Origin of the sequence: Saccharopolyspora griseoalba, from assembly GCF_042665275.1 — a bacterium.
Lineage (GTDB): Bacteria > Actinomycetota > Actinomycetes > Mycobacteriales > Pseudonocardiaceae > Saccharopolyspora > Saccharopolyspora griseoalba.
In genome coordinates this window covers 110,585-200,021 of record NZ_JBHTCJ010000004.1, presented here as the reverse complement: position 1 = coordinate 200,021, position 89,437 = coordinate 110,585, and the positions used below count along the sequence as shown (strand labels likewise).

Here is an 89,437-nt window from a genome sequence, read left to right as displayed (position 1 = left end):
CCGGCTCCGGCTCAGGCTCGGGATCCGGCTCAGCAGCAGGCTCCGGGACCTCGAACTCGATCGGCGTGCGGTCGCGCGGGGCGGACTCCTCGGTGCCGACCGCGGCGAACACGGCGGTGCTCTCGGCGTCCCCGACCTGCGGGACGGGAGGAGCCGGGAAGGTGGCCGCGCCGGCGCTGGAAGCGGCGGGCTCGAACGGCGGCGGCTCCTCGACGGGAACCGACCGTCGCGCGGTCTCCGCGGACGGCTCCGCCGGCGCGGGCTCCTCGGCCGGGATCGCGGGCAGCACCATGGTCTGCTCGCCCGAGCCCTCCACGGTGCGCTCCGGTGCGGCGAGTCGGCGCGGCGCGTTCTGCTGCGGCTCGCCGACGTAGCGCTGCGCCCACTGCGGCGGAGGCGGCGGCGCGAACGCCTCGGTGGCGTCCTGGCACAGCACGTCGAGGACCTCGCGCAGTTCGAGGTCGTGCAGCCACTGCGGCGGGATGCTCGCGGGACCGTGCAGCGCGCCGGCGAGCTGCCCGGCCAGGGCACCGGTGACCGCGCTGTCCGCGGAGTGGTTGACCGCGACCTGCACCGCGTCGGCGAAGGTGCGCGTGCCGCCGACCGCGGCCAGGGCGATGCCCAGCTCGCCCGGCTTGTCCACCACGTCGAACTCGATGTCGATGTCCACGGGGCGCGGGAGCGCCCCGCGCTGGCCGACGAACATCGCCGCGTGCACGGTCCGCCGCACGTCGGCGGGCACCCCGGCCACCGGGTAGGCGGTGTTCAGGCGCCGCTGGTCGGAGGCGGTCAGCGCGTCCCACAGCGGGATGCCGCGGATGAGCTGCGCGAGCACGTCGGCGTGCAGCCCGGCGGCAGCGATCGAGTTCGCGCCCGAGGTGCACAGGTTCGCGATCGCGGCGCCCGCCGAGTACACGCCCTCCGGCACGTTCGACCACACCATGGCGGGCGCGGCCCACACCGCGAAGTCCGCGGCGCCGTCCCAGCTCACCGGCGGGTACAACCTGCCGTCGGCGCCCAGCGGGGAGCGCGCGGCCATCCGCCCGAGCAGCGCGAGCACGTACCCGGCGGGGTTGCGGGTGGAGTACAGCTCGCGGCGCTCCAGCAGCCAGCTCGCGGGCGCCGGTTCGGTGTTCAGCGAGGCGGCCATGGCGTACTCCCACGGCACGCCCTGGGTGTGCAGCCAGCGGAGGTGGTTGGTGAACACGAACTCGGTCGGCAGACCGCCCGCCCCGGCTGCCTTCGCCCGCAGCAGCCCCTCGAGCGTGAACACGGTCAGCTGGGACAGGTCGGTGGCCGCCCCGCGCCGCCCGTAGACCGGCAGGTAGTCGGCGACGCCGCGCGGGCCGAACCACTGCTGGATCTCGGCGGTGGAGGTGTTGCGCACGCCAGCGCCGACGGCATCTCCGACGGCACCGCCGAGCATGGCCCCGCGGAATCGGTCGGCCCAGCTCAGCTGCTGTTGGGTCATCACGATCTCCCTAGTGTTCGCGGGGGTTCACCACGCCGGGTAGCGCTGCGTCCAGGACGGGTCGGTCGGCGGACCGGGGCTGAACTCGGCCAGCGCGTCGTTGGTCAAGGTCTCGATGACTTCGCGCAGTTCCAGGGTCCGCAACCACTCCGGCGGAACGGCCCGCATCCCGTGCACCGCGCCGCCAATGTTGCCGCACACGATCCCCGTCGAATCCGAGTCCCCCGAGTGGTTCACCGACAGCAGCAGCGCGTCGCGGAGATCGTCGGTGGCCAGCACCGCGTAGAGCCCGATGGCCAGGGCCTCCTCGCCCACCCAGCCCTGACCGAGCTGCTCCTCGATCTCCTCGGGCGAGACCCGTCCGCGCTCGGCCAACGCGACCGCCGCGTCCAGCGCGCGCAGCTGCTCCTCGTGCTCCGGCCAGCGCACCAGCAGATCCCGCGCCACGCGCACGGAATCGCGCAGCGGCACGTCCCGGAGCAGCTGGTGCACGATCACCGCGAGCACCCCGGCGGACAGGAACCCGCTGGGGTGGCTGTGGGTCAGCGCGGCGGTCCGCGCGGCCGTGAAGAACACCTCGCCCGGATCGTTGGACCACACCGCGACCGGAGCCGCGCGCATGACCCCGCCGCAGCCCTTGGAATCGTTGATCCGGTTCTGCGGAGTGGCGTGCTGATGCGTCTGCGCGAAGGTGAACAGCGCCGACATGCAGGTGCTGCCCGGCGCCCGATCGGCGAACAGACCGCGGTTGGTGATCAACCACCCGTCGGGACGCGACAACCGGCGAGCGTACGGGCCGCCCGCGTGCTCCCACGGCCGGTTCTGCGTGTGCAACCACCGCTGGTACGCGTGCTGCACCTCGGGAACCGGATCGTTGTCCCGCGGCTCGATCCGGCGCGCGACGTGCGCCCGGATCAGCCCTTCGAGGGTGAACAGCATCATCTGCGTGTCATCGGAGATCTCCGCGACCCCGCCGCGCAGAACCGGCCCGGTCACCCCGCCCTCGCCGTGCTGCCGCCGAATCATCCCGATGCCGTGGAACTCGACCGCGTACCCCAGCGCATCCCCCACGGCACCGGCCACCATCGACCCGAAGAACCGCTCCCGAGCATCCACCGGCGGCCCGGGCTGGGGTTGGGCCGCGGGGGTTTCGGCTGCGGTTCGGGTCGTGCTTCCCCCCGCGGCCTCTTGCTCCGCCGCGCGACGCTCGACGTGCACGTGGTTCTGCCTCTGCAGGAGCACCATGTCGTCGATGCCGAACTCGACCCCGAGGCCGTTCCCCTCCGGGGAGTCGTTGATGCGGAGCCAGAGCTCCTCGTCCGTGCCGTAGAGGTCGAGGATGTCGGTTCCCGCCATGAGCTGCACCGGACCGGCTGCCGGGTCGACCAGGGGCTCCGAGGTGAACACCAGAACGCCGCGTCGGGTCTGCCCGAACTTGTGGTCGACGTGCTCGGCGACCTCGGGCCTGCGGGTCTGCGGATCGACCACCACGAGATGGCTGTTCTCGGCGAAGGCCCACACCAGGTCCCCGATCGAGATGTGGCCGTAGAGAGCCCGCCACAGCACCAGCTCGAAGTGGTTGTGGAACTCCCGCTTCGCGAAGGCGGGCTGCGGCACGAAATCCGGGTTCATCCAGGTGCGCGTGAACTCGCCGCGCTCGTCGATGTACCGACCGCCCGTGACGTTGCTCAGCGTCACGGGCGCGTCCGGCGGCAAGCTGGAGTCCGTGTAGTACATCCACGAGTTCGGGTGGGTGCGCGCGTACTCCTGCGCCCGCTCGCTGATCGGCGGCAAGGTGTCCGTCTTGAACACCTGCTTCCTGTGGATGCGCGCGACGCGCGGGTCCTCGTCGTAACCCGTGTCGTCAGCCGACCCGTCAACCATGTCTCAGAACCTCGTTCGCCTGTGGACTCCCGCCTCCGCCGTTCGGCGCCGCAGCGGGCCGATTCTTCGCCGTCGCCCTGCCCGGGGCATCCCCGAGCGTGCTGCGGGTCACGGCTGCGGCTGCTGATGCTTGAACCCCGCGTTGACCACGGGATCTCCCACGAACGCGCTGGTCAGCTTGCCATCCCCGTCGAACCGCGTGACTCGCGGCCAGCTCCGGTAGATGTGCCCGGCGTCAGCACCGCCGACGAGGAGCACCTCGCCCTCCTGATAACCCGACATCTGCTTCGCATCGCGGTAAGTGGCGTTCGTGTCGATGCCGCCCGGGTGGTACATCTCGTGCATGTACACGACCTGCTCGAACCCGCCGCCGGGCAACCGCTTCACCCCGAACTCGGCGAGTTCCGCATCGGACGAGTTGGCCAGCCCCTTGGGGAGCCGGCTCTCCGGGTCCGGTTCCCTGCCCACCGCGTGCTCGGGACTTCGCGAGGTGCTCACGAAGGCGGACTGGACCTCGTTGACCCCGAGGTGCGCCCCGATGTTGACCATCTCGGGGTCCCGGCAGCGGAACCCGCCGGCCTCGTCGATGACCTGCTCCGCGGAGCGCAGGTCCAAGCGGAAGAGCGCGTTCTTGGGGTGCAGGAAGTCATCCGGCTGACGCCAGACGACTCCGGGCTTGTCGGACACGACCGGGTAGATCTCGTCGACGGCGACCTCGTCCATCGCACCAGCGGTCGCACCCGCGTGCGGCTCCCGCGTCAGTCCCGGAGGTAGCTCTCCACCGGGAGTGAAGTGCTCGTCCTGCAGGCCTTCCCATGCGGGGTTGGAACGGCTGAGCTCGGCCTGCAGCGCGTTGTTGAGGTACTCCCGGGTCAGCTCCGTCGAGGGATCTGCGACCCGGTCGGGTGCCGTGGGCAGGTCGACGGCACGGCCGTCGTCGCCGACCCGCGACGTCTCGTCGACCCGACCGTCGGCCGGACCCCGGTGCTGCGGGTTCTCCGGCTCGGCGGGGTCGCTGCTCGAAGCCGATTCCCCGTCCGCGGGACCGCGCGCACCACGACCGTCGTGCGGTTTCGGCTCGAAGTCGTCGATCCCCCGGGAGTCATCCCGGGTGCTCGTCGATCGCACCGGTGCCTGATCCGACGACCTGGACGGCGCGAAGTCGTCGAAGACCTTCTGCGCGTTCGCCGACCTCGGCGCTTCCGTCGTCGTGCGGGGCGGGCCGAAGTCCGCGTGGCCCGGTCCGTCGGGGCGGGACGCCGTCGGCGTCGGCGCTGGTGGACGAGGGCCTTGCGCAGCCCGCGGACCGTTCGGCCCCTGATGCGCCGCGGGGCCGTTCGCCTGGTGCGGTGCGGCGGGGCTCTGCGGCGCGCGCGGGACGCTCGGCGTCTGCGCCGCCGGGCGCCCGGTGTTGTGGGGCGAGGACGGAGACACCGACTGCGCCGCATCGGGCTGCGCGAATCCCCGCTGCGGTCGGGGCGCTCCGGCGGACGGCGACTGGGGCGCCTGCGCGCGGAAGCCCTGCTGCGGCAGGTGCTGCGGGGCTGGTGCTGCGTGTTGCTGCGGCGGTTGCGGGTGACCGCCCTGGCCCTGGTTCGGGGCGTGCGTGGGCTGGCCGCCGCTGGCCGCGACGATCTGCTGGTTGGTGGGGCCGTGCGCCTGCTGCGCAGTCGGTCCGTAGCCCTGCTGCGGCGCGGGTTGGCCCTGCTGCGGTGGGCCGTGGTTCGGCTGCGGAGGCCCGTAGCCCTGCTGCGGCGCCGGACCGTAGTTCGACTGCGGTGGGCCGTAGCCCTGCTGCGCAGCCGGACCGTAGTTCGACTGCGGAACCGGCTGGCCGTGCTGCGCCGGGCCGTAGCACTGCTGCGGCGCCGGACCGTAGTTCGACTGCGGCGCGGGCTGGCCCTGCTGCGGTGGGGCCTGGTTCGGCTGCTGGGGATGCGGGGTCGGTTGGTTCGGCGGTGGGTTGTTGGCGTGGGCGTGCCCCGCCGTCGGATCGCCGAAGTCCTCCTCCCGCATCCTGCCGAGCAGCCTGTCGAAGACCCCGCGGCGGTGCGCGTCGTCCGCGAGCTGGCCGTGGCGGACCCACTTCGGGTCGTGGCCCGGGGGGATGGGGCTCTCGTGGGTGGCCTTGGTGCCGTCCGGGCGGAAGCTGTGCCACTCGCCGGGTGCGTCGAACCTGGGTTGCGGGGCCCCGGCCTCGTTCGGTTCGAACTCGGCGCGGGACTCGGAGGCGTAGACGTTGCCGTAGTTGTCGACCCAGGCGTCCGTGCTCGGGGCCAGGACCTCCACGCCCAGCTCCTCGGAGAGCTGCTGGGCGAAGTTCTTGGAACCGTCGGGCACGTCCGCGCCGGTCCGGCAGGAGACCAGCCGGACCGGCGCTCCCTCCTGGTACCCGCGCGAGCCGCGGATGACCTCGGCGAGCTCCTTCGCGGTCAGGTCCGCGTCGCCGATGCGGACACCACCGGGGGTCCCGTGGACCTCGACGGTGAAGCGGTTCGGGTCGACCGATGCGCGGGGTTCCCGGTTCGCCGGAGTGCCGAACGGCCCGTCCCCCCGCGGGACCATGGTCAGGCCCGACGGGGTGTTCTTGATCGAGTGGTAGTGGCCGCCGAGCTTCTCGCGCAGCTCGTCGGAGATCTCCGGCCTCCTGGTCTCGGCCAGGTCGGCGTTCCAGCGGTGCAGGAACGGGTCCTCCGGCTCCCGCTCGCGAGCCATCGATTCCGCGGTCGAGCGACCGCGGTCCTCGCTCGGCGCGGCGTGCTCGGCCGGCTGACGCGGGTCGGCCTCCGGCGTCCGGTGCGTCGGGACGCTCGCCGAGCGCTGCGGACCGCCCGGGACGCCCCCGTCGAAGGCGTTGCGCAGCGCTCCCGGGCTTCCCCGGGTGCCGGTCCAGCCGCCCGGACCACCGGCTCGCGGAGCGTCGGGGCGCGGTGCCGCCTGCGCGTTCGGGCCGCCCGCCTGGGCGGCGGGTGCGCCGCCCGCCTGGCCCGCGGAGGACGGTTGATCGGGGCGAGGCGGCGGTGGGGTGTTCGCCGCCGGGGCTTCCGGGGCGCGGGGCGGGGCGTCGGCGAACGCCGCCGTCGTGCTCGCCGGAGCGCTCGGGGCATCGGCGGGAGGAGTCGCCGAACCAGCTCCGGACGACGGCGATCCGCCCTGCGGGGCCTCCGGGCTCGGCGACGCCGGACCGGAATCGCCTGCGGGGTTCCGGCTCGGGCCCGGATCGGCGGGCGCGGCCTCGGGCTCGCGACCGCCCGGCGGAGACCCGCCGTCGGCGGCGCGCCCGCTCGCGGCGGAATCGGATGGGCCCTGGGAATCCCGCGGGCCCGCACCGGAATCCGCGACCGAATCTCCACCCGACGAGGTCGTGCGCGCGTCCCCAGCACCGTCGCCGGAACGCCCGCCGGCATCGGGCGAATCCGACGATTCCGAAACGTCGGAACGTCCCCCGGCAGCCGACGAACCCGAATCGCCCGAAGGCCCGGCAGCACCCGACGAATCGGCCGAACCCGCGTCGCTGCCCGCGGTGCTCGCGTCCGCGCCGCCGTCGGTGGAGGATCCCTGCGACGAGCGGGCACCCGATTCACCCCTGCCACCGGAGGAGTCCGGCCCGGAGCCGCCTTCCGAGGAATCCGAACCGCTCCCGCCGTCGGGGGCGCTCGGATCGCCGAACTTCGCGTGGTGCTTGCCCACGACGTCGGTGCCGAAGGTGTCGTCGACCTTCTTCCACGCGGGCTCGGCGAGCTTGTCGCCCAGCTTGCCGCCGACGTCGAGCTTGTCGACGACCTTGCCGACCCCCTTGGCCGCGCTCTTGCCCAGGTCGCCCAGGGTCTTCATGATGTCGCCGAACACCTCGGCGAGCCTGGCCAGCTTCGGCGAGACGTTGCTCAAGGTGCGGGTCAGCTTGGACACGACCTCGGCGATCTTGGCGACCGTCTTGGAGATGAACGCGGTCGCCTGCGCGGCCACCAGCGGGATGGCGAGCCCGAACGAGCACACCGCTTCCAGCGCGTAGGTGATCAACCGGGAGATGCAGTCGGAGATCAGGTCCCGGACGAAGTCGCGCACCCCGCCGACGACCTGCCCCATGATCTCCACGACCGAGCTGATCGTGTCGGCGAGCTCCCCTGCGCCGTGCAGGGCTTCGGACTTCTCCGCCGCCTGCTTGCGGTACGCGTCGCCGGCCGCGCCGCGCCAGTCGGAGGTGTCGGCGCGGACCGCGTCGTCGTACTGCTCGGCGGCCTGCTTGACCGCCTGCGAGACGTTCGCCCAGGTCTTGGCGTAGGCGCCGACGCCGTCCGGGTCACCGGCGAACCAGTCCAGGGCCTCGTTGAGCGGTTCGACGTGCTCGATCAGCCAGGAGAGGCCGTAGGAGAGCAGGGTGCCGATCGGGTCGACCGCGAGGCCGACGCCCTCCATGGCCGCGCCGCCCCAGGCCAGACCGCTCTCGACCCAGCTGGAACCGTCCTTGAGCTGCGAGATGTCGCTGACCGATTCGGCGATGCCGATGCCCTGGCCCCAGCCACCGCTGCCCTGGCCCTCGGTGAGCGGACCCGGCCCGTCGGGGTTCTCCGGGGCCTGCTCGACGAGCGGGTTGCTCACTCGACCCCCCGGATCAAGTCGCGGTTGCGGTCGTCGGTGGACTGGTAGTCCTCGGCCGTGGCGCGCACGTTCTCGACGAGCTCGCTCATCGACTCGACCGCGCTGCGCAGCGTCTGCACGCCGTTGCTCTCGACGGGGTCGAGCATCCAGGCGAACGGGCGGCAGATGATGCCGTAGGCGTCGTTGTTCAGCGAGACCTGCTGCGAGGCGTCGACCGCGGTCCGCAGCTCGTCGACCACTCCATCCACTTTGGACGCGTGCGCGCGCAGGCGCTCGGTGACGATCTTCATCTCGTCGGGCACGGGTCCCCCAGGTCAGCGCAGGAACGAGCCGTTGCCGAGGTCGTCGTCCCAGTCGTCCTCCGGGCCCCCGCGCTTGCGCGGCGGCCGGTAGTCCGCCGGCCGCTCGCCGCGATCCCCGTCGGCGCGCGGGCCCTCGGGCCGCTCCGGGTCGCCCTCCGGCAGCTCGGGGAAGGTCTTGCGCGCCTGGTCGACGACGTGCTGCGCGGCGGAGTCCTGCAAGCCGACCGTGTCCGCGACGGCCTGCTGCATCAGGTCCGGGATCCTGGCTTGAGCGCTCTGGACGAGCCGCATGATCTCGGCACCGAGCTTGGGCATCGGGCGGCTGTTCGCGCCCTCCGCGAGCTGGAGGTCCCGCAGCATGCCGTTGGAGGAGACGGTCACCCGAACCGCCCCGTCCCGGGAGGCCTCGGTGACCGAGATCTGCTCGACCCGCTGCTGCATCCGCCCGAACCTCTCGGCCTTCTCGGTGGCCCGCTCCTGCCACTCGCGGACCATGCGCTCGGTGGCCCCGACATCCCCGCCGAACTCCTCCGGCACCACATCTCCCCAGATCGCGATGGAACAGGCCGTGATCGAGAACGTTATCAATCGAAGGTGTGAAGGACGGCGGGCTCGGCCGGTTCCGGCGTGCGGCGAGGATCACTCCTCGGCGCCGGTAAGCTCGGACCCGTGTTGTGGTCCGCTGTGCTCGATCTCCCGGCGGGCCGACCGGACAGCCACGGCCTCGCCGAGGCCGCGCGCGCCGCGATCCGGGACGGCCGGCTCCCCGCGGGCAGCCGGGTGCCCTCGACGCGTTCGCTGGCGCAGGAGCTCGGCATCGCGCGGGGCACCGTCACCCGGGCCTACAACCAGCTCTCCACCGAGGGGTTCCTGCTGGCCCGCCAGGGCGCGCCGACCGTCGTCGCGGAGCAGCTGACCACGGCCCCCACGGCCGCGCCGACGCGAACCCCCGCTCCGCCCGCGCGCTGGGACTTCCGGCCCGGCCGCCCGAACTTGAGCGCGTTCCCGCGCCGGGACTGGCTGGCGGCCAGCAGGCGGGCGCTGCGCGACCTCCCCGACGAGGACCTCGACTACGGCGATCCGCAGGGCCATCCCGCGCTGCGCCAGGCGCTCGCCGAGTACCTCACGCGGGTGCGCGCGGTCGTCGCCTCCCCGGAGCAGGTCATCGTGTGCAACGGGTACACGCAGGCGTTGTCGCTGCTCAGCAAGGCCCTTTCCGACGAGGGGATCTCCTCGGTCGACTTCGAGGACCCGTCCGCACCGCTGCTGCGCGACATCCCGGCCGGGTTCGGGATGCGGGTGCGCGGCGCGCCCGTGGACGCCGAGGGCCTCGACGTGAGCGCGGTGCGCGGACCGGCCGTGGTGGTCACCCCCGCCCACCAGTTCCCGCTCGGCGTGGCGATGAGCTCGGCGCGCCGCACCGAGCTGGTGCGGCGGTCCAAGGACGAGGACCTGCTGATCGTCGAGGACGACTACGACGGCGAGTTCCGCTTCGACCGGGCGCCCGTGGGCTCGCTGCAGGGCATGGCGCCCGAGCGGGTGGTCTACGCGGGCACCGCGAGCAAGACCCTGGCGCCCGCGCTGCGGCTGGCCTGGCTGGTGCTGCCGCCGCGGCTGGTCGAGCCGGTCCGGGAGCTCAAGCGGCACAGCGGGTCCCACGCGCCGCTGTTCGAACAGCTGGCCATGGCCGAGCTCGTCTCGGCGGGGGCCTACGATCAGCACGTCCGCCGTTCGCGCGCGACCTACCGGCAGCGCCGGGAGCGATTGCTCGAACGGGTGGACCACCCGCCCCACCCGTCCGGGATCGCGGCGGGACTGCACCTCGCCCTCCGGCTCGACGGGCTCACCGAGGTCGAGGTCCTCGCGCGGGCGCGAGCGGAGTCGGTGGACCTCGAAGTCCTCGGCCCGCACCGGGTGCGCCCCGGCGGCGGACCGCCGGGCGTGATCGTCGGGTACGCGGCTCCCGCCGACGACGACTTCGAACCCGCGCTGCGGGCGCTGGCGGCGGTCCTGCGGCGATAACACGATCGTGCGATGCCCGCGCGCGACCCGCACGTCCCGCCACACCCGTTGGGAACACCTGTTCTATTCTGGGTGCCCCTCTCTCGATTCACAGGAGACACGTTGACCGAAGAGCAGACCAACCAGGCCGAAGCAACCGCGTCCCAGGAGGCGGCCGAGGCCCCCGCGACCGGAGCGGCCGCTTCCGACGCCCCGTCTGCCGAGTCCGCCCCCGCCGCCGAGTCCACCGCGACCGACGGCACGTCCGCTTCCACCGGGACCGAGTCCGCCGACAAGCCGGTCGCCGACTCGCCCGCGCCGAAGAAGCAGACCCGCAAGAAGAGCACCGCGAAGAAGACCCGCACCGTCGAGCTGACGCTGACGGTCACCGGCACCGCCGACGGCGAGTGGCAGGCCGACCTGCTGCACGCGGGCAAGCGCGTCGTGCAGGGCCTGCAGATCCCGGCCGCCGCCGTGTCCAAGGCCGCGGCCGAGCTGCACACCGACATCTCCGAGACCATCGAGGACGTGCTGAACAAGGCCCGCCAGGAGCACGAGGCCAAGCTCGCCGAGCTCGAGGCCGAGGTCGAACGGGTCCGCAAGGCCCTCGCCGAGCTCGAGAGCTGACCCCACCCGCGCGAAAGCCCCCGGCACCTCGCCGGGGGCTTTCGTCCGCCTCGCAGTTCCGCCTGGAGCTGCACGCGCTCAAAGTCCGTTGTGCCCAGGCAGTTCTAGGCAGAACTGCGAGTGAAAGAACCCCCTGCCCGGAGGAGACGGGCAGGGGGTTCTTGGCTACTGACCTCAGCGGTAGTCGCGGCCGAAGTCGTAGTCGTCCAGCGGGACCGCCGCACCGGTGCCGGTGCCGAACACGTCCGGGGTGTAGTAGCTGTCGTCGTAGGACGGGATCGCGTAGGCCGCGGCCCGAGCCTCCTCCGTCGGCTGCACCTGGATGTTGCGGTACCGGTTGATGCCCGTACCGGCCGGGATCAACTTACCGATGATCACGTTCTCCTTCAGGCCGACCAGCTTGTCGCTCGCGCCCTCGATCGCGGCGTTGGTGAGGATGCGGGTCGTCTCCTGGAAGGAGGCCGCCGACAGCCACGACTCGGTGGCCAGCGACGCCTTGGTGATGCCCATCAGCACCGGACGGCCGGAGGCCGGGTCGCCGCCCTCGGCGACGACGCGGCGGTTCTCGCCCTCGAACTGCGAGCGCTCGACCGGCGAACCGGGCAGGAACTCGGTGGCACCCGAGTCGATGATGATGACCCGGCGCAGCATCTGGCGGACGATGACCTCGACGTGCTTGTCGTGGATGCCCACACCCTGCGACCGGTACACCTCCTGCACCTGGTCCACGAGGTGCAGCTGGGCCTCGCGCGGGCCCATCACGCGCAGCACCTCGTGCGGGTCGACCGCACCTTCCAGCAGCTGCTGACCGACCTCGACGTGGTCGCCGTCGGAGATCTGCCGCTCGGTGCCGTCCACCGAGATCGCCGCGAGCCGCTGCCGCTTGGACAGCTTGTCGTAGACGATCTCCTCGCCGCCGTCGTCCGGAATGATCGTGATCTTCCAGTAGCGGTCGTTGTCCTCCAGCCGGATGCGGCCGGAGGTGTCGGCGATCGGCGCCTTGCCCTTCGGCACGCGGGCCTCGAACAGCTCCTGGACACGCGGCAGACCGGTGGTGATGTCGTCACCGGCGACACCGCCCTGGTGGAAGGTGCGCATGGTCAGCTGCGTGCCCGGCTCACCGATGGACTGGGCGGCGACGATGCCGACGGCCTCGCCGACGTCGACCAGCTTGCCGGTGGCCATCGAGCGGCCGTAGCAGACCGCGCAGACGCCCACGCCGGACTCGCAGGTCAGGACGCTGCGGACCTTGACCTTCGTGACGCCGGCCTGGAGCAGCTTCTCGATCGCCGGGTCGCCCAGGTCCGAGCCGCGGGCCATGATCACGTTGCCCTCGGCGTCGGTGACGTCCTCGGCGGTGGTCCGGGCGTAAACGCTGGTCTCGACGTGCTGGTGACGCACCAGCTTGCCGTCCGGCAGCTTGTCGGCGATCGGCATCTTGATGCCGCGCTCGGTGCCGCAGTCGTCCTCGCGAACGATGACGTCCTGCGAGACGTCGACCAGACGACGGGTCAGGTAACCCGAGTCCGCGGTGCGCAGCGCCGTGTCGGCCAGACCCTTGCGGGCACCGTGGTTGGAGATGAAGTACTCCAGCACGGACAGGCCCTCGCGGAAGTTGGCCTTGATCGGGCGCGGGATGTACTCGCCCTTCGGGTTGGACACCAGGCCACGCATACCGGCCAGCTGCACGACCTGGGTCATGTTACCGGCGGCACCGGACTTCACGATCGTGGAGATCGAGTTGTTGTCCGGGAAGTTGTTCTCCATGGCCTCGGCGACCTCGTCCTTGGCCGCCGTCCACACCTTGACCAGCTCGGCGTTGCGCTCCTGGTAGGACAGCGCACCGCGGCGGTACCGCTTCTCGACCTGGTCGGCCTTGGACTCGTAGTTGTCCAAGATCTCGGTCTTGCTCTCCGGCACGACCACGTCCGAGATCGACACGGTCACGCCCGAGCGGGTGGCCCAGTAGAAGCCGGCGTCCTTGAGCTTGTCCAGCGTCTGGGCGACGGCGACCATCGGGTACCGCTCGGCGAGGTCGTTGACGATCGCCGCCTGCTTCTTCTTCGGCAGCAGCTCGTCGACGAACGAGTAGTCGTCCGGCAGCAGCTCGTTGAACCAGACCCGGCCCAGCGTCGTCTCGGCGATCCAGGGCTGACCCGGCTCCCAGTCCTCCGGCATCTGCTCGGCGTTCGGGACCGCGTCGCGCAGCCGGATCTTGACCTTGGCCTGCAGGTCCAGGTTGCCCAGGTCGTAGGCCATGATGGCCTCGCCGACCGAGGAGAACGCCTGGCCCTCGCCGGTGGCGCCGTCGACCTGCTTGGTCAGGTGGTACAGGCCGGTGACCATGTCCAGACGCGGCATCGCCAGCGGCCGACCGGAGGCCGGCGAGAGGATGTTGTTGCTGGACAGCATCAGCACCCGGGCCTCGGCCTGCGCCTCGGCGGACAGCGGCAGGTGCACCGCCATCTGGTCGCCGTCGAAGTCGGCGTTGAACGCCTCGCAGACCAGCGGGTGCAGCTGGATGGCCTTGCCCTCGACCAGCTGCGGCTCGAAGGCCTGGATGCCGAGGCGGTGCAGCGTCGGAGCGCGGTTGAGCAGCACCGGGTGCTCGGCGATGACCTCTTCCAGCACGTCCCACACCTGCGGGCGCTGGCGCTCCACCATCCGCTTGGCGGACTTGATGTTCTGCGCGTGGTTGAGGTCGACCAGCCGCTTCATGACGAACGGCTTGAACAGCTCGACCGCCATCTCCTTGGGCAGGCCGCACTGGTGCAGCTTCAGCTGCGGGCCGACGACGATGACCGAACGGCCGGAGTAGTCGACGCGCTTGCCGAGCAGGTTCTGGCGGAACCGGCCCTGCTTGCCCTTGAGCAGGTCGGACAGCGACTTCAGCGGCCGGTTGCCCGGACCGGAGACCGGACGCCCGCGACGGCCGTTGTCGAACAGCGCGTCCACGGACTCCTGCAGCATCCGCTTCTCGTTGTTGACGATGATCTCGGGCGCGCCGAGGTCGATCAGCCGCTTGAGGCGGTTGTTGCGGTTGATCACGCGGCGGTACAGGTCGTTGAGGTCGGAGGTCGCGAAGCGACCACCGTCGAGCTGCACCATCGGACGCAGGTCCGGCGGGATGACCGGCACCGCGTTGAGCACCATGCCCGCCGGGTCGTTGCCGGTGGTCTGGAACGCCGCGACGACCTTGAGCCGCTTGAGCGCGCGCAGCTTCTTCTGGCCCTTGCCGTTGCGGATGGTCTCGCGCAGACCCTCCGCCTCGGCGTTGATGTCGAAGTTGGCCAGCAGCGCCTGGATGGCCTCCGCGCCCATGCCGCCGGTGAAGTACTCGCCGTAGCGGTCGTAGAGCTCGCGGTAGAGCGTCTCGTCGGCGATGAGCTGACGCGGCTCCAGCTTGGTGAAGGTCTCCCAGATCTCGTCGAGCTTGTCGAGCTCGCGCTGCGCGCGGTCGCGCAGCTGCTTCATCTCGCGCTCGGCGCTCTCCTTGACCTTGCGGCGCTGGTCGCTCTTGGCGCCCTCGGCCTCGAGCGCGGCCAGGTCGGACTCGAGCTTCTGGGCCCGGGCCTCCAGGTCCTGGTCGCGCTGGTCGGCGATGTGCTTGCGCTCGACGCTGACCTCGCTCTCCAGCGTGGACAGGTCGTTGTGGCGCAGCTCGGTGTTGACCGAGGTGACCACGTAGGCCGCGAAGTAGATGATCTTCTCGAGATCCTTCGGGGCCAGGTCCAGCAGGTAGCCCAGGCGGGACGGAACGCCCTTGAAGTACCAGATGTGGGTCACCGCGGCGGCCAGCTCGATGTGGCCCATCCGCTCGCGGCGCACCTTGGCGCGGGTGACCTCGACACCGCAGCGCTCGCAGATGATGCCCTTGAAGCGGACGCGCTTGTACTTGCCGCAGTAGCACTCCCAGTCCCGGGTCGGACCGAAGATCTTCTCGCAGAAGAGCCCGTCCTTCTCCGGCTTCAGGGTGCGGTAGTTGATGGTCTCGGGCTTCTTGACCTCGCCGTACGACCACTGGCGGATTTGGTCGGCCGTGGCGAGGCCGATTTTGAGTTCATCGAAGAAGTTGACGTCAAGCACGTCGGGTCTTCTCCCTTGGTCGGAAGGTGCCGCCCCGGTCGGACCGGGGCCGGCTCATGCCAGGTTGGGTCGGGTGCCGGCCCGCGAGCTCACCCGCGGGCCGGCGGCGAGCGTCAGTGCGCGATGTCGTCCACCGACGGGTTCTCGTTGCGGGACAGGTTGATGCCGAGGTTGGCCGCGGCACGCTCCAGGTCCTCGTCCTCGCTGTCGCGCATCTCGATCGCGGCACCGTCGCTGGAGAGCACCTCCACGTTCAGGCACAGCGACTGGAGCTCCTTCAGCAGGACCTTGAAGGACTCCGGGATGCCCGGTTCCGGAATGTTCTCGCCCTTGACGACCGCCTCGTAGACCTTGACGCGGCCGACCACGTCGTCCGACTTGATCGTCAACAGCTCCTGCAGCGTGTAGGCCGCGCCGTAGGCCTGCATGGCCCAGCACTCCATCTCGCCGAAGCGCTGACCACCGAACTGGGCCTTACCGCCCAGCGGCTGCTGGGTGATCATCGAGTACGGGCCCGTCGAGCGGGCGTGGATCTTGTCGTCCACCAGGTGCGAGAGCTTGAGGATGTACATGTACCCGACGGCCACCGGGTACGGGTACGGCTCACCGCTGCGCCCGTCGAGCAGCTGTGCCTTGCCGTCCGAGCCGACCATCCGCTCGCCGTCGCGGTTGGGCTTGGTCGACCCGAGCAGACCGGTGATCTCGTCCTCGCGCACACCGTCGAACACGGGGCTGGCGGTGTTCGTGCCCGGCTCCACGTCGAGGAGCTCCTCGGGCAGGCGCTGGGCCCACTCCGCGTCCCCGTCGATGGACCACCCCTGCGAGGCGACCCACCCGAGGTGCGTCTCCAAGATCTGCCCGATGTTCATCCGTCGCGGCACACCGTGGGTGTTCAGGATGATGTCGATCGGGGTGCCGTCGGGCAGGAAGGGCATGTCCTCGGCGGGCAGGATCTTGCCGATGACGCCCTTGTTGCCGTGGCGGCCGGCGAGCTTGTCGCCGTCGGAGATCTTGCGCTTCTGCGCGACGTAGACCCGGACCAGCTGGTTGACGCCCGGGGGCAGCTCGTCGTCGTCCTCGCGGTTGAACACGCGGACGCCGATGACCTTGCCGGTCTCGCCGTGCGGCACCTTCAGCGAGGTGTCGCGGACCTCGCGGGCCTTCTCGCCGAAGATGGCGCGCAGCAGCCGCTCCTCCGGGGTCAGCTCGGTCTCGCCCTTCGGGGTGACCTTGCCGACCAGGATGTCGCCGCCCTGGACCTCGGCACCGATGCGGATGATGCCGCGCTCGTCGAGGTCGGCCAGCACGTCGTCGGAGACGTTCGGGATGTCCCGGGTGATCTCCTCGGCGCCGAGCTTGGTGTCGCGGGCGTCGACCTCGTGCTCCTCGATGTGGATCGAGGTGAGCACGTCGTCCTGCACCAGGCGCTGGGACAGGATGATCGCGTCCTCGTAGTTGTGGCCCTCCCACGGCATGATCGCCGTGAGCAGGTTCTTGCCCAGGGCCATCTCGCCGTTCTGCGTGCTCGGACCATCGGCGATGACCTGCCCGGCCTCGATCCGGTCGCCCTCGTTGACGATCGGCTTCTGGTTGATGCAGGTGCCGTGGTTGGAGCGGGAGAACTTCTCCATCCGGTACGAGCGGCGGGTGCCGTCGTCGGCCATGATCGTCACGAACTCGGCCGTGAGCTCCTCGACCACGCCGGCCTTCTCGGCGGTGATGACCTCACCGGCGTCGACCGCGGCGCGCAGCTCCATGCCGGTGCCCACGTACGGGGACTCGGCGCGCAGCAGCGGCACCGCCTGGCGCTGCATGTTCGCACCCATCAGGGCGCGGTTGGCGTCGTCGTGCTCGAGGAACGGGATCATCGCGGTCGCGGCGGAGACCATCTGCCGCGGCGAGACGTCCATGTAGTCGATCTCGGTCGGAGCCAGCAGCTCGACCTCGCCGCCCTTCCGGCGACCCAGCACGCGGTCGTCGAGGAAGTTGCCGTCGGCGTCGATCGGGGCGTTCGCCTGCGCCTTGACGAAGCGGTCCTCCTCGTCGGCGGTCAGGTAGTCGATCTGGTCGGTGACCACGCCGTCGACGACCTTGCGGTACGGCGTCTCGATGAAGCCGAACGGGTTGACCCGGCCGAAGGTGGCCAGCGAGCCGATCAGACCGATGTTCGGGCCTTCCGGCGTCTCGATCGGGCACATCCGGCCGTAGTGCGAGGGGTGCACGTCGCGGACTTCCATGCCCGCGCGCTCGCGGGACAGACCGCCCGGGCCGAGCGCGGAGAGCCGGCGCTTGTGCGTCAGGCCCGCGATCGGGTTGGTCTGGTCCATGAACTGGGAGAGCTGCGAGGTGCCGAAGAACTCCCGGATCGACGCCGTGATCGGGCGGATGTTGATCAGGGTCTGCGGCGTGATCGCCTCGACGTCCTGGGTGGTCATCCGCTCGCGCACGACGCGCTCCATGCGCGAGAGGCCGACGCGGACCTGGTTCTGGATCAGCTCGCCGACGGTGCGCAGGCGGCGGTTGCCGAAGTGGTCGATGTCGTCGACCTCGACCGGGACGGTCTCGCCCTCGACCGTGTTGCCCTCGGCGTCGCGCCGCGGCATCTCGATCTCGCCCGCGTGCAGCCGCACGAGGTACTCGATCGTGGTGACGATGTCCTCTTCGGTGAGCACGCCGGTCTCGTAGGGCAGCTCCAGGCCGACCTTCTTGTTGACCTTGTAGCGACCGACGCGGGCCAGGTCGTAGCGCTTCTCCTTGAAGAACAGGTTCTCCAGGAGGGTCTGCGCGCTCTCCTTCGTCGGCGGTTCGCCGGGCCGCAGCTTGCGGTAGATGTCCAGCAGCGCCTCGTCGGTGCCGCCGGTGTGGTCCTTCTCCAGGGTCGCCATCAGCGTCTCGGAGAAGCCGAAGCGCTCGCGGATGGCCTCGGTCGACCAGCCCAGCGCCTTGAGCAGCACGGTGACCGGCTGCCGGCGCTTGCGGTCGATGCGCACGCCGACGGTGTCGCGCTTGTCGACGTCGAACTCCAGCCACGCACCGCGGCTGGGGATGATCTTGACGCTGTAGACGTCCTTGTCCGTGGTCTTGTCCACCGACTGGTCGAAGTAGACGCCGGGGGAACGCACGAGCTGGGAGACCACGACCCGCTCGGTGCCGTTGATGATGAAGGTGCCCTTGTCGGTCATGACCGGGAAGTCACCCATGAACACCGTCTGGCTCTTGATCTCGCCGGTGGTGTTGTTGATGAACTCCGCGGTGACGAACAGGGGCGCCGCGTAGGTCATGTCCTTGTCTTTGCACTCGTCGACGGAGGCCTTGACCTCGTCGAACCGAGGGTCGGAGAAAGACAGCGACATCGATCCGGAGAAGTCCTCGATCGGAGAGATCTCGCTCAGGACCTCTTCCAGGCCGCCAACCGGACTTTCCTCGCCGGAGTCGACCCGGCGCTGGAACCAGGCCTCGTTACCGACAAGCCATTCGAAGGACTGGATCTGCAGGTCTAGCAGGTTCGGCACGTTGAGCGGTTCGCGGATGTTCGCGAACGAGACCCGAGTGGGTGCCCCAGGGATCCCCGACGTGTAGTTGGAAGCTGCAGAGACCTTGGTCGCGCGGGAGACTGCCAAGATGCGTCCTTCCGGGACTCTGAACTGGCTACAGCCGCACTGGAGATTGCGCGCGTCAGCAGAGCGCGCAGATCACTAGCACAGCTGTCAAGGGTGCAATGGCGCTGACCATCCTACGGTCCGGTACAGGACGGACGGAAAGAGGGCAGCGCAAAGTAGCAGTCTAGCCGGAAGGACGCCAGCTGTCGAGGGGGCCCACCCGATGGCGGCCCATCCCCGTGTTGAGGACCAGAGTGAACCCACGCGAGCTCTCAGTCAAGAGATCACGCGCCCATCACTCTCGTGGCGCAAAACACGATCACCGGACGTAACCGCCGGACCGGCGTTTCCCCCTGGTCAGCGCGATATGATCACCTCTTCGCGGGTATCCGCGACACGACTGGCGAAGGTAAGCCAGGCGACCCTTGACGACCCCTCGGCCGACCCTCGAGACCGCTCGCCCGCCATCCCCGCGCGGCCGCTCGCGCCAGGCGGGACGTCTCCTCCGCGCCGGTGCCGCCGGTCCGCGGCGACGAAGATCGTTTTCTGCTTCGGAACCACCAGGTACCGGAAATGTGGCGGGCGCCCGCAGGCAATTGACCGCCCCCCGCCGCGCGCATTTTCCACCCGGCCCAATTATTGATCTTGAAAATACCGAACCGGTCAGACCATTCGAGACCGGTCGAGACCAGAGGGCGACCGCCGAGGCTCCGCGGAGAAGCAGTTTCAAGATCAACTCCTCGCTTCGCCGGCAGGCCCATGACCTCGGGGAAGCTCACCCGATTGTCGCAATATCTGTACGTCTGCCGTGGTCAGGGCGACCCCTTCCGAACGCCTTGATCACATCGAGACCACCGGTTCCCGATACCTGGCTGATCCGCCGGAGCGGACCTAGTAACTTCTCCGCACGAGACCTTCGAAATCGGCCCGGCGGCCGTGCCTGCCACCGAACCGATCTCACCAGGTAATACAAGGGCTGGTTGCACAATTAGCCCCGCCGGTAACGTGACACGACCACCGGCCCCCGACCGGTGCCCGGCAGGCCACAGGAGAACGAGACCGATGACAGACGATGCAAGCCGCGCGAGCGAGCGGTTCCGCGGGCTGCAGCGTTGGACCGGGAAGGATCGGGGCGACGCACAATCCAGCTGGTTCGCCCCCGGGGAGGACACGACCCCTCCCGAGGCCACCACGACGCCCCCCGGCGAGCCGCTGGCGCCCGCTCCGCCGCGCCCCGAGCGGCCTGCCGCGGAGCGCCCGGCCGGGGAGCGACCCAGCGCCGAGCAGCGCTACGCCGACGCGATCGCCGCGATGAACAACATCGTGACCACCTTCGACTTCTCCGCCCTGCCGTGGGTCGCCGAGGTGTTCCGCACCACCGCGGGTGTGCTGCGCGAGGACGACCCGGCGCGCGCCGGGGTGCTCAACAACCTGGGCAGCGCCACCCAGCTGACCCACGTGCAGAGCGGGGACCTCGCCGACCTCGAAGACGCGATCAGCTACTACCGGGCCGCGGCCACCTCCGCGCACGCGGGCGACCGCGACCGCGCGTTGTACTACTGCAACCTCGCCCTCGCGCTCACCGACCTCGCGGGCAAGACCGGGCGACCGGACCTCGCCCAGGAGAGCGCCCGGGTCGCCCAGGAGGCGCTGCAGCAGACCTCGAAGCGCGACGGCAGCCGACCGATGGTGCTGATGCGGCTGGCCAACTCGCTCAAGCTGCACGCCGAGCTCGCCGGCTCGGTCGAGTCCGACGAGGAGTCCATCGCGGCGTTCCGGGAGGCCGCGCGGATCTCCCCGGCGACCGACTCCACCACCTCCGAGCTGCTGGTCAACCTGGGCAGCGCGCTGCTGCGCCGCTACCGGCGCGCCTGGTCGCTGGACGACCTGGACGAGGCGGTGAAGCACCTCAGCACCGGCGCGGGCGCCCTCGCCGACGGCGAGGCGCGGCGCACCGCGCTGTGCCGCTACGCCGAGGCCCTGCGGCTGCGCTTCCAGCGCAACGGCGACCTCACCGACCTCAACACCTCGATCAACGAGCTGATCGGGGTCCTCGGCGTGCTGGAGAGCGGCAACGCGCTGCTCGGGCTGGCCATAAGCCAGCTCGCCGAGACCACGGCCGAGCACGTCGACGCCACCGGCGAACCCGGGCAGCTGCGCCGCGTGCTGCGCCCGATCAGTCCGGCGGTGCGCGCGATGACCGCCGACGACCCGAACCGCTCGGCCGCGCTCGCCGGGTACGCGGCCCTGCTGCGCAGGCAGTTCCTGCACGGCGGCGAGTCCACGGCGCTGGACACCGCGATCACCGCGGGCGAGGCCGCCGTGGACGGCGCCCCCGAGGCCGAGCGCGGCCGGATGACCACCGCTCTGGTGACCACCCTGCTGCGGCGCTTCGAGCACGGCGAGGAGCGCGGTGACCTGGACCGGGCCGCCGACCTGGCGCAGGAAGTGGCCAAGCACCAGGGCTCGCCGGTGCAGCACATCGCCTGGGTGCAGCTGGGCAAGTGCGCCGCGCACCGGTTCGCCACCTCCGGGCGCACCAAGGACCTCGACACGGCCATCGAGCTGTTCGACCAAGCGCTCATCGCCATGCCGCAGGAGGCGCCCGGGCGCGCCGGGGTGGCCATAGAGCTGGGGCGCGCGCTGCAGGCGCAGCACCAGCGCAGCGGGCGGCGCCGGTACTACCGGTGGGCCCGCAAGGTGCTGGGCGAAGCCGCCAACCTGGTCAACGCCCCCGCCGACCAGCGGCTGCGGGCCGCAGCGCTGGCCGGGCGGATCAGCGCCAGCGAGCAGAAGTGGTCCGAGGCGCTGGACTCGTTCTCGCTGGCCGTCGAGCTGCTACCGCTGATGACCCGGGGCAAGCGGGTGGTCGCCTCGCCGAGCGCGCAGCAGCGCTGGGCGACGCTGGTCGCCGACGCCGCGGCCTGCGCGGTGGAGGCCGGCGACTCCGACCGGGCGGTGGAGATCGTCGAGCACGGGCGCTCGGCGATCCTGGCCGACTACCTGCCGACCGGGGGCGAGCTCGGCGAGCTGCACCGCAGCAGTCCCGACCTGGCCGACGAGATCGTGCGCCTGCGCCGGCTGCTGGACCGCCCGATCGACGACCACGAGCTCGATGGGGACGACCGGCTGCACCTGGCCGACGCCTGGGCGCACCTGCTCGGCGAGGTCCGGCAGATCCAACCGGGGCACCTGCGCATCAAGCGGGTCCAGGAGCTCGGCGAGGGTGTCCCGGAGGGCTCGGTCGTGGTGGTCAACCTCAGCCGGTACCGCTCGGACGCGCTGGTGGTCATCGGCGGCCGGGTGCTCACGGTCCCGCTGTCCGGCGCCGACCCGGAGAAGGCCGAGTCGATGGCGGCGAACCTGCTGGCCGCCGCGCAGCAGGACGACCACCCGGCGATGGCCGAGGTGCTGGACTGGACGTGGGTGCGCATCACCCGCCCGGTGCTGGACCGGATGGGCTACCTGAGCACTCCCGAGGAAGGCGCCCGCTGGCCGCGGATCTGGTGGAGCGCCTTCGGGGCCGCGGCCTACCTGCCGCTGCACGCGGCCACCGCGCACGCCGGGACCTCGGCGCTGGACCGGGTGGTCTCCTCGCACACGGCGACCTTCGGCTCCCTGGCGCGGCCCCGGTCCGGGCGCGGCGACGACGGCAACTCGCTGGTGGCCGCCGGCTGGGCCGCGCAGGTGTCCAGGGAGCTGCCGCGGCAGAACCAGATCCTGGCGCAGTACTGGCCCGCGGCCGAGATCGTGTCGGTGGAGAGCGCGAGCTCGCCGGACGTGCTGCGGATGCTGCCGCAGTACTCCTGGGTGCACGTCTGCGAGCCGAGCTCGCAGTTCCCCGCCCAGCCCGCCGCCGGGCTGCTGCTGGACCGCGAGGGTCAGCGGCCGCTGGGCCTGGTCGAGCTCGGGCAGGTCGCGCTGGGGCAGGCGGAGTTCTGCTACCTCGGGCAGTGCGCGACGGCCGCCGACACGCCGTGCGCCGCGGCGCTGTCGCTGGCGGCCGCGCTGGGATTCGCCGGGTACGCGCACACCGTCGGGACGCTGTGGGAGGTCGACGAGGAGAGCGCCTCGGAGGTCCTGGCCGACGCCTACGGCGAGATGTTCGGGCCCGAGGGGTACGGCGTGGACGGCGCGGCCTACGCGGTGCACAACGCCGCTCGCCGCCTTCGCAGCCAGTACCCGGGCGAGCACGCCACCTGGGCGGCCCACGTCCACGTCGGACCCTAGGAGCTGCTTCGCCCGGCGCTGCGGGCGGCGAGCTCCGAGCCGCTGCGCGGACTCGGTGCACGCCAGATCAGCGGCGGCTCACCGCCCCTCGCGCGAGCGCCGCGGGACCGCTCGCGCGAGAGGGCTCCTGATCAGCGGACGGCGAGGTCGGTGATCTTCCACGTGTCGCCCTGCTTCTCGGTGGTCACGGAGAGCTGGGCGGGGCCGACGTTGCTCTCGCCGCTGCTGGAGCGCAGCGCGTGCTGGTCGACGAACAGCAGCACCTGCGCGCGGTCGTCCTGCAGCCGGGTCACCGAACTGCTCTTGACCGTGGTGGTCACGACCAGCTGCTGCTTCGGCGCCTGCTCCTTGACCACCTTGAACAGCTCGTCGTACTGCTTGGTCGCCTCGCCGGTCAGCAGCTCGTCGGCGGCCTTCTCGGTCTTGGCGGTGTCCTTGAAGTCGTAGGAGAACAGCCGCTGCACGCCGTCCTCGATCTTGCCCTTGACCTCGCTGGTCTGCCCGGCCGAGACCAGCGCCTTGTTGGCCATCGCACCCCGGTAGTACGTCGAGTAGCCGAGCACGCCGAACACGATCGCCACGACCAGCAGCACCGCGGCGGCCGTCCACAGCAACCAGGCCCTGCCGCCCCGCGCCGCATCCGCACCGGTCTCGGAGGCGGTGGCGGCCCCAGCGTCCTCTTCGGACTCCCGAGCGTCGTCGGAGCCCTCTTCGGAGCCGCGCGACGGTTCACCGTCCTCTTCGAACTCACGCGCGGCGTCGGCGCCCACACCGGACTCCTGCGGCGGTTCGGCGTCCTCTTCGGACTCCCGCGCCACCTCGGCGTCGCGCTCGGCGTCCGAAACCTCCTCGGCGGCCGAATCGTCCGCGGTGTCGGCAGTCCGGTCCGACTCGGCACCGGGGACGTCGGCGACCTGCTCGTCGGGCAGCGCCGCGGCTTCCTCCCGCGACTCCGGCTCGGCGGTCCGGGCCGGCTCAGCGGCCGCGGCGGTCTCCTCCTCGGTCGCAGCCGGCCCGGGCCGCTGCTTCTCGGTCGTCTCGCGCTTGCGCAGGCCGGCCACCTTGGGTCGGCGCACCGAGGGCTGCCCGTTGCTTCCTGGGCGGCGGTTGGTTGGCACTGGCTTGCACTCCTGAGAATCGCTTAGAGGTCTCGCCCGCCTCAGCCGACCGGGACGGTGCCCAGGTTGCTGAGCTTCCAGGTGTCGCCCTCACGCGTGAGTTCGGCCTGGTAGCGGTCCTGCTTGGTGGACGGCTTCTGACCATCGATGGTGACCGTGACCTGCACGACCGCGATCATCTTCGCCTTGCCCGCCTGCGGATCCAGCTCGGTGAGACCGGAGTCGAGGACCTTGGCGGTCGTGGTCGACTTCGCCTGCTGGATCTTGGTGGCGTAGTCCTTGTGGCTCTTCTGGATCTCGTCGTGCAGCGGGCCGGTGGAGTACTGCTCCCACCGCTTGAGCCCCGCTTCCACGTTCTTGTGATCCAGCGTGTTGAAGGCGATGACCGCGTTCGTGCCCTGCTGCAGCGCGGTGTCGCGGGTCTCGGCGTAGGCCACCGACGAGCTGGTGGCCGCCAAGGACCACAGCACCACGGCCACCAGCGCCAGCACCAGGCTCAGGCCGCATGCCACCAGCGCCGCCGCGGGGCGGCGCCCGGTGTTGCCTTCAGCGGTCAATGTGCGGCTCCTCTCCTACTGCCCGGATTCCGGCGCGTTCTGCGCGCCGCGAACGGAGGTGTCGCTGCCCGGCGGTTCGGCGCAGTGCGCGTTGGTGTTCAGCGGCACCGGCGCCGTGGCCGTGCCCTCGCGCTTCTGAGTGTCCTCGTAGCCCTTTGTACACGGCAACGGGTCCATGACGTTGAGCACGAGGCCGAAGTGCGCGGTGCCGTCGCCCGGCACGACCGAATTGGACGCCGCGACCTGGGCCGGGTAGGACACGAACAGCTGCTCGATGCCGTCCACGTTGGCCGACAGCAGCTTCGAGGTGGTGGTCAGGTTCGCCACCAGCGGCCCGAGGTTCTCGTTCTCCGCCAGCAGCGCGCTCACCTGGTGGGCGGCCGGCGGCGCCCGCTGGATCACCTTGCGCAGGTCGCCGTCGGAGGACTTCAGCGACTGCGACAGCAGGTTCAGGTCCTCGCTGAACGACTCGATCGAGGATCCCTGGTCGTTCTGCGTCTCCAGCACCGTCTTGCCGCTCTCGAGCAGCTGGACGGTCTGCGGCAGGTGGTCCTGGGCCTGCTGGGTGAACTCGCGCGAGGTGTCCAGGATGGTCTGCAGGTGACCGCCGTTGCCGCGGAAGGCCGTGCCGAGCTCGGTGACCACGGTGCGCAGCGAGTCCTCGGGGACCGAGTTGGCGAACCGGTCCAAATTGGTCATCAGGTCCTGCACCGGCAGCGGCGTGGACGCCTGCTCGCGCTCGATCACCGAACCGCCCTCGAGGTACGGCCCGCCGTCGGACTTCGGCCGCAGGTCCACGTACTGCTCGCCGACCGCGGACCGCAGCGAGACCGCGGCCTCCACATCGGACGGGATCTTCGGCGCGTTCTCCTCGATGTCCAGGGGGACCGAGACGCCGTCGTCGGTCAGCTGGATCTCGCCGACCCGGCCCACCGGGACGCCCCGGTAGGTCACCTCGGCGTTCTCGAAGACGCCGCCGGTGTTGGCCAGCTCCAGGGTCACCTCGTAACCCCGGTTGCCGAACAACCGGTCCAGACCCGCGTAGCGGAAACCCGCGTAGCTGACGCCGACCAGCGCGATCAGGATGAATCCCATGATCTGCAGGCGGACTCGACGGGTGAGCATCAGTCACCTCCAAGCAACGAACCGAGCAGACCACCGCCGTCGTCCTGGCCCTGCTCCGGCGGCGGCTCCGGCGCGGGCTGCGACGGCGCCGGCTGCTGGCCAGGGGGCGGCGCGAGCGGCAGCGGGATCGAGTTCGGCGGGCGCAGCAGCGGCTGGCGCGAACGGCCGAGGTTCTCCAGCAGGTTGGTCAGGTTCAGGTCGGCCTTGACGTAGAGGTTGGTGTAGTCGCTGCCCTTGATCCCCTCGACCGCGTTGTCCGGGAACGGGAAGGAGGCCAGGACCTCCAGCGACTTCGGCAGGGTGTCCCCGGCCGCGGCCAGCTGGTGCAGCGTGGGCGCCAGCTGGTTGAGGTTGGCCACCAGGTCCTCGTGCGAGCGGTCCACCACGTCGGTGGCCACGCCGGAGAGCTCGTCCAGCGACCGCAGCATGGTCACCAGCTGCTGGCGCTGATCGGCCAGCACCTTCAGCCCCGGCCCGAGCTCGGTGAGCGCGGTGTCGATCTGCCCGCGCTGCTCGTTGAGCTTGGCGCTGAGCCGGTCGATGCTCTCCAGCGCGTTGGTGATGTCGTCGCGCTGGGCGTCCAGGCCGGCGACCAGCTCGTCGAGGTTGCCCAGCAGGCCGCGGATGTCGGCCTCGCGGCCCTCCATCGCCTTGTTCAGCTCGCGGGTGATGTTCTGCAGCTGCGCCACGCCACCGCCGTTGAGCAGCAGGGACAGCGCGCCGAGCACCTCCTCGACCTGCGGGTTGCGGCTGGTCCGCTCGATCGGGATCGTCGCGCCGTCGCGCAACCTGCCCTCGGGGGTCTGCGCCGGGGCCGAGAGCTCGACGTACTTCTCGCCGAGCAGGCTGGACTGGCGAAGCCGGGCGATCGCGTTGGCCGGCAGCTCCACGTCGCCGTTGACCTGCACGGTCACCTCGGCCTGCCAGGTCCCGTCGGCCAGCCGGATGTCCTCCACCCGGCCGACCGGGACCTCGTTGACGCGCACGCCCGCGTTGGGCACCAGGTCCAGCACGTCGGACATGCGGACCTTGACCTCGTACGGGTCGTCGCCGATGTCGGCACCGCCGGGCAACGGCATGTCGTAGACCCCGCGGGAACCGCAGCCGGACAGCAGCAGCAACGCGACCGTCGCGACCACGCCCGCCCTGACCGCGGCCCCGCGCCGCGCCCGCGGGTTGTCGGCGCCCGCGGCGACCGCCGCGGCAGCGCGCAGCTTGCGCAGCATCACTGGCCACCTCCGGGCTGGGTTCCGTTGGTCAGCGGCAGCGGCAGCGGGGGCAGCTTCCCGTTCTGCACCGAGTTGAAGCTCTCGGCCAGCGACGGCAGCTTGACCGCGCCGTCGAGCACCGGCTGCAGCGAACCGCACGCCTGCTGGACCTCGGCGGGCACCTCGGTCACCGCTCCCTGCGAGAGGAGGCGGCACACCGACACCAGCGGCGGCTGGTTGAGCTCGTTGAACACCGCGCGGGTGTCGAGCGTGCCGGAGGCGCCGTTGTAGGCGTTGTTCAGGTTGCTCATCGCCAGCGGTCCGTTGACCAGCGACTCCTGCAGCGCCTTCTTCTGCTTGACCAGGACCGTGGCCACCGAGTTGAGCTGGTCGACGTTGGTCTTGATGTTCGCCCGGTTGTCCCGGACGAAGGTCTCGACCTTGCCCAGCGCCTCGGCCAGCTGGGCCAGCGCGGCGCTCATGTTCTGGCGCTCGCCGGCCAGCTGGGAGCTGACCTGCTCCATCTGGGTGTTGAACTTGCGCACCTGGTCGTCGTTGGCGGCGAGCATGGAGGTGAAGCGCTGCAGGTTGTCGACGGTCTCGAACAGCTCCTTGCTGTTGCCGGACATCGTCGTGCCCGCCTCGCCGAGGTTCTTCAGCGTCTCGGACAGGTCCTTGCCGTTGCCCGCCAGGTTGGCCGCACCGGTGTTGAGCAGGTCGGTCAGCGCGCCGTCCTTGTTCGCGCCGTCCGGCCCCAGCGCCTTGGTCAGGTCGTTGAGGCTGCGGTAGACCTTGTCCAGCTCCACCGGGGTCGCGGTGCGCTGCTCGGGGATCACCGCGTCATCGGCCATCTTCGGGCCGCCGCGGTAGACCGGCGCGAGCTGCACGTAGCGGTCGCTGACCACGCTCGGCGAGACCGCGACCGCGCTGGCGTCGGCGGGGACGTCGACGTCGCGCTCGACGCTCATCACCACGCGGACCTTCTTGCCCACCGGCGTGACCTCGTCGATGGTCCCCACCGGCACGCCGAGGATTCGCACGTCGCCGCGCTCGTGGAGTCCCACGGCCGCGGAGAAGTAGGCGGTGACCTTCTTGTCCGACCCGGAGAACAGCCACCAGCCGCCCAGCGCGGCGACCAGCACCACGACCACCGCGACGGCGATCAGCTTGACCAGGTTGGAGCTCTTCGCAGCTGCGTTCGTCATGGCTGGCAGCCCTCCCGGTTGACGGGGCCGATCGCGGGCGGCAGGAACCCGCAGATGTAGGTGTCGAACCAGCGGCCGTTGCCCAGCACGTTGGAGAACAGCCGGGTGAACGGCGCGAAGGTGGCAAGGCTCTGGTTCAGGTTCTCCTGGTTGCGCTGCAGCAGCTTGGTGACCTGGTCCAGCTGCTCCAGCGCCGGGCCCAGCTGCTGCTGGTTGTCGTCGACCATCCCGGACAGCTGCCGGGACAGCTCCTGGGTGCCGGTGAGCAGCGAGTTGATCGAGTCGCGGCGGGCGTGCAGCTCCTGCAGCAGCAGGTTGCCGTCCTGCAGCAGCTTCTCGAAGTCCGCGTTGCGGTCGGCGACCGTCTTGGACACCTGCGCGGTGTTGTTCAGCAGCTTCTCCAGCTCTTCGTCCCGCTTGGAGATGGTCTGCGACAGCGCGCTGAGCCCCTTCAGGGCGCCGTCGACCTCGTCCGGGGTCCCGGCGAAGGTGTCCGACATGGTCCGGAAGCTCTGCGCGAGCTGATCGGTGTTGATCGCGTCGACGTTCCTGGACAGGTCGCTGAACGCCTCGATGACGTCGTAGGGCGACATCGTCCGCGCGGTCGGGATCGGCTCGTCGTCGTCGAGCTGCTTGGTCCCCTGCGGGTCCAGCGCCAGGTACTTCTGGCCGAGCAGGGTCTTGACCTTGATCGCGGCCCTGGTGTTGTCGCCCAGCCAGGCGTCCTGGACGCGGAAGTCGACCCGGACGTGGTCGCCCTCCAGCTCCACGTCCGAGACGGTTCCGACCTTGACCCCGGCGATGCGCACCTCGTTGTCGGCGCGCAGGCCCGCGGCCTCGGTGAAGTTCGCCGAGTACTTGGTGCCGCTGATCAGCGGCAGCCGTTCGTAGTTAGCGGCCAGCAGGAACAGCACCACCAGCACCAGGATGCCGGCGATACCGATCTTGAGCGGGTCGCGCTTGGAGAAGGAACTCATCGCTGGCACCTCGGCTGGGTCACGGGCATGACCGGCAGCGGCACGTTGGCCTCGCCGATTCCCACGTTTCCGGTGGCACCGCACAAGTAGAAGTTGAACCACGAGCCGTACGAGGCGGTGCGGCTGAGGGTTTCGAACTTGTTCGGCATGTTCTTGAGCACCCGGTCGACCAGCGCCTGGTTGTTGTTGAGGTTCTTCGACAGCTCGCCGAGGCCGTTGATGTCGGCCTGCAGCCCCGGCCGGGCGTCCTGCAGCAGGTCGGCGGTGCTGTTGGTCAGCCCGTCCATCGCGGTGATCGCGCTGCCGATGGAGTCGCGGTCCTCGGCCAGCCCGGAGACCACCCGCCGCAGCTGGCCGACGAGCTCGGTCAGCTGCTGGTCGCGCTCGTTGACGGTGTCCAGGACCCCGTTGAGGTTGTTGATGACCTCGCCGATGACCTTGTCCCGGGAGGCGATGTGCTGGGTCAGCGAGGCGGTGTGGGCCAGCAGGCTCTCCACCGTGCCGCCCTCGCCCTGCAGCACCTGGATGATCTCGTAGGACAGCTTGTTGACGTCCTCCGGCGAAAGCGCCTGGAACAGCGGCTTGAACCCGCCCAGCAGCACGGTCAGGTCCAGCGCGGGCTTGGTGCGGTCCAGCGGGATCGTGCCGCCCGGCGGCAGGTAGCCGCTCTGGGTGCCCGCCGACTGGATGCCCTGGCTGCCCTGCTCGAGCGCGAGGTAGCGCTGCCCGACCAGGTTCCGGTACTTGATCACCGCGCTGACGTTGCTCGGCAGCCGCCGATCGGCGACGTTGAACTTCACCTGGGCGATGCGCCGGTCGACCAGCTCGACCGACTCGATCTCGCCGACCTTCACCCCGGAGATCCGCACGTCGTCGCCCTCGTTGAGGGCGGTCGCGTCGGTGAACCGCGCCGTGTAGGAGTTCGAGGCCCGGAAGTCCTTGTTCGCGATCGTCATGATCAGCAGACCGCTGGACAGCAAGGTGACCAGCACGAAGACCAGGAACTTGACCAGCGGACCGGTGATGCCGCGCCCGTTCATCGGTAGCTCACCTCCGCACCCCGCAGGACCGGGCCGACCAGCAGCGAGCCCCAGCTCGGGACCTCCGAGGCCGGGCGCCCCACGGCGGGCGCGAGCACGGTGGCCACCATGTCGCGCTCCGGCTTGGAGTTGATCCACTGCGAGGAGGTCGACGACGGAGCCGTGTCAGCCGGCGGGTTGAGCCCCTCGGTGGCCGGCCGGGAAGCCGGCGGCGGGACCGAACCGTCCTTGAACGGCCCGTCCGGCGGATATTCCGGCATCGGGTCGATGTTCTCCATGAAGTCGTAGCAGCGCGGCCCGCGCTTGTCGTTGAACTCCGGCTCGTCCTGGTTCGGTTCGTACTTGCCGCGGTGCGCGGTGACCTCCAGCGTGATGTGCAGGCCCGGTTCGTCGGTGCCCTCGCCGAAGACCTTCCGGATCCGCGGCACGTACTCGGCCATCTCGTTGAGGAAGCACGGGTAGGACGGCGAGTACTTGGCAAGCAGGTCCAACGTCGGCCTGCTGCTGTCGGCCAGCGCGACCATGTTGTCGCCGTTGGCCTGCAGGAAGCCGGTGAGGTCGTTGGAGGTCGTGGTGAGCTGACCGGTCAGGTGCTGGAGGTTCTGCCGCTGCGAGACCAGCGTGCGCGCGGTGGTGCTGAAGTTGTCCAGCGCGTTGATCACGTCCGGCGCGGCCTTCTCGTAGGTCTGCGCGACGCCGACCAATTCCTGCAGGTTCTGCTTGAGGTCCGGAACCGACGGGTTGAGGCCCTCCAGGTAGGTGTTCAGCCGGGACAGCGTGTCGCCCAGCTGGTCGCCGCGGCCGGACAGCGCCTGGTCCAGCGCGTTGAGCGTGGCGGCCAGGTCGGCCGGGTGCACCGCCTGCAGCACCGGCATGGTGTCGGCGAGGACCTTCTCCAGCGCCACCGCCGACTGCGAGGTGTCCTGCTGGATCACGGTTCCCGAGGACAGCGATCGGCCGGAGCTGTCGTCCGGGATGTCCAGCGAGACGTAGCGCTCGCCGAACAGCGTGCGCGGCAGGAACTGCGCCTTGACGTTGCTGGGCAGCTTCTCGGCCTGCTCCGGGTCCAGCGCGAGGTCCAGCGTGGAGCCGTCCGGGCTCGCCTCGACCTTCTCCACCCGGCCGACGACCATGCCCCGCACCTTCACGTCGGACTCCGGCTTGATCTGGTTGCCGGTGAAGGCGGCCTGCAGCTTGACCTCGACGTCGTCGCTGAAGGCCTTCTGGTAGATCGCCACGCACGTGGTGATGAACAGGACCATCGTCATCAGCAGCGCGAGACCGAGCACGCGCCGCTTCACTGTGGTGAGGGTTCCCTGCGCGCTCATCCGGTGATCCGAACGGTCGTAGTGGTGCCCCAGATCGCGAGGCTGAGGAAGAAGTCCAGCAGCGCCGTGGTCACGATCGCGGTCCGCACCGCGCGGCCCACCGCCACGCCGACCCCGGCGGGACCGCCGCTGGCGCGATACCCGTAGTAGCAATGCGTCATGATCACCACCACGCTGAAGACCAGCACCTTCCCGAAGGACCAGAGCACGTCCTCGGGAGGTAGGAACAGGTTGAAGTAGTGGTCGTAGGTGCCCGCCGACTGGCCGTAGACGTAGATCGTGACGCCGCGCGCGGCCACGTAGGAGGTCAGCAGGCCCAGCACGTAGAGCGGGATCACCGCGATGAACCCGGCCATCACCCGCGTGGTGACCAGGAAGGGCAGGCTCGGCACGCCCATCACCTCGAGCGCGTCGATCTCGTCGGAGATGCGCATCGCGCCGAGCTGGGCGGTGAAGCCCGAGCCGACGGTGGCCGAGAGCGCGAGACCGGCCACCAGCGGCGCGATCTCGCGGGTGTTGAAGTAGGCGGAGATGAAGCCGGCGAACGCCGAGGTCCCCAGCTGGTCCAGCGCGGCGAAGCCCTGCAGGCCGACGACGGTGCCGGTGAACAGCGTCAGGCCGATCATCACGCCGACGGTGCCGCCGATGACCGCGAGCGCGCCGCTGCCGAAGCTGACCTCGGCCAGCAGCCGCATCGTCTCCTTGAAGTAACGGGTGATGGCCCGCGGGATCCAGGCCAGCGAGCGCAGGTAGAACGACATCTGGTCGCCCAGGTCGTCCAGCATCTCGAGTGGCCGTCGGGCCGCGCGCTTGGCGCGCTGCGAGATCGTCACCATGTTCCTATTCCCCCGGTGCCCGTCACATTCCCTTTGGCGGCACCAGCTGCAGGTACAGCGTGGTGAGGATGAAGTTGACCGCGAACAGCAGCAGGAAGGTGATCACCACCGACTGGTTCACGGCATCACCGACGCCCTTCGGGCCGGGCGGTGGGTTCAGGCCCCGGTAGGCGGCCACCACACCCGCCAGGAACCCGAAGATCAGCGCCTTGAGCTCGCTGATCCACAGGTCCGGCAACTGCGCGAGGGCGTTGAAGCTGGCCATGTAGGCGCCTGGCGTCCCGCCCTGCATGATCACGTTGAAGGTGTAGCCGCCGACCACGCCGACGACGCTGACCATGCCGTTGAGCAGCACGGACACCAGCATCGCGGCCAGCACTCGCGGCACCACGAGGCGCTGGATCGGCGAGACGCCCAGCACCTCCATCGCGTCGATCTCGTCGCGGATCTTGCGCGAGCCCAGGTCGGCGCAGATCGCCGAGCCACCGGCGCCCGCGATCAGCAGCGCGGTCACGATCGGGCTGGCCTGCTGGATGATCGCCAGCACGCTGGCCGCACCGGTGAACGACTGCGCGCCGATCTGCCTGGTCAACGAGCCCAGCTGGAGCGCGATGACCGCTCCGAAGGGAATCGAGACCAGGGCCGTCGGCAGGATCGTCACGCTGGCGATGAACCAGCACTGCTGGATGAACTCGCGGATCTGGAACGGGCGGGACGGGAAGGCCCGCACGATGTCCAGCCCCAGCGCGAACAGGCGGCCCGTCTCCCGCAGACCACCGGCGCCGGGGAAGCGCGCCTGACCTGTGCTCACTGCTCACCCCGCTTGCGGCCGAACCAGCGCTTCTTCGGCTCGCCGGCCGAGTCCTCCTCAGGCCGCAGGCCACCCGGCCAGGCGGGCTCCTCCTGCTGCTGGCCGCGCGGGTAGGGCGTGGGCTTGCCCTGCTGCGGAGGCGGCGGAGCCGCGGGCTGCTGCGGAGCGCTCCGGGGCTGCTGCGAGGGCTGCGCCGGGCGCGGCGGCTGCTGCTGCGGCGCGGGCTGCGGCGAGCGCTGCGAGGCGCCCTGCGGCCAGCCACCCGTGGCCGGGGTCTGGTAGCCGTAGAGCGCCAGCTCCTCCGGGGTCAGGCTCTTGAGGATCTCCTCCTGCGCGGTGGGGCTCAGGCTGCGCAGCTGGTTGAGCACCCGGTCCTTGCGGCGGCGCACCGCGGCGCGCTGCGGCAGGCCGGGCGAGACGTCGAGCTGCGGCATCATCGGCGGCACGGAGGCCTCGCCGTTGCGGGCGAGCTCGGCCTCGACCACCGCGGTGTCCTTCTCCTCGGTCATCCCGATCGGTCCGTCCGGACGACCGTTGAGGAACTGCACCACGGCCTTCTCGTCGGAGGTCAGCAGTACCTCGCGCGGCCCGAACATCTCCAGGTTGCGGCGGTAGAGCATGCCGATGTTGTCCGGAACGGTCCGCGCCGTGTTGATGTCGTGGGTCACGATCAAGAACGTCGCATCGGTCTGCGCGTTCAGGTCCACGATCAACTGGTTGAACAGCGCGGTGCGAACGGGGTCCAGACCGGAATCCGGCTCGTCGAACAGAATGATCTCGGGATCGAGCACCAGCGCGCGGGCCACACCGGCGCGCTTGCGCATACCGCCGGAAATCTCACCCGGAAGCTTGTCCTCCGCTCCGATGAGACCCACCATCTCCATCTTCTCGAGCACCACGTCCCGAACCTCGGATTCGGACTTGCGGGTGTGCTCGCGAAGCGGGAACGCGATGTTGTCGAAGAGGTTCATCGAGCCGAACAGCGCGCCGTCCTGAAACAGCACGCCGAAGAGCTTGCGAACCTCGTAGAGGTCGCTTTCCGAGCATGTGCAGATGTCGGTCCCGTTGATCACGACCTTGCCCTGCTCCGGCTTGAGCAGACCCACCAACGACTTCAGGAACACCGACTTGCCGGTGCCAGAAGGGCCGAGCAGCACGCTGATCTCGCCGCTCGGCAGCGTCAGCGACACGTCTCGCCAGATGGTCTGCGCGCCGAAGGACTTCGACAGCCCGTCGACAACCACCTCGACGCCCATCCTCGAACCTCCGCGTCTTCGCGATTTGCAACCGACCAGGGCAAGCCCCGGAATAGCACCCTTGCATATGTGACGCGATTAACGAAGGTAGGTGGCGTCACACCTGTGCAACGAGTGCGCCGCCACATGGTTACTCGCCAGTTCACCAGAAATCCAGGGGCCCCGGGATATGCCCGAAAAAAGCGACTCCACTTCCCGCAATGCAAAAGAGAACGGGCACCCGCCGTCGCAGCGAGTGCCCGTTCTCTAACAGAACGTGAGTCAGTGGCTCACTTGATGGAGATGGAAGCGCCGGCGGCCTCCAGCTTCTCCTTGGCCTCGTTGGCCTTCTCCTTGTCGACCTTCTCCAGGATGGCCTTGCCGGACTCCTCGACCAGCTCCTTGGCCTCCTTCAGGCCCAGGCCGGAGACGACCTCGCGGACGACCTTAATGACCTGGATCTTCTTGTCGCCGGCACCGTCGAGGATGACGTCGAACTCGTCCTGCTCCTCCTCGGCCGGGGCGGCCTCGCCACCGGCGGCCGGGACAGCGGCGACCGCGGCCGGGGCGGCGGCGGTGACGTCGAAGGTCTCCTCGAACTGCTTCACGAACTCCGACAGCTCCAGGAGGGTCATCTCCTTGAAGACGTCCAGCAGCTCTTCGTTGCTCAGCTTCGCCATGACAGGCGTCCTTTCTGATCAAGACCGGGGCACCGGCGGTGTCCCGGATGTGTTGTGGAACGAGCGGGACTCCCCGGACCCGACCGGCCGCGGCCGGCGGCGGGCTCGGGAGGTCTTACTCGTCGCCCTTCTTGTCCTTGAGGGCAGCGGTCATCCGAGCCACCTGGGACGCCGGGGCTGCGAACAGCGCGGCGGTCTGGCCCATCTTGGCCTTCATCGCACCGGCCAGCTTGCTCAGCGTGACCTCGCGCGAGTCGAGGTCGGCGATGCTCTCGACCTCGTTCACGGACAGCGCGCGGCCGTCCATGTACCCGCCCTTGACGACGAGCGCCTTGTTGTCCTTGGCGAACTGCTTGATCGCCTTGGCCGCGTCGACCGCCTCGCCCTCGACGAAGGCGATCGCGGTCGGTCCGACGAACAGGTCATCGAGACCCTCGATGCCCGACTGCTCGGCGGCACGCTTGACCAGCGTGTTCTTCGCGACACGGTAGGTGACGTCCGGCCCGAGCGCGCGCCGCAGCTCAGTGATCTGAGCCATCGACAGCCCGCGGTACTCGGTGATGACGGCAGCGCTGGAGTTGTTGAACGCCTGCGCGATCTCGTCGACCGCCTCGACCTTTTCGGACTTCGCCATGTCGCCTCCTCTCTGTATCCGACTGTGGTGACCCATCCAGTCAGTCGGTCCTGAGACGACGAAACGCCCCGGCGCAGGGCAGCACGGGGCGTGAAAGATCAGGAGCGCGCACGCGGGCGCGCATCTCGCAAAGCCTCGTCCCTCCTGCGCGGGCCGCCCGCATCTGCGGGACCTTAGTTCCCCGGGGAACCCGGAGAAGACCAGCGGTCTTGGGTGGAACCAGCGACCAGAGTACACGACCCGCGAGCGGGCCTTCGCGGGGGTCGCCCGGGAGCGGGCCCGTGACCTCGCGCACCGGCCCGGGCATCATGGTCGTCGTGGGTGATCAGCAGGAGCCGCGCAAGCAACCGCCCGAGGTGATCGACGGCGAGGTCGTCGAACCCGAGCCCGGCAAGGAGGTGGCTCGCGGCGGCGACGGCGCGACACGAACCGACCGGCCGCCGCTCGGGCTGGAGGGCACCGACGACAGCGAGTACCAGGAGTTCCTGGAGTTCAAGCGGTTCAAGGAGTGGCAGGCCGCCAACGGCGGGCAGCCCCCGAAGACCGAGGCCAGGCCCTGGTGGAAGAAGGCGCTCGGCCTGCTGCGCTACAAGGCGATCCGCCGGATCCTCTACCTGCTCGTCGCCCTGCTGCTGCTCAACTGGGCCTACAACCACTACTTCGGCTCCAGCGACCGCGCCGACGAGGCCGACCCGGTGCAGGCCCACCGGGACCACCTGCACACCAACCCGATCCGGCAGACCAAGCCGATGAACGCCGTGCGCACCGTCTACGACGCGCTGGCCACCGAGCCCGGCACGGTCTGCGAGAAGTTCACCCCGCAGGGCCGGGCCGGCTTCGCGCGCGGCAACAACGCCCCGGACTGCCAGGCCGCGGTGAACGCGATCACCGCGCAGATCACCGAGCCGATGCTGTTCAAGAACCCGAACTTCACCGGCGCGGCCCTCGACCACGCGCAGCAGGACGACGTCACCATCCGCGGCTGCGACACCCAGGTCACCGGTGGGCCGAACCTCGGCGACTTCGAGCTGCACCGCCAGCCCACCGGCGGCTGGGTGATCGTCTCGCTCACGCCGGCGGGGCCCTGCTGAGCCCGGACGCGAAGAAGGGCGGGTGCGCGAGGCACCCGCCCTTCTCGTTTCGCGCCTGAGATCAGGCGGAGGCGACCTTGGTGATGCTCGGGTCGACCGGGATGCCCGGGCCCATGGTCGTGGTGAAGGTGACCTTCTTCAGGTACTTGCCCTTCGAGGCCGACGGCTTGGCGCGCAGGACCTCGTCCAGCGCCGCCGCGTAGTTCTCCGCGAGCTTGGCGGTGTCGAAGGACACCTTGCCGATGATGAAGTGCAGGTTGGCCTGCTTGTCCACGCGGAAGTTGATCTTACCGCCCTTGATGTCCGCGACCGCCTTGGTGACGTTCGGAGTGACGGTGCCGGTCTTCGGGTTCGGCATCAGGCCGCGCGGGCCGAGAACCCGCGCGATCTTGCCGACCTTGGCCATCTGGTCCGGGGTGGCGATAGCCGCGTCGAAATCGAGCCAGCCGCCCTGAATGCGCTCGATGAGGTCTTCGGAACCAACCGCGTCCGCGCCGGCGGCCTCGGCCTCAGCGGCCTTGTCGCCGGTGGCGAACACGATGACGCGGGCAGTCTTACCAGTGCCGTGCGGCAGGTTCACGGTGCCGCGGACCATCTGGTCTGCCTTGCGGGGGTCGACGCCCAGCCGCAGCGCCACCTCGACGGTGGCGTCGTAGTTGACCTTGGCGGTCTTCTGTGCGAGCTCGGCCGCCTCGACCGGGGTGTAGAGCCGAGTGCGGTCGACCAGCTCGGCCGCCTGCTCGTATGCCTTGCTGCGCTTAGCCATTGCTGTCCCTTACGAATGTGGATCAGTTGTGGTTGGTCGGGCTGCGCTCAAGCCCTCCCACAGCCTCGTGCCGGGTCGCCCCGGCCGACGGCTCAGTCCTCGACGGTCAGGCCCATCGACCGAGCGGTGCCGGCGATGATCTTCGCGGCCTGGTCGATGTTGGTGGCGTTGAGGTCCGTCATCTTGGTCTCGGCGATCTCCTTGACCTGGTCCATGGAGACCTTGCCGACCTTGTTCTTGTGCGGCTCGCCGGAGCCCTTCTGCACGCCGGCGGCCTTGAGCAGCAGCTTCGCGGCCGGCGGGGTCTTCAGCTTGAAGTCGAAGGACCGGTCCTCGAACACGGAGATCTCGACCGGCACGACGTTGCCACGCTGGTTCTCCGTGGCCGCGTTGTAGGCCTTGCAGAACTCCATGATGTTGACGCCGTGCTGACCAAGCGCCGGACCGACCGGCGGCGCCGGGTTGGCTTGACCGGCCTGGATCTGCAGCTTGATGATCCCTGCCAGCTTCTTCTTCTTGGGCGGCATGTTTGCTTCCTGTGTCTTCGCTATCCGATTGCTCGGTCCCGCCCGGGTCGGGCGGAACCGATTTCGGCGGTACCACGAGACGGTGGCATCGCCCGCTGCTGCGCGCGGCTCCTGCCAGATCCGCGCGCAGCCCGCCGCGCTCCCGCGGACGGGAGTGCGGTCAGAGCTTGGAGACCTGGTCGAACGAGAGCTCGACCGGGGTCTCGCGGCCGAAGATCGACACCAGCACCTTGAGCTTCTGGGCGTCGGCGTTGACCTCGTTGATGGTGGCGGGCAGCGTCGCGAACGGCCCGTCCATCACCGTGACGGACTCGCCGACCTCGAAGTCGACCTCCACCGAGGGCTTCGCGGCGGCCGGCTCGGCCGCGGCGGCCTTCTTGCCGGTCTCGGCCTTCTTCTCCTCGACCTGCGGCGCGAGGAACTTCAGCACCTCGTTGATGGTCAGCGGCGAAGGCTTGGACGTGGCACCCACGAAGCCGGTGACGCCCGGCGTGTTGCGCACCGCGCTCCAAGAAGCGTCGTTGAGCTCCATCCGCACGAGGATGTAGCCGGGCAGCACCTTGCGCTGCACCATTTTACGCTGGCCGTTCTTGATCTCGGTGACCTCTTCGGTCGGCACCTCGACCTGGAAGATGTAGTCCTCGACGTCCAGCGTCTGGGCGCGGGTCTCGAGGTTGGTCTTGACCTTGTTCTCGTAGCCCGCGTACGAGTGGATGACGTACCAGTCGCCCGGGGCGCGGCGCAGCGCGGTGCGCAGCTCCTCGACCGGGTCCACCTCTTCTTCCTCGGCGGACTCGTCGGCCACCTCGCCCGCGGCGGCTTCGCCCTCGGCGTCCTCGCCTGCGGTTTCGTCGCTCGATGCGGTGTCAGCGGCCTCGGACTCGGCAGCCTCACCGGCAGCGTCCGAGGAATCGACTGCGTCGACCGAGTCAGCGGTCGCCTCGGCTTCGGCAGCCTCGGGCTGCTCCTGCTCTTCGGTGAGGCCGGTGGATTCCTGGCCCTCGGGGGAGGTCACAGTCGGACTCGCTTCCTCTCGTGCGTTGCGTGCCGGGTCGTGCAGTTCCGCCGCCGGCACCTAGGCGGGGCCGGAGGTTCAGCCGGAGCCGAACAGCCAGGCCACACCCTTCGCGAAGAGCACGTCCACACCGGCCACGAACGCCACCATGATGCTGACGAACACCAGCACCACGAGCGTGTAGGTCGCGAGGTTCTTGCGCGTCGGCCAGATGACCTTGCGCAGTTCTGCGACGACCTCACGCAGGAAGCGCCCGATCTTGCGGAACGGCGAAACCCGACCCTGCCGGCCGTCCCGCGACGGGGTGGGCCGACCTTTCGACTCAGTTGTGCGCGTCGAGCCGGAACCCGACTCCTGCGAGCGAGCCTTGCGGCCGCTCGAACGGGCGGAGGCGCGGCGCTCGCGCCGCGCCGCGGCGCTGGACGGACGAGCTTCCTCGTTGCCGCCCTGCCCGTGCTCGCGGTCCTCGCTCACGCCCAATCCTCCGCTCACCGTCGCATCGACGCAGGGGTGACAGGACTCGAACCTGCAACCTGCGGTTTTGGAGACCGCTGCTCTGCCAATTGAGCTACACCCCTCTGCGGCCCGTGGAGCCCGACCGCAACTCGGGACACCCGGAACCGGCCCTGGAACCTCGTTCCAAGGTGTTCGGGCATCCCAAGTTCGAAAGTGTACGGCACACCGCTGAGCCGCCTCCAACGGCACCCCCCGCAAGTCCGCCATGAACGACTTCTCCGCAGGTCGGGTGTTGTTCACCGGCGTGTCGAGTGCCGAAGAACACGCCGCAACCCCGGCCGGACGATCATCCGACCGGGAAAACGGCAAGAACCGGCGTCCCCAAGATCACCCGTCCGGTCGACCGCGCCGAACCGCGGCGCCCCGGGGTCGGGCGGCTCATCCGGGCAGGCGGACGGTCGCCGAGGCCCCGCCCAGCACGCCCTGGTCGGCGCTCTTGGCGGTGATGGCGACCTTCACCGTGCCGTCGTCGTTGATCTTCGAGACCTTGCCGGAGAGCTCCACGGCGGCCCCGGTGCCGTCGTCCGGGACCACGACCGGCCGGGTGAAGCGCACCCCGTACTGCACGATCGCGCCCGGGTCACCGGTCCAGCGGCTCACCAGGCGTCCCGCGACGGCCATGGTGAGCATCCCGTGCGCGATCACGTCGGGCAGGCCCACCTCGGTGGCGAAGCGCTGGTTCCAGTGGATCTCGTTGAAGTCCCCGGAGGCACCCGCGTAGCGGACCAGGTCGACCCGCCGCAGCGGCACGCTCAGCGGCGGCAGCTGGTCGCCCACCGAGACCTCGGACAGCCGGACGCTCATGCCTCTTCCCCCCTGACGACCAGCATCGAGGTCGCGGTGCACACGGCCTCGCCCTCGACGGTGGCGATCTCGGCGCGGACGGTCAGGAAGTCGTTGCCCGCCCGGCTCTTGATGTCCTCCACGTGCGCGACGGTGGTCAGCCGATCCCCGGCGCGGATCGGCCGGTGGTGCGCGAAGTCCTGCGAGCCGTGCACCACGCGGCTGTAGTCCAGCCCCAGCTTCGGGTCGCCCACGATCTGGCCCTGCGCGCCCATCGACAGGATCACCGCGAACGTCGGCGGGGCGATCACGTCCGGGTAGCCGGCGGCCCTCGCCGCCTCCGCGTCGCGGTGCAGCGGGGAGTCCTCGCCGACGGCGTCGGCGAACTCCCGGATCTTCTCCCGGCCCACCTCGTAGGGCTCGGTCGGCGGGTACTCACGTCCAATGAATGACTGGTCAAGCGGCACGGCGGGCAGCGTACCGGGGACCGCTCCGCGCGCCTGCGCCGAACCGCCGCACCGGCCCCCGGAAAGGCGAGAGCCCGTCCCCTGCGAGCAGGGAACGGGCTCCGGATGCCTGTGCGACCGCTGATCTCAGCGGGTCTCCTTGTGGACCTTGTGGGTGCCGCAGTTCATGCAGAACTTCTTCATCTCCAACCGGTCCGGGTTGTTGCGCCGGTTCTTGTTGGTGATGTAGTTACGGTTCTTGCACTCCTCGCACGCCAGCGTGATCTTCGGGCGAACATCGGTGGCTGCCACGGGGATGCCTTTCTCTCTCGGTCGTCTACAACGGTTCGCTGGAGATCCGTGCGAACCCGTGACTGGTAGCGGTGGCCGGACTTGAACCGACGACACAGCGATTATGAGCCGCTTGCTCTACCGACTGAGCTACACCGCCATGCCGAGGCCTGTGGTGCACGCACCGTCGACCTCAAGCGACGCAGGATATCCCACGCAAAACAGCCACGGCACCCAGTTTACCGAGCACCGCAGCTGTCTTTCGAGCCCCAATACGGAATCGAACCGTAGACCTTCGCCTTACCATGGCGACGCTCTGCCGACTGAGCTATTGGGGCGTGCCCTCTCTTGCGGAGCGATTAGAACTTTACACACCCGCCGAGGGGCCGCGAACAGGGGGGTCCCGTTCCGGTGAAGCAGCAGGTCGATCCCGGTTTTCGGACCGCGCGGCCGCTGGATCCGGCGAGCAGCGGGCTCAGTGCAGGAGTGTGAGGACGGTCTCGCTCCGGGCGTCGATCTCCCGCTTGGTGCGCGCCTGCAGCCACGCCTCGAAGCGCTCCTCGGACAGCGGCCGCGAGATCAGGTAGCCCTGGGCCACGTCGCAGCCCATGTCGACCAGCTGATCGCGCGAGACGTCGTCCTCGACGCCCTCGGCGACCACCGCGAGGTCCAGCGAGTGCCCGAGCTCGACGATCGTGCGCACCACGGCGAGGTCGGACAGGTCGGTCCCCATCCCGAGCACGAAGCTCTTGTCGATCTTGACCTCGTCCACCGGCAGGTGCCGCAGGTAGGCCAGCGAGGAGTAGCCGGTGCCGAAGTCGTCCACGGCCAGCACCACGCCCATCGTGTGCAGCCTGCGCAGCACCGGCAGCGAGCGCTCCTCGGCCATCACGCTGGACTCGGTGAGCTCCAGGGTCAGCAGCTCCGGCGGGATGTCGTGGCGCTGCAGCGCGTCGGCGACCCGGTCCGGGAAGGTCTCGTCGGCGAGGTTGCGCACCGAGAGGTTCACCGCCACCGACATCCGCATCCCGCGGTCCAGCCACTCCCGGATCTTGACCAGCGCGCACTCCAGCACGAACGCCGTGAGCGCGTCGACCAGGCCGGTCGCCTCCACCACCGGGATGAACTCGTCGGGATCCAGCCGCCCGTACTCCGGGTGCGACCAGCGGACCAGCGCCTCGGCGCCCACCACCTGCCTGCCCGGCAGCGCCACCTTCGGCTGGTAGTGCACCTCGACCTGACCGGAATCGATCGCCTGCCGGAACTGGGTGACCAGCTGGAAGCGGCGCAGGAACACCTGGCCCATGGCGGGCGCGTAGCAGCGCACCCCGTCCTCGCCGTTGCGCGCGGCGCGCACCGCCACGTCGGCGTGCTGCAGCAGGGTGTCCACGTCGGCCTCGGCCTCGCCGTCGCTGGGCGCCGAGGAGGCGTACCCGGCCACCGCGCCGGCCTCCACCACGATCCGGTCCAGCGGGTAGGGCTCGGAGATCACCTCGCGCAGGTGCTGGGCGACCTCGTGCGCCTGCGCCTCGGTGCGGTCCAGCAGCAGCACCGCGAAGGAGTTGGCCTCCAGGCGGGCCAGCGGCGCGCCGCCGAGCACCTCGCGCATCCGCTGCCCGGCGGCCACCACCATCCGGTCGCCCCAGGTGTAGCCCAGCGCCTCGCTGACCGTGGTGAGCACCTCCAGGTCGATGCGCAGCACCACCGCGGTGCGGCCCTGGCGCAGCTCCTCGCCGCCCATCTCGCGGAAGCCGGTGCGGTTGAGCAGGCCGGTGAGCGGATCGTGGTAGGCGTCGTGCCGCAGCCTGGCCAGCAGCCTGCGGTTGTCCATCGCGGTGGCCAGGTGGCTGGCCAGGGTGTGCAGCAGCCGCACGTCGGCGCGACCGAAGCCGCGCCACCGGCTCACCCGGTCGTGCACCTCCACGGCGCCGAGCAGCCTGCTCGCACCGCGCAGCGGCACGACCAGCGCCTCGTAGGCGCCGCGCTGGCGCAGCGCGTTGCGGACCTCCTCGGGCGCTTCGAGGCTGCGGAAGGAGCGCACGTGACTCCCGGGCAGCTGCAGCAGCGGGTCGTCGCGGAGCGCCGCGGGCGCGGCTTGCACGGCCTGCTCGGGCATCGGCTCCCCGGCGACCAGCGTGATCACCTCGCCGCGCGGGTCGAGGCGCAGCCGCAGGACCACGCGGGTGGCGTTGAGCTGCTCCTGGATGCGCTCCGCGACCGGTTCCCACTCGGCCAGCGAGATCGCCTGGTCCGGTCCGACCGGATCCGGGGTTCCCTGCCCGGAGCGGGCCACGCTGAGGCTGACGTCGCTGAGGGCCTCCAGATCGCGCTGCTCGCGCAGCAGGTCGGAGTAGGCGCGGTAGAGACCGATCACGGCCACCGCGACCAGGCCGACCAGCAGCCAGCCCCACGGCGTGCCGATGGCGACCTCGTAGCCGATCAGCCCGACCGAGGTGTTGAGCAGGCCCACGGCCAGGGTGCGGCCGGCCAGCCGCGCGCCCGCGGCGACCTTCATCGCCCCGCCCAGCACGGTCAGCGCGGCGAGCGCGAAGCCGCAGCTGATCAGCGGGGAGGTCAGGGTGCCCAGCACGGGGCCGAACCAGTCCGGGGCGGTCTGCTGGAAGGCCTGCTTGACCGCGCCCGCGACCGCGAACGGCACGGCGATCTCCAGGCACAGCACGCCGGCGTTGTAGACCACGTGGGTCGCCGCCCGCCTGCCGATCTGGGCGCCGAGCCCGGCGATCAGGTTGGCCGCCAGCACCACCTCGAACGGCGCGGTGAGCAGGCCCAGCAGCAGGGGGATCTCGGTGAACGAGATCGTCCAGCCGACCCGCTTGACGTCCACGTCGATGGTCAGCTGCTCGGCCAGCAAGAAGCCGATGGCCAGCAGCGGACCGATGAACAGCAGGTCGGAGTCGTAGCGGAACGGCAGCGCGTTGGACGCCACGATCGAGATGACGACACCCGCGATCAGGGTCGCCAGCGAGAAGCAGGTGAACAGGCGCCGCCTAGGGGGTTCGACCTCCATGCGCACCGGGGGCCTGGTCGGCTCCAGGTCGGCATCCGGGCCGAGGGAGCGATGGCGCTCGATCATCCACGCTCCTCCCCGCGAGGCGATACGGGCGTACCACATATGTCCGTCCGCCGATCGTGACGCACGCGGACACGGATGACCAGGGGCCAACGACGGCCCGGGCACCGCCCAGATACCCCGAACGGGTACACCCTATTGGCGGATGCTCCCTGATCACTTTCGGTGAAGGGCCCGTCTACCTGCGGAGACGGTATCCGCCAAGCAGGACCAAAAGCTTTACTTCTGCTAACGACGAGGGCCTCGGCACATTGTGAGGATGCCCGCAGCAACGAAACCGGCCGGACACGGAAGGTGATCGGACTAGGCACAACGTGTCATCATTGGATGTCGAATTCATCCAGAAAGTCACGTACAGCACGGTCCAGGTCGGCCAGCCCGGACTCCTCCACCGGCAGGTGCCCGGCCCCGCGCAGGCTCGCCCACCGCGTGGGCGAGCCGATCCGGCCGAAGAAGCCCTCGGAGAGCTTCGGCGGGGTCCAGCGGTCCTCCTCGGGGTGGGCGAGCAGCAGCGGTCGGTCGAAGCCCTCCGGCTCGACCGCGGGGCGTGCCTGGAGGCAGCTGCGCGCGAAGCCGAGCGAGAGCCAGCCGCCGCCGGCGAGCCGGTCGGCCCACACCAGGTTCGCGTACTGGGTGTGGTTCGAGATCGCGGCGATGTTGACCAGCCAGTGCACCGGCACCCGCGACATGGTGAGCGGCCCCCTGGCGAGGTCGAGCACCCGCGCCAGGCGCACCATCTCCGGCCTGGCCGCGAGGGTTCGGCGCACCTCGTCGCGGCTCGGGTCCACCAGGCAGGTCGCGATCACCCCGGCGACCTCGGCGCGCGCAGCCGCGTCGTAGGCGAGCCGGCCGCCGGTGCTGAAGCCCAGCAGCACGATCGGCCTCGGGTCGCGGGCCCGCTCCTCGCGGACGAGGTCCCGGACGCAGCGGATCCAGTCCCGGTAGGTCCCGCCGGACGCCCCGGCCCCGGAGAGCCCGAAACCGGGCAGGTCGGGGGCGATGAACTCCAGATCCGCCAGGGCGGGCAGCCGCCCGTAGGGCGCCAGCATCCGCCCGTAGCTGCCGACCCCGTGCAGCGCGATCACCTTCGCGGGCGCGTCCGGGCGCGCGACCCGGTCGAGGTGCACCAGCGATCCGCGCCACCGCCACCACTGCTCGGCTGGCGCGTTGTCCGCGGCCACGCGCAGCGATCCGGGGAAGAACTCCTGGTAGCGCTGCCAGTGGTGCTGTTCGCGGTAGCCGGGGCCGGCGTCGGTGGCGGACCCTGGGGGCGATGGGGCGTTGAAAGCCACACCTCGAACATACGGAGTGCGAGCGACGATGCGCATCAGCCATCAGCAGGCACGCGCCCGGTTCGCCGAGGCCCGCACGGCCCATCTGGCCACGGCGGGCACCGATTCGGTCCCACATCTGGTGCCGGTGGTGTTCGTCACCGTCGGCGACCGGATCGCCACCGCCGTCGACTGGAAGCCGAAATCGGGCCGGCGGCTGCGGCGGCTGACCAACATCGAGGCGAACCCGCGGGTCGCGCTGCTCGTCGACCACTACGACGAGGACTGGAGCCGGCTGTGGTGGGCCCGCGCCGACGGCTCGGCCGAGGTCCACGCCCCGGAGGCCCGGCCGGAGCTGCGCTCCGCGCTGATCGAGAAGTACCCGCAGTACCAGCGGGAACCGCCGACCGGCGAGCTCATCGTGGTCGAGGTGACCAGGTGGACCGGCTGGAGCGCCACGACCTGAGGTCGCGCGTCAGTCCCACCGGCTGTCGAGGCGAAGCGTCTCGGACTCGAAGTCCAGCGACCCGCCGCCGGACTCGCGCTCGTCGTCCTTGACCACCTCGACGTAGGCCAGCTGATCGAGCTGATGCTTGGCGCCAGCGCTGAACAGGCCCTCCACGCCCAGCGCGACCCCGGCGGAGCGCAGCGGCTCGGGCCGCGCGCCCTCGGCGGCGCGCTTCTCCCAGCGGCGCCGCGCGCGTCCCGCCCGATCGATGGCCATGCCGCCAGGCTATCCCGCCGAACCCGCGCGACACCCGACCATCGGCGGGAACCCGACGATCCGCGACGTAGGTTGAGGCCCGTGGCAGACCCGTACTTCGTCCAGATCGCGACGTCCGATCTCGCGGAGCTCGACCGCGCGCTGGAGCTCCTCGGCGAGCGCGCGGACCTCAACCACCGCTACCGCAAGATGCTCGACGAGTCCCGCGACCAGCTCGCCCAGCCGGAGATCCGCCTCACCCAGGCCCGCGGCCTGGCCAAGAGGCTCATGGTGCTGCTCAAGGCAGCGGGCGCCGACTTCCCCGAAACGCTGCCGGAAACCCTCCGCGCCGAGCTCGACGCGGGACGGCGGCGCGCGGACTCGCTGGTGTTCCACCCGGAAGAAGGATGACCCCGACCCCCTTCGCAGCACGCGCCCGAGCGGTATGTATGCTTTTTCCCGCAAGCCAGCGAGGCTGGCGCGCACGCCGGGTTGCCCGAGCGGCCAAAGGGAGCTGACTGTAAATCAGCCGGCATTGCCTTCAGAGGTTCGAATCCTCTACCCGGCACCAGCAGGAAGAAGACCCCGTGACCAGCGAGTAAGCGGTCACGGGGTCTTTGCTTTGCAGTCCGGCTGTGTCCGGTGCCGTCCGGCCGTGTACGGCTATCCACGCCGAATACACGCCGAAATCCATCGGGCTCTGCTCAGTGCTTGTTTCACCCGTTCGCGAGCTGGCTGTTCGCCAGCGTCCAAGCATTTCGCGTGGACCCGGAGCAGCACGCCCACGTTGTGGCCGGCCCACTCGGCGACGCGAGTCGCTTCGACCCCCGCCGTTGAGCCACGTCGACACCGAAGCGTGCCAGCGCCAAGAGTGGGCGACTGGACGGTAATCCTCGGAATGGAGCACCTGGTTTCTGATCTTGGCCGGGTTGCCCCAGCAGCGAGGTCAGCAGCTCCCGCGCCGTGGCCCGAGCCCGGCGGATGAGGTGTCGCGCCGACACCAGCACGGCGATCAGCAGCGCCACGGCGAGCACGCCGACGATGATCAGGCCGATGGTCGCTTCGCTCATTGGAGCCGGTCCTCGTACCGGCGGATGGTCAGGTAGACCGCTGCACCGGCGGCGAGGAACACGAGGACTTCGGTGGGTTGGGGTAGTCGGTCGAGCCCCGCGGGGGCCAGTAGTAGTCCGGTGAGGGCGCAGACTGCGGCGATGCGCAGCGCCTTCGGGTGTCGTGGCTTCACGGCCGATCACCCCACCGGAACACGGCGCGCAGATTCGCCCGTCCCTGACGCCACGACCCGGCGATATCTAGTGGTGGATGGCCCACTAATGCCACGGCGAACCAGGCGAACCGAACCGGACCGGGCCACAGCGGCAGCATCCCACCGAGCCACATCGGCGGTAAGAACCCCAACTGCATGGCACGTTCCCAGCGTTTCGATGTCGGCCCGGACTTCCACCAGGTTCGGAGGCGCTTAGTCATCGTTGGTTGGCGCGCGTTGCATGAGGATGTCGATCCAGCGGTGGCCTGCTTCGCGGCGGGCGCGTGCCCAGAAGGTCCACACGATGTTGCTGATGATGACGCCGCAGGCGAACAGGGCCATGATGGTGTAGGCGGTGGCGGGTGCCATTTGCTGCCGGGGGCCGTGGACGGCGGTCTGGATGATGATGGTGAGGGCGAAGGGAGCGCCGACGCAGGCGATGGTGAGGTAGTAGGCGCGTTCCCACCGTTTCCACGCGGGCCCGGTTTGCCACCAGGCGCGGAGCCGCTCGATCATCCTGCTTTCCCTTCTGGGTCATACCGGTCGCCTCGGCCGGTTCGGAATACCCGCATGACGTACCTTTTCGTGGCGGGCTTGCATGACTCCGGGTTGTGGCATCAATTCATCGTCAAACCACCAGAAGAGGTGTCGCGCCAGCGGTGGCCTGCTTTGGCGCGAGCCTGCGCGTAATTGATCCACACGACGCCGGTGATGATCGCGGCGCAGCCTAAGACGGAGAAGAGGTTGTCGTGGACGACCTTCGGGAGTAGCGACTGTTCCGCCTCGTGAGTGGTGGTGTAGTTGAAGATCGTGATGGCGTATAGCACGCCGACACAGGTCACGGCGAGGCAATGCGCTCGTTGCCATCGTTTCCATCTCGGCGCGGTCCGCAACCAGTTGCGGAACCGTTCACGCATCCCGATCACCCGGAGCGGCACGTCGTTCTCGACGACGTGCCAGCACGTAGCCGCTGCCGGTCACGATCGCGATCAGCGTTGCCGCGCTGTATCCGGCCAACCGGACAAGATCAGGGCTCCACGGAAATCCTCCGACCAGCATGGCCGGAAACCAGAGCAGTTTCCCGGACCACTCCCACCGTTTCGGCTGCGTTGCTTCCGCCCATGCTTGGCGCATCGGGCGGCGATTTGGTGATCGCCAGGCGCGCACCACCGCGAACACCGTGAGCCCCACCAGGAACAGTCCGAAGGTGCTCAAGGCGATGACCGCGACGATTTGATCCCTACTCATCCCGATCACCTCGCCGGAGACGGGCGCATCGCACACCGGCCGCACACTGCGGCGACCAGAGCCAGCACGGCGACCACGCCGGACAGCATCGGGTGGTCACTGCCGCCGATGGCGACGGCCCCGTAGCTGAGTGCGACCAGTCCACAGCCGTTCGCGGTCAACATGAGACGTGCCCGCCCATCCATCCCGGCCACCCCGGCGGAAGACTCGTGTGATGTCCTGCTTCTTGGCGCGCCGGAACGGTGCTCGCTGTTGCAGGCGCAGTAGCGCCGCGTCGCGCAGCACGGTTCCGGTGATCGGCCGACCGGCGCGGCGGTGTGCGCGCAGCCCGCGCATGACCAGCAAGGCCCATACACCCACAGGGCCAGTCAGCGCGGCGCCCAGAGCCGGGAAGAGGACTCCTGCGATCGCAAGCACGAGGACGCCGTCGACGAGGGCGTCACGGACGCGGATGCGGCGGTCGAGGTTCCGGTTCACGGCGGGGATCGTGAAACGTTTTCGTGATCATCGGCAAACGAGTCAGGCACGGAGTGTGGGGCAGGCCATGCTCACAACGCTGCGGTGCTGCTGCCGGTGCACAGCCGGGCGCCGCGGGTTATTCACCGCGCACGCCGCCCTGGCCCCGAACCGCTCGGCGTTACCCACAGCTGGTTTTCGAACGCCGTGCGCAGCTGCTCCACCTGATCCAGCGGCAACGCCGCACTCTTGTTCCGCGTCCGGCAGCGCTCACACCACGACGGCCGGTTCGACGTGCCCGCCAGCCGGTCGAGCAGTTCCTCCGCCGTCATCCGATATGCCGGACCCTGGCGGTGAATCATCTTGCAGTCGTCGAAGTGCAGGATGAGCCCGTTGGTGCTGCCCCGGGCGACGAAGCGGGCCGGAGGATGCACCTTGCCGCGCAACCGGTAGCGGTCCAGCAGCCTGTCGAGTTCGCCCTCGAACTGCTCGGCCTGGTCGGCGGGGAGGTGCTGGAACACGTCCACGCGGAAGTGAGCAGCCATGCCCGGCGACGATGCGGGCGACAACACGACGACAGGCGTGGCGCCCCTGATCAACGTGATGTGGGCCGCAGATCAACCAGACGCGCTCCGCAACGTCTCATTCCTGTCCCCGGGTGGCCCGGGTCCGTGCACGGGGCGGACCGGACCGACGGGGTGGGCTGCACGATGGCAGGCGACAAGCGCCTGCGAGAACCGCTTCGCAGACGCTGGCCTTCAGAGGTTCGCATCCTCTACCCGGCACCACGGGAAATCGGCCCCCCTGATCAGCGCGTAAGCGGTCAGGGATCGATTCGCGTTGTCCGGCCACCTCGTCAGCGGCGTGGCGCCGGGGGGGTTGCGTTCGACTTCGTGGAGCGACTCCTGGGCCTTTTGAGCCCCCGCGGGTTGCTTCCTCTCGCGGTCAGGAGCTCGCTCCGGCTGCGCTGGCCGCGCGCAACATCTCCAGCTGGGCTTGGACCGCGGCGGTGGCGCGTTGCTCGTCGCCGGTGGCCAGCAGGTCCAGCAACGCCCCGCGCAGCACCGCCAGGACCAGCGTGCGCTGCTGGTGGCCGGCTTCCGTCGCCCGGTGCTGCGGTGGTTGGGCGGCGGCCAGGACGGCCAGCCAATCGTCGACGGTGGATAGGGCGAAATCGCCCCAGGGGCCGCCCGGTTCGACCAGGGATCGGCCGTAGGCCTCGACCCACAGAGTCAGCAGCGGGCGGTGGGAGGAGTCGGCCAGCCAGGACCAGATTTGCTCCGCAGCCACTTCCAGGCCCACCGGGCGGTGGCCGTTGAGAGCGTTCAGCCGCTCCAGCAGCGCCAGCTCGTCACTCCTGGCTCTGTCCAGCAGCGCGCGGACCAGGCCGTCCTTGCTGCCGAACAGGTACAGCAGCACCCGGGGACTGGAGCCGATCGCGGAAGCCAGCGGTCGCAGCGACAGCTCCGCGATCCCGCGTTCCAGGGCGTACTGGTAGGCGCGTTCGAGGAGGTCGAGCTGGCGCGCTGATGGGGGTGGTTTCTCGCCGGCCACGGCGTTACCGTAGCAGCACTGAAACAGTCGTGTCAGTGGAAAGGGTGCCTCCGATGGCGGCCAACGAGACGCGGGTGCGACTGCGTCCGCTGAACCGAGCCGGCGACCTCGGCTGGGTGGTTCAAGCGCACGGCGAGGTGTACGCGGACCAGTTCGGCTGGGACACCAGCTTCGAGGCGCTGGTGGCCCGCATCGTCGCCGACTACGCCGCCGAGCACGACCCGCAGCGCGAGGCGGCGTGGATCGCCGAGGTCGACGGCCGGCGGGCCGGGTGCGTGTTCTGCGTGGCCGCCGACGCGCACACCGCCAAGCTGCGCACCCTGCTGGTGCTGCCCACCGCCCGCGGCCTCGGCGTGGGGTCCCGATTGGTGGACGAATGCCTGCGCTTCGCCGCGGCGGCCGGCTACCGGACGATCACGCTGTGGACCAACGACGTGCTGGTCTCGGCACGCCGAATCTACGAGGCCGCCGGGTTCACGCTCGTGGAAGAGGAACCTCACCACAGCTTCGGCCACGACCTGGTCGGCCAGAACTGGATCCGCGCGCTCTGACCTGCGCGTCCCAGCTGCCCCAGCCGCCAGGCACGACCTGGGACCCGGCCGTCGGTGCTGAGCGGCCTGCGAGAGGTGTCAGGGGTGCGGCTGGTGGTGCCGGTTGAGGGCGCGTTGCAGGGCTGCGGCGAGGACTCCCGCCGCCGCTCCCCAGATCGCGTTGACCGCCAGGGTGGCGAGGACGCCAGCGCCCCACGGCGTGGCCAGGGGTCCTTGGAGCTGGCCCGTCAGCAGGACGGAGCCGACCGCGCTCAGCACCACCGCTAGCACGGCGTAGATCAGGCCCGCGGCCACGAGCGTGCGCACCGGGTGCCGCACCCGCGAGAGCCCCACCACCGCGATCCACACCGCCGAGATCACCGCGGTGGCCACGAGCGGAGCAGCCGGCTCGCCCAGGGCGTCCATCACCCCGGCCATCGACAGCAACGGCCGGACCAGGGCGAACGCCCCCAGCAACAGGGCCAGGCGCCAGGAGACCTCGTTGAACCGAGCCATGCCGCCAGCTTCGCCGAGCCGAACCTCCCGGACATCCGGCAGCACCCCGACTTCCACCCCGAGATGCGGCGGTCACCGGCCGGACGGTCCGGTGCGGGACGACCACGACTCGGAAGCCGAGCTCGGCGCTCCGGAACCGCGCGGCACGTCGTGAGGCTCCCCGGCCCGCACCGCCATCAGGCGACGCGGCGGTGCGCTCTCCAGCCGTGCAGGGCCGCTGCGGGCGTGCCGAGCAGCAGCGGTCCGGCGATCCACGCCAGCAGCCCGCTGCTCACGCCCGACGAACCGGTGATCGCGAGCAGGAGGACGAGTCCGCCGAAGAGCGCGACGACCGCGGTCTCGAACCGGACGAGACGGCGAACACCCGCCAGCGCGGCCACGCCGAACCCGGCACCGAAGACCGCTCCGAGAGCGGTCCCCGTCGGCACGGCGACCAACCCGGCCACCGAGGCCAGCCCCAGGAATCCCGACGAAATCGGTGCGGCGCCCGCACCGCCCCAGATCCCGATCAGGATTCCGCAGACCAGCCCCGCGCCTGCGCCGATCCAGGCCCCGTCGACGGTGCTCCGCAGCAGGACGGCTCCCCCGCGCGCGCTCGCGGGCTCCAGCTCCCGCGCGCACGCGAGCCCAACCGTCGGCGGACGCGTCCTCACAGGTCCTGAGCCAGGCGGGCGAGGGTTTCGGCGGCGGGCTCGACGCGGGCTTCGCGGTGACCGGTGCCCGCCCAGAGGTGGATCCGGTCGGTGTCGCCGGAGGCCGTCGCCGCCTTGCGCAGCGGGCTCGTCAGGTGGTGCAGCGCCGGGTAGGCCGTGGGGGCGCTCGGCTCGTAGCTGTCGATGAAGCGGTTCCGCAGCGCGCGGGCCGGTCGGCCGGTGAACGCGCGGGTGACCACGGTGCTGCCGAAGGCGGGATCGACCAGCGCCGCCCGGTGCGGCGCGGAAGCCCCGCTCTCGCGGGTGCGCAGCAGCGCGGTGCCGACCACCACGCCCTCCGCCCCGGCCCGGACGGCGGCGGCGACGTCCGCGGGCCCGCCGATCCCGCCGGCCGCCAGCAGCGGGAGGTCGGTGACCGCGCGGACCTCGCCGATCAGCTGCGGCAGCGGGAGCTCGGGCGGGTTCTGCGCCGGGGTGAGGGTCGCGGAGTGGCCGCCCGCCGCCGCCGACTGCACGACCAGGGCCTGCGCCCCGGCCTCCGCGGCCAGCCCCGCCTCGTTCGGCGAGGTCACCGTCTGCACCACGAGGGTCCCCGCTTCGCGCAGCTGGCCGATGACCTCCCGGTCCGGGAGCCCGAAGGTGAACGACACCACCGGGACGGGGTCGGCGAGCAGCAGCTCGACCTTGGCCCGCCAGTGGTCGTCGTCCTCGACGGGCTCGTCGGGCAGCTGCACGCCGAGCTGCTCGGCCTCGCCGAGGAGCTGCTCCCGGTACGCGCGGTAGTCCGCGGTCGAGACTGGCACCGAGTTGGGCGCGAAGAGGTTCACCCCGAAGGGCACACCCTCGGCGCGCACCGCCGCGATCTGCTCGGCGAGGGCCTGCGGCGTCTTGTACCCGCCGGCGAGGAACCCCATCGAGCCCGCCTTGCCCGCGGCGACGACGAGCTCGGGGGTGGAGGGCCCGCCCGCCATCGGCGCGGCGAGCACGGGTGCGGTGATGCCGAGTTCGGTGAGCAAGGCTGTCCTCTCGATCGGGGCGCTGGTGCCCACGACGCTAGGCGGCCGCAGCGGGCTTGTGAAATGCCCGCTGCGCTGGTTGTATGCCCGCCGGGCATAGCAGCTGGCGAGAGGGGCCCGACTCGTGGAGGTGGAGCTGCGTCACATCCGGGCGTTCCTCGCGGTGGCCCGTCGCGGTTCGTTCACCCGCGCCGCCGAGGAGCTGCTGATCACGCAGCCCGCGCTGAGCCGCACCGTCGCGCAGCTGGAGGAGGTCCTCGGCGTCGAGCTGGTCGACCGCTCCGCGCGCCGGATCGGCCTCACCGGGCCCGGTCAGGAGTTCCTGCCGCACGCCGAGCAGATCATCGCCGCGCTCGACCGGGGCATCGCCGCGGTCCGCAAGGACCTCGCCGTCCGGCTCGGCTTCAGCTGGCTGCTTCCCGACCCCTGGGCGCAGCGCGCGATGTCCGGCTTCGAGGCCGACGTCGGCTCGTCGGTGACCCTCGTGCGCTGCGACGACCTGCTGCAGGCCCTGCGCGAGCGGGCGGTGGACGTGGCCCTGGTGCGCGGCCCGATCCGGCACGCCCCGAAGACCGCCCGAGCCGTCCACCTCTACGACGAGACCCGCGTCGCGGTGTGCTCGGAGAGCAACGCCCTGGCGCACCGGGAACGCCTGAACTGGACCGAGGTGCCGTCCTGGCCGCTGGTGGTCAACACGCGCAGCGGCACGACCGGACCGTGGTCGTTCCCGCCGGGCGAGGGCCCCGAGCAGGTGATCGAGACCGGGAACTTCGACGAGTGGCTGGAATCGGTGGCCGCCAACCGGGGCATCGGCGTCGTCCCCGAGGTCGCCCGGCGTCGGATCAGCCACCGCGCCGTCCGCTTCCTCCCGCTCACCGGAGCCCCGTCCAGCCCGGTGCACCTGGTCCACCTGCCGGGCCACCGCGGGCACCTCCTCGACCGCTTCCTGGAGGCCGCCGTCGCCGCGGCCGCCCCTTGAGCGGCGCGCGCTCGCGGTTCGCCGGTTTCGGGCCGTTGCCCGGTCGCCGCCGGGAGCGGGCCGGTAGCGTGTCGGGGAGACTCGTCAGCTGGTTAATGGGAGGTAGGAGCGGTGGCTAATCCGTCCTTCGACGTGGTCAGCAAGGTCGATCACCAGGAGGTGGACAACGCGCTGAACCAGGCGGCCAAGGAGCTCGCCAACCGGTTCGACTTCCGCGGCACCGGGACCAAGATCTCCTGGGCGGGCGAGGAAGCCGTGCTGCTGGAGTCGGAGACCGAGGAGCGCTGCAAGGCCGCCATCGACGTCTTCAAGGAGAAGCTGATCAAGCGGGGCATCTCGCTGAAGGCGCTGGACATGGGCGAGCCCACGTCCTCCGGCCAGGTCTACAAGGCCTCCGGCAAGCTCGTGCAGGGCATCTCGCAGGACATCGCGAAGAAGATCTCCAAGAAGATCCGCGACGAGGGCCCCAAGGGCGTGCAGGCGCAGATCCAGGGCGAGAGCCTGCGGGTCTCCGGCAAGAAGAAGGACGACCTGCAGGAGGTCATCTCGCTGCTGAAGTCCTCGGACTTCGACGTGGCGCTGCAGTTCGAGAACTACCGGTGAGCAGGCGCGCGACGCCCTGCGCAGCGCGCAGGGCGAGCACGCTCCCGGGGAAGGGGCTGCGGTGAAGGGGATCGTGCTGGCCGGTGGCAGCGGCACCCGGCTGCATCCGCTGACGCAGGCGATGTCCAAGCAGCTGATGCCGGTCTACGACAAGCCGATGGTGTACTACCCGCTGTCGGTGCTGATGCTGGCCGGCATCCGGGACGTGCTGCTGATCACCACGCCCGCGGACATGCCGCTGTTCCAGCGGCTGCTGGGCGACGGTTCGCAGTTCGGCATCCACGTCGACTACGCCGAGCAGGAGCAGCCCAACGGGCTCGCCGAGGCGTTCGTGATCGGCGCCGAGTTCATCGGCGACGACCCGGTCGCCCTGGTGCTCGGCGACAACATCTTCTACGGCCAGGGCTTCTCCCGGATCCTGCAGGACTGCGTGCGCGACCTGGACGGCTGCACGCTGTTCGGCTACCCGGTGCGCGATCCGCAGCGCTACGGCGTCGGCGAGGTCGACGCGGGCGGAAAGCTGCTGTCGATCGTGGAGAAGCCCAGCGACCCGCCGTCGAACAAGGCCATCACCGGCCTGTACTTCTACGACAACGCGGTGGTCGACATCGCCAAGGGCCTGTCCCCCTCGGCGCGCGGCGAGCTGGAGATCACCGACGTCAACATGGCCTACCTGCGCGAGGGCCGCGCGCACCTGACCGAGCTGGGCCGCGGCTTCGCCTGGCTGGACACCGGCACGCACGACTCGCTGCTGGAGGCCGGGCAGTTCGTGCAGGTCCTCGAACACCGGCAGGGCGTGCGGATCGCCTGCCTGGAGGAGATCGCGCTGCGGATGGGCTACATCTCCGCCGCCGAGTGCTACGAGCTGGGCGCCCGGCAGCAGAAGTCGGGCTACGGCGAGTACGTCATGGACATCGCCCGCAAGGCCGGGGCCTGATCACCAGCCGGGCGGAAGCTGATGCCCCGCCAGGCCCTCCAGGCGGCGCACCCGATCGTCGATCGGCGGGTGCGTGGAGAACAGCCGGGCCATCTTCTCGCCGGGCCGGAACGGGTTGGCGATCATCAGGTGCGACTGGGAGACCAGCTGCGGCTCCGGGGCCAGCGGGGCGCGCGCGGTGCCCGCCTCCAGCTTGCGCAGCGCCGAGGCCAGGGCCAGCGGGTCGCCGGTGAGCTCGGAGCCCGAGGCGTCGGCCTGGTACTCGCGGGAACGGCTCACCGCCATCTGCACCACCGCGGCCGCGACCGGGCCAAGCACCGCGACCAGCATCATCGCCAGGAAGTTCGGGCGGTCCTCGTCGTCGCCGCCGAACATGCCGAAGAACATCCCGAAGTTCGCCAGGAAGGTGACCACGCTGGCCAGCGCACCGGCGACGCTGGAGATCAGGATGTCCCGGTTGTAGACGTGCGAGAGCTCGTGGCCGAGCACCGCGCGCAGCTCGCGCTCGTCGAGCAACTCCAGGATGCCCGCGGTGCAGCACACCGCGGCGTTGCGCGGGTTGCGCCCGGTGGCGAACGCGTTCGGCGCGCGGGTGGGGCTGACGTACAGCGCGGGCATCGGCTGGCGCGCCGAGGTCGCCAGCTCCCGCACGATCCGGTACATCGCGGGCTGCTCGGCCTCCGAGACCGGCCGGGCGCGCATCGAGCGCAGCGCCAGCTTGTCCGAGTTGAAGTAGGCGTAGCCGTTCATCCCCAGCGCCACGAGCAGCGCGATGGCCAGTCCGGCCTTGCCGAAGATCGCCCCGACCAGCAGCACGAGTGCGCTCATGCCGCCGAGCAGGACCGCTGTTTTCAGCCCGTTGAAATGACCGTGCACGCTCGCCTCCGCCCGAGTCCCGATCAGCTCCGGCCGCGCGGCCCGTCCTGCCGGCGCGCGGAGCCGATCGCTTCCCGTGACCTAACCGCTCTCGTTACAGCTTCGCTCACGTTGAAGCCACCAGTGGAACGAACGAACGCGGCGACTGGTTCCGCTCACCGGATGTGCCGAGTGCAACTAACCCACCCATCGGGTGAAATTCACATTCAAATTAGGCTCTGAAAGGTCTAGCAGCATAAGCCGATTATCTTCGTCCGTTTCCCCCTCGCGGATGAAGAGCGAAAGGGATTGCACATGGTCTTCGCCAAGCTTCGCAGGCGCTTGTCCGGCGCCGATGCGGGCGTGGCGCCGCGCGGTGTCTTCGCGCTGCACCCCACACCCCTGGACAGCGGTGTGGTCACCGGGCAGGTGCACGACGAGAACGGCAACCTGCTCCCGGACGCGACCGTCAACATCACCAACCGGATGGGCCAGGTGATCGCGGAGGCGAGCACCGACTCCTACGGCGGGTTCGCGATCTCGGTGGCCCCCGGCACGCACAAGCTCTCCATCGCGGCGGGCGGTTTCCGCCGCTACAGCACCAAGCTGCAGGTCCAGGTCAACCAGCGCACGCCGCTCGGCGGGATCCAGCTGGTGGCCGACGACTCCCTGGAGCTGCCGCAGCCGGGCCGCTACCGGTTCGACCCGCTGCACACCGAAATCCGGTTCGTCGCCCAGCACATCGGGATGTCCAAGATCCACGGCCGGTTCAACGAGTTCGACGGGTTCGTCGAGGTCGCCCCGAGCTTCGAGCACTCGCGCATCGAGATGTCCATCAACACCGCCTCGGTGGACACCGGTGTGCAGATGCGCGACGACCACCTGCGCTCCGCGGACTTCTTCGACGTGGAGAACCACCCGGTGATGCACTTCCGCGGCACCCGGTTCACCCACCTGCGCGCCGACCGCTGGTCGGTGTCCGGCAGCCTGACCCTGCGGGGAAACTCCAGCCCGGTCTCGCTGAACGCGATCTACCTGGGGCAGCGGCGGTTCCAGGGCCCCGGCTTCGACAGCGACCTGCGGGTGGCCTGCCAGGCCACCACGACGCTGCGCCGCGAGGACTACGCGGTCAACTGGCAGGCCACGCTGGCCAAGGGCATCGCGGTGGTCGGCCCGACCATCGAGGTCGAGCTCGGCGTCCAGGCCGTCTTCGACCAGTGATCGACCGGGGCCGTCGCCAGGCCCCGCGGAGCTCCGGAGGACCCGCCCGTTCGCGAACATCGGGCGGACCGCCTACCGGCCCCGAGAAACGCCGGAGGGCGCTGCCTCGCGAGGCAGCGCCCTCCGGCGTTCCAACACCTCCCCGGCCTCACCCGCCCGGTGCGATCCGGAGAACCCTCGGAAGCGGCACCCGGATCGGGAGGCGATTCGGGTCAGGAGTGGATCTCCAACGTGCAGCACTTGGGGCCGCCGCCGGACTTGCGGAGCTCGGCGATGTCGACGTGGTGCACCTCGTAGCCGCGCTCGGCGAGGGCCCTGGTGAGGCCCGCGGCCTCCGGGGGCAGCACCACGTTGCGACCGTCCGAGACCCCGTTGAGCCCCAGGCAGGCCGCGTCCTCGGCGTCGGCGACGACCGCGTCCGGGAACATCCGCTCCAGCACCCGCCGCGAGCCCGCCGAGAACGCCTCCGGGTAGTAGGCGACCTGCGCGTTCGCGCCCTTCTCCAGCACGAACAGCGCCGTGTCCAGGTGGTAGTAGCGCGGGTCGACCAGGCTCAGCGAGATCACCGGGACGCCCAGCACCTCCTGCGCCTCCGAGTGCGCGGCCGGGTCGGTGCGGAAGCCGTGGCCGGCCAGCAGGAACTCGCCGGTCCAGGCGAAGTCGCCCTCGGCCTCGTTGATCCGCTCGGGCATGACCAGGTCGCGGTAGCCCCGACCGGTCAGCCAGCGGCGGAAGTGCTCGGCCTCGGCCGCGCGCTCCGGCGCGCGGAACTTCGCGCCCAGCACGCGCCCGCCGATGACCGTCGCCGAGTTGGCCGCGAAGACCATGTCCGGCAGTCCCGGCTGCGGCTCGACGACCTCGACGGTGTGGCCGAGGCGCTCGTAGGTGCTCTTCAGCTCGGTCCACTGGGCCAGCGCCAGCCGGGAATCCACCGGGGCCGAGGGGTCCATCCACGGGTTGATCGAGTACTCGACGGCGAAGTGCTCGGGCGGGCACATCAGGAAGTGCCGCGGGGTGGCCTGCTTGGGGGAGCGCGTCTCGGCACGTTCGGCCGCAATAACCGTCATGAATCGAAATCTAAATCCTAACTTGACCGATCATCAACGCTGCTCCGTTCGCCACGTGCGGCAGAATGTTGCGTATGGACGCCTTGGATCAACGGATCGTTTCGCACCTGGTCACCGACGCCAGGGCCAGCTACGCGGAGATCGGATCGGACATCGGGCTTTCCGCCCCGGCGGTCAAGCGCCGGGTCGACAAGCTGCTGGACCAGGGCGTGCTGCAGGGCTTCACCGCCGTGGTCGACCCGGAGGCGCTGGGCTGGGGGACCGAGGCGTTCGTCGAGGTGCACTGCAGCGGCAACGTGCCGGCGCACCGCATCCGCAGCGGCCTGGAGCCGCTGCCCGAGGTCGTGGCCGCCTACACCGTCTCCGGCCAGGCGGACGCGATCGTGCACCTGCGCGCCGCCGACATCCACCACCTGGAGGAGGCCATGGAGCGGCTGCGCTCGGTGGAGTTCGTCAGCCGCACGGTGTCGACGGTCGTGCTCTCCCGGCTGCTGGAGCGCCAGCCCCAGCAGTCCGGCTGATCAGCGCCGACCGCCGTGCCACGGGGCGAACCCCGCGGTCTCGGCGTCGGCCGGGGTGCGGAACCAGACGTCGGCGACGATCTCGTCGTACTGCGGCGAGTCCGGGCTGTGGTACTGCCGCGAGGCCGAGTGGCCCTTGATCATCGGCCCGTTGCCCACGACCTCCCTGCCGGGGTGCGGGTGCGCGCCCGGCGTGCGCCGGGGCAGGTCCGCTTGCTCGTCGAGGTTCTCGGCGGGCTGGATGTTCGCCGGACCGCCGGTGCCCGGCTCCTCGGAGCGCCGCTTCGGCGCCTCGGCGCGCTGCCGCAGCGCCTCCGGGATGCGCGGCTCGACCTGCGGTGCCCCGCTCTCGGCGGACGGCGTGCGCCGGGGCAGCTCCTCGGCCTGGCCCGGCAGGTTCAGATCGCCGCTGACCTGCGACGCCCCGTGCTCGGGTTCCTCGCGGGGGATCTTGGGCAGCACCGAGGTGGCATCGGCGCCGACCGGCGGGATGTAGCCGGTCTCGCCCGCCGGGTTGCCGCCCTCGACGGGCGCGAACAGCGAGCGCAGCTGGCCGGAGAGGTCGTCGCCGCGCTCCTCCGGCTGCTGCTCGGTCGGCTCGTCCACCGGGGTCTCGCGCGCGGTGTCCGGCTCGGCGTCGGCCACCCGCGGCTGCACGGCGGTGACCGCCGGATCCGGTTCGGGCTCCTCGGCGACCTGCTCCTCCTCCCAGCGGCGGAACCAGGTGTTGCCGGTCGGCGCGGGCTGCTCGGCCGGGACCTCGGGCTGCGGCGGGGCCTCGGCGGGCACCCACGGGCGCTGCGGGCTGCGCTCGAACTCCGCGAGGGTGGGCTCGTTGCCCGCGATCGGCTCCGGCTCGGCCTCCCGAACCGGCTCGGGCGCGGGCACGTAGGCGCGGGGGGCCGCGGGCGGCTGCTCGGCGAGCAGGTCCAGCGGCCCCTCCGGCTCCTCGAGGTCGCGGTCCCGGCGGTCGTCGAAGTCGTGCTCGACGTGGTCGGGTTCGAAGCGGTCGTCGTAGACCGGCTCGTCGTAGTAGGCCTGCTCGTAGTACACCTGCTCGGCGAGGGCGTGCTTGAGCCGGTGCCGCGCGGGCCGGACGAACAGCAGCCAGGTCATCAACGCGCCCAGCGCGAACGAGGCGAGGCTCCACAGCCACACCTGGGTGAACAGCCAGGTGATCACGACACGTCCCTCCTAAGGGCTCCGGCAGCGCCGCCCGTACCCCGGATACCTATCACTCCACACCGGCGTCGAACACGGTTTTGTCGTCCTCGTGACGCGCACGGCACCTTCTCGACAGGCCCACCGGGCTCAGCCGGTGCGCGCCACCACGTAGTCGACCAGGGCGGACAGGGCCTCGCGGGCCGCGTTGTCCGGCAACGAGGCCAGCTCCTTGCGCGCGTCGTCGGCGTACTCCTGCAGGGTGGCGCGGGTGCGCTCCAGGCCGCCGGAGGCGCGCAGCAGCTCCAGGGCCTCCTCGACCTCGGAATCCCGCTCCAGCGGACGACCCAGCAGGTCGCGCAGCCGCGGATCGGTGTCCGGATCGGCCAGGGCGTAGAGCATCGGCAGCGTCTTGACGCCCTCGCGCAGGTCGGTGCCCGGGGTCTTGCCGGACTCGTCGGTGGGCGAAGCGATGTCGATGATGTCGTCGGAGATCTGGAAGCCGATCCCCAGCAGCTTGCCGATGCGCTCCAGCGACTCGATGACCGCCTGATCGGCCCCGGAGAACCAGGCGCCGAAGCGGCCCGCGGTGGCGATCAGCGAACCGGTCTTCTCGTAGATCACCCGGAGGTAGGCCTCCACGGCGTCCTCGCCCGCGCCGACGCCCTCGGTCTCCCGCATCTGCCCGGTGACCAGCGCCTCGAAGGTCGCCGCCATCCGGCGGACCGCCTCGGCGCCGAGGTCGGCGATGAGCTGGGAGGCCTTGGCGAACAGGAAGTCGCCGGTGAGGATCGCCACGGAGTTGTCCCAGCGGGCGTTGGCGCTGGTCGCGCCGCGCCGCATGGTCGCCTCGTCCATCACGTCGTCGTGGTAGAGCGTGGCCAGGTGGATCATCTCCACCACCGCACCGGACTTGATCACCGCTTCCTCGGCGGGGTCCCCGAACTGGGCGGCCAGCAGGGTGAACAGCGGCCGGAACCGCTTGCCGCCCGCGTCCACCAGGTGCAGCGAGGTGCGCGTGGCGAAGTCGAGCTCGCTCTGCACCAGGTCGTGCAGCATCGACTCGACGCGGGCCAAGCCCTGCTTGACCGAGTCGGCCAACTCCGCGTCGGTGATCTGGAAATCACCCGATCCACCCGCGGTCAGTTCGCCGACCGGGTCCTCCGCTGACCTGCTCACCGTCACGCTCGCCCTTCGCTCCCCCGCGTCGTCCTACGGGCGTGCACTCTACGACACGAAGCCACCCGCGTTCGCCCAGTCCAGTGCCAACGTGGGAAGCACGCCCAGCAGCAGGGTCACCACCACGCCCAGCGTGATCGCCGCCGTGGTGAACGCACCGGGCACGCTGACGGTGGGTCCGTCCGCCTCCGGTTCCTGGAAGTGCATCAGCACGATCACGCGGAGGTAGAAGAACGCCGCGACCGCGCTGGCCACCAGCGCCACGACCACCAGCGGCGCCATCCCGTCGGTCAGCGCGGCCTCGAAGACCACGAACTTCCCGACGAAACCGCTGGTCATAGGGATGCCGGCGAGGGCGAGCAGCAGGAAGGTGAAGGTCCAGGCGACCAGCGGGGAGCGCTTGGCCAGCCCCGCCCAGTCCGAGAGGTGAGTTGCCTCACCGTCGGCCCGGCGGACCAGGCTGATCACGCCGAACACGGCGATCGTGGTGAAGCCGTAGGCCAGCAGGTAGAACAGCGTGGCCGCCAGCCCGCGGTCGGTCAGCGCGACCGAGCCGAGCAGCATGAACCCGGCGTGCGCCACCGAGGAGTAGGCGATCATCCGCTTGATGTCCCGCTGGGTCAGGCCCAGCACCACGCCGATGGCCATCGAGGCGACCGCGATCGCCCAGACCACGCCCTGCCACTCCCAGCTGGAGGCCTCGAAGGCGACCTGCAGCACGCGCAGGATCCCGCCGAAGGCCGCGACCTTGGTGCAGGCGGCCATGAAGCCGGTCACCGAGGTCGGCGCGCCCTGGTAGACGTCCGGGGTCCACGTGTGGAACGGGCCGACCGACGCCTTGAACATCAGGCCGATCAGCAGCATCGCCAGCCCGGCGAACAGCAGCGTGTCCGAGCGCTGGCTGCCCGCGGTGGCGTCGGCGATGGCCGCCAACTTCACCGAACCGGCGTAGCCGTAGAGCAGGGCCAAGCCGTACAGGAAGAACGCGGAGGCGAACGCGCCGAGCAGGAAGTACTTCATCGCCGATTCCTGCGAGAGCAGCCGACGCCGCTTGGCCAGCCCGCACATCAGGTACAGCGGGAGGCTCAGCACCTCCAGGGCGATGAACATGGTCAGCAGGTCGTTGGCCGCGCAGAACACCATCATCCCGCCGAGGGAGAACAGGGCGAGCGGGAAGACCTCCGTGCGCATCCCGGCCACGCCCGCCGCGGCGCGGCTCATCGTGCCCGGCCCCTCGGAGGGCACCGACTCGGCGACGAACGCACCGCCCGGCTCCACCGAGCGGTCGGCGATGAGCAGCAGCGCGGCCAGGCTCAGCGCCAGCAGCGTGCCCCACAGGAACAGCGTCGGCGGGTCGATCGCCAGCGAGTCCGACAGGGTCGTCACCCCGGTGCCGCCCGCGCGGGCGTGCACCGCGAGCGCCACGCCGGCGACCACCACGGCGAGCAGGCTCAGACCGACCTGGACCGACCAGCGCTGGTGCCGCGGCAGGAACGTCTCGACCAGGATCGCCAGGCAGGCGGCGCCGAGGATGATCAGCAGCGGTGCGATCGCGCCGTAGTCGATCGGCGGCACCTCGACCGTCTGCTGGGTCCGGAAGCCCTCTACGAGGAACACTTTCAGCTACCTCCCTGCGAGGTGACGCCTGCTTCGGTCATGGTCGCCTCGACCGACGGGCCGACCGCGTCGAGCACCGGCTGCGGGTAGAAGCCCAGCCCGATCACCAGCACGACCAGCGGGGCCAGCACCACGATCTCCCGGGTGTTCAGGTCGCCCATCCGGAGCCGGTGCGCGCCTTCCCGGTTCGGGTCGGCCACCGCGCCCGGACCGCCCGCGGTGCCCAGCAGCGCGTCCCCGCGCACCGGGCCCTGCATGGTGCGCTGGTAGAGCCACAGCACGTAGACCGCGGCCAGCACCATGCCGACGGTGGCCAGCGCGGTGTACACCGGGCGGGTCTCGAACGAGCCGATGAGCACCAGGAACTCGCTGACGAACGAGTTGGTGCCGGGCAGCGACAGGGTGCTCAGGCCCGCGATGAGCAGGCAGCCGGCCAGCAGCGGCGCGACCTTGGCCATGCCGCCGTAGTCGGCGATCCGGGTGGATCCGCCGCGGGCGACCACCATGCCGATGACCAGGATCAGCATCCCGGTGGCGATGCTGTGGTTGACCATGTAGGACACCGCGCCGACGTGCGCCTGCGTGGTGAACGCGAAGATGCCCAGCGCGATGAAGCCGAAGTGCGCGATGGACACGTAGGCGATGAACCGCTTGAGGTCGGTCTGCCCGAAGGCCTGCAGCGAGCCGTAGAGCACCCCGAGCACCGCCAGCACCAGCACCAGCGGCGCGAGGTACTGGGAGGCCGCCGGGGTCAGCGGCAGGCTGTAGCGCAGGAACCCGAAGGTGCCGACCTTGTCCAGCACGCCGACCACGATCACCGCCACCCCGATCGGGGCCTGCTCGGCGGCGTCCGGCAGCCACGTGTGGAACGGGATCAGCGGCGCCTTGATCGCGAACGCGGTGAAGAAGCCGAGGAACAGCCAGATCTGCACGCTCAGCGGCGCCTCGGCCAGGATCGGCTGGAGCTTGGCCCAGTCGAACGTGCCCCGCCCGGTGACCTGCGCGCTGTAGGAGAACGCGCCGATGGCCGCCGCCAGCATGATCAGGCCGCCGAGGAACGAGTACAGGAAGAACTTCACCGCGGCGTACGTGCGCTTCGCACCGCCGTAACCGCCGATGAGGAAGTACATCGGGATCAGCATGATCTCGAAGAGCACGTAGAACAGGAACACGTCGGTCGCGGCGAAGACCGCGATGGTCAGCGCCTGCTCGAGCAGCAGCAGCGCGAAGAACCCGCCGTGCGTGCGGCCCTCGGGCAGCCGCTCGCCCCAGCTGTAGCCGAGCACCAGCGGGGTCAGCACCGCGATGATCGCGATCATCACCAGCGCGATGCCGTCCACGCCCAGGGCGAAGTTGATGTCGAAGGACGGGATCCACGGCACCGAGCTGGTCAGCTGCAGCCGCGGGCCCGCCGGGTCGTAGGCGAACCAGGTCGCCGCGGCCAGCACGACCTCGACGAGCGAGATGCCGAGCGCGGTCCACTTCGCGGCGGTGGCGTTGCCGCGCAGCAGCGCCACCACCACCGACCCGGCGATCGGCAGCAGCACCAGCGCGAGGAGCAGGGTCATCGGTTCGCCTCCCGGATCTCCCGGACGTGCCTGGTCATGACGGGATCCCCACGGCCATCAGGGCGGCGAGCACGAAGACGCCGCCGAAGAGCATGGACAGGGCGTAGGACCGGACGAAACCGGTCTGCCAGCGGCGCAACCAGCTGGAGCCGACGGTCAGCAGCGCCGCGACGCCGGTGACCGCGCCGTCCACGCCCTTCCGGTCGACGGTCACCAGCCCGCGGGTGAGGCCGAAGGCGGGCCGCACCGCGAGGAGGTCGTTGAGCTTGTTGCCGCCGAGGTCGGCGCGGGCCGCGGCCACCACCGGCGAGACCCGCTGCGGGCGCTGCACCGGAACGGCCTTGCGGCCCACCAGCAACCAGGCCGCCAGCACGCCGAGCGCGGAGAGCCCCACGGTCAGCACCGGGATCGCCGCGTGCGGCAGGACGGTGTGCTCCGCCTCCTGCAGCTCGCCGAGCGAGGGCGAGAGGAAGGACACCAATCGGTCGCCGCCGGCGAAGAACATGCCCGCGCCGACCGAGCCGACCGCGAGCACGATCATCGGGGCGGTCATGATGCTCGGCGACTCGTGCGGGTGGAAGTCCTCGCCGTTTGCGGCCTTGAGGTTCTGCCAGCGCTTCTCGCCGAAGAACGTCATCAGCACCAGGCGGGTCATGTAGAACGCGGTCAGCGCCGCGCCGAGCACCGCGGCACCGCCGAAGACCCAGCCGCGCCAGCCCTCCTGGCCGAAGGCCGCCTCGATGATGGCGTCCTTGGAGTAGAAGCCGGACAGGAACGGGAAGCCGATCAGCGCCAGGTAGCCCAGCCCGAAGGTGGCGAAGGTGATCGGCATGTAGCGCGCGAGGCCGCCGAACTTGCGCATGTCGACCTCGTCGTGCATCCCGTGCATCACCGAACCGGCGCCGAGGAACAGCCCGGCCTTGAAGAAGCCGTGGGTGAGCAGGTGCATGATGCCCAGCGCGTAGCCGGCCGGGCCGAGCCCGACGGCCAGCATCATGTAGCCGATCTGGCTGACCGTGGAGTAGGCCAGCACCTTCTTGATGTCGTCGTAGGCGCAGCCGATGACGCAACCGACCAGCAGCGTCACCGCGCCGACGATCGTCACCGCCAGCTGACCGCCCGGGGACAGCGAGAACAGCGGGTTGGCGCGGGCGATCAGGTAGACGCCCGCGGTGACCATGGTCGCGGCGTGGATGAGCGCCGAGACCGGGGTCGGGCCCTCCATCGCGTCCGGCAGCCACGCCTGCAGCGGGACCTGGCCGGACTTGCCGCAGGCGCCCAGCAGGAGCAGCAGCGTGATGGCCAGCAGCACGCCCGGCGAGAGCTCGCCGGCGCGCGCGAAGACCTCGGCGTACTGGGTGGTTCCGAGGTTCGCGAACAGCAGGAAGATCGCCAGCGCCAGACCGACGTCGCCGACGCGGTTCATCACGAAGGCCTTCGTCGCCGCCGCGGCCGCCGAGGGCCGGTGCTGCCAGAACCCGATCAGCAGGTAGGAGGCCAGGCCGACGCCCTCCCAACCGAGGTAGAGCGTCACGAAGCCGTTGCCCAGCACCAGGACCAGCATCGCGGCCACGAACAGGTTCAGGTAGGCGAAGAACCGCCGGCGCTCGGTGTTCGCCGAGCCGGCGCGACCCAGCTGGTCGTGCTCCATGTAGCCGATCGAGTACAGGTGGATCAGCGAGCCGACGCCGGTGATCAGCAGGACGAACACCATCGACAGCGGGTCCAGCCGCAGCCCGAAGTCGACCTGCAGCGTCTCCACCGGGATCCAGGCGAACAGGTGGAGCTCCCGCACCGCCGAGCCCTCCGGGGCGCCGGCGACCGAGGAGAACAGCCACAAGCCGTAGGCGAAGGCGCCGATCACCGTGGCGCAGCCGAGGACGTGACCCCAACCGTTGGCCCGTCGCCCGGCCAGCAGCAGCACCAGCGCCCCGGCCAGCGGCAGCGCCACGAGCAGCCACGCGTTCTGCTGGGCGGCGCCGGCCGCCGGTTCGGCTCCCTGCAACGCGGTTTGCAACATTGCCGTCACCACGCGCCCTCTCAGTACTTGAGCAGGTTGGCGTCATCGACCGAGGCCGAGCGACGCGTCCGGAAGATCGACATGATGATGGCCAGTCCGACCACCACTTCGGCCGCCGCGACGACCATCACGAAGAAGGCCATGACCTGCCCGTGCACCGATCCCTCGATGCGCGCGAAGGTCACCAGCGTCAGGTTGACCGCGTTGAGCATCAGCTCCACGCACATGAACACCACGATGGCGTTGCGCCGCACCAGGACGCCGACCGCGCCGATGGAGAACAGCAGCGCCGACAGCAGCAGGTAGTAGGTCGGGGTCACCGGTGGACCTCCTCGACTGGCTCGGCCCCGTCAGCGGTTCCGCGGCCGTTGCCGTTGGTGGGCATCGGGATGTCCGGCCCGCCGGCCACCTCGGGCTGCTCGCCGGACTTCCCGCCCGGCTGCTCGGGCAGCGGCTGATCGGAGTGATCGGTCAGCGCGTGCGCGTCCGGCTGCCCGCCGGGGAGGGCCTCCTCCTCGGCGATCGCCCTGCGCTCCTCGGCGAGCTCCTCGGCGGGGAGGTTCTGCAGCAGCTCGGACAGCGACTCCGGGGCCACCGAGCCGTCCGGCAGCAGAGCCGGAACGGCCACCGAGTTGGCGGTGGCGTACACGCCCGGGCCGGGCAGCGGCGAGGAGCGGTCGCTGCGGAAGCGCGCCTTGGCCCGCTCCTTCTGGCTCAACCGCGGGCCGCGGCCCTTGCCGCCGTAGGCCAGCACCATCGCGCCGACCGACGCGGTGATCAGCAGCGCCGAGGTCAGCTCGAACGGGAACAGGTACTCGGTGAAGATCAGCCGGCCGAGGCCGCCCGCACCACCGCCGGCCGGCGACCAGGGGTCCAGCGGAGCGGCAGCGGTGACCTCGGTCAGCGACCGGGCCAGCCCGGCGGCCAGCAGCACCGCCAGCCCGATGCCGCCCAGCCCGGCCCAGAGGCGTTGCCCGCGCAGGACTTCCACCACCGAGTCCGACGAATCGCGGCCGACCATCATCAGCACGAACAGGAACAGCATCATGATCGCGCCGGTGTAGACGATGATCTGGGTGAAGCCCAGGAACTGCGCGCTCTGCCCCATGTAGAGCACGCCCAGGCACAGCATCGTCAGCACCAGCCACAGCGCGGAGTGCACCGCGTTGCGGGCGAAGACCATGCCCAGCGCGCCCACCAGGGACAGCGGGCCGAGGATCCAGAACAGCACCGCCTCCCCGGTGCCCACCACGTCACCCTGCTGCGCCAGTACGAAACCGGTGCTCATCTGGCCTCCTCGGGACCGGACTCGACCGTCTCGTCCGCCGGGACCCCGCGCTGCCGGGCGAGCTCGGGCCCGCGGACGTAGTAGTCCTGCTCGTCCTCGCCGAGCCGCATCGGATGCGGCGGCTGCTCCATTCCCGGCAGCAGCGGCGCGAGCATGTCTTCCTTGGTGTAGATCAGGTCCTGCCGGTTGTCGTCGGCCGTCTCGTACTCGTTGGTCATCGTCAGCGCCCGCGTCGGGCACGCCTCGATGCACAACCCGCAGCCGATGCAGCGCAGGTAGTTGATCTGGTAGTCCTTGCCGTAGCGCTCGCCCGGGGAGTAGCGGGCCTCCTCGGTGTTGTCCCCGCCCTCCACGAAGATCGCGTCGGCGGGGCACGCCCAGGCGCACAGCTCGCAGCCCACGCACTTCTCCAGCCCGTCCGGGTGCCGGTTGAGCTGGTGGCGCCCGTGGAACCGGGGCGCGGGGACCTTCTTGACCTCCGGGTACTCCTCGGTGACCACCTTCTTGAACATCGTCGAGAAGGTGACGCCGAAGCCCTTGATCGGATCAAACATGCCCATGGGGCGCCTCCTCGCCTTCCGCGAGCTCGCGGCCGGAGCCGGCCGGCACCGGGGTGTCGGACTCCGAGGTGCACTGCCGCGGCGTCTTCGGGACTTCGAGGTCGATCGGCGGCACCGGGAAGCCGCTGCCCGCCATCGGCACCTCGTCGGCGTCCTCCGGCGGCTTGCGGTCCGGGATCAGGAAGGCCGCCGCGACCAGGATCGCGATCACGATCGCCCCGCCGATGAGGAACTGCTGCGCGGTGACCTGCTCGGCGTTGCGCACCGCGCGGATGATGATCACCGCGGTGATCCAGACCAGGCTCAGCGGGACCAGGATCTTCCAGCCGATGTCCATGAACTGGTCGTAGCGCAGCCGGGGCAGCGTGCCGCGCAGCCACACGAAGAAGAACAGGAACGCGACCGTCTTGCCGAGGAACCACAGCACCGGCCACCAACCGGTGTTGAGCACCCCGTCGCCGATCAGCGACAGCGGCCACGGCGCGTGCCACCCGCCCAGGAAAAGCGTGGTCGCCAGCGCCGAGACGGTGACCATGTTGATGTACTCGGCGAGGAAGAACAGCGCGAACTTCAGCGACGAGTACTCCGTGTGGAAGCCGCCGACCAGCTCGGACTCGGCCTCGGGGAGGTCGAACGGGGCGCGGTTGGTCTCGCCGACCATGGACACCACGTAGACGGCGAAGCTGAACGGCAGCAGCAGGAAGAACCAGCCGTTCTCCTGGGCCTCGACGATGCCCGCGGTGGACAGCGTGCCCGCGTACAGGATGACCGCGATGAACGACAGGCCCATCGCGATCTCGTAGGAGATCACCTGCGCCGCCGAGCGCAGCGAGCCCAGCAGCGGGTACGGCGAACCGGAGGCCCAGCCGGCCAGCACGATGCCGTAGACCCCGATCGAGGCGCTGGCCAGCACGACCAGCAGGCCGACCGGCAGATCCACCAGCTGCAGCGCGGTGCGCTCGCCGAAGATCGTGACCTCGGGGCCGATCGGGATCACCGAGAACGCCACCAGCGCGGGCGTGGCCGAGATGACCGGGGCCAGGAAGTACACCCACTTGTCGGCCAGGACCGGGCGGATGTCCTCCTTGAACGCCAGCTTCAAGCCGTCGGCCAGGGACTGCAGCATGCCGAACGGGCCCGCCCGGTTCGGCCCCGGGCGGTGCTGCATCCGGCCGATGACGCGGCGCTCGGCCCAGATCGTCAGCAGCGTCATCACCACCAGGAAGGCGAAGATCGCCACGACCTTGATCAGGATCAGCCAGATCGGGTCGTCGGCGAGGACCTCGGCGGTTCTGGTCATGCGTTCCCCCCTCGGTGGGCAGGGGCGTGGCCGTTGCACTCGGGTCCGGCCGCGGGGGCCGGGGCGATGTCCACCAGCGAGCCGTGACCGGCGCCGAGCGCCGAGCGCACCCGCGACGGCCCGGAGTCCGCGGGGACCCACACCACGTCGTCGGGCATCTCGGCGATCTCGGCGGGCAGCACGATCGCGCCCCGCTCGGTGCGGAGCTCCAGGCGCTGGCCCTCGGAGATCTCGGCGCGCTGCGCGGTGGCCCGCGAGAGCATCGCGACGCGGCTGCGCGCGGTGCCCGCCAGGTTCGGTTCCTCGGCCTGCAGCGAACCGTTGTCCAGCAGCTGGCGCCAGGTGGCCAGCACGGCTCGGCCGGGTCCGGGCCGCGGCGCGTGCAGGACCGGCTCGTCGGGCCCGGCGGTGCGCCCGCCGACGTGGGTGCCGAGCTTGCGCAGCTCGGCGACCGCGGCGGCCGGGGTCTGGGTGAACAGGTCGACGTCCATCTCGACGGCCAGCGTGTCCAGCACCCGGCAGTCCGGCAGGGCGCCGGTCCCGTCGATGGTGGTGCTGAACTCGCGGCGGCGGCCCTCCCAGTTGAGGTAGCTGCCGTTCTTCTCCACCGCCGGGGCGATCGGCAGCACCACGTCGGCGTGCTCGGTCGCCGCGCTCGGCCGGAGCTCCAAGCTGACCACGAAACCCGCCTCGCGCAAGGCCTTCTCGGCCAGCGCGGGATCGGGCAGGTCGCCCGGGTCGACCCCGCCGACGACCAGTCCGGAGAGCTCGCCGGCCGCGGCCGCCGCGACGATCGCGTTCAGGTCGCGCCCGCTGGTCGCGGGCAGCGAACCGGGCAGCAGCCCCCAGATGCGCTCCACGTCGGTGCGCGCGGCCTCGTCGACCACCGGGCGGGCACCGGGCAGCAGGGTGGGCAGCGCGCCCGCCTCCAGGGCGCCGCGCTCACCCGCCCGGCGCGGGATCCAAGCCACCCGGGAACCGGTGCGCTGCGAGGTGCGCAGCACCTCGGAGAACAGGCCGGGGACCTCGGCGGCGCGCTCGCCGACCAGCAGCACCGCGCCCTGCCCGCGCAGCGCCTCGTCCACCTCGGCGGGCAGGCTCTGCAGCGCGGCCGCCTCCCCGCCCGGCACGCAGGGCACCAGCGAACCGGTGCGGACCGGCCCCCCGCTGTGGGTGATCACGGTCGTCTTGTCCACGCCGGGCGAGTTCCGCGACGAGACGTGGAAGACCGCGGTGCTGCCCTTGCGGGCGGCCTTGCGCAGCCGCAGGAAGACGATCGGCGACTCCTCCTCCGGCTCGAAGCCCACGCACACCACGGCCGGCGCGGCCTCCAGGTCGGCGTAGGTGACGCCGTCGGCGGGGGCGACCCCGGCCACCGCGGACTCCAGGAAGCGCAGCTCCTCGTCGGAGTGCGGCCGGGCGCGGAAGTCGATGTCGTTGGTGCGCAGCGCTACCCGCGCGAACTTGGCGTAGGCGTAGGCGTCCTCGGCGGTGAGGCGACCGCCGGGCAGCACGCCGACCCCGCCGGAGTCGCGGGCGGCGATCAGGCCGCTGGCCGCGGTCTGCAGCGCCTCGGTCCAGGAGGACTCGCGGAGCTCGCCGTCCTCCCCGCGCACCAGCGGCCGGGTGATCCGATCACCGGCGGTGGCGTAGCGGAAGGCGAAGCGGCCCTTGTCGCAGATCCACTCCTCGTTGACCTCCGGGTCGTCGCCGGCCAACCGGCGCATCACCTTGCCGCGCCGCCAGTCCGTGCGGATCTCGCAGCCCGAGGCGCAGTGCTCGCACTGCCCCGGCGTGGAGACCAGGTCGAAGGGCCGGGAGCGGAACCGGTAGGCGGTGCTGGTCAGCGCCCCGACCGGGCAGATCTGGATGGTGTTGCCGGAGAAGTAGGACTGGAAGGGCTGCTGCTCGCCGATGCCGATCTGCTGCACCGCGCCGCGCTCCAGCAGCTCGATGAACGGGTCGCCCGCGATCTCCTTGGAGAACCGGGTGCAGCGCTGGCAGAGCACGCAGCGCTCGCGGTCCAGCAGGACCTGGTCGGAGATCGGCACCGGCTTGGCGAAGGTCCGCTTGGTGTCCCGGAAGCGGGAGTCCGCGCGACCGTGCTTGAGCGCCTGGTTCTGCAGCGGGCACTCGCCGCCCTTGTCGCAGACCGGGCAGTCCAGCGGGTGGTTGATCAGCAGCAGCTCCATCACGCCCTGCTGCGCCTTGTCCGCGACCTGCGAGGTCTTCTGCGTCTTGACCACCATCCCGTCGGCGACGGTGATGGTGCAGGAGGCCTGCGGCTTCGGCATCGCCCGGCCGTTGACCTCGACCTCGACCAGGCACTGCCGGCACGCCCCCGCGGGGTCGAGCAGCGGGTGATCGCAGAACCGCGGGATGGTGATGCCCATCCGCTCGGCGGTGCGGATCAGCAGCTCGCCCTTGGGCGCGTCGATCTCGATCCCGTCGATGGTCAGCCGGACGTGATCCTCCGGGACCGGGCGGGTTTCAGCTTCTGGTGCCACCGTCATCGGGCCGCTCCAACCAGTTCCGGCGCGGACTTGTCGTTGCTGTCGCACAGCGCGAGGAACTCCTCGCGGAAGTACTGGATGCCGCTGGTGATCGGGCTGACCGCGCCGTCGCCGAGGGCGCAGAACGAGCGGCCGAAGATGTTGTCGCAGACGTCCAGCAGGGTGTCGATGTCCTCCTCGGTGCCGCGGCCCTCGACCATCCGCTCGAGGACCTGGGCCAGCCAGAAGGTGCCCTCGCGGCAGGGCGTGCACTTGCCGCAGGACTCGTGCTCGTAGAACTGGGTCCACTTCATGACCGCCCACGGCACCGAGACGGTCTCGTTGAACACCTGGACCGCGGTGGTGCCCAGCATCGAGCCGGCCTCGGCGGCGCCCTCGAAGTCCAGCGGCACGTCGAGGTGCTCGGCGGTGAACAGCGGGGTGGACGAGCCGCCGGGGGTCCAGAACTTCAGCGGCACCCCGTCCTTCATGCCCCCGGCCAGCTCCAGCAGCTGGCGCAGCGTGGTGCCCATCGGCGCCTCGTACTGGCCGGGGCGCTCCACGTGCCCGGAGATCGAGTAGATCTTCGGGCCGGGCGACTTCTCCGAGCCCATCTGGCGGAACCAGTCCGAACCGCCGTTGACCACGAACGGCACCGAGGCGATGGTCTCCACGTTGTTCACCGTGGTCGGGCAGGCGTAGAGGCCCGCAGCGGCGGGGAACGGCGGCTTGAGCCGCGGTTGGCCGCGCTTGCCCTCCAGCGAGTCCAGCAGCGCGGTCTCCTCGCCGCAGATGTAGGCGCCCGCCCCGGCGTGCACCACGATGTCCAGGTCGAACCCGGACCCCAGGATGTCCTCGCCGAGGTAGCCCGCCTGGTAGGCCTCGCGGACGGCGTGCTGCAGCCGCCGCATCGGGTGCAGCGCCTCGCCCCGCACGTAGATCATGCAGTGGTTGGCGCGCATCGCGTACGAGGCGATGATGCAGCCCTCGATCAGCGAGTGCGGGTCGGCCATCATCAGCGGGATGTCCTTGCACGTCCCGGGTTCGCCCTCGTCGGCGTTGATGACCAGGTAGTGCGGCTTGGTCGGCTCCTTGGGCATGAAGCCCCACTTGACCCCGGCCGGGAATCCCGCGCCTCCGCGCCCGCGCAGGCCGGATGCCTTGACCAGCTCGATCAGCTGGTCCGGGTGGGCCCGCAGCGCCTTGCGGACGGCGGTGTAGCCCTCCAGCTGCTCGTAGGTGCGCAGCTGCCAGGCGTTCGGCGACAACCACCGCTTGGTCAGGACCGGGGTCACCGGGCTGATGGCGGGTTCGGTCATGGCCACCCTCACTTCCTGTCCGGCACGGGCGGGAGTTCCGCGTCATCGGGCATGCTCGGGGCGGTCCAGCCGCGCTCCTCGGCCAGCTGCGCGCCGCGCAGCGTCTCGGTCGCCTGCGACGGACCGGTGACGGTTTCGTCGAGGTCGTCGAAGAACCCGGCGAGCTGGCGCTCGGCGCCGCGGAAGTCGGACAGCGCGGGCCCCCTGGTGGGCGCCGGCTTCTCCCCGCGCTGCAGGGCCTTCACCAGTTCCAGCGCCTGCTCCGGGCTCTGGTTGTCGTAGTACTCGTAGTTGACCTGCAGCATCGGCGCGAAGTCGCAGGCCGCCAGGCACTCGGCGTGCTCCAGGGTGATCGACCCCTCCGCACCGGGCTCACCGGCCGTTCCCTCGTGCCCGACGCCCAGGTGCTCGCTGAGCGCGCGGTAGACCGCCTCGCCGCCCATGGCCGCGCACATCGTGTTGGTGCACACGCTGACCAGGTGCTGCCCGCAGGGACTGCGCTTGTACATGGTGTAGAAGGTGGCCACCGCGCTGACCTCGGCGACCGAGATCCCCAGCTGCTCGGCGCAGAAGTGGATGCCCGAACCGCTGACGTAGCCCTGCTCGGACTGCACCAGGTGCAGCATGGGCAGCAGCGCCGAGCGGGACTCCGGGTACCGCGCGATGATCGCCTCGGCCTCGGTCCGGGTGCGCTCGCCGAACACCGAGGTGTCGATTTCTTCGTTCCGCTCGTTCATCGGTCCACCCCGCCCATCACCGGGTCGATGGAGGCGACCGCCGCGATCACGTCGGCGACCAGGCCGCCTTCGCACATCGCGGGCATCGCCTGCAGGTTCACGAAACTGGGGTCGCGCACGTGCGCGCGCAGCGGCCGGGTCCCGCCGTCGGAGACCACGTGCGCGGCGAGCTCGCCGCGGGGCGACTCGACCGGCGAGTACGCCTGCCCCGGCGGCACGTCGAAGCCCTCGGTCACCAGCTTGAAGTGGTGGATCAGCGACTCCATGGACTGACCCATGATCTTGCGGACGTGGTCCAGCGAGTTGCCCATGCCGTCCGGGCCGATGGACAGCTTCGCCGGCCAGGCGATCTTGGGGTCGTCGACCATGTGCGGGCCGGACTCCATCTTGTCGATGCACTGCCGGATGATCTTCAGCGATTCGTAGATCTCCCGCAGCCGCAGCAGGAACCGCGCGTAGCAGTCCCCGTCGGTGCTGGTGGGCACCTCGAAGTCGAACTCCTCGTAACCGCAGTAGGGCTCGACCTTGCGCAGGTCCCAGGCCAACCCCGCGGCCCGCAGCAGCGGCCCGGTCACGCCCAGCTGGAGCGCGCCGTCCAGCGGCAGGTAGCCGACGTCCTTGAGGCGCTGCTTCCAGATCGGCTGGCCGGTGAACAGCTTCTCGTAGCCGGGCAGCCGCTCGTCCATCACCTTGATGAAGGCCTTGACCTTGTCCTGCCAGCCCCCCGGGAGGTCCTGCGCGACCCCTCCGGGGCGGATGAAGGCGTGGTTCATCCGCAGGCCGGTGAGGAACTCCAGCAGGTGCAGGACCTCCTCGCGGTCACGGAAGCCGTAGGTCATGCCGGTGGTGGCGCCCAGCTCCATCGCGCCGGTGGCCAGGAAGACCAGGTGCGAGGAGATCCGGTTGAGCTCCATGAGCATCACGCGGAAGGTCTCCGCGCGCTTCGGGACCTCGATGCCCAGCAGCTTCTCCACGCCCATGCAGTAGGCGGCCTCGTTGTACAGCGGCGCCAGGTAGTCCATCCGGGTCAGGAAGGTGACGCCCTGGGTCCAGGTCCGGTACTCGGTGTTCTTCTCGATGCCGGTGTGCAGGTAGCCGATCACCGAGCGGGCCTTGGTGACCGTCTCCCCCTCGAGCTCGAGCACCAGCCGCAGCACGCCGTGCGTGGACGGGTGCTGCGGGCCGAGGTTGATGACGACCCGCTCCTCGCCGCCGGTTTCGTCCAGGAACTCGTCCCAGTCGCCCCCGGTGACGGTGAAGATCCGGCCCTCGGTCGTCTCCCGCGACTCCGCGCGGGTGGCGCCCGCCGCCCCGTTGCCGGTCAGTGGTTCGGTGGTCATTCCCAACACCTCTCCGCGGTGTCGCGCTGCGGGGTCTGCCTCGGGATCGCGGTCACGAGTACGCCCTCCGCTGGTCCGGGGGCGGGATCTCGGCCCCGCCCTTGTACTCCACCGGGATCCCGCCGAGCGGGTAGTCCTTGCGCTGCGGGTGCCCGTCCCAGTCGTCGGGCATCAGGATCCGGGTCAGCGCGGGGTGCCCGTCGTAGACGATGCCGAACATGTCCCAGGTCTCGCGCTCCTGGAAGTCGGCCGTCGGGTAGACCTCGACGACCGAGGGGACGTGCGGGTCCGCCACGTCGACGGCGACCTCCAGCCGCGTCCGGCGGCGGAAGGTCATCGAGGTCAGGTGGTAGACCGAGTGCAGCCGCTGCGGGACCTCCGGCCCGTAGTCCACACCGGACACCGAGCTGCACAGCTCGAAGCGCAGCGCCGGGTCGTCCCGCATGGTCCGGCAGACCTCGACCAGGTGCTCGCGGCGCAGGTAGAAGGTGATCTCCCCGCGGTCCACGGTCACCTGCTGCACGGTGTCGGCGGGCAGGCCCTTGTCGCGCAGCGCGGCGAGCAGCGCGTCGGCGACCTCGTCGAACCAGCCGCCGTAGGGCCGCTCGGCGGCGGGCGGCACGTAGGCGGGGAGCCGGAGACCGCCGTAGCCGGAGGTGTCCCCGGAGCCGCGCACGCCGAACATTCCCCGGCGCTCGCGACCGGCCACCGGCTGCGCCGCCTCGGCGGGTTCCAGCCCGCCGCGCGGGCGCTCCGCGCTGGACCCGGGCTCGCCCGGTGCCGGCGTCGTGATCTCGTCCTCGGACATCGAACTCACCTACCCGCCTTGAGCTCGGGACGTTCCGGAGTGGTCTGCAGACCGCCGAGCTCGTCGGAACCGCCCATCTCGCGGCGCTGCGCGTCCTGCTGCCGCTCGGCGCGCTTGCGCTGGGCGCGGTTCTTCGGGGCGTAGCGCTCGGAGGACGGGATCATCGCGGTGCGCTCGCCGCTCTCCAGCTTCTCCTGCGCGCGCTTGGCGTTGATCGGCTCGTCCATGATCTTGGCGTGCAGCTTGAGGATCGCGTCCAGCAGCATCTCCGGACGCGGCGGGCAGCCCGGCAGGTACATGTCCACCGGCACCACGTGGTCCACGCCCTGCACGACCGCGTAGTTGTTGAACATCCCGCCCGTCGAGGCGCACACGCCCATCGCCAGCACCCAGCGCGGCTCGGGCATCTGGTCGTAGATCTGGCGCAGCACCGGGGCCATCTTGTTGGTCACCCGGCCCGCCACGATCATCAGATCGGCCTGGCGCGGGGTCGCCGAGAAGCGCTCCATGCCGAACCGGGAGATGTCGTACCGGGAACCGCCGACGGTCATCATCTCGATGGCGCAGCAGGCCAGCCCGAACGTCGCCGGCCACATCGACGTCTTCCGGGTCCAGTTGACCAGCTTTTCCACGTTTGCCAACAGGATGCCGTTGGGCAACTGCTCTTCGAGCCCCATCGCCGGCACTCCTTCCCGCGTCCTTGCGGCTTGTCCCTGCAGTTGGTCGGGCGCCCGGCGGACCGGGCGGATCGCTCCGGTCTAGTTCCAGTCGAAGCCACCTCGGCGCCACACGTAGAGATCGGCGAGGCCGAAGGTGACGATGAACAGCACGACCGCGGCGGCCCCGTACAGGCCGAGCATGTCGGCGGAAACCGCGTACGGGAAAAGGAAGACCATCTCGATGTCGAAGAGGATGAACATCATCGCGGTCATGTAGTAGGCGACCGGCATCCGGCCGCCGCCGACGACCGGTTGCGGCGACGGCTCGATGCCGCACTCGTAGGCGTCCAGCTTCGCCCTGTTGTAGCGCCGGGGACCGACCAGCGGCGCGATCGCGACCGAGAAGACCGCGAACCCCAGCGCGAGCGCGAACATCAGAACCAACGGGATGTACGGGTCGAGCATCGTCGCTGCCCTCCAGCTCGTCGTCGGCCTCCGCCTGAACCGCGCGAGGTTTGTCCGCTCATGCCGGGAGTTCCGGCCTCATCGGGCACTCTATGCGGTCAGCCGGTTCACCTCCGTAATGAGGTGAACCTAACTTTATGACTTCTCTCACTCCCGTAGGACATCTGACCAGACTTCGCCGCTCACGCGCTAGGGGTGAGCCGAGTCGTGGCGTTGATCACACGGTCCATCGTGTCCCCACCCTTCTCGTCGTAGAGATTCGCCAGCAGCTTCAACACGAATCGCATCAGCAGCGGGCGCGGCAGACCGTGCCGCGCGGCCATCCGCATGACGGTGGGATTGCCAATCAACTTGCTGAAGATATTGCCGAGCCGGAAGTACCCGCCGAGCTCCTGCTGCACCGCCGTCGGGTACCGGCGCAGGGCCTGCTCCCGGGAGAAACCGGCCGGCCGGGCCATCGCGTGCACCACGCACTCGGCCGCCAGCCGGGCCGACTGCATGGCGTAGGCGATGCCCTCGCCGTTGAACGGGTTGACCATGCCGCCCGCGTCGCCGACCAGCAGCAGCCCGTTGCGGTAGTGCGGGGTGCGGTTGAAGCCCATCGGCAGAGCCGCGCCGCCGACCTTGCCGGTGGCGTTGTCCTCCCGGAACCCCCACTCCTCCGGAGTGCCGTCCAACCACGAGCGCAGCAGCTTGCGGTAGTCGGTCTTGCCGTAGGCGCTGGAGGTCGACAGGATCCCCAGCCCCACGTTGGAAGTCCCGTCACCCATGCCGAAGATCCAGCCGTAGCCGGGCAGCAGCCGCGGCTCCGGCCCGGAGCGGTCCCACAGCTCCAGGTGCGATTCGAGGAAGTCGTCCTTGGTGCGCGGGCTGGTGTAGTAGCGGCGGACCGCCACCCCCATCGGCCGGTCCTCGCGCTTGTCGATGCCCACCGACAGCGCCAGCCGCGCCGAGACCCCGTCGCAGGCCACCACCAGCGGCGCCCGGTAGCTCACCGGCTCCCGCTCCGGCCCGGTCCTGGCCTCCACCCCGACGATCCGGCCGGTGCGCTCGTCGGTGATCGCACCGGTGACGGTGGTCTGCTGGAACAGCCGCGCGGCCGCCAGCTGGGCGGTCCGGGCGAGCAGGTCGTCGAAGTCGTTGCGCGGGCGGACCAGGCCGTAGGGCGGGAAGTCGGCCAGCGCGGGCCAGTTCAGCTCCAGGTTCACCCCGCCGCCGACCACCCGCAGACCCCGGTTGTGCAGCCAACCGGCCTCCTCGCGGGTGTCGATGCCCAGGTCGATGAGCTGCTTGACGCCCCGGGGCGTGATCCCGTCGCCGCAGACCTTCTCCCGCGGGAAGACGCTCTTCTCCAGCAGCAGGACGTCCAAGCCGCCCCTGGCCAGGTAGGTCGCGGCCGTCGAACCTGCCGGACCGGCTCCGACGACGATCACGTCGGCGTCGTCCTCGGGGCGGCGGCGGCTGGTGGCGCTGGTCATGACACTCCTCGAGCTAGTGCAGTGCACGACGCGGCGGTGTGATCCGCGCCGGGAAACCCGCTTGTGAACGAGTTCACTAAATCCCGAGTCTAAGCCGCCCAAACCGTGCGATCGAGCCCTCGAACTACGCCACCCGAGTGAGTTGTCGTCGCAGGTAAACCCGCCCTGCGGGCGCGGCTGCGCCGGACGGCGGAATCCCCGCCTCCGCTAGTGGTCCAGCTCACAGCCGGTTGGCGAGCGGGCAGGGCGCGCGAGGCTCGCCGAAGGTGTCCGGGGCCGGAGGCGACGACCCCGCCGACGGGTGCCCTGACGCGCAGCGGTGCGCTCGCCCCTCCGGGCCGATCGGTCCTAGCGGGGCTTGAGGGCGCTGTGCACCGCCACGGCCCCGCTGGTGAGGTTGCGCCAGGTGACGTCGGTCCAGCCGGACTCGGCGATCAGCTCGCCGAGCTTGCGCTGGTCAGGCCAGGAGCGGATGGATTCGGCCAGGTAGACGTAGGCGTCCGGGTTCGAGGAGACGGCGCGGGCGATCGGCGGCAGCGCGCGCATCAGGTAGTTCATGTAGACGGTCCGGAAGGGCTGCCAGGTGGGGGTGGAGAACTCGCAGACCACCAGCCGCCCGCCGGGGCGGACCACCCGCAGCATCTCCCGCAGGCCCGCCCCGGTGTCCACCAGGTTGCGCAGGCCGAAGGAGATGGTCACCGCGTCGAAGGCGCCGTCGGCGAACGGCAGGCGCAACGCGTCGGCGGCGACCATCGGCACGCCGCGCGCCTTGCCCACCGACAGCATCCCGAGCGAGAAGTCCGCGGCCACGCAGTAGGCGCCGGAGCGCGCGAACTCGACGGTGGAGACGCCGCTGCCCGCCGCGAGGTCGAGCACCTTCTCGTCGCGCTTGGGCGCGAGCACCCGGCGGGTGACGTTGCGCCAGCGCCGGTCCTGCCCGAAGGACAGCACGGTGTTGGTCAGGTCGTACCTGCGCGCAACCCCGTCGAACATCGCAGCGACTTCGCGAGGGTTCTTGTCCAAGCCAGCCCGAGACACAGCGAAAGCCTACGTGCTCAGGCCGCCCGACCGGCGCTCGGCCGACGGTTCGGCCGGGACTCGCGCGGGCGGGGCGGCGGTGAACTCCCCGGCCAGCAGCGCCCCGGGTCAGGCGGCGGCGGACTCGGCGTGCCCGGTGACGTCGGCGTAGTGCCCGACGAGCTGCTCGCACAGCGCGGGCCAGGTGCGGCCGGCGACCGAGGAACGACCGGCGGAGCCGAAGCGGGCGCGCAGGTGCGGGTCCCGGAGCTTGGCGATAGAGGCCTGCAGCGCCGCGTGGTGCGCAGCGTCCTCGTGCGCGGGCAGCAGGTACCCGGTCCGGCCGTGGTCGACCAGATCGCGCGGGCCGCCCGCGTCCGGCGCGACGACCGGGACCCCGGAGGCCATCGCCTCCTGCACCGCCTGGCAGAAGGTCTCGTGCGGACCGGTGTGCACGAACACGTCCAGGCTCGCGTAGAGATCGGCGAGCTCCTCGCCGGTGCGCTGGCCGAGGAAGGCCGCGCCGGGCAGCTCGCCCTCCAGCCGGTCCCGCTCGGGGCCGTCGCCGACGACCACCAGCCGCACGCCGGGCAGTCCGTCCAGCGCGGCCAGCCGCTCGATGCGCTTCTCCGGAGCGAGCCTGCCCACGTAGCCGACCAGCAGCTCACCGCCCGGAGCCAGCTCGCGGCGCAGCCGCTCGTCACGCCGCGCGGGGGTGAACCGCTCGGTGTCCACCCCGCGCCCCCACCGGTGCACCCGGGGAACGCCCTGGCCGCGCAGGCTCTGCACGGCCCAGGTGGACGGGGCGAGCGTGCGGTCCGCACCGCAGTGCAGCCTGCGGATCCAGCGCCACGCGGCGCGAGCGGTCAGCCCGAGCCCGTAAGACTCGGCGAAGCCGGCCACGTCGGTCTGGTACACCGCCACGGTCGGCACGTCGAGCCGCTTCGCCGCGGCCAGGCCGCGGGCGCCGACGACGAACGGCGAGGCCAGGTGCACCACGTCCGGGCCGAACTCGCCCAGCTCGCGCAGCACGCGGCGGCTGGGCAGGCCGATCGGCAGCGAGGAGACCACGGGCAGGTCCATCGCCGGGAGCCGGACCACCGGGAACCCGGCGTACGAGTCCGGCCCCTGGCCCGGAGCGATCACCAGCGCCTCGTCGCCCCGGCGACGCAAGTGCTCCAGCACCCGCAACACCGAGTTGGTCACTCCGTTGATCTGCGGCAGGAAGCTCTCGGTCACGACTGCGATGCGCACTCCTCAACGGTGTCCACCGGTTCCGGCGAGCAGCCGAAGCCGATGTGACGCCGCCGCCAACGACAGCGGAAGACCACCCCAACAAGGCCCGCCGAACGGCAAACGTGGCCTGGCCATCCCCGTCCGGACACCTGCGCGTTGCACGGCGGTCACCCTCCTCGCGGAGCCTGAGGCGGCATGACGGTCCTGCCTTCCCCGCCCGCCCGGATCGATCCCGCGCTGGTGTCGCGGGCCTTCGACGTCGCCGGTCGGCTCGCCAACGACGCGGCCGACGTGATCATCGCGACCGCCGGGCGGGGAGCCCGACCCGAGCCCTCCGAGTCGCCCTTCGACTGGGTGACCGACACCGGGCGGACCCTGGAGCGGCACACCCGCCGGGTGCTGGCCGAGCAGTTCGCCGGGGTGCCGGTGTTCGGCGAGGAGTTCGACGACGAGCTGGTCCAGGGCCCGCGCAAGACGCCCTTCCGCTGGTCGGTCGACCCGGTGGACGGCACCGCGAACTACGTGGCCGGGCTGCCCTGGTGCGCCTACAGCCTGGCGATGCTCGACGAGCACGGACCGGTGGTCGGCGTGGTCGCCGACCCGTACCGCACCCAGATCTACGCGGCGGCCCGGGACCGCGGGATGCGGGCCAACGGGACCCCGGTGCGCTTGCCCGAGCGGACCGAGCTGCGCGGCGGGATCGTGTGCACCGAGCTGACCCGCAACGGGCCGTGGCCGGGCATGGACCGGTTCATCACCAACGCGGCGGGAGCGCAGGTCGGGGTGCGTTTACTGGGCTCCCCCGCGCTGGCGATCACCCAGGTCGCGCTCGGGCACGCGGTCGCGGCGGTGCTCGACGACTACCAGGAGTGGGACGTGGCCGGAGCGCTCGCGCTGGCCACCGAGTCCGGCGCGACGGTCCTGGACCGCCGCGGCGAGCCGAACCGCCTCCCCGCCGACGGCCTGCTGGTCGCGGCCCCCGACGTCGCCGGTCACGTCCACGACTGGTGGCGCAAGGCCACCGACTGACCCGGCCTCAGCCCGGCACCCGCTCGACCAGGACCGCCGACAGCGGGCGGACCAGCGGGAAGCGGTCGCGCAGCGCCGCGACCCGGCGCTCGGCGTCCTCCGCGTCCGCGACGAGTTCGAGGACCTCCTCGGTGGTCTCGGCGAAGCGGGCCGCGGCACCCGCGAGCTGGGCGCGAACCCGGCCGGCGACCTCCGCGTCGCGCCGCGAGTCCCCGAGGCCCTTGCCGAGCTCGGCGAGCACCCGCACGTCCGGGAGCTCGGCGTCCATCCGGCGCACCACGGCGCGCAGCCGGTTGCGGGTCTCGCGCGAGGACACCGCCTCGACCGCCTGACCGGCGCGGTGCACGCTCTGCTCGCAGCGCCGCACCGCGGGCGCCCACGCGTCCGCGGGCACCTCCGGCAGGACCTCCGGCGCCGGCTGGTCCGGCACCGCTTCGCCGCCCCGGACCAGCAGCACCAGCCCGGCACCGGCACAACCCGCGAGCACGCCGATGATCAGGTTCAACCACAGTGCGTCCATCTCCGAGTTGCGCCCTTCCGCTCGACCCCTGACCGGCCCGAAGACCTCGCCTCCCCCCGAAGCTCGTTCCAGGGTCCTCCCGGCAGCCGCTCAGGTCGTGCGGGGAACTACTCATTCTCGCCCAAAAATCGGCGATCAGCGGGCGCTTCGCCCGGTTTCCTGCTGCCTGGGCACCGCGGCACCGCGCGGGCGCTCGCCCGTTCCGCGCGCGAGGTGCTGCAGCTCGGCCAGCAGGAAGGGCATGCCCGCGGTGTGCGCGCCGTCCCTGCCCCCGGGCCGCTCGAACTCGGCGAACTCGCCCGGATCGGGCAGCCGGGCCACCGAGAAGACCTCGTCGAGCGACCGGCCCACGTCGCCGCGGACCCGGGCGGGGTCGACCGCGCAGCCCTGGTCGGCGAGCCGGGCCTCCACCGGGTGCGGGACGAACAGCTCGCCGGTCAGCGGCCAGATCCTGCCCAGCGCCGCGGCCATCCGGTCGGCCGAGGCCGCCGAATCGCCGAACTTGATCGCCCACTGCGCGGCGTGGTCGCGGTGGTCGAGCATCGCGGGCAGCGAGCGGGCGGCCAGCGTGGCCAGCACCCCGTCCCTGGTGCCCGCGAGCCCCTGGTAGACCGCCAGCCTCCAGGTGGCCAGCAGCAGCAGCCGAGCCACCGTGGCCGCGAAGTCCCCACCCGCACCGGGACCGCAGTCGATCTCGGCGAGCCGCACGTTGCGGAACTCCTCGGCGTCCCGGAAGTAGGCCAGCCGGTCCTCGTCCCGCCCGGCAGCCTCGAGTTCACCTGAACGGGCGAGCAGCACGCGCGCTTGGCCGAGCAGCTCCAGCGCGATGCCGCCCAGCGCCGCGGCCTCCTCCAGCCCGGCGCGCGCTCCCCACTGGCCCAGCCGGTGGGCCAGCACCAGCGCGTCGTCGCCGAGCATCATCGAGTACGCGGACAGGTCCGCGGCGTCGACGCCGTCGGGCACCGAGCGGTCCGCGGCGGACGTGTTCGGCGCGCCCAGCACCCACTGCTGCGTCTGCGCGCCGGACGGCGATCTCGGGATGTTCATCACGCGACCTCGCAGGGTGCGGAGCCGACGCCACGACCTCCACCGGCCCCTCTAGGCGGACGTCCAGTGTCACACCGACGGGACCCGTCGGAAAGCCGTTCACTCCCGGATCGAACGCCTGAGCAGGTAATACACCGGCAGCAGCACGGCCCAGACGACCGCGAGCGAGCTGGCCACCGGCAGCAGCGAGACCGTCCAGCTGCGCCCGGCGACCCGCACCAGGTCGGGGTTGCGCGCGTCGTACTCGACGCGGACCAGCTGACCGACCTGCAGGTCCGAGGGGTAGAGCACGCCGTTGGGCGGCAGGAACACCCGACCGTCCTCGGTGTTGAACCGCACGGCGGTGCGGATCGGCGAGGTGTCCACGACCTCGGCGACCGACTGGCCGCGGGCCTCCGCGATGGTGCGGTCGTTGATGAAGCAGGCCACGATCATCGAAGCGCCCATCACGGTGAGCAACGCACCGACCACGAGCACTCCTCGGGCGACGCGTCGGCGCACCCGGCGGCGGGACGCTTCCCGGACCGACCGGCCACTGTCAGTGCTCGCACTGCTCACCGGGTCGGCCGCATCCTGGGTTAGCCCCTCGCCTGCCACGGCTACCGATTGTAAGGAAACCGAGCTCGCGTCCGCCCGCAGGCTCGACCCGCCGACCGCGGCGGTCCGGAATGGCGGGCGTCACTCAGGCTCTCCTGACCGCTCCGCGGGTCGAATCCACCGCATACCCTCCCCCTCGTGGCCACTACATCCCGGCGGCTGACGGCCCGGACGCGACGCATCGGACGCGACGACCCCCGGCACGACCGCCCGCTGCTGGAGCTGCTGCCCGGCGGGGCGCCGCTGAGCTGGGTGCGCGCGGGCGAAGGCCTGGTCGGGTGGGGTTGCGCGGCGCGGCTGAGCACCAGCGGCGCGGCCCGCTTCGCCGACGCGGAGGCCTGGTGGGACGAGCTCTCCGGGCGCTTCGACGTCGACGACGAGGTGGGGCTGCCCGGGTGCGGACCGGTCGCGTTCGCCTCGCTGGCCTTCGCCGCCGACCCGGGCGAGTCCGCGCTGGTGGTCCCCGAGGTGATCATCGGCGAGCGGGACGGCATCCGGTGGATCACCACGATCGGCGAGCCGGACGCCGAGATCGAGGTCGCCCCGGTGCACCCGCCGGGCACCGTCTCCTACAGCGACGGCCGGTTGTCGTCCTCCGGCTACCGCCACGCGGTGACCGAGGCCGTGCGGGTGATGCGGGCCGAGGACCCGGAGCTGGCCAAGATCGTGCTGGCGCACGACCTGGTGGCCGACACCTCCGAGCCGCTCGACGAGCGGTTCCTGCTGCACAACCTGGCCGCCCGCTATCCGAGCTGCTGGACCTTCGCCGTCGACGGCCTGCTCGGAGCGACCCCGGAGCTGCTGCTGGAGCGCCAGGGCTGCGCGGTGCGCTCGCGGGTGCTGGCCGGCACCGTCTGGCCGCGCGAGGGCCGCGACGACGACGAGCTCGCCGCCGAGCTGCTGGCCTCGGCGAAGAACCGCTCGGAGCACGCCTACGCGGCCCGCTCGCTGGCCGAGACGCTGCGCGGGTTCTGCAGCGAGCTCGACGTGCCGGAGGAGCCGAGGGTCCTGCGGCTGCGCAACGTGCTGCACCTGGCCACCGACGTGGAGGGCAAGCTGGCCGACTCCGCGGGCGGCGCGGCCGGGCTGCTGAGCATGCTCGCCGCCGTGCACCCCACCGCCGCCGTCGGCGGCACGCCGACCCGCGCGGCGGTGCGCCGGATCGCCCAGCTGGAGGGCATGGATCGCGGCCGCTACGCCGGCCCGGTGGGTTGGATCGACACCGGCGGCAACGGCGAGATCGGCATCGCGCTGCGCTGCGCGCAGGTCGAGGACGCCGACGGCGGCTGGGAGGACGACTCCGCCGCGCCCGGTTCCGGACGCGGCGGAGGCAGGGTTCGGCTGTTCGCTGGCGGCGGCATCGTGCCCGACTCTGATCCCGACCTGGAGGTCGCCGAGGTCGAGGCCAAGCTGCTGCCGATCCGCGAGGCCCTGGAGGGCGTTCGCTAGGAGCCGCTCGCGGACGCCGCGCGTCTGATTCCGCTGCCCGCACCGCTCGGCGGGCGATCGCGGAACGCCCTCAGCCCTCCCGCTCGGCGAGCAGCCGGTGCGTGCGGTCGATCTCGGCGACCGCGGCGGGGACCTCGCCGGAGCGGACGCCCGCGCCCTCCGGGACCCCGGTCCTGGCCCCGACGTCCGGGCGCCCCGACGTGAACAACCAGGCGTTGAACAGCTCGTCGAGGTCCTGACCCGAGATCTTCTCGGCCAGGTCGGTGAACTGCTCGACGGTGCCGTTGCCATCGCGGTGCTCGCCGACCCAGGTGCGCAGGATCTCCCGGAAGGCGGCGTCGCCGACGGCGTTGCGCAGCGCGTGCACCGCCATCGCACCCCGGTCGTAGACCGCCGGGTGGAAGACGTTGCTCGGTCCCGGGTCACCCGGCAGGACCTGCCAGAACGGGTCGTCCGGCGGGTGGGCCCCGTAGTAGTGGTCGAAGATCTCCTGGGTGGTCCCGGTGCCCCGGGACTCCGACCACATCCACTCGGCGTAGGAGGCGAAGCCCTCGTTGAGCCAGATGTCGCGCCACCGGTCGACGGACACCGAGTCCCCGAACCACTGGTGGGCGTTCTCGTGCACCACCACGGAGACGTTCGAGCCGTACTGGAAGAACAGGTGGCTGTAGGTGGGCCGGGTCTGGTTCTCCAGCGCGAAGTTCAGCCCCTCGGCGGGAACCACGCCGCCCTGCGCCTCGAACGGGTACTCGCCGAACTCGCCCGCCAGGAAGTCCAGCACCTCCGGGGTGCGCTCGACGCTCGCGCGGGCCGGACCGGCGAGCTCGCCGAGGTTCTCCGAGTAGGCGCTGATGAAGGGCTGACCGAACGCGCCCTTCCCGGCGCGCACCTCGTACTGGCCGAGGGCCAGGAACTGCAGGTAGGTGGCGGTGGGTTCGGCGTTGCGCCAGTACCAGGTCGTCCACCCGGCGAGGCTGGACCTGCCCGTCCGCTGGCCGTTGGACAGCGCCTCGGTGCCGTCCGGCACGGTCACCCGCACGTCGTAGGTGGCCTTGTCCCTCGGGTGGTCGTTGCCGGGGAACCACCAGGAGGAGATCTCCGGCTGGCCGATGGCCAGCGCCCCGTCCGCCGTGCGCACCCAGGGGCTGATCCCGCCCACGTCCACCGTGGACGGCTTGCCCGCGTACTCCACCACGAAGGTGGCCGGCTCGCCCTCGCGCAGCGTGGTCGGCGGGGTCACGGTCAGCTCCAGGCCGTCCTGGCTGAAGCTCGCGGGAATCCCGTTGACCCGAACCGATTTCGCGGTGAGCGCGAAGTCCAGGTTGAACGCGGTGAGGTCCTGCGTGGCGGTCGCGACGATGGTCGCGGTGCCCTGCAGGTGGTCGTCGGAGGGCTGGTACCGCAGCGCGAGGTCGTAGTGCGACACGTCGTAGCCGCCGTTGCCGTACCCGGGGAAGTAGTCGTCCCCCGCGCCCGGGGCGCCCGGACCGCTCGCGGCCAGCGCCGGAGCGGCGAACATCGCCGTCGCGCAGCACGCCGCGACCGCCGTTCGCCAGCCCTGTCGTCGAAACACCCGGCCACCTCCTCGAACTCGGTCATGTCCGAAAAGGAGCCTAGAGCGGGTTGATCCGGTTCGCGGGGCGCGTCGCGGTGTGTCCGCGAACTGCACTCCGTCGGGGTGCGCGCGGGAGAACCGCGACGTCAGCCCCGGACGGCCGAGCGGACCGCGGCGAGCAGGCGCTGGTGCACGTCGCGGAGGCCGGTGCGGTCCGCGCGCACCTCGACCACCCGCAGGCCCGGTTCCCAAGCCAGGGCCTCGCGCAGCTCGGCGTGCTCGCGCACCAGCCGGTGCGCGACGCCGTGCGCGGCGCAGAGGCTTCCGAGATCGCTGCCGTGCGGGGTTCCGAAGATCCGCTCGAAGGAGTCCGCGTGCTCCGGCCCGCCCTGTTCGAGGAGGCTGAAGATGCCTCCGCCGTCGTCGTTGAACACCACGATGGTCAGGTCGGGCCGCTGCTCGTGCGGCCCGAGGATCAGGCCGTTGCCGTCGTGCAGGAAGGTCAGGTCGCCCAGCAGCGCGTAGGCGGGCGCCCCGTGCCCGATCGCCGCGCCGATCGCGGTGGACACGGTGCCGTCGATGCCTGCCGCGCCGCGGTTGCGGTGCGCCCGCAGATCGGGCCGCTGCCGGCAGGCCAGTGCCACGTCGCGGCTGGGGTTGGACGATCCGAGCACCAGCACGCCGCCCTCGGGCACCGCGTCGACGACTTCCCGCGCGACCGCGGGCCCGTTGGGCCAGCGTTCCAGGTCCAGCGCGGAGTGCAGCGCGGCGACCGCCTTCTGGTCGGCCTGCTGCCAGGTGGTGAGCCACTGCGGGTCGGCGGGCCCGGGATCGCCGCCGAAGGTCTCGGCGACCTCGCGCACGTCGTGCGCGGGCGCGGGCCAGTCCGATCCGGCGTGCGCGAGCAGCACCTCCGTCCCCGCGTCCGCGAGCAGCCGCTGGACCTGGCGGAACACCGTCGGCCGCCCCACGCACAGCACCTGCTCCGGGCGGTGCTCGTCGAGGAACCCGGGCAGGTTCAGCAGCCACATCCCGGCGCCCATCGCCGCCGGGCCGCTGGCACCGGCCCCACCGGTCTCGGAGAGCACCGGCCAACCGTGCCGCGCTCCCCACTCGCTCGCCGCTCGCAGGTCGGCGTCCTCGGCGACCAGGACCAGACCGCGTAACGCGCCCAAGCGGGTCAGCTCGCTCGGCGCCCGGCCGCGCCGGGCGACATCGGTCCAGGGGCCGCCGTCGGCACGCCCGTTGAGGCCTTCGCACCACCCGGAGCCCGTCTCCCCGGGCACGAGGGGTTCGCGGAACGGCACGTTGAGGTGGGCCGGACCGGCCTCGGTCGATGCGCAGGCACGGCAGATCTGGGTGCGCCAGTAGGCGTTCTGCCCCGGGCGCGCCTCGGCGACGGCGAGCTCGTCGAAGAAGCGAACCTCGGATCCGTAGATCCGGTGCTGGTCGATGCTCTGGTTGGCCCCGGCGGCCCGCAGCTCCGGCGGGCGGTCGGCGGTGATCACCAGCAGCGGAACGCC

Annotated in this window: 81 protein-coding genes and 4 tRNA genes (1 of these 85 only partly in view); 15 read left to right on the top strand and 70 right to left on the bottom strand. The window is 70.8% G+C overall.

Annotated elements, in window-relative coordinates:
• From ACFQRI_RS09755 to ACFQRI_RS09735, 5 genes are all read right to left on the bottom strand, one after another.
• The coding region (locus tag ACFQRI_RS09755; protein ID WP_380666830.1) for an ADP-ribosylglycohydrolase family protein at window positions 1–1,471 on the bottom strand (1,471 nt) is incomplete at its 3' end.
• A gap of 27 nt (window positions 1,472–1,498) precedes the next feature.
• Window positions 1,499–3,355 (bottom strand): ADP-ribosylglycohydrolase family protein, encoded by a 1,857-nt coding sequence (locus ACFQRI_RS09750; protein ID WP_380666828.1) that lies wholly within the window; start codon window positions 3,353–3,355, stop codon window positions 1,499–1,501.
• Window positions 3,356–3,463: 108 nt separating this feature from the next.
• Window positions 3,464–7,954, bottom strand: coding sequence for a WXG100-like domain-containing protein (locus ACFQRI_RS09745; RefSeq protein ID WP_380666826.1), 4,491 nt, complete (start codon window positions 7,952–7,954; stop codon window positions 3,464–3,466).
• Entirely contained in the window at window positions 7,951–8,256 is a 306-nt protein-coding gene (locus ACFQRI_RS09740) for an ESX-1 secretion-associated protein (protein WP_380666824.1), read from the bottom strand. The genes ACFQRI_RS09745 and ACFQRI_RS09740 overlap by 4 nt, the downstream gene beginning before the upstream one ends.
• Before the next feature lie 12 nt (window positions 8,257–8,268).
• Entirely contained in the window at window positions 8,269–8,793 is a 525-nt protein-coding gene (locus ACFQRI_RS09735; protein ID WP_380666822.1) for a YbaB/EbfC family nucleoid-associated protein, read from the bottom strand.
• A 132-nt stretch (window positions 8,794–8,925) separates the two neighbouring features.
• Between ACFQRI_RS09735 and pdxR the strand changes: the two genes are divergently transcribed.
• Both pdxR and ACFQRI_RS09725 read left to right on the top strand, forming a co-directional pair.
• Window positions 8,926–10,278, top strand: coding sequence for a MocR-like pyridoxine biosynthesis transcription factor PdxR (pdxR, locus tag ACFQRI_RS09730; RefSeq protein WP_380666820.1), 1,353 nt, complete (start codon window positions 8,926–8,928; stop codon window positions 10,276–10,278).
• Window positions 10,279–10,380: 102 nt separating this feature from the next.
• Window positions 10,381–10,884, top strand: coding sequence for a DUF6319 family protein (locus tag ACFQRI_RS09725; protein ID WP_380666818.1), 504 nt, complete (start codon window positions 10,381–10,383; stop codon window positions 10,882–10,884).
• Between the two features lie 174 nt (window positions 10,885–11,058).
• Here the strand turns inward: ACFQRI_RS09725 and ACFQRI_RS09720 are convergent, their stop codons facing one another.
• A complete protein-coding gene (locus tag ACFQRI_RS09720) occupies window positions 11,059–14,970 on the bottom strand; it encodes a DNA-directed RNA polymerase subunit beta' (RefSeq protein ID WP_380666816.1) in 3,912 nt (1,303 codons plus the stop codon).
• Window positions 14,971–15,083: 113 nt separating this feature from the next.
• Window positions 15,084–18,590 (bottom strand): DNA-directed RNA polymerase subunit beta, encoded by a 3,507-nt coding sequence (gene rpoB, locus ACFQRI_RS09715; RefSeq protein WP_380666814.1) that lies wholly within the window; start codon window positions 18,588–18,590, stop codon window positions 15,084–15,086.
• Between the two features lie 1,041 nt (window positions 18,591–19,631).
• Between rpoB and ACFQRI_RS09710 the strand changes: the two genes are divergently transcribed.
• A complete protein-coding gene (locus tag ACFQRI_RS09710; protein WP_380666812.1) occupies window positions 19,632–22,799 on the top strand; it encodes a CHAT domain-containing protein in 3,168 nt (1,055 codons plus the stop codon).
• Window positions 22,800–22,930: 131 nt separating this feature from the next.
• Here ACFQRI_RS09710 and ACFQRI_RS09705 read toward each other — a convergent pair whose 3' ends face one another.
• The 13 genes from ACFQRI_RS09705 to rplJ all read right to left on the bottom strand — a co-directional run bounded on the left by ACFQRI_RS09705 (window position 22,931) and on the right by rplJ (window position 35,553).
• Window positions 22,931–23,917 (bottom strand): hypothetical protein, encoded by a 987-nt coding sequence (locus ACFQRI_RS09705; protein ID WP_380666810.1) that lies wholly within the window; start codon window positions 23,915–23,917, stop codon window positions 22,931–22,933.
• 41 nt (window positions 23,918–23,958) lie between these two features.
• Window positions 23,959–24,474, bottom strand: a complete 516-nt coding sequence (locus tag ACFQRI_RS09700) for a hypothetical protein (protein ID WP_380666808.1) — start codon at window positions 24,472–24,474, stop codon at window positions 23,959–23,961.
• Between the two features lie 15 nt (window positions 24,475–24,489).
• Complete coding sequence (locus ACFQRI_RS09695) at window positions 24,490–25,599, bottom strand: MCE family protein (RefSeq protein WP_380666806.1); 1,110 nt, start codon at window positions 25,597–25,599, stop codon at window positions 24,490–24,492.
• On the bottom strand, window positions 25,599–26,825 hold the full coding sequence (locus ACFQRI_RS09690; RefSeq protein WP_380666804.1) for an MCE family protein: 1,227 nt from the start codon (window positions 26,823–26,825) through the stop codon (window positions 25,599–25,601). The genes ACFQRI_RS09695 and ACFQRI_RS09690 overlap by 1 nt, the downstream gene beginning before the upstream one ends.
• A complete protein-coding gene (locus ACFQRI_RS09685; RefSeq protein ID WP_380666801.1) occupies window positions 26,825–28,012 on the bottom strand; it encodes an MCE family protein in 1,188 nt (395 codons plus the stop codon). Before ACFQRI_RS09685 ends, ACFQRI_RS09690 begins: the two co-directional genes overlap by 1 nt.
• Window positions 28,009–28,989, bottom strand: a complete 981-nt coding sequence (locus tag ACFQRI_RS09680; protein WP_380666799.1) for an MCE family protein — start codon at window positions 28,987–28,989, stop codon at window positions 28,009–28,011. Before ACFQRI_RS09680 ends, ACFQRI_RS09685 begins: the two co-directional genes overlap by 4 nt.
• Complete coding sequence (locus ACFQRI_RS09675) at window positions 28,986–30,029, bottom strand: MCE family protein (protein WP_380666797.1); 1,044 nt, start codon at window positions 30,027–30,029, stop codon at window positions 28,986–28,988. Before ACFQRI_RS09675 ends, ACFQRI_RS09680 begins: the two co-directional genes overlap by 4 nt.
• A complete protein-coding gene (locus ACFQRI_RS09670; protein WP_380666794.1) occupies window positions 30,026–31,357 on the bottom strand; it encodes an MCE family protein in 1,332 nt (443 codons plus the stop codon). Before ACFQRI_RS09670 ends, ACFQRI_RS09675 begins: the two co-directional genes overlap by 4 nt.
• Window positions 31,354–32,193, bottom strand: coding sequence for an MlaE family ABC transporter permease (locus tag ACFQRI_RS09665; RefSeq protein WP_380666792.1), 840 nt, complete (start codon window positions 32,191–32,193; stop codon window positions 31,354–31,356). Before ACFQRI_RS09665 ends, ACFQRI_RS09670 begins: the two co-directional genes overlap by 4 nt.
• A gap of 22 nt (window positions 32,194–32,215) precedes the next feature.
• Entirely contained in the window at window positions 32,216–33,004 is a 789-nt protein-coding gene (locus tag ACFQRI_RS09660) for an MlaE family ABC transporter permease (protein WP_380666790.1), read from the bottom strand.
• Window positions 33,001–34,260 (bottom strand): ABC transporter ATP-binding protein, encoded by a 1,260-nt coding sequence (locus tag ACFQRI_RS09655; protein WP_380666788.1) that lies wholly within the window; start codon window positions 34,258–34,260, stop codon window positions 33,001–33,003. Before ACFQRI_RS09655 ends, ACFQRI_RS09660 begins: the two co-directional genes overlap by 4 nt.
• 269 nt (window positions 34,261–34,529) lie before the next feature.
• Window positions 34,530–34,919, bottom strand: coding sequence for a 50S ribosomal protein L7/L12 (gene rplL, locus ACFQRI_RS09650; RefSeq protein WP_380666786.1), 390 nt, complete (start codon window positions 34,917–34,919; stop codon window positions 34,530–34,532).
• Window positions 34,920–35,034: 115 nt separating this feature from the next.
• The gene (gene rplJ / locus ACFQRI_RS09645) at window positions 35,035–35,553 is read right to left on the bottom strand and encodes a 50S ribosomal protein L10 (protein ID WP_380666784.1); all 519 of its coding nucleotides are present in this window, start codon (window positions 35,551–35,553) and stop codon (window positions 35,035–35,037) included.
• A gap of 281 nt (window positions 35,554–35,834) precedes the next feature.
• On the opposite strand from rplJ, the gene ACFQRI_RS09640 reads away from it, so the two are divergent.
• Window positions 35,835–36,644: a hypothetical protein gene (locus ACFQRI_RS09640; RefSeq protein ID WP_380666782.1), complete on the top strand. Its 810-nt coding sequence runs from the start codon at window positions 35,835–35,837 to the stop codon at window positions 36,642–36,644.
• A gap of 61 nt (window positions 36,645–36,705) precedes the next feature.
• Here ACFQRI_RS09640 and rplA read toward each other — a convergent pair whose 3' ends face one another.
• The 12 genes from rplA to ACFQRI_RS09580 all read right to left on the bottom strand — a co-directional run bounded on the left by rplA (window position 36,706) and on the right by ACFQRI_RS09580 (window position 45,371).
• Window positions 36,706–37,410, bottom strand: a complete 705-nt coding sequence (gene rplA / locus ACFQRI_RS09635; protein WP_380666780.1) for a 50S ribosomal protein L1 — start codon at window positions 37,408–37,410, stop codon at window positions 36,706–36,708.
• Between the two features lie 92 nt (window positions 37,411–37,502).
• On the bottom strand, window positions 37,503–37,937 hold the full coding sequence (gene rplK, locus ACFQRI_RS09630; RefSeq protein ID WP_380666778.1) for a 50S ribosomal protein L11: 435 nt from the start codon (window positions 37,935–37,937) through the stop codon (window positions 37,503–37,505).
• A gap of 160 nt (window positions 37,938–38,097) precedes the next feature.
• Window positions 38,098–38,952 (bottom strand): transcription termination/antitermination protein NusG, encoded by an 855-nt coding sequence (gene nusG / locus ACFQRI_RS09625; protein ID WP_380666776.1) that lies wholly within the window; start codon window positions 38,950–38,952, stop codon window positions 38,098–38,100.
• Window positions 38,953–39,030: 78 nt separating this feature from the next.
• Window positions 39,031–39,426 carry a preprotein translocase subunit SecE gene (gene secE / locus ACFQRI_RS09620; protein WP_380666774.1) on the bottom strand — a complete coding sequence of 132 codons (396 nt, stop codon included), beginning with the start codon at window positions 39,424–39,426 and terminating at the stop codon, window positions 39,031–39,033.
• Between the two features lie 31 nt (window positions 39,427–39,457).
• Window positions 39,458–39,530: transfer RNA gene (locus ACFQRI_RS09615), tRNA-Trp, on the bottom strand.
• Between the two features lie 316 nt (window positions 39,531–39,846).
• A complete protein-coding gene (locus ACFQRI_RS09610) occupies window positions 39,847–40,272 on the bottom strand; it encodes a MaoC family dehydratase (protein WP_380666772.1) in 426 nt (141 codons plus the stop codon).
• On the bottom strand, window positions 40,269–40,718 hold the full coding sequence (locus ACFQRI_RS09605) for a MaoC family dehydratase N-terminal domain-containing protein (RefSeq protein ID WP_380666770.1): 450 nt from the start codon (window positions 40,716–40,718) through the stop codon (window positions 40,269–40,271). Before ACFQRI_RS09605 ends, ACFQRI_RS09610 begins: the two co-directional genes overlap by 4 nt.
• A 126-nt stretch (window positions 40,719–40,844) precedes the next feature.
• Window positions 40,845–41,009, bottom strand: a complete 165-nt coding sequence (rpmG, locus tag ACFQRI_RS09600; protein WP_380666768.1) for a 50S ribosomal protein L33 — start codon at window positions 41,007–41,009, stop codon at window positions 40,845–40,847.
• A 63-nt stretch (window positions 41,010–41,072) separates the two neighbouring features.
• Window positions 41,073–41,148: transfer RNA gene (locus ACFQRI_RS09595), tRNA-Met, on the bottom strand.
• A gap of 105 nt (window positions 41,149–41,253) precedes the next feature.
• Window positions 41,254–41,326 (bottom strand) — tRNA-Thr (locus tag ACFQRI_RS09590).
• A gap of 137 nt (window positions 41,327–41,463) precedes the next feature.
• Window positions 41,464–44,082 (bottom strand): putative bifunctional diguanylate cyclase/phosphodiesterase, encoded by a 2,619-nt coding sequence (locus ACFQRI_RS09585; protein ID WP_380666766.1) that lies wholly within the window; start codon window positions 44,080–44,082, stop codon window positions 41,464–41,466.
• A 317-nt stretch (window positions 44,083–44,399) separates the two neighbouring features.
• Window positions 44,400–45,371, bottom strand: a complete 972-nt coding sequence (locus tag ACFQRI_RS09580) for an alpha/beta hydrolase (protein WP_380666764.1) — start codon at window positions 45,369–45,371, stop codon at window positions 44,400–44,402.
• 28 nt (window positions 45,372–45,399) lie between these two features.
• Here ACFQRI_RS09580 and ACFQRI_RS09575 point away from each other — a divergent pair, with 28 nt between their 5' ends.
• Complete coding sequence (locus ACFQRI_RS09575) at window positions 45,400–45,816, top strand: TIGR03668 family PPOX class F420-dependent oxidoreductase (RefSeq protein ID WP_380666762.1); 417 nt, start codon at window positions 45,400–45,402, stop codon at window positions 45,814–45,816.
• Between the two features lie 9 nt (window positions 45,817–45,825).
• On the opposite strand, the gene ACFQRI_RS09570 is transcribed toward ACFQRI_RS09575, so the two are convergent.
• Entirely contained in the window at window positions 45,826–46,074 is a 249-nt protein-coding gene (locus tag ACFQRI_RS09570) for a hypothetical protein (protein ID WP_380666760.1), read from the bottom strand.
• Between the two features lie 81 nt (window positions 46,075–46,155).
• On the opposite strand from ACFQRI_RS09570, the gene ACFQRI_RS09565 reads away from it, so the two are divergent.
• Both ACFQRI_RS09565 and ACFQRI_RS09560 read left to right on the top strand, forming a co-directional pair.
• Window positions 46,156–46,464: a hypothetical protein gene (locus tag ACFQRI_RS09565; RefSeq protein WP_380666758.1), complete on the top strand. Its 309-nt coding sequence runs from the start codon at window positions 46,156–46,158 to the stop codon at window positions 46,462–46,464.
• Between the two features lie 75 nt (window positions 46,465–46,539).
• Window positions 46,540–46,624 (top strand) — tRNA-Tyr (locus ACFQRI_RS09560).
• 145 nt (window positions 46,625–46,769) lie between these two features.
• On the opposite strand, the gene ACFQRI_RS09555 is transcribed toward ACFQRI_RS09560, so the two are convergent.
• The 8 genes from ACFQRI_RS09555 to ACFQRI_RS09520 form a co-directional block, all read right to left on the bottom strand.
• Window positions 46,770–47,123: a hypothetical protein gene (locus ACFQRI_RS09555; protein WP_380666756.1), complete on the bottom strand. Its 354-nt coding sequence runs from the start codon at window positions 47,121–47,123 to the stop codon at window positions 46,770–46,772.
• Window positions 47,120–47,296 (bottom strand): hypothetical protein, encoded by a 177-nt coding sequence (locus ACFQRI_RS09550; protein ID WP_380666754.1) that lies wholly within the window; start codon window positions 47,294–47,296, stop codon window positions 47,120–47,122. Before ACFQRI_RS09550 ends, ACFQRI_RS09555 begins: the two co-directional genes overlap by 4 nt.
• A 234-nt stretch (window positions 47,297–47,530) precedes the next feature.
• Window positions 47,531–47,833, bottom strand: coding sequence for a hypothetical protein (locus ACFQRI_RS09545; RefSeq protein WP_380666752.1), 303 nt, complete (start codon window positions 47,831–47,833; stop codon window positions 47,531–47,533).
• Between the two features lie 101 nt (window positions 47,834–47,934).
• Window positions 47,935–48,234, bottom strand: a complete 300-nt coding sequence (locus tag ACFQRI_RS09540) for a hypothetical protein (protein ID WP_380666750.1) — start codon at window positions 48,232–48,234, stop codon at window positions 47,935–47,937.
• A complete protein-coding gene (locus ACFQRI_RS09535) occupies window positions 48,227–48,565 on the bottom strand; it encodes a hypothetical protein (RefSeq protein ID WP_380666748.1) in 339 nt (112 codons plus the stop codon). Before ACFQRI_RS09535 ends, ACFQRI_RS09540 begins: the two co-directional genes overlap by 8 nt.
• A 96-nt stretch (window positions 48,566–48,661) precedes the next feature.
• Window positions 48,662–49,042, bottom strand: a complete 381-nt coding sequence (locus ACFQRI_RS09530) for a hypothetical protein (RefSeq protein WP_380666746.1) — start codon at window positions 49,040–49,042, stop codon at window positions 48,662–48,664.
• Between the two features lie 122 nt (window positions 49,043–49,164).
• The gene (locus ACFQRI_RS09525) at window positions 49,165–49,566 is read right to left on the bottom strand and encodes a hypothetical protein (RefSeq protein WP_380666744.1); all 402 of its coding nucleotides are present in this window, start codon (window positions 49,564–49,566) and stop codon (window positions 49,165–49,167) included.
• Between the two features lie 400 nt (window positions 49,567–49,966).
• Window positions 49,967–50,575, bottom strand: coding sequence for a TetR/AcrR family transcriptional regulator (locus tag ACFQRI_RS09520; protein WP_380666742.1), 609 nt, complete (start codon window positions 50,573–50,575; stop codon window positions 49,967–49,969).
• A 53-nt stretch (window positions 50,576–50,628) separates the two neighbouring features.
• On the opposite strand from ACFQRI_RS09520, the gene ACFQRI_RS09515 reads away from it, so the two are divergent.
• Window positions 50,629–51,126, top strand: a complete 498-nt coding sequence (locus ACFQRI_RS09515) for a GNAT family N-acetyltransferase (protein ID WP_380666740.1) — start codon at window positions 50,629–50,631, stop codon at window positions 51,124–51,126.
• 78 nt (window positions 51,127–51,204) lie between these two features.
• Here ACFQRI_RS09515 and ACFQRI_RS09510 read toward each other — a convergent pair whose 3' ends face one another.
• From ACFQRI_RS09510 to ACFQRI_RS09500, 3 genes are all read right to left on the bottom strand, one after another.
• On the bottom strand, window positions 51,205–51,621 hold the full coding sequence (locus ACFQRI_RS09510; protein WP_380666738.1) for a hypothetical protein: 417 nt from the start codon (window positions 51,619–51,621) through the stop codon (window positions 51,205–51,207).
• Window positions 51,622–51,797: 176 nt separating this feature from the next.
• Window positions 51,798–52,274, bottom strand: coding sequence for a hypothetical protein (locus ACFQRI_RS09505; protein ID WP_380666736.1), 477 nt, complete (start codon window positions 52,272–52,274; stop codon window positions 51,798–51,800).
• Window positions 52,271–53,290 (bottom strand): NAD(P)H-dependent flavin oxidoreductase, encoded by a 1,020-nt coding sequence (locus ACFQRI_RS09500; protein WP_380666734.1) that lies wholly within the window; start codon window positions 53,288–53,290, stop codon window positions 52,271–52,273. Before ACFQRI_RS09500 ends, ACFQRI_RS09505 begins: the two co-directional genes overlap by 4 nt.
• A 130-nt stretch (window positions 53,291–53,420) precedes the next feature.
• Here ACFQRI_RS09500 and ACFQRI_RS09495 point away from each other — a divergent pair, with 130 nt between their 5' ends.
• The 3 genes from ACFQRI_RS09495 (at window position 53,421) to rfbA (ending at window position 55,809) form a co-directional block, all read left to right on the top strand.
• The gene (locus ACFQRI_RS09495; RefSeq protein WP_380666732.1) at window positions 53,421–54,269 is read left to right on the top strand and encodes a LysR family transcriptional regulator; all 849 of its coding nucleotides are present in this window, start codon (window positions 53,421–53,423) and stop codon (window positions 54,267–54,269) included.
• Between the two features lie 111 nt (window positions 54,270–54,380).
• Complete coding sequence (locus ACFQRI_RS09490; protein WP_380666730.1) at window positions 54,381–54,872, top strand: YajQ family cyclic di-GMP-binding protein; 492 nt, start codon at window positions 54,381–54,383, stop codon at window positions 54,870–54,872.
• 61 nt (window positions 54,873–54,933) lie between these two features.
• Window positions 54,934–55,809, top strand: a complete 876-nt coding sequence (rfbA, locus tag ACFQRI_RS09485; RefSeq protein ID WP_380666728.1) for a glucose-1-phosphate thymidylyltransferase RfbA — start codon at window positions 54,934–54,936, stop codon at window positions 55,807–55,809.
• Here rfbA and htpX read toward each other — a convergent pair whose 3' ends face one another.
• A complete protein-coding gene (gene htpX, locus ACFQRI_RS09480; protein WP_380666726.1) occupies window positions 55,810–56,685 on the bottom strand; it encodes a zinc metalloprotease HtpX in 876 nt (291 codons plus the stop codon).
• A 294-nt stretch (window positions 56,686–56,979) separates the two neighbouring features.
• On the opposite strand from htpX, the gene ACFQRI_RS09475 reads away from it, so the two are divergent.
• On the top strand, window positions 56,980–57,885 hold the full coding sequence (locus tag ACFQRI_RS09475) for a YceI family protein (RefSeq protein WP_380666724.1): 906 nt from the start codon (window positions 56,980–56,982) through the stop codon (window positions 57,883–57,885).
• A 212-nt stretch (window positions 57,886–58,097) separates the two neighbouring features.
• Here the strand turns inward: ACFQRI_RS09475 and ddaH are convergent, their stop codons facing one another.
• Window positions 58,098–58,952 (bottom strand): dimethylargininase, encoded by an 855-nt coding sequence (ddaH, locus tag ACFQRI_RS09470; RefSeq protein WP_380666722.1) that lies wholly within the window; start codon window positions 58,950–58,952, stop codon window positions 58,098–58,100.
• 74 nt (window positions 58,953–59,026) lie between these two features.
• Between ddaH and ACFQRI_RS09465 the strand changes: the two genes are divergently transcribed.
• The gene (locus ACFQRI_RS09465; RefSeq protein ID WP_380666720.1) at window positions 59,027–59,473 is read left to right on the top strand and encodes an Lrp/AsnC family transcriptional regulator; all 447 of its coding nucleotides are present in this window, start codon (window positions 59,027–59,029) and stop codon (window positions 59,471–59,473) included.
• Here the strand turns inward: ACFQRI_RS09465 and ACFQRI_RS09460 are convergent, their stop codons facing one another.
• The 19 genes from ACFQRI_RS09460 to ACFQRI_RS09370 all read right to left on the bottom strand — a co-directional run bounded on the left by ACFQRI_RS09460 (window position 59,474) and on the right by ACFQRI_RS09370 (window position 81,735).
• Window positions 59,474–60,655 carry a sunset domain-containing protein gene (locus ACFQRI_RS09460; protein WP_380666718.1) on the bottom strand — a complete coding sequence of 394 codons (1,182 nt, stop codon included), beginning with the start codon at window positions 60,653–60,655 and terminating at the stop codon, window positions 59,474–59,476.
• Window positions 60,656–60,784: 129 nt separating this feature from the next.
• Window positions 60,785–61,813: a polyprenyl synthetase family protein gene (locus ACFQRI_RS09455; RefSeq protein WP_380666716.1), complete on the bottom strand. Its 1,029-nt coding sequence runs from the start codon at window positions 61,811–61,813 to the stop codon at window positions 60,785–60,787.
• A 48-nt stretch (window positions 61,814–61,861) separates the two neighbouring features.
• Window positions 61,862–63,430: an NADH-quinone oxidoreductase subunit NuoN gene (nuoN, locus tag ACFQRI_RS09450; protein ID WP_380666714.1), complete on the bottom strand. Its 1,569-nt coding sequence runs from the start codon at window positions 63,428–63,430 to the stop codon at window positions 61,862–61,864.
• Window positions 63,431–63,432: 2 nt separating this feature from the next.
• The gene (locus tag ACFQRI_RS09445) at window positions 63,433–64,998 is read right to left on the bottom strand and encodes an NADH-quinone oxidoreductase subunit M (protein ID WP_380666712.1); all 1,566 of its coding nucleotides are present in this window, start codon (window positions 64,996–64,998) and stop codon (window positions 63,433–63,435) included.
• A gap of 34 nt (window positions 64,999–65,032) precedes the next feature.
• Window positions 65,033–67,018, bottom strand: a complete 1,986-nt coding sequence (nuoL, locus tag ACFQRI_RS09440; RefSeq protein WP_380666710.1) for an NADH-quinone oxidoreductase subunit L — start codon at window positions 67,016–67,018, stop codon at window positions 65,033–65,035.
• Between the two features lie 20 nt (window positions 67,019–67,038).
• Window positions 67,039–67,338: an NADH-quinone oxidoreductase subunit NuoK gene (gene nuoK / locus ACFQRI_RS09435; RefSeq protein ID WP_200068963.1), complete on the bottom strand. Its 300-nt coding sequence runs from the start codon at window positions 67,336–67,338 to the stop codon at window positions 67,039–67,041.
• The gene (locus ACFQRI_RS09430; protein WP_380666707.1) at window positions 67,335–68,306 is read right to left on the bottom strand and encodes an NADH-quinone oxidoreductase subunit J; all 972 of its coding nucleotides are present in this window, start codon (window positions 68,304–68,306) and stop codon (window positions 67,335–67,337) included. Before ACFQRI_RS09430 ends, nuoK begins: the two co-directional genes overlap by 4 nt.
• Window positions 68,303–68,866 carry an NADH-quinone oxidoreductase subunit NuoI gene (gene nuoI / locus ACFQRI_RS09425; RefSeq protein ID WP_380666705.1) on the bottom strand — a complete coding sequence of 188 codons (564 nt, stop codon included), beginning with the start codon at window positions 68,864–68,866 and terminating at the stop codon, window positions 68,303–68,305. Before nuoI ends, ACFQRI_RS09430 begins: the two co-directional genes overlap by 4 nt.
• Complete coding sequence (nuoH, locus tag ACFQRI_RS09420; RefSeq protein WP_380666703.1) at window positions 68,853–70,166, bottom strand: NADH-quinone oxidoreductase subunit NuoH; 1,314 nt, start codon at window positions 70,164–70,166, stop codon at window positions 68,853–68,855. Before nuoH ends, nuoI begins: the two co-directional genes overlap by 14 nt.
• Window positions 70,163–72,679: an NADH-quinone oxidoreductase subunit G gene (locus ACFQRI_RS09415; RefSeq protein ID WP_380666701.1), complete on the bottom strand. Its 2,517-nt coding sequence runs from the start codon at window positions 72,677–72,679 to the stop codon at window positions 70,163–70,165. The genes nuoH and ACFQRI_RS09415 overlap by 4 nt, the downstream gene beginning before the upstream one ends.
• A complete protein-coding gene (nuoF, locus tag ACFQRI_RS09410) occupies window positions 72,676–73,977 on the bottom strand; it encodes an NADH-quinone oxidoreductase subunit NuoF (RefSeq protein WP_380666699.1) in 1,302 nt (433 codons plus the stop codon). Before nuoF ends, ACFQRI_RS09415 begins: the two co-directional genes overlap by 4 nt.
• Window positions 73,978–73,985: 8 nt before the next feature.
• Complete coding sequence (gene nuoE, locus ACFQRI_RS09405) at window positions 73,986–74,714, bottom strand: NADH-quinone oxidoreductase subunit NuoE (RefSeq protein WP_380666697.1); 729 nt, start codon at window positions 74,712–74,714, stop codon at window positions 73,986–73,988.
• A complete protein-coding gene (locus tag ACFQRI_RS09400; RefSeq protein WP_380666695.1) occupies window positions 74,711–76,054 on the bottom strand; it encodes an NADH-quinone oxidoreductase subunit D in 1,344 nt (447 codons plus the stop codon). Before ACFQRI_RS09400 ends, nuoE begins: the two co-directional genes overlap by 4 nt.
• A gap of 52 nt (window positions 76,055–76,106) precedes the next feature.
• Window positions 76,107–76,862 (bottom strand): NADH-quinone oxidoreductase subunit C, encoded by a 756-nt coding sequence (locus tag ACFQRI_RS09395; protein ID WP_380666693.1) that lies wholly within the window; start codon window positions 76,860–76,862, stop codon window positions 76,107–76,109.
• A gap of 5 nt (window positions 76,863–76,867) precedes the next feature.
• Window positions 76,868–77,539: a NuoB/complex I 20 kDa subunit family protein gene (locus ACFQRI_RS09390; RefSeq protein WP_380666691.1), complete on the bottom strand. Its 672-nt coding sequence runs from the start codon at window positions 77,537–77,539 to the stop codon at window positions 76,868–76,870.
• 81 nt (window positions 77,540–77,620) lie between these two features.
• On the bottom strand, window positions 77,621–77,986 hold the full coding sequence (locus ACFQRI_RS09385; RefSeq protein WP_380666689.1) for an NADH-quinone oxidoreductase subunit A: 366 nt from the start codon (window positions 77,984–77,986) through the stop codon (window positions 77,621–77,623).
• A gap of 182 nt (window positions 77,987–78,168) precedes the next feature.
• A complete protein-coding gene (locus ACFQRI_RS09380; RefSeq protein WP_380666687.1) occupies window positions 78,169–79,464 on the bottom strand; it encodes a geranylgeranyl reductase family protein in 1,296 nt (431 codons plus the stop codon).
• A gap of 348 nt (window positions 79,465–79,812) precedes the next feature.
• On the bottom strand, window positions 79,813–80,502 hold the full coding sequence (locus ACFQRI_RS09375) for a demethylmenaquinone methyltransferase (RefSeq protein ID WP_380666685.1): 690 nt from the start codon (window positions 80,500–80,502) through the stop codon (window positions 79,813–79,815).
• Window positions 80,503–80,610: 108 nt separating this feature from the next.
• A complete protein-coding gene (locus tag ACFQRI_RS09370) occupies window positions 80,611–81,735 on the bottom strand; it encodes a glycosyltransferase family 4 protein (RefSeq protein ID WP_380666683.1) in 1,125 nt (374 codons plus the stop codon).
• Window positions 81,736–81,912: 177 nt separating this feature from the next.
• Between ACFQRI_RS09370 and ACFQRI_RS09365 the strand changes: the two genes are divergently transcribed.
• Window positions 81,913–82,746, top strand: a complete 834-nt coding sequence (locus tag ACFQRI_RS09365; RefSeq protein ID WP_380666681.1) for an inositol monophosphatase family protein — start codon at window positions 81,913–81,915, stop codon at window positions 82,744–82,746.
• A 7-nt stretch (window positions 82,747–82,753) separates the two neighbouring features.
• Here the strand turns inward: ACFQRI_RS09365 and ACFQRI_RS09360 are convergent, their stop codons facing one another.
• The 3 genes from ACFQRI_RS09360 to ACFQRI_RS09350 form a co-directional block, all read right to left on the bottom strand.
• Complete coding sequence (locus tag ACFQRI_RS09360; RefSeq protein WP_380666679.1) at window positions 82,754–83,266, bottom strand: hypothetical protein; 513 nt, start codon at window positions 83,264–83,266, stop codon at window positions 82,754–82,756.
• A gap of 135 nt (window positions 83,267–83,401) precedes the next feature.
• Entirely contained in the window at window positions 83,402–84,313 is a 912-nt protein-coding gene (gene paaC / locus ACFQRI_RS09355; RefSeq protein WP_380666677.1) for a 1,2-phenylacetyl-CoA epoxidase subunit PaaC, read from the bottom strand.
• A gap of 99 nt (window positions 84,314–84,412) precedes the next feature.
• Window positions 84,413–84,784: a DUF3592 domain-containing protein gene (locus ACFQRI_RS09350; protein ID WP_465269716.1), complete on the bottom strand. Its 372-nt coding sequence runs from the start codon at window positions 84,782–84,784 to the stop codon at window positions 84,413–84,415.
• 264 nt (window positions 84,785–85,048) lie between these two features.
• On the opposite strand from ACFQRI_RS09350, the gene ACFQRI_RS09345 reads away from it, so the two are divergent.
• Window positions 85,049–86,359, top strand: coding sequence for an isochorismate synthase (locus ACFQRI_RS09345; RefSeq protein WP_380666673.1), 1,311 nt, complete (start codon window positions 85,049–85,051; stop codon window positions 86,357–86,359).
• A 70-nt stretch (window positions 86,360–86,429) separates the two neighbouring features.
• Here ACFQRI_RS09345 and ACFQRI_RS09340 read toward each other — a convergent pair whose 3' ends face one another.
• Window positions 86,430–87,878 carry a M1 family metallopeptidase gene (locus tag ACFQRI_RS09340; protein WP_380667314.1) on the bottom strand — a complete coding sequence of 483 codons (1,449 nt, stop codon included), beginning with the start codon at window positions 87,876–87,878 and terminating at the stop codon, window positions 86,430–86,432.
• 182 nt (window positions 87,879–88,060) lie between these two features.
• On the bottom strand, window positions 88,061–89,437 hold the 3' portion of the coding sequence (menD, locus tag ACFQRI_RS09335; protein ID WP_380666671.1) for a 2-succinyl-5-enolpyruvyl-6-hydroxy-3-cyclohexene-1-carboxylic-acid synthase. Its footprint extends 288 nt past the window's final position; the window shows 1,377 of its 1,665 coding nt (coding positions 289–1,665); the start codon falls outside the window, past its right edge — the gene reads right to left on this strand; the stop codon is at window positions 88,061–88,063.

What these genes read in the sequence shown, in the direction of transcription:
- ACFQRI_RS09390 (WP_380666691.1), bottom strand. Translation starts at nt 77,539, where the DNA reads ATGGGGCTCGAAGAGCAGTTGCCCAACGGCATCCTGTTGGCAAACGTG.
- ACFQRI_RS09670 (WP_380666794.1), bottom strand. Translation starts at nt 31,357, where the DNA reads ATGAGCGCGCAGGGAACCCTCACCACAGTGAAGCGGCGCGTGCTCGGT.
- ACFQRI_RS09685 (WP_380666801.1), bottom strand. Translation starts at nt 28,012, where the DNA reads ATGACGAACGCAGCTGCGAAGAGCTCCAACCTGGTCAAGCTGATCGCC.
- ACFQRI_RS09380 (WP_380666687.1), bottom strand. Translation starts at nt 79,464, where the DNA reads ATGACCAGCGCCACCAGCCGCCGCCGCCCCGAGGACGACGCCGACGTG.
- ACFQRI_RS09540 (WP_380666750.1), bottom strand. Translation starts at nt 48,234, where the DNA reads ATGCGTGAACGGTTCCGCAACTGGTTGCGGACCGCGCCGAGATGGAAA.
- ACFQRI_RS09655 (WP_380666788.1), bottom strand. Translation starts at nt 34,260, where the DNA reads ATGGGCGTCGAGGTGGTTGTCGACGGGCTGTCGAAGTCCTTCGGCGCG.
- ACFQRI_RS09690 (WP_380666804.1), bottom strand. Translation starts at nt 26,825, where the DNA reads ATGCTGCGCAAGCTGCGCGCTGCCGCGGCGGTCGCCGCGGGCGCCGAC.
- rplA (WP_380666780.1), bottom strand. Translation starts at nt 37,410, where the DNA reads ATGGCTAAGCGCAGCAAGGCATACGAGCAGGCGGCCGAGCTGGTCGAC.
- ACFQRI_RS09610 (WP_380666772.1), bottom strand. Translation starts at nt 40,272, where the DNA reads ATGAGCGTCCGGCTGTCCGAGGTCTCGGTGGGCGACCAGCTGCCGCCG.
- rplL (WP_380666786.1), bottom strand. Translation starts at nt 34,919, where the DNA reads ATGGCGAAGCTGAGCAACGAAGAGCTGCTGGACGTCTTCAAGGAGATG.
- ACFQRI_RS09585 (WP_380666766.1), bottom strand. Translation starts at nt 44,082, where the DNA reads ATGATCGAGCGCCATCGCTCCCTCGGCCCGGATGCCGACCTGGAGCCG.
- ACFQRI_RS09555 (WP_380666756.1), bottom strand. Translation starts at nt 47,123, where the DNA reads ATGAGCGAAGCGACCATCGGCCTGATCATCGTCGGCGTGCTCGCCGTG.
- nuoI (WP_380666705.1), bottom strand. Translation starts at nt 68,866, where the DNA reads ATGGGCATGTTTGATCCGATCAAGGGCTTCGGCGTCACCTTCTCGACG.
- ACFQRI_RS09545 (WP_380666752.1), bottom strand. Translation starts at nt 47,833, where the DNA reads ATGATCGAGCGGCTCCGCGCCTGGTGGCAAACCGGGCCCGCGTGGAAA.
- ACFQRI_RS09385 (WP_380666689.1), bottom strand. Translation starts at nt 77,986, where the DNA reads ATGCTCGACCCGTACATCCCGTTGGTTCTGATGTTCGCGCTCGCGCTG.
- ACFQRI_RS09675 (WP_380666797.1), bottom strand. Translation starts at nt 30,029, where the DNA reads ATGAACGGGCGCGGCATCACCGGTCCGCTGGTCAAGTTCCTGGTCTTC.
- ACFQRI_RS09535 (WP_380666748.1), bottom strand. Translation starts at nt 48,565, where the DNA reads ATGAGTAGGGATCAAATCGTCGCGGTCATCGCCTTGAGCACCTTCGGA.
- ACFQRI_RS09510 (WP_380666738.1), bottom strand. Translation starts at nt 51,621, where the DNA reads ATGGCTCGGTTCAACGAGGTCTCCTGGCGCCTGGCCCTGTTGCTGGGG.
- rplJ (WP_380666784.1), bottom strand. Translation starts at nt 35,553, where the DNA reads ATGGCGAAGTCCGAAAAGGTCGAGGCGGTCGACGAGATCGCGCAGGCG.
- ACFQRI_RS09430 (WP_380666707.1), bottom strand. Translation starts at nt 68,306, where the DNA reads ATGAGCACCGGTTTCGTACTGGCGCAGCAGGGTGACGTGGTGGGCACC.
- ACFQRI_RS09365 (WP_380666681.1), top strand. Translation starts at nt 81,913, where the DNA reads ATGACGGTCCTGCCTTCCCCGCCCGCCCGGATCGATCCCGCGCTGGTG.
- ACFQRI_RS09445 (WP_380666712.1), bottom strand. Translation starts at nt 64,998, where the DNA reads ATGACCCTGCTCCTCGCGCTGGTGCTGCTGCCGATCGCCGGGTCGGTG.
- ACFQRI_RS09750 (WP_380666828.1), bottom strand. Translation starts at nt 3,355, where the DNA reads ATGGTTGACGGGTCGGCTGACGACACGGGTTACGACGAGGACCCGCGC.
- ACFQRI_RS09575 (WP_380666762.1), top strand. Translation starts at nt 45,400, where the DNA reads ATGCGCATCAGCCATCAGCAGGCACGCGCCCGGTTCGCCGAGGCCCGC.
- ddaH (WP_380666722.1), bottom strand. Translation starts at nt 58,952, where the DNA reads ATGACGGTTATTGCGGCCGAACGTGCCGAGACGCGCTCCCCCAAGCAG.
- ACFQRI_RS09340 (WP_380667314.1), bottom strand. Translation starts at nt 87,878, where the DNA reads ATGTTCGCCGCTCCGGCGCTGGCCGCGAGCGGTCCGGGCGCCCCGGGC.
- ACFQRI_RS09415 (WP_380666701.1), bottom strand. Translation starts at nt 72,679, where the DNA reads ATGACGGTGGCACCAGAAGCTGAAACCCGCCCGGTCCCGGAGGATCAC.
- ACFQRI_RS09515 (WP_380666740.1), top strand. Translation starts at nt 50,629, where the DNA reads ATGGCGGCCAACGAGACGCGGGTGCGACTGCGTCCGCTGAACCGAGCC.
- ACFQRI_RS09360 (WP_380666679.1), bottom strand. Translation starts at nt 83,266, where the DNA reads ATGGACGCACTGTGGTTGAACCTGATCATCGGCGTGCTCGCGGGTTGT.
- nuoL (WP_380666710.1), bottom strand. Translation starts at nt 67,018, where the DNA reads ATGTTGCAAACCGCGTTGCAGGGAGCCGAACCGGCGGCCGGCGCCGCC.
- nuoF (WP_380666699.1), bottom strand. Translation starts at nt 73,977, where the DNA reads ATGACCGAACCCGCCATCAGCCCGGTGACCCCGGTCCTGACCAAGCGG.
- ACFQRI_RS09395 (WP_380666693.1), bottom strand. Translation starts at nt 76,862, where the DNA reads ATGTCCGAGGACGAGATCACGACGCCGGCACCGGGCGAGCCCGGGTCC.
- ACFQRI_RS09475 (WP_380666724.1), top strand. Translation starts at nt 56,980, where the DNA reads ATGGTCTTCGCCAAGCTTCGCAGGCGCTTGTCCGGCGCCGATGCGGGC.
- ACFQRI_RS09525 (WP_380666744.1), bottom strand. Translation starts at nt 49,566, where the DNA reads ATGGCTGCTCACTTCCGCGTGGACGTGTTCCAGCACCTCCCCGCCGAC.
- rplK (WP_380666778.1), bottom strand. Translation starts at nt 37,937, where the DNA reads ATGCCGCCCAAGAAGAAGAAGCTGGCAGGGATCATCAAGCTGCAGATC.
- nuoH (WP_380666703.1), bottom strand. Translation starts at nt 70,166, where the DNA reads ATGACCAGAACCGCCGAGGTCCTCGCCGACGACCCGATCTGGCTGATC.
- paaC (WP_380666677.1), bottom strand. Translation starts at nt 84,313, where the DNA reads ATGAACATCCCGAGATCGCCGTCCGGCGCGCAGACGCAGCAGTGGGTG.
- ACFQRI_RS09695 (WP_380666806.1), bottom strand. Translation starts at nt 25,599, where the DNA reads ATGCTCACCCGTCGAGTCCGCCTGCAGATCATGGGATTCATCCTGATC.
- ACFQRI_RS09400 (WP_380666695.1), bottom strand. Translation starts at nt 76,054, where the DNA reads ATGACCACCGAACCACTGACCGGCAACGGGGCGGCGGGCGCCACCCGC.
- ACFQRI_RS09465 (WP_380666720.1), top strand. Translation starts at nt 59,027, where the DNA reads ATGGACGCCTTGGATCAACGGATCGTTTCGCACCTGGTCACCGACGCC.
- ACFQRI_RS09665 (WP_380666792.1), bottom strand. Translation starts at nt 32,193, where the DNA reads ATGGTGACGATCTCGCAGCGCGCCAAGCGCGCGGCCCGACGGCCACTC.
- ACFQRI_RS09680 (WP_380666799.1), bottom strand. Translation starts at nt 28,989, where the DNA reads ATGAGTTCCTTCTCCAAGCGCGACCCGCTCAAGATCGGTATCGCCGGC.
- nuoE (WP_380666697.1), bottom strand. Translation starts at nt 74,714, where the DNA reads ATGAACGAGCGGAACGAAGAAATCGACACCTCGGTGTTCGGCGAGCGC.
- ACFQRI_RS09570 (WP_380666760.1), bottom strand. Translation starts at nt 46,074, where the DNA reads ATGGCCATCGATCGGGCGGGACGCGCGCGGCGCCGCTGGGAGAAGCGC.
- ACFQRI_RS09710 (WP_380666812.1), top strand. Translation starts at nt 19,632, where the DNA reads ATGACAGACGATGCAAGCCGCGCGAGCGAGCGGTTCCGCGGGCTGCAG.